At 58.0% G+C, this 115,066-nt stretch carries 107 protein-coding genes, 1 tRNA gene and 1 pseudogene (1 of these 109 cut by a window edge); 54 read left to right on the top strand and 55 right to left on the bottom strand.

The features are described from left to right. Both carB and ACR0B8_RS00540 read left to right on the top strand, forming a co-directional pair. Window positions 1–3,283, top strand: partial view of a carbamoyl-phosphate synthase large subunit gene (gene carB, locus ACR0B8_RS00545; RefSeq protein ID WP_226688762.1) — the 3' portion only. 62 nt of this gene lie to the left of the window's left edge; only the last 3,283 of its 3,345 coding nucleotides appear in the window; its start codon lies off the left edge, out of view; it ends in the stop codon at window positions 3,281–3,283. 258 nt (window positions 3,284–3,541) lie between these two features. Further along, entirely contained in the window at window positions 3,542–3,952 is a 411-nt protein-coding gene (locus tag ACR0B8_RS00540; RefSeq protein WP_480657957.1) for a VOC family protein, read from the top strand. Window positions 3,953–3,970: 18 nt separating this feature from the next. Here the strand turns inward: ACR0B8_RS00540 and ACR0B8_RS00535 are convergent, their stop codons facing one another. From ACR0B8_RS00535 to ACR0B8_RS00525, 3 genes are read right to left on the bottom strand one after another with little or no spacing between them, the layout of a single operon-like run. Then, window positions 3,971–7,012 carry an efflux RND transporter permease subunit gene (locus ACR0B8_RS00535; protein WP_480646019.1) on the bottom strand — a complete coding sequence of 1,014 codons (3,042 nt, stop codon included), beginning with the start codon at window positions 7,010–7,012 and terminating at the stop codon, window positions 3,971–3,973. A 10-nt stretch (window positions 7,013–7,022) separates the two neighbouring features. Continuing rightward, entirely contained in the window at window positions 7,023–8,060 is a 1,038-nt protein-coding gene (locus ACR0B8_RS00530; RefSeq protein WP_170347867.1) for an efflux RND transporter periplasmic adaptor subunit, read from the bottom strand. Next, the gene (locus ACR0B8_RS00525; RefSeq protein WP_170347866.1) at window positions 8,057–8,524 is read right to left on the bottom strand and encodes a MarR family winged helix-turn-helix transcriptional regulator; all 468 of its coding nucleotides are present in this window, start codon (window positions 8,522–8,524) and stop codon (window positions 8,057–8,059) included. Before ACR0B8_RS00525 ends, ACR0B8_RS00530 begins: the two co-directional genes overlap by 4 nt. Before the next feature lie 165 nt (window positions 8,525–8,689). Between ACR0B8_RS00525 and ACR0B8_RS00520 the strand changes: the two genes are divergently transcribed. Together ACR0B8_RS00520 and ACR0B8_RS00515 are read left to right on the top strand one after the other, a co-directional pair. Next, window positions 8,690–9,814 (top strand): beta-ketoacyl-ACP synthase III, encoded by a 1,125-nt coding sequence (locus tag ACR0B8_RS00520; protein WP_226688765.1) that lies wholly within the window; start codon window positions 8,690–8,692, stop codon window positions 9,812–9,814. 246 nt (window positions 9,815–10,060) lie between these two features. Then, a complete protein-coding gene (locus ACR0B8_RS00515) occupies window positions 10,061–11,254 on the top strand; it encodes a sulfotransferase family 2 domain-containing protein (protein ID WP_226688766.1) in 1,194 nt (397 codons plus the stop codon). A 400-nt stretch (window positions 11,255–11,654) separates the two neighbouring features. Here the strand turns inward: ACR0B8_RS00515 and ACR0B8_RS00510 are convergent, their stop codons facing one another. After that, entirely contained in the window at window positions 11,655–12,116 is a 462-nt protein-coding gene (locus tag ACR0B8_RS00510) for a hypothetical protein (RefSeq protein WP_170360505.1), read from the bottom strand. 356 nt (window positions 12,117–12,472) lie between these two features. Between ACR0B8_RS00510 and ACR0B8_RS00505 the strand changes: the two genes are divergently transcribed. Further along, window positions 12,473–13,051: a thymidine kinase gene (locus tag ACR0B8_RS00505; protein ID WP_170347862.1), complete on the top strand. Its 579-nt coding sequence runs from the start codon at window positions 12,473–12,475 to the stop codon at window positions 13,049–13,051. Here the strand turns inward: ACR0B8_RS00505 and ACR0B8_RS00500 are convergent. The 5 genes from ACR0B8_RS00500 to ACR0B8_RS00480 all read right to left on the bottom strand — a co-directional run bounded on the left by ACR0B8_RS00500 (window position 13,048) and on the right by ACR0B8_RS00480 (window position 16,244). After that, on the bottom strand, window positions 13,048–13,998 hold the full coding sequence (locus ACR0B8_RS00500) for a 2-hydroxyacid dehydrogenase (protein ID WP_480657960.1): 951 nt from the start codon (window positions 13,996–13,998) through the stop codon (window positions 13,048–13,050). The two genes, ACR0B8_RS00505 and ACR0B8_RS00500, sit on opposite strands and share 4 nt — an antisense overlap. Next, complete coding sequence (locus ACR0B8_RS00495; RefSeq protein WP_170408992.1) at window positions 13,998–14,336, bottom strand: tRNA-binding protein; 339 nt, start codon at window positions 14,334–14,336, stop codon at window positions 13,998–14,000. The genes ACR0B8_RS00500 and ACR0B8_RS00495 overlap by 1 nt, the downstream gene beginning before the upstream one ends. Beyond that, window positions 14,329–15,144, bottom strand: coding sequence for a pyrroline-5-carboxylate reductase (gene proC, locus ACR0B8_RS00490; protein ID WP_226688768.1), 816 nt, complete (start codon window positions 15,142–15,144; stop codon window positions 14,329–14,331). Before proC ends, ACR0B8_RS00495 begins: the two co-directional genes overlap by 8 nt. Before the next feature lie 36 nt (window positions 15,145–15,180). After that, window positions 15,181–15,681 (bottom strand): type III secretion system chaperone family protein, encoded by a 501-nt coding sequence (locus ACR0B8_RS00485; RefSeq protein WP_170347858.1) that lies wholly within the window; start codon window positions 15,679–15,681, stop codon window positions 15,181–15,183. 314 nt (window positions 15,682–15,995) lie between these two features. Continuing rightward, a complete protein-coding gene (locus tag ACR0B8_RS00480; RefSeq protein ID WP_037308471.1) occupies window positions 15,996–16,244 on the bottom strand; it encodes an accessory factor UbiK family protein in 249 nt (82 codons plus the stop codon). Between the two features lie 97 nt (window positions 16,245–16,341). Here ACR0B8_RS00480 and lgt point away from each other — a divergent pair, with 97 nt between their 5' ends. The 5 genes from lgt to ACR0B8_RS00455 all read left to right on the top strand — a co-directional run bounded on the left by lgt (window position 16,342) and on the right by ACR0B8_RS00455 (window position 20,561). Continuing rightward, window positions 16,342–17,229, top strand: coding sequence for a prolipoprotein diacylglyceryl transferase (lgt, locus tag ACR0B8_RS00475; protein WP_170395438.1), 888 nt, complete (start codon window positions 16,342–16,344; stop codon window positions 17,227–17,229). Next, entirely contained in the window at window positions 17,226–18,293 is a 1,068-nt protein-coding gene (locus tag ACR0B8_RS00470; RefSeq protein ID WP_226688769.1) for a class I SAM-dependent methyltransferase, read from the top strand. The genes lgt and ACR0B8_RS00470 overlap by 4 nt, the downstream gene beginning before the upstream one ends. Next, window positions 18,290–19,048, top strand: coding sequence for a peptidoglycan editing factor PgeF (gene pgeF / locus ACR0B8_RS00465; protein WP_226688770.1), 759 nt, complete (start codon window positions 18,290–18,292; stop codon window positions 19,046–19,048). Before ACR0B8_RS00470 ends, pgeF begins: the two co-directional genes overlap by 4 nt. Window positions 19,049–19,318: 270 nt before the next feature. Next, complete coding sequence (locus ACR0B8_RS00460; RefSeq protein WP_302476795.1) at window positions 19,319–19,447, top strand: hypothetical protein; 129 nt, start codon at window positions 19,319–19,321, stop codon at window positions 19,445–19,447. 331 nt (window positions 19,448–19,778) lie between these two features. Beyond that, window positions 19,779–20,561, top strand: coding sequence for a Hint domain-containing protein (locus ACR0B8_RS00455; RefSeq protein ID WP_170360515.1), 783 nt, complete (start codon window positions 19,779–19,781; stop codon window positions 20,559–20,561). A gap of 116 nt (window positions 20,562–20,677) precedes the next feature. On the opposite strand, the gene ACR0B8_RS00450 is transcribed toward ACR0B8_RS00455, so the two are convergent. Next, window positions 20,678–21,178: an Lrp/AsnC family transcriptional regulator gene (locus ACR0B8_RS00450; RefSeq protein WP_170360517.1), complete on the bottom strand. Its 501-nt coding sequence runs from the start codon at window positions 21,176–21,178 to the stop codon at window positions 20,678–20,680. 226 nt (window positions 21,179–21,404) lie between these two features. On the opposite strand from ACR0B8_RS00450, the gene trxB reads away from it, so the two are divergent. The 5 genes from trxB (at window position 21,405) to ACR0B8_RS00425 (ending at window position 27,452) form a co-directional block, all read left to right on the top strand. Next, the gene (trxB, locus tag ACR0B8_RS00445; RefSeq protein ID WP_170360519.1) at window positions 21,405–22,346 is read left to right on the top strand and encodes a thioredoxin-disulfide reductase; all 942 of its coding nucleotides are present in this window, start codon (window positions 21,405–21,407) and stop codon (window positions 22,344–22,346) included. Window positions 22,347–22,350: 4 nt separating this feature from the next. Beyond that, window positions 22,351–22,809, top strand: coding sequence for an RES family NAD+ phosphorylase (locus ACR0B8_RS00440; RefSeq protein ID WP_170360521.1), 459 nt, complete (start codon window positions 22,351–22,353; stop codon window positions 22,807–22,809). A gap of 69 nt (window positions 22,810–22,878) precedes the next feature. Continuing rightward, window positions 22,879–24,549, top strand: a complete 1,671-nt coding sequence (locus ACR0B8_RS00435; RefSeq protein WP_226688771.1) for an adenylate/guanylate cyclase domain-containing protein — start codon at window positions 22,879–22,881, stop codon at window positions 24,547–24,549. 216 nt (window positions 24,550–24,765) lie between these two features. Then, complete coding sequence (locus ACR0B8_RS00430) at window positions 24,766–26,484, top strand: bifunctional sulfate adenylyltransferase/adenylylsulfate kinase (protein WP_170347849.1); 1,719 nt, start codon at window positions 24,766–24,768, stop codon at window positions 26,482–26,484. A 119-nt stretch (window positions 26,485–26,603) separates the two neighbouring features. Next, the gene (locus ACR0B8_RS00425; protein WP_170360525.1) at window positions 26,604–27,452 is read left to right on the top strand and encodes a hypothetical protein; all 849 of its coding nucleotides are present in this window, start codon (window positions 26,604–26,606) and stop codon (window positions 27,450–27,452) included. Here the strand turns inward: ACR0B8_RS00425 and ACR0B8_RS00420 are convergent. The 4 genes from ACR0B8_RS00420 to ACR0B8_RS00405 form a co-directional block, all read right to left on the bottom strand. Beyond that, the gene (locus tag ACR0B8_RS00420) at window positions 27,449–28,324 is read right to left on the bottom strand and encodes a glycosyltransferase family 10 fucosyltransferase (RefSeq protein WP_170360527.1); all 876 of its coding nucleotides are present in this window, start codon (window positions 28,322–28,324) and stop codon (window positions 27,449–27,451) included. The two genes, ACR0B8_RS00425 and ACR0B8_RS00420, sit on opposite strands and share 4 nt — an antisense overlap. After that, complete coding sequence (locus tag ACR0B8_RS00415) at window positions 28,321–29,208, bottom strand: PhzF family phenazine biosynthesis protein (RefSeq protein WP_226688772.1); 888 nt, start codon at window positions 29,206–29,208, stop codon at window positions 28,321–28,323. The genes ACR0B8_RS00420 and ACR0B8_RS00415 overlap by 4 nt, the downstream gene beginning before the upstream one ends. Before the next feature lie 109 nt (window positions 29,209–29,317). Next, window positions 29,318–29,542, bottom strand: coding sequence for a DUF1150 family protein (locus ACR0B8_RS00410; RefSeq protein ID WP_170360531.1), 225 nt, complete (start codon window positions 29,540–29,542; stop codon window positions 29,318–29,320). Between the two features lie 5 nt (window positions 29,543–29,547). Continuing rightward, window positions 29,548–29,961: an Hsp20 family protein gene (locus ACR0B8_RS00405; RefSeq protein WP_170347844.1), complete on the bottom strand. Its 414-nt coding sequence runs from the start codon at window positions 29,959–29,961 to the stop codon at window positions 29,548–29,550. A gap of 164 nt (window positions 29,962–30,125) precedes the next feature. Between ACR0B8_RS00405 and ACR0B8_RS00400 the strand changes: the two genes are divergently transcribed. Continuing rightward, a complete protein-coding gene (locus ACR0B8_RS00400; RefSeq protein WP_058280035.1) occupies window positions 30,126–30,350 on the top strand; it encodes a YdcH family protein in 225 nt (74 codons plus the stop codon). 91 nt (window positions 30,351–30,441) lie between these two features. Here the strand turns inward: ACR0B8_RS00400 and ACR0B8_RS00395 are convergent, their stop codons facing one another. Then, entirely contained in the window at window positions 30,442–31,827 is a 1,386-nt protein-coding gene (locus ACR0B8_RS00395) for an FAD-binding oxidoreductase (protein WP_226688773.1), read from the bottom strand. A gap of 161 nt (window positions 31,828–31,988) precedes the next feature. On the opposite strand from ACR0B8_RS00395, the gene purE reads away from it, so the two are divergent. Both purE and ACR0B8_RS00385 read left to right on the top strand, forming a co-directional pair. Beyond that, on the top strand, window positions 31,989–32,477 hold the full coding sequence (gene purE, locus ACR0B8_RS00390; RefSeq protein ID WP_170347842.1) for a 5-(carboxyamino)imidazole ribonucleotide mutase: 489 nt from the start codon (window positions 31,989–31,991) through the stop codon (window positions 32,475–32,477). Then, window positions 32,470–33,537, top strand: coding sequence for a 5-(carboxyamino)imidazole ribonucleotide synthase (locus tag ACR0B8_RS00385; RefSeq protein WP_170360534.1), 1,068 nt, complete (start codon window positions 32,470–32,472; stop codon window positions 33,535–33,537). Before purE ends, ACR0B8_RS00385 begins: the two co-directional genes overlap by 8 nt. Window position 33,538: 1 nt before the next feature. On the opposite strand, the gene ACR0B8_RS00380 is transcribed toward ACR0B8_RS00385, so the two are convergent. The 6 genes from ACR0B8_RS00380 to ACR0B8_RS00355 form a co-directional block, all read right to left on the bottom strand. Beyond that, a complete protein-coding gene (locus tag ACR0B8_RS00380) occupies window positions 33,539–34,690 on the bottom strand; it encodes an alpha-D-ribose 1-methylphosphonate 5-triphosphate diphosphatase (RefSeq protein WP_226688774.1) in 1,152 nt (383 codons plus the stop codon). Next, the gene (locus tag ACR0B8_RS00375; protein WP_170374245.1) at window positions 34,687–35,460 is read right to left on the bottom strand and encodes an alpha/beta fold hydrolase; all 774 of its coding nucleotides are present in this window, start codon (window positions 35,458–35,460) and stop codon (window positions 34,687–34,689) included. The genes ACR0B8_RS00380 and ACR0B8_RS00375 overlap by 4 nt, the downstream gene beginning before the upstream one ends. Window positions 35,461–35,498: 38 nt before the next feature. Then, a complete protein-coding gene (locus ACR0B8_RS00370) occupies window positions 35,499–36,341 on the bottom strand; it encodes a DMT family transporter (RefSeq protein ID WP_170360540.1) in 843 nt (280 codons plus the stop codon). Between the two features lie 189 nt (window positions 36,342–36,530). Continuing rightward, window positions 36,531–38,174: a chaperonin GroEL gene (groL, locus tag ACR0B8_RS00365; protein ID WP_170347837.1), complete on the bottom strand. Its 1,644-nt coding sequence runs from the start codon at window positions 38,172–38,174 to the stop codon at window positions 36,531–36,533. 53 nt (window positions 38,175–38,227) lie between these two features. Beyond that, window positions 38,228–38,515 (bottom strand): co-chaperone GroES, encoded by a 288-nt coding sequence (groES, locus tag ACR0B8_RS00360; RefSeq protein ID WP_170347836.1) that lies wholly within the window; start codon window positions 38,513–38,515, stop codon window positions 38,228–38,230. Window positions 38,516–38,666: 151 nt separating this feature from the next. Then, window positions 38,667–39,341, bottom strand: a complete 675-nt coding sequence (locus tag ACR0B8_RS00355) for a DUF2161 domain-containing phosphodiesterase (RefSeq protein ID WP_170360541.1) — start codon at window positions 39,339–39,341, stop codon at window positions 38,667–38,669. A gap of 124 nt (window positions 39,342–39,465) precedes the next feature. On the opposite strand from ACR0B8_RS00355, the gene ACR0B8_RS00350 reads away from it, so the two are divergent. The 8 genes from ACR0B8_RS00350 (at window position 39,466) to ACR0B8_RS00315 (ending at window position 46,918) form a co-directional block, all read left to right on the top strand. Then, window positions 39,466–40,446 (top strand): TraB/GumN family protein, encoded by a 981-nt coding sequence (locus ACR0B8_RS00350; RefSeq protein WP_170360543.1) that lies wholly within the window; start codon window positions 39,466–39,468, stop codon window positions 40,444–40,446. Between the two features lie 109 nt (window positions 40,447–40,555). Further along, window positions 40,556–41,476 (top strand): manganese-dependent inorganic pyrophosphatase, encoded by a 921-nt coding sequence (locus ACR0B8_RS00345; RefSeq protein ID WP_170360545.1) that lies wholly within the window; start codon window positions 40,556–40,558, stop codon window positions 41,474–41,476. A gap of 127 nt (window positions 41,477–41,603) precedes the next feature. Continuing rightward, window positions 41,604–42,680: a DUF389 domain-containing protein gene (locus ACR0B8_RS00340; protein WP_170347832.1), complete on the top strand. Its 1,077-nt coding sequence runs from the start codon at window positions 41,604–41,606 to the stop codon at window positions 42,678–42,680. Between the two features lie 106 nt (window positions 42,681–42,786). Beyond that, window positions 42,787–43,662, top strand: a complete 876-nt coding sequence (locus tag ACR0B8_RS00335; RefSeq protein WP_170360547.1) for a TIGR01459 family HAD-type hydrolase — start codon at window positions 42,787–42,789, stop codon at window positions 43,660–43,662. A 100-nt stretch (window positions 43,663–43,762) separates the two neighbouring features. After that, the gene (locus tag ACR0B8_RS00330) at window positions 43,763–44,206 is read left to right on the top strand and encodes a MaoC family dehydratase (protein WP_058275996.1); all 444 of its coding nucleotides are present in this window, start codon (window positions 43,763–43,765) and stop codon (window positions 44,204–44,206) included. Window positions 44,207–44,481: 275 nt separating this feature from the next. Next, window positions 44,482–45,414, top strand: a complete 933-nt coding sequence (locus tag ACR0B8_RS00325) for a bifunctional riboflavin kinase/FAD synthetase (protein WP_480657969.1) — start codon at window positions 44,482–44,484, stop codon at window positions 45,412–45,414. Further along, window positions 45,411–45,884, top strand: coding sequence for a YcgN family cysteine cluster protein (locus ACR0B8_RS00320; RefSeq protein WP_480657971.1), 474 nt, complete (start codon window positions 45,411–45,413; stop codon window positions 45,882–45,884). The genes ACR0B8_RS00325 and ACR0B8_RS00320 overlap by 4 nt, the downstream gene beginning before the upstream one ends. Then, entirely contained in the window at window positions 45,884–46,918 is a 1,035-nt protein-coding gene (locus ACR0B8_RS00315; protein WP_480657972.1) for a threonine aldolase family protein, read from the top strand. The genes ACR0B8_RS00320 and ACR0B8_RS00315 overlap by 1 nt, the downstream gene beginning before the upstream one ends. A 12-nt stretch (window positions 46,919–46,930) precedes the next feature. Here ACR0B8_RS00315 and ACR0B8_RS00310 read toward each other — a convergent pair whose 3' ends face one another. Beyond that, window positions 46,931–47,533, bottom strand: coding sequence for a 2-hydroxychromene-2-carboxylate isomerase (locus ACR0B8_RS00310; protein WP_226688777.1), 603 nt, complete (start codon window positions 47,531–47,533; stop codon window positions 46,931–46,933). A gap of 108 nt (window positions 47,534–47,641) precedes the next feature. Between ACR0B8_RS00310 and ACR0B8_RS00305 the strand changes: the two genes are divergently transcribed. The 3 genes from ACR0B8_RS00305 (at window position 47,642) to ACR0B8_RS00295 (ending at window position 50,199) form a co-directional block, all read left to right on the top strand. Next, a complete protein-coding gene (locus tag ACR0B8_RS00305; RefSeq protein WP_170347825.1) occupies window positions 47,642–48,661 on the top strand; it encodes a ribose-phosphate pyrophosphokinase in 1,020 nt (339 codons plus the stop codon). A gap of 103 nt (window positions 48,662–48,764) precedes the next feature. Further along, window positions 48,765–49,214 (top strand): ribose 5-phosphate isomerase B, encoded by a 450-nt coding sequence (rpiB, locus tag ACR0B8_RS00300; protein ID WP_226688778.1) that lies wholly within the window; start codon window positions 48,765–48,767, stop codon window positions 49,212–49,214. Between the two features lie 301 nt (window positions 49,215–49,515). After that, window positions 49,516–50,199, top strand: coding sequence for a hypothetical protein (locus ACR0B8_RS00295; RefSeq protein WP_226688779.1), 684 nt, complete (start codon window positions 49,516–49,518; stop codon window positions 50,197–50,199). A gap of 61 nt (window positions 50,200–50,260) precedes the next feature. Here ACR0B8_RS00295 and ACR0B8_RS00290 read toward each other — a convergent pair whose 3' ends face one another. The 7 genes from ACR0B8_RS00290 to ACR0B8_RS00260 all read right to left on the bottom strand — a co-directional run bounded on the left by ACR0B8_RS00290 (window position 50,261) and on the right by ACR0B8_RS00260 (window position 56,632). Next, window positions 50,261–50,611: an H-type lectin domain-containing protein gene (locus ACR0B8_RS00290; RefSeq protein ID WP_226688780.1), complete on the bottom strand. Its 351-nt coding sequence runs from the start codon at window positions 50,609–50,611 to the stop codon at window positions 50,261–50,263. 117 nt (window positions 50,612–50,728) lie between these two features. Next, window positions 50,729–51,139 carry a F0F1 ATP synthase subunit epsilon gene (locus tag ACR0B8_RS00285; protein WP_058280015.1) on the bottom strand — a complete coding sequence of 137 codons (411 nt, stop codon included), beginning with the start codon at window positions 51,137–51,139 and terminating at the stop codon, window positions 50,729–50,731. A 12-nt stretch (window positions 51,140–51,151) separates the two neighbouring features. Further along, entirely contained in the window at window positions 51,152–52,576 is a 1,425-nt protein-coding gene (gene atpD, locus ACR0B8_RS00280) for a F0F1 ATP synthase subunit beta (protein WP_170347820.1), read from the bottom strand. Between the two features lie 19 nt (window positions 52,577–52,595). Next, the gene (locus ACR0B8_RS00275) at window positions 52,596–53,471 is read right to left on the bottom strand and encodes a F0F1 ATP synthase subunit gamma (RefSeq protein WP_058280013.1); all 876 of its coding nucleotides are present in this window, start codon (window positions 53,469–53,471) and stop codon (window positions 52,596–52,598) included. A 15-nt stretch (window positions 53,472–53,486) separates the two neighbouring features. After that, window positions 53,487–55,025, bottom strand: a complete 1,539-nt coding sequence (gene atpA, locus ACR0B8_RS00270; protein ID WP_170347819.1) for a F0F1 ATP synthase subunit alpha — start codon at window positions 55,023–55,025, stop codon at window positions 53,487–53,489. Next, window positions 55,026–55,586: a F0F1 ATP synthase subunit delta gene (locus ACR0B8_RS00265; RefSeq protein WP_170347818.1), complete on the bottom strand. Its 561-nt coding sequence runs from the start codon at window positions 55,584–55,586 to the stop codon at window positions 55,026–55,028. Window positions 55,587–55,897: 311 nt separating this feature from the next. Continuing rightward, entirely contained in the window at window positions 55,898–56,632 is a 735-nt protein-coding gene (locus tag ACR0B8_RS00260; RefSeq protein WP_170347817.1) for a class I SAM-dependent methyltransferase, read from the bottom strand. A 61-nt stretch (window positions 56,633–56,693) separates the two neighbouring features. On the opposite strand from ACR0B8_RS00260, the gene gloB reads away from it, so the two are divergent. Beyond that, window positions 56,694–57,461 carry a hydroxyacylglutathione hydrolase gene (gloB, locus tag ACR0B8_RS00255; protein WP_226688781.1) on the top strand — a complete coding sequence of 256 codons (768 nt, stop codon included), beginning with the start codon at window positions 56,694–56,696 and terminating at the stop codon, window positions 57,459–57,461. Window positions 57,462–57,627: 166 nt separating this feature from the next. Next, entirely contained in the window at window positions 57,628–59,952 is a 2,325-nt protein-coding gene (gene clpA / locus ACR0B8_RS00250) for an ATP-dependent Clp protease ATP-binding subunit ClpA (RefSeq protein WP_170347815.1), read from the top strand. Between the two features lie 51 nt (window positions 59,953–60,003). Here the strand turns inward: clpA and ACR0B8_RS00245 are convergent, their stop codons facing one another. The 4 genes from ACR0B8_RS00245 to ACR0B8_RS00230 form a co-directional block, all read right to left on the bottom strand. Continuing rightward, window positions 60,004–60,534 carry a phosphotransferase gene (locus ACR0B8_RS00245; RefSeq protein WP_170360559.1) on the bottom strand — a complete coding sequence of 177 codons (531 nt, stop codon included), beginning with the start codon at window positions 60,532–60,534 and terminating at the stop codon, window positions 60,004–60,006. A 230-nt stretch (window positions 60,535–60,764) separates the two neighbouring features. After that, the gene (locus tag ACR0B8_RS00240; protein ID WP_170360561.1) at window positions 60,765–62,402 is read right to left on the bottom strand and encodes a peptidoglycan -binding protein; all 1,638 of its coding nucleotides are present in this window, start codon (window positions 62,400–62,402) and stop codon (window positions 60,765–60,767) included. 3 nt (window positions 62,403–62,405) lie between these two features. Next, the gene (locus ACR0B8_RS00235; RefSeq protein WP_170347812.1) at window positions 62,406–63,584 is read right to left on the bottom strand and encodes a biopolymer transporter ExbB; all 1,179 of its coding nucleotides are present in this window, start codon (window positions 63,582–63,584) and stop codon (window positions 62,406–62,408) included. A gap of 69 nt (window positions 63,585–63,653) precedes the next feature. Next, entirely contained in the window at window positions 63,654–64,184 is a 531-nt protein-coding gene (locus ACR0B8_RS00230; protein WP_170347811.1) for a gamma-glutamylcyclotransferase, read from the bottom strand. A gap of 67 nt (window positions 64,185–64,251) precedes the next feature. On the opposite strand from ACR0B8_RS00230, the gene ACR0B8_RS00225 reads away from it, so the two are divergent. After that, window positions 64,252–65,253 carry a DUF2125 domain-containing protein gene (locus ACR0B8_RS00225; protein WP_480657976.1) on the top strand — a complete coding sequence of 334 codons (1,002 nt, stop codon included), beginning with the start codon at window positions 64,252–64,254 and terminating at the stop codon, window positions 65,251–65,253. Here the strand turns inward: ACR0B8_RS00225 and ACR0B8_RS00220 are convergent. The 4 genes from ACR0B8_RS00220 to ACR0B8_RS00205 form a co-directional block, all read right to left on the bottom strand. Further along, complete coding sequence (locus ACR0B8_RS00220; protein ID WP_480657978.1) at window positions 65,250–66,080, bottom strand: extensin-like domain-containing protein; 831 nt, start codon at window positions 66,078–66,080, stop codon at window positions 65,250–65,252. The genes ACR0B8_RS00225 and ACR0B8_RS00220 overlap by 4 nt on opposite strands. Further along, complete coding sequence (locus ACR0B8_RS00215; RefSeq protein WP_480657980.1) at window positions 66,077–66,997, bottom strand: prephenate/arogenate dehydrogenase family protein; 921 nt, start codon at window positions 66,995–66,997, stop codon at window positions 66,077–66,079. Before ACR0B8_RS00215 ends, ACR0B8_RS00220 begins: the two co-directional genes overlap by 4 nt. After that, window positions 66,994–68,079 carry a histidinol-phosphate transaminase gene (hisC, locus tag ACR0B8_RS00210; protein WP_226688783.1) on the bottom strand — a complete coding sequence of 362 codons (1,086 nt, stop codon included), beginning with the start codon at window positions 68,077–68,079 and terminating at the stop codon, window positions 66,994–66,996. The genes ACR0B8_RS00215 and hisC overlap by 4 nt, the downstream gene beginning before the upstream one ends. Before the next feature lie 65 nt (window positions 68,080–68,144). Next, the gene (locus ACR0B8_RS00205) at window positions 68,145–69,560 is read right to left on the bottom strand and encodes an aminotransferase class V-fold PLP-dependent enzyme (protein ID WP_226688784.1); all 1,416 of its coding nucleotides are present in this window, start codon (window positions 69,558–69,560) and stop codon (window positions 68,145–68,147) included. 102 nt (window positions 69,561–69,662) lie between these two features. Between ACR0B8_RS00205 and ACR0B8_RS00200 the strand changes: the two genes are divergently transcribed. Next, on the top strand, window positions 69,663–70,124 hold the full coding sequence (locus ACR0B8_RS00200) for an Lrp/AsnC family transcriptional regulator (RefSeq protein ID WP_170360571.1): 462 nt from the start codon (window positions 69,663–69,665) through the stop codon (window positions 70,122–70,124). 124 nt (window positions 70,125–70,248) lie between these two features. On the opposite strand, the gene rpsD is transcribed toward ACR0B8_RS00200, so the two are convergent. The 3 genes from rpsD to ACR0B8_RS00185 form a co-directional block, all read right to left on the bottom strand. Beyond that, complete coding sequence (gene rpsD, locus ACR0B8_RS00195) at window positions 70,249–70,869, bottom strand: 30S ribosomal protein S4 (RefSeq protein WP_170347804.1); 621 nt, start codon at window positions 70,867–70,869, stop codon at window positions 70,249–70,251. A gap of 203 nt (window positions 70,870–71,072) precedes the next feature. Further along, window positions 71,073–71,579, bottom strand: a complete 507-nt coding sequence (locus ACR0B8_RS00190) for a hypothetical protein (protein WP_170360574.1) — start codon at window positions 71,577–71,579, stop codon at window positions 71,073–71,075. Between the two features lie 186 nt (window positions 71,580–71,765). Continuing rightward, complete coding sequence (locus tag ACR0B8_RS00185) at window positions 71,766–74,048, bottom strand: adenosylcobalamin-dependent ribonucleoside-diphosphate reductase (protein ID WP_480657983.1); 2,283 nt, start codon at window positions 74,046–74,048, stop codon at window positions 71,766–71,768. Window positions 74,049–74,177: 129 nt separating this feature from the next. Here ACR0B8_RS00185 and ACR0B8_RS00180 point away from each other — a divergent pair, with 129 nt between their 5' ends. Continuing rightward, on the top strand, window positions 74,178–74,609 hold the full coding sequence (locus tag ACR0B8_RS00180; RefSeq protein ID WP_170347801.1) for a DUF1489 family protein: 432 nt from the start codon (window positions 74,178–74,180) through the stop codon (window positions 74,607–74,609). Here the strand turns inward: ACR0B8_RS00180 and hisG are convergent, their stop codons facing one another. From hisG to hisS, 3 genes are read right to left on the bottom strand one after another with little or no spacing between them, the layout of a single operon-like run. Next, window positions 74,610–75,299, bottom strand: coding sequence for an ATP phosphoribosyltransferase (gene hisG / locus ACR0B8_RS00175; RefSeq protein ID WP_226688786.1), 690 nt, complete (start codon window positions 75,297–75,299; stop codon window positions 74,610–74,612). It abuts the gene before it with no gap. After that, window positions 75,296–76,384, bottom strand: a complete 1,089-nt coding sequence (locus tag ACR0B8_RS00170; RefSeq protein ID WP_170360578.1) for an ATP phosphoribosyltransferase regulatory subunit — start codon at window positions 76,382–76,384, stop codon at window positions 75,296–75,298. Before ACR0B8_RS00170 ends, hisG begins: the two co-directional genes overlap by 4 nt. Window positions 76,385–76,387: 3 nt before the next feature. Next, window positions 76,388–77,875 carry a histidine--tRNA ligase gene (hisS, locus tag ACR0B8_RS00165; protein ID WP_226688787.1) on the bottom strand — a complete coding sequence of 496 codons (1,488 nt, stop codon included), beginning with the start codon at window positions 77,873–77,875 and terminating at the stop codon, window positions 76,388–76,390. Between the two features lie 126 nt (window positions 77,876–78,001). On the opposite strand from hisS, the gene ACR0B8_RS00160 reads away from it, so the two are divergent. Further along, window positions 78,002–78,196 carry a SlyX family protein gene (locus ACR0B8_RS00160; RefSeq protein ID WP_170360583.1) on the top strand — a complete coding sequence of 65 codons (195 nt, stop codon included), beginning with the start codon at window positions 78,002–78,004 and terminating at the stop codon, window positions 78,194–78,196. Between the two features lie 105 nt (window positions 78,197–78,301). Further along, window positions 78,302–79,060, top strand: coding sequence for an SDR family NAD(P)-dependent oxidoreductase (locus ACR0B8_RS00155; protein ID WP_170360585.1), 759 nt, complete (start codon window positions 78,302–78,304; stop codon window positions 79,058–79,060). 44 nt (window positions 79,061–79,104) lie between these two features. Here ACR0B8_RS00155 and ACR0B8_RS00150 read toward each other — a convergent pair whose 3' ends face one another. From ACR0B8_RS00150 to dnaE, 3 genes are all read right to left on the bottom strand, one after another. Next, window positions 79,105–79,473 (bottom strand): YmgD family protein, encoded by a 369-nt coding sequence (locus tag ACR0B8_RS00150; protein WP_226688788.1) that lies wholly within the window; start codon window positions 79,471–79,473, stop codon window positions 79,105–79,107. 5 nt (window positions 79,474–79,478) lie between these two features. Continuing rightward, window positions 79,479–79,700 (bottom strand): YMGG-like glycine zipper-containing protein, encoded by a 222-nt coding sequence (locus tag ACR0B8_RS00145; protein WP_170347795.1) that lies wholly within the window; start codon window positions 79,698–79,700, stop codon window positions 79,479–79,481. Window positions 79,701–79,785: 85 nt separating this feature from the next. Beyond that, window positions 79,786–83,286 (bottom strand): DNA polymerase III subunit alpha, encoded by a 3,501-nt coding sequence (gene dnaE, locus ACR0B8_RS00140; RefSeq protein ID WP_226688789.1) that lies wholly within the window; start codon window positions 83,284–83,286, stop codon window positions 79,786–79,788. 343 nt (window positions 83,287–83,629) lie between these two features. Here dnaE and xdhA point away from each other — a divergent pair, with 343 nt between their 5' ends. The 8 genes from xdhA (at window position 83,630) to ACR0B8_RS00100 (ending at window position 94,496) form a co-directional block, all read left to right on the top strand. Next, entirely contained in the window at window positions 83,630–84,991 is a 1,362-nt protein-coding gene (xdhA, locus tag ACR0B8_RS00135) for a xanthine dehydrogenase small subunit (RefSeq protein WP_226688790.1), read from the top strand. Continuing rightward, complete coding sequence (gene xdhB, locus ACR0B8_RS00130) at window positions 84,988–87,402, top strand: xanthine dehydrogenase molybdopterin binding subunit (RefSeq protein WP_170360590.1); 2,415 nt, start codon at window positions 84,988–84,990, stop codon at window positions 87,400–87,402. The genes xdhA and xdhB overlap by 4 nt, the downstream gene beginning before the upstream one ends. Next, the gene (xdhC, locus tag ACR0B8_RS00125) at window positions 87,402–88,337 is read left to right on the top strand and encodes a xanthine dehydrogenase accessory protein XdhC (RefSeq protein ID WP_170360592.1); all 936 of its coding nucleotides are present in this window, start codon (window positions 87,402–87,404) and stop codon (window positions 88,335–88,337) included. The genes xdhB and xdhC overlap by 1 nt, the downstream gene beginning before the upstream one ends. After that, window positions 88,334–89,851 (top strand): ABC transporter ATP-binding protein, encoded by a 1,518-nt coding sequence (locus tag ACR0B8_RS00120; protein ID WP_226688791.1) that lies wholly within the window; start codon window positions 88,334–88,336, stop codon window positions 89,849–89,851. Before xdhC ends, ACR0B8_RS00120 begins: the two co-directional genes overlap by 4 nt. Before the next feature lie 36 nt (window positions 89,852–89,887). After that, a complete protein-coding gene (locus tag ACR0B8_RS00115) occupies window positions 89,888–90,970 on the top strand; it encodes an ABC transporter permease (protein WP_170360597.1) in 1,083 nt (360 codons plus the stop codon). 3 nt (window positions 90,971–90,973) lie between these two features. Further along, complete coding sequence (locus ACR0B8_RS00110) at window positions 90,974–91,894, top strand: ABC transporter permease (protein ID WP_170360599.1); 921 nt, start codon at window positions 90,974–90,976, stop codon at window positions 91,892–91,894. Window positions 91,895–91,925: 31 nt separating this feature from the next. Further along, on the top strand, window positions 91,926–92,999 hold the full coding sequence (locus ACR0B8_RS00105) for a BMP family ABC transporter substrate-binding protein (protein WP_170347786.1): 1,074 nt from the start codon (window positions 91,926–91,928) through the stop codon (window positions 92,997–92,999). Window positions 93,000–93,062: 63 nt separating this feature from the next. Beyond that, window positions 93,063–94,496 (top strand): MFS transporter, encoded by a 1,434-nt coding sequence (locus tag ACR0B8_RS00100; protein ID WP_170360601.1) that lies wholly within the window; start codon window positions 93,063–93,065, stop codon window positions 94,494–94,496. Between the two features lie 19 nt (window positions 94,497–94,515). Here the strand turns inward: ACR0B8_RS00100 and ACR0B8_RS00095 are convergent, their stop codons facing one another. Together ACR0B8_RS00095 and ACR0B8_RS00090 are read right to left on the bottom strand one after the other, a co-directional pair. After that, a complete protein-coding gene (locus tag ACR0B8_RS00095) occupies window positions 94,516–95,748 on the bottom strand; it encodes an HlyD family secretion protein (protein WP_170360603.1) in 1,233 nt (410 codons plus the stop codon). A 3-nt stretch (window positions 95,749–95,751) separates the two neighbouring features. Then, window positions 95,752–96,132 (bottom strand): hypothetical protein, encoded by a 381-nt coding sequence (locus ACR0B8_RS00090; protein ID WP_170349334.1) that lies wholly within the window; start codon window positions 96,130–96,132, stop codon window positions 95,752–95,754. A gap of 152 nt (window positions 96,133–96,284) precedes the next feature. Here ACR0B8_RS00090 and ACR0B8_RS00085 point away from each other — a divergent pair, with 152 nt between their 5' ends. Together ACR0B8_RS00085 and ACR0B8_RS00080 are read left to right on the top strand one after the other, a co-directional pair. Further along, window positions 96,285–97,358 carry an NAD(P)/FAD-dependent oxidoreductase gene (locus tag ACR0B8_RS00085; RefSeq protein WP_170360605.1) on the top strand — a complete coding sequence of 358 codons (1,074 nt, stop codon included), beginning with the start codon at window positions 96,285–96,287 and terminating at the stop codon, window positions 97,356–97,358. After that, a complete protein-coding gene (locus ACR0B8_RS00080) occupies window positions 97,355–98,008 on the top strand; it encodes a DUF938 domain-containing protein (RefSeq protein WP_170360607.1) in 654 nt (217 codons plus the stop codon). Before ACR0B8_RS00085 ends, ACR0B8_RS00080 begins: the two co-directional genes overlap by 4 nt. Window positions 98,009–98,050: 42 nt before the next feature. Here ACR0B8_RS00080 and ACR0B8_RS00075 read toward each other — a convergent pair whose 3' ends face one another. From ACR0B8_RS00075 to ACR0B8_RS00055, 5 genes are all read right to left on the bottom strand, one after another. After that, complete coding sequence (locus ACR0B8_RS00075) at window positions 98,051–100,558, bottom strand: GcvT family protein (protein WP_170360609.1); 2,508 nt, start codon at window positions 100,556–100,558, stop codon at window positions 98,051–98,053. A gap of 136 nt (window positions 100,559–100,694) precedes the next feature. Continuing rightward, entirely contained in the window at window positions 100,695–101,969 is a 1,275-nt protein-coding gene (locus ACR0B8_RS00070; protein WP_226688793.1) for a hypothetical protein, read from the bottom strand. Between the two features lie 66 nt (window positions 101,970–102,035). After that, window positions 102,036–103,457 (bottom strand): FAD-binding oxidoreductase, encoded by a 1,422-nt coding sequence (locus ACR0B8_RS00065; protein ID WP_170547916.1) that lies wholly within the window; start codon window positions 103,455–103,457, stop codon window positions 102,036–102,038. A gap of 12 nt (window positions 103,458–103,469) precedes the next feature. Then, entirely contained in the window at window positions 103,470–105,263 is a 1,794-nt protein-coding gene (gene ggt, locus ACR0B8_RS00060; RefSeq protein ID WP_226688794.1) for a gamma-glutamyltransferase, read from the bottom strand. 39 nt (window positions 105,264–105,302) lie between these two features. Beyond that, entirely contained in the window at window positions 105,303–106,289 is a 987-nt protein-coding gene (locus ACR0B8_RS00055; protein ID WP_226688817.1) for a 2-hydroxyacid dehydrogenase, read from the bottom strand. 170 nt (window positions 106,290–106,459) lie between these two features. On the opposite strand from ACR0B8_RS00055, the gene ACR0B8_RS00050 reads away from it, so the two are divergent. After that, window positions 106,460–106,948 carry an SH3 domain-containing protein gene (locus tag ACR0B8_RS00050; protein WP_413247482.1) on the top strand — a complete coding sequence of 163 codons (489 nt, stop codon included), beginning with the start codon at window positions 106,460–106,462 and terminating at the stop codon, window positions 106,946–106,948. Between the two features lie 27 nt (window positions 106,949–106,975). Here ACR0B8_RS00050 and ACR0B8_RS00045 read toward each other — a convergent pair whose 3' ends face one another. Further along, window positions 106,976–107,482 (bottom strand): ferritin, encoded by a 507-nt coding sequence (locus tag ACR0B8_RS00045; RefSeq protein ID WP_170360615.1) that lies wholly within the window; start codon window positions 107,480–107,482, stop codon window positions 106,976–106,978. Window positions 107,483–107,912: 430 nt separating this feature from the next. Between ACR0B8_RS00045 and ACR0B8_RS00040 the strand changes: the two genes are divergently transcribed. After that, window positions 107,913–107,987, top strand: a tRNA-Gln gene (locus tag ACR0B8_RS00040). Between the two features lie 631 nt (window positions 107,988–108,618). Here ACR0B8_RS00040 and ACR0B8_RS00035 read toward each other — a convergent pair. Continuing rightward, window positions 108,619–109,221 (bottom strand): helix-turn-helix domain-containing protein, encoded by a 603-nt coding sequence (locus ACR0B8_RS00035; protein ID WP_170360624.1) that lies wholly within the window; start codon window positions 109,219–109,221, stop codon window positions 108,619–108,621. A gap of 146 nt (window positions 109,222–109,367) precedes the next feature. Between ACR0B8_RS00035 and glyA the strand changes: the two genes are divergently transcribed. From glyA to gcvT, 6 genes and pseudogenes are all read left to right on the top strand, one after another. Continuing rightward, window positions 109,368–110,621 (top strand): serine hydroxymethyltransferase, encoded by a 1,254-nt coding sequence (glyA, locus tag ACR0B8_RS00030; protein WP_170360627.1) that lies wholly within the window; start codon window positions 109,368–109,370, stop codon window positions 110,619–110,621. Window positions 110,622–110,632: 11 nt separating this feature from the next. Further along, window positions 110,633–112,012, top strand: a complete 1,380-nt coding sequence (gene lpdA / locus ACR0B8_RS00025) for a dihydrolipoyl dehydrogenase (RefSeq protein ID WP_226688795.1) — start codon at window positions 110,633–110,635, stop codon at window positions 112,010–112,012. Between the two features lie 14 nt (window positions 112,013–112,026). Next, a complete protein-coding gene (gene lipA / locus ACR0B8_RS00020; protein ID WP_170347764.1) occupies window positions 112,027–112,971 on the top strand; it encodes a lipoyl synthase in 945 nt (314 codons plus the stop codon). 25 nt (window positions 112,972–112,996) lie between these two features. Next, complete coding sequence (locus ACR0B8_RS00015) at window positions 112,997–114,367, top strand: alanine/glycine:cation symporter family protein (protein ID WP_226688796.1); 1,371 nt, start codon at window positions 112,997–112,999, stop codon at window positions 114,365–114,367. An 82-nt stretch (window positions 114,368–114,449) separates the two neighbouring features. After that, a complete protein-coding gene (locus ACR0B8_RS00010) occupies window positions 114,450–114,872 on the top strand; it encodes a universal stress protein (RefSeq protein ID WP_170347762.1) in 423 nt (140 codons plus the stop codon). 16 nt (window positions 114,873–114,888) lie between these two features. After that, window positions 114,889–115,066: pseudogene (gene gcvT, locus ACR0B8_RS00005) on the top strand (glycine cleavage system aminomethyltransferase GcvT); the annotation flags it as partial.

The raw sequence follows: 115,066 nt of genomic DNA, 5'->3' as shown, positions 1-115,066 counted from the left end.
TCAGGCCTGCGAGTTTGACTATTCCGGCGCCCAGGCCTGCAAGGCGCTGCGCGAAGAAGGATACCGGGTCATCCTGGTGAACTCAAACCCGGCCACCATCATGACCGACCCCGGTCTGGCTGACGCCACTTATATCGAACCGATCACCCCCGAGGTTGTCGCGAAGATCATCGAAAAAGAACGCCCCGACGCCTTGCTGCCCACCATGGGCGGGCAGACCGGCCTGAACACCTCGCTGGCGCTGGAAGAGATGGGTGTGCTTGAAAAGTTCGGGGTCGAGATGATCGGCGCCAAACGCGACGCCATCGAAATGGCCGAAGACCGCGCCCTGTTCCGCGAGGCGATGGACCGGCTGGGGCTGGAAAACCCCAAGGCAACCATCGTGACCGCTCCCAAGCGCGACGACGGTTCAACCGATCTGGATGCCGGTGTGCAGATGGCGCTGGATGAGCTGGAAGAAATCGGCCTGCCCGCCATTATCCGCCCTGCCTTTACCCTGGGCGGCACCGGTGGCGGCGTGGCCTATAACCGTGAGGATTATATCCATTTTTGCCGCTCAGGCATGGATGCCTCACCCGTGAACCAGATCCTCGTCGATGAAAGCCTGCTGGGCTGGAAAGAGTATGAGATGGAGGTGGTGCGCGACACTGCCGACAACGCCATCATTGTCTGCTCGATCGAAAACATCGATCCGATGGGCGTGCACACGGGTGACTCGATCACCGTGGCCCCTGCCCTGACGCTGACCGACAAGGAATACCAGATCATGCGCAACGGTTCGATTGCCGTTCTGCGTGAGATCGGGGTCGAAACCGGCGGTTCGAACGTACAATGGGCGATCAACCCCGATGATGGCCGCATGGTTGTGATCGAGATGAACCCACGTGTATCGCGCTCCTCGGCGCTGGCGTCCAAGGCGACCGGTTTCCCGATTGCGAAGATCGCCGCAAAGCTTGCCGTGGGTTACACGCTGGACGAGTTGGATAACGACATCACCAAGGTCACCCCGGCCTCGTTCGAGCCTACGATCGACTATGTCGTCACCAAGATCCCGAAATTTGCCTTCGAAAAATTCCCGGGGTCCGAACCCTACCTGACCACTGCGATGAAATCGGTGGGTGAGGCCATGTCCATCGGTCGCACCATCCACGAATCGATGCAAAAGGCGCTGGCCTCGATGGAATCGGGTCTGACCGGGTTTGATGAGATCGAAATCCCCGGGCTTAACGTGGGCGTCTGGGAAGAAGCCAGCGACAAAGCTGCCGTCATCAAGGCGATCAGCAAACAGACCCCCGACCGTCTGCGCACCATCGCGCAGGCCATGCGTCACGGTTTGACCGATGACGAAATCTTTGGCGTCACCAAATTCGACCCATGGTTCCTGGCCCGTATCCGCGAGATCATCGAGGCTGAGCGCGTTGTCCGCAAAGATGGCCTGCCGGTGACCGAAGACGGTATCCGCAAGCTGAAAATGCTGGGCTTTACCGATGCTCGCCTGGGCAATCTGACCGGCCGGGATGAGGACAACGTCCGCCGCGCCCGCCGCAATCTGGGCGTCAACGCCGTGTTCAAGCGCATCGACACCTGCGCCGCCGAGTTCGAAGCGCAGACGCCTTATATGTATTCAACCTACGAATCACCCATGATGGGCGAGGTCGAATGCGAAGCGCGCCCGTCTGACCGCAAAAAGGTTGTCATCCTTGGCGGTGGCCCGAACCGGATCGGTCAGGGCATCGAGTTCGATTATTGCTGCTGCCACGCCTGTTTCGCACTGACCGAGGCGGGCTATGAAACCATCATGGTCAACTGCAACCCCGAGACGGTTTCGACCGACTATGACACCTCGGACCGGCTGTATTTTGAACCGCTGACATTCGAACACGTCATGGAAATCCTGACGAAAGAGCAGGAAAACGGCACGCTGCACGGTGTGATCGTTCAGTTCGGCGGCCAAACCCCATTGAAACTGGCCAACGCGCTTGAGGCTGAAGGCATTCCGATCCTCGGCACCACACCGGATGCGATTGACCTTGCCGAAGACCGTGAACGCTTTCAGGCGCTGGTCAATGATCTGGGCCTGAAACAGCCCAAGAACGGCATCGCCTCGACCGATGAACAGGCGCTGGAGATTGCCGACGAGATTGGCTTCCCACTGGTCATCCGCCCCTCTTACGTTCTGGGTGGCCGCGCGATGGAAATCGTGCGCGATATGGAGCAGCTGAAACGCTATATCAACGAGGCTGTGGTGGTCTCGGGCGACAGCCCGGTTCTGCTGGACAGTTATTTGGCCGGTGCGGTTGAACTGGACGTGGATGCCATTTGCGACGGTGAGGCCGTACATGTCGCTGGCATCATGCAGCATATCGAAGAGGCTGGCGTTCACTCGGGTGACTCGGCTTGTTCGCTACCGCCCTATTCGCTGTCGAAAGAAATCCTGGATCAGATCAAGGATCAGGCGTTCAAACTAGCCAAAGCTCTGAATGTCGTTGGCCTGATGAATGTGCAGTTCGCCATCAAGGATGGCGAGATTTATCTGATCGAGGTCAACCCGCGCGCCTCACGGACCGTACCGTTTGTCGCAAAGGCGACCGACAGTGCTATCGCATCGATTGCCGCGCGTGTCATGGCTGGTGAGAAGCTGGCGAACTTCCCGCAGCGCCCGCCTTATCAGGACGGTCAGGACACCAAGATCGCAGACCAGATGACACTGGCTGATCCGGACATGCCTTGGTTTTCGGTGAAAGAGGCGGTGCTGCCCTTTGCCCGTTTCCCCGGCGTTGACACCATTCTGGGCCCGGAAATGCGCTCGACCGGTGAGGTCATGGGCTGGGACCGCGACTTCCACCGCGCTTTCCTCAAGGCACAGATGGGGGCTGGTATGGTGCTGCCGTCCTCGGGCCGTGCGTTTATCTCGATCAAGGATGCCGACAAGACCCCCGCGATGCTTGAGGCCGCGCAAGTTCTGACCGGGCAAGGTTTTTCTCTGGTGGCCACACGCGGCACCCAGTCCTGGTTGGCCGAACAGGGTGTAGCCTGTGATGTGGTCAACAAGGTCTATGAGGGCCGCCCTGACGTGGCTGACATGCTGAAAGACGGTCAGGTGCAATTGTTGATGAACACCACCGAAGGCGCACAGGCGGTCGAGGACAGCAAGTCCATCCGTTCAATCGCGCTCTATGACAAGATCCCCTATTTCACCACCGCGGCCGCCAGCCATGCTGCCGCGTTGGCGATCAAGGCACAGGCCGAAGGCGATGTTGAGGTGAAGTCGCTGCAGGGCTAACTCGCCTGGGGTGAAACCCGCGCATTTTGAACCAAACACACCGCGCCCGTTGACCCCGTGTCTTCGGGCGCGCATCTTTTCTGCAAACGAGCAGAAGGAAAACAAAATGCGCAGGTTTATGGTTCTCGCCGCTTTGATGACGCTTGCCGCGTGTGATGTGCCGCTGATCCCACTGATCTGACGCGAACCGCAGCGCCGGTTTAACTTTCCCTGTGTTGTCGCGAACCGCATAATGTTGTTCTGACAACCGGTGAAACCATGCGCCTTTACACCACATACGGAACCAATGACTTGTCCCAGGCCATCCGGTTCTATGACGCGATCTTTTCTGTACTGGATCAGCCGCGCCTTCCGGGGTGGTCAAAGGATCGCGCGGGCTGGGGAAACCATCCCGATGCCGGGACAGGGTTTTGGGTCTGTACGCCATTTGATGGTGGGGCGGCCAGCGTGGGCAATGGAACGATGATTGCCTTTCCGGCCAGCAGCGCAGCTCAGGTCCGGCGATTTCACGCGGCAGGTCTGGAATATGGTGGCACGGACGCAGGTGCGCCGGGCATTCGGGACTATTACGCGCCTGATTTCTATGTCGCCTATCTGCGCGACCCGGACGGCAACAAGATATCCTGTTTTTACTATCATTATGATCTGGAAAAGGACCCGGGCGACTGAAACGCCGCCCGGTGCCCGTCAGGCCTGTGCAACCTCGCGTTTTTCATCGCGTGCAAAGAACACCATGTAAAAGACCGGAGCCGCGACCATGGTCAGGATCGTGGCAAAGGCCAAACCGCCCATAATCGTCACCGCCATCGAGCGGAAGAACGCGTCCGTCAGCAACGGTGCCATCCCTAGTATGGTGGTGATCGCCGCCAGCATCACAGGGCGCAAGCGCGAGACAGAAGCTTCGACAATCGACTCGCGCAGGGGCTTGCCGGTGGCGCGGACCAGATCAATCTCTTCGACCAGAACGATCCCGTTCTTGATCAGCATCCCCGACAGGCTCAGCAGCCCCAGCAGCGCTGTGAAGGTGAACGGCAGACCCGTCCCCAACAGCCCGATCACGACGCCGTTCACCGACATCGGCACCAACAGCCAGATGATGATCGGCTGGCGGATCGCGTTAAAGATCAACACTGAGATCAGCACCATGATCAGCAGGCTCAGGGGCAACTGACGTCCTAGGCTTTCGTTGGCCTCGCCAGCGTTTTCGAACTCCCCCCCCCATTCCATGCGATAACCGGGTGGCAGGTCCATGTCTTCGATGGCCGCGCGTACCTCAGAATGGACCTGTGCCGCCGTCATGCCGGGCGGGATATCAGCCCCGACGGTGATCGTCAGCACGCGGTCACGACGATGCACCAGCGTGTTGAGCGGCTTGTATTCGAACCCATCGACCATTTGCTCGATTGGAACGAACTTTTGCGATTCTTCTGAAAACACCACCTGATCGACGATCGAATAATCTCCGTCCGCGGGACGGCGTATGATGATGGGGATCAAACGGTCCCGCTCGCGGAATTCTCCGGCGGTGATCCCGTCCGTGGAAAACTGCAAAGTCGCGGCAATATCTTCTCGGGACACACCTGCGGTCTGCGCCCGCTCGGTCGCATAGATCGGCTGCACTGCCAGCTCCTGCTCGCGCCAATCATGATAGACGTTCAGCGCATTAGGGGAAGCCTCGCGCATTTTCAACACCGCCTCATCGGCCAGCTGGCGCAATACCTTCGGATCACTGCCCGAGAACCGGGCTTGGATTGGGTCTCCGCCGCCCGGGCCGAAGATCAGGCGTTTGGTGCGGAATTTGCCCTCGGGGAATTGTGCCTGCCCAAACGCTTCCAAATCCGCCTGCAATACCGGAATGTCATCCAGCGTTTCAGTGCGAATGATCATGTGCCCATAGCTGGGGTTAGGTTTTTCGGCCGAATAGGTCAGCAGGAACCGAGTTGCGCCCTGCCCGACAAAGGTGGTGACGGACACGACATCGTCGCGCTCGGCCAGCCAGTCTTCGAAGACCGCCATATCCTCAGCCGTGCGCGCGATGGGTGTGCCTTGCGGCAGGTTGTAATGCACGAAAAACAGCGGTGTGTTCGAGTCAGGGAAAAACTGCTGTTTCACCAAACCAAAGCCCGCGAAACAGGCCACCGTCACCCCGACCAGCGCGGCAATCACCAGCCAGCGCATCCGCAAGGACCACCGCAGGATCGCACCGTAGACACGGAACATGATGCCGCCATAAGCGTCCACCTCGCCCTCTTTTCCCTGCTTGAAGAAGATGTGCCCCAGCATCGGCGTCACCGTCAGCGCCAGAACCCAACTAAGCAGCAGCGAGATACCAATTACCGCAAACAATGAGAACAGAAACTCACCCGTCGCATCCGGGCTGAGGCCAATACCGGCAAAAGCCATGATGCCGATGACCGTCGCCCCCAACAGCGGGATTTGCGTTTTCGACGCCGCCTCATCAGCCGCATCGCGGGAATTTTTACCGCGCAGCATGGCGATCTGCATTCCCTCGGCCACCACGATGGCGTTGTCCACCAGCATCCCCATCGCAATGATCAGGGCGCCCAGCGATATCCGCTCCATCTCGATCGAGAAGATCGACATGAACAACAGTGTCCCCACTACGGTCAGCAGAAGGGTCGAGCCCACGACCACCGCCGCGCGCCAGCCCATGAAGATAGCCAAAACCGCCACAACGATGCTGACTGACATGGCCAGGTTCACCAGAAAGTCGTTCGAGGCCTGTTCGACCACCACATGCTGCTGATAGATCGGCAGGATTTCGACCCCAAAGGGAATCTGAGGGTCCAACTCGGCGAATTTGGCATCGGCACGCTGACCGACTTCGACGATATTCTCGGTCGACAGACCCGCGATGCCCAGCGTGAACGCCTCGGTCCCGTTGAACCGGATCATGACCTCGGGGTCGGTCTGACGGCCACGGAAGACGTGCGCCATGTCGAATAGGTTGATCACCTGCCCCTGCGACCCCAACGACAAACCGGCAATGGCAGAAACTGTATCTGACCCTTCGGCCGTCAGGATCGTGGTGCGGTCATTCTCAGTTCGGACCGATCCCGACGCATTAACCGAGTCCGCGTTGGCAATGGCCTCGTTGATGGACGGGATAGGCACGTTCTGGTTGACGGAAATGGCCAGATCGGGTTCGACAAAGATCGCCTCGTCCGGCAGGCCCATCACCTCAACATCCGCGACACCGGGAACGGTCAGCAATTCGCGCCGCAGAAAAGTGGATAACTCATGCTTTTCAGCGTCCGAAAACCCTTCGGCCGTGACAGCGTAAAACAGGCCGAAAACATCACCGAACCCGTCATTCACCATTGGTTGGCTTACGCCCGATGGCAATGCACGCGATGCGTCGCGCACCTTGGCGCGCAGCTTGGTCCAAATTTCAGGCAGTTCTGTACCGTCATAAGTCGATTTGATCTCGACCTCGATCAGCGAAAATCCCGGTTGGTTGACCGAGGTGATCGTATCAACCTCGCCCATCTGCTGGATGGCAGATTCCAATGGTTCCGAGACCTCGAGCGCCACTTCTTCGGCTGTGGCGCCTGGGTATTGCGTTGCTATGACGGCATTCTTGATGGTGAAGGCCGGGTCTTCCAGACGACCCAGCGACAGGAAGCCCCAAATGCCCCCAAACAGGGCAATCAGGATGATCAGCCACGTATAGATCGGCCGGTCGATCGAGGCGCGCGCGATGTTCATCTGTTTGCCCTCAGTTCGCAAAGCCAGCAAAGCGGCGTACGGCCTGACCGTCGGTCAGCGCACTGCCGCCAGCGACAACGATTTCGTCACCGTCCGACAGACCGGTCAGCACTCGGACCTCGCCGGTCTGGGTGGGTTCGATGGTGACAGGTACGTATTGAACGGCGCCTTCGTCGGCGCCAACTGGCGAAAACACCATGACGCCCAAAGCTCCATCAGCGCCTGCAACGATGGCCGCGGCCGGAATGACGATACCGGTTCGTCCATCCTCTACCTGAACAGTCACGGTCACGGACGAGCCCGGCAGGATTTGCAAACCCTCCGGCGGGGTCAAGCCGAACTGAATGCGGAAGGTCTGCCCCACGGTTGAGCTTTCGGCATCAAACTCACGAATCTGAAGGGGGAATACCTCGTCACTGGTCGGGAATTTCGCGGTGATTGTGTAGCTTTCTTCCTGACCCGAACGCTGAAACAGAATCTCGGGCACATCGACTTCGATCCGCAATTCCGACATGTCGTGAATGCGCACGATGGGGGCGCCAGCTGACACGGTGGTAAAGGCTTCAACCGCCCGGCTGGACACTAGCGCGTCGAATGGCGCGGTCAGAGTCGCATGTTCAAGATCGTATTCCGCATCCCGCACGGCGATATCAGCCAGTTGCGCCTCGGTCTCCGCATCGTCCACGGCCACCTGGCTGGCGGTGGTACCCCGCAATCGAGACAAGCGAGCCACGGTTCGGTCCGCCTGATCCTTTTGCAGGACCGCGCGATCGTACCGGCGCTGGAAAGGTGCCTGATCCAGCTGCGCGATCAACTCACCCTTGGGGATCACAAAACCTTCGGTCACCGGCATCTCAACAATCTGACCCGAGACCTGAAAGGCCAGATCAACGGTTTGTCGGGCGGCCACGCGCCCAAAGAACTGGCGTGAAAAGCCCGGTGCGGTTTCGCGCACCTGCATCAGCTTGACCGGCTTGGCGGTTTCTTGAGCCAGAACCGGTGTCGTCAGCGCGATCAGGGTCGCACTCAGAACAGAGAGGAGTTTCATTTCGTCAATCCCTCGGGAATTCCTGTTTTCAGGATGTTGTCTCGGATTTTGCGCGCCAATCGCGCGAATTCGGCAGTTTCCTTTGCATCCAATCCGGATGCGCGGTGAAAAAGGTCACCGGCTTCGGACACCAGCATATTCCGGGCCTCTTCGCCCTGCTCAGTCAGAACCAGCAACCAGGCACGGCGGTCTTCGGGGTCACGTTCACGCGTCAGATAGCCAGCTTTTTCCAAACCGTCCGCCGTGGCGGTTATGGTCGAAGGGACACTCAGCATGTCGGCCGCCAGAACGCCCATACGCTTGGGTTGGTCCAGTTTGATCAACATGTGGCATTCCGGATGGCTAAGTTCCGTTTCAATGCAATCGAACGCCTCTTCCAGCTTCCAGTACAGGGCATACACACCCATGATTGACTGGATTTCAGGGCTTAGGCGGCCAAGCCTGTCGCTTATGTTGTCTGGCATTGGGAGCTCCGTATGTCCGTGGCGTCATATACTTCAGATTATGAACCATTCAAGTTGTGAAGCAGTAATTTGACTGGTTTCGCTACATTCCCTTGGGTCACCTTCTCTTGATCAAAACCCGCAGCGACTGCATTTTAAGCGGATTCGAAACATTCAGGACCCGCCATGTATACGCCCGCAATCACCGGCACCGGTGTTTTCACGCCCGAGAACGTCATCACCAACGCCGAGCTTGTCGCCGCCTTCAACGCCTATGCCGACACGCAAAACGCCAAGAATGCCGACGCGATTGCAGCGGGTGAGATTGAACCGATGCAGCATTCATCCGAAGAATTCATCCTCAAGGCATCGGGTATCGAGAACCGCTATGTGATGGATAAATCCGGTGTGCTGGACCCAGACGTGATGCATCCCCTGCTTCGCCAACGCGGCGATGACGAACCCGGCATCATGACCGAGATGGCCGTGGATGCCTGCAAAAAAGCGCTGGCTCAGGCGGGTCGCAGTGCCGAAGATGTCGATCTGGTGATCTGCGCCGCGTCAAACCATGAACGCGCCTATCCTGCGATCGCGATCGAGATTCAGCAGGCGTTGGGCACCAACGGCTTTGGCTTCGACATGAACGTCGCCTGTTCCTCGGCCACGTTCGGTATTCAGGCAGCGGCAGATATGATCCGTTCGGGCTCGGTCCGGTCAGCGCTGGTGGTCAACCCCGAGATCTGTTCGGGTCACCTGGAATGGCGTGATCGCGATTGCCACTTTATCTTCGGCGATGTGGCCACGGCCACCTTGGTCGAGCGGATCGAAGACGCGACGGGCCCGCATTTCGAAATCCTCTCGACCCGCTGCGCCACGTCCTTCTCGAATAACATCCGCAACAATAACGGTTTCCTGCGCCGTTCGCGCCCCGATGGTGTGATCGACCGGCGAGACATGCAATTCATGCAGAACGGTCGCAAAGTGTTCAAGGAAGTGCTGCCGATGGTCAGCAAGCACATCTCGGATCACATGCAATCCGAAGGGGTTGGCAGCAACGACCTGAAACGCCTCTGGCTGCATCAGGCCAACAAGACGATGAATGATTTCATCGGCAAAAAGGTTCTGGGCCGAGAACCGGAAGCCGGTGAGCAACCCAATATTCTGCAGGACTATGCAAACACGTCCTCAGCCGGATCGATCATCGCGTTTTCCAAGTACTCTGATGACCTGACAGACGGAGATGTCGGCCTGGTCTGTTCCTTCGGCGCGGGGTATTCGGTGGGGTCGGTGATCGTGAAGCGGCGCGGGTAACGGCCTGTATCCAGAACTTGCGCAGAGAGTGTTCAACCACCTGCTTTGAGCTCAAAGCTGAATAGCCCGGCGCTGCGGTGGTAACGATAAGGCGCGGCGGCGGCAGTTATTATACTCGCACCTAGAAGCCCTCTATGTTGCGCTGATTGCCCTTGACGCTTCAACCTGGTTAGATCATCTATGCATCGTCGATTTTCCATACTAGAACACATCGCCTACAAGGCTGGTATAAATGCGAGCAGCTACATGATTCTAGAAAGAACGATCTCAAAAGCCTTTGAAAATGTTCGTGCATCAAAGAATCTAAATCTTGTTTATCTGAATAATGCAAAATCGGGCTGCACCACCGTAAAAGAATGGCTAGAAACCGCATCGGGCGGGCGAATAAAAGAACTTAAAAAAGACTATCACAATGAAGAAAATGTATCCTTTGTACACTCTTTAAAAAAGGTTGATTGGATCGAAGACGCAACGGTCTTTTCCGTAGTACGGCACCCTCTAGATCGACTAGTTTCAGGTTACGAAAACAAGATCTTAAACCCAAATAAAACCAATAACGTCAGGATGGGATTCTGTAGGCGCTATGGGCTAGATCACGAGGCCGAAATTTCGTTTCCGACCTTTCTTGAATCAATAGCGTCAGATCCTTTTCCACACGAGCTAAACACACATTGGCGACCACAACACGCCAATCTTGTATTTCCATTTATTGTGCCCAATTATATTTGCAGGCTTGAAAATCTGGCTGATGACTTCTCCAACTTTCTGCAATCAATTGGCAAATCCCATCTGGGTATTCCTGGGCACCTTCACAAAAGGAGGTCTTCTGGGCCGGAGAAAATGATGCGTCTCCGCAAGTATTTTGCAGACAAAGAGATTATGTCATTGGCTTGCGATATATATAAAATAGATTTTAGAGCTTTTTCCTACCGTCCAGAACTGGACGATAATCTCTTACCAGACTTTAGTCCAAAATACAGTTCACACAAACACCCACGCGCGGCCCGCCTCGCAAAGATTATTCGTGGCAACCAGAACAAAGCAGCTCAAACCCTTGTCGATGATCTTCGGTGTGTTTTGCGCGATGAAGTATTTCTAACAAACTCTAACCCTAAAACGGAAATAACTGATCCTCACGCTCTCAGAACAGACAATACCAAGCTTCAAATTGCGGGAATCGGATTAGATAGATTTGCAGCCTCTTCTGACAAAATTGACTTGGATATGACAAGCGCCGAAGAAAACTTATTGACGTCGCTTTATGAAAGCGCTCTGGGTTGCACCAACAAACTTCAGCATGAAAATGAAAAGCTTCAGCGTGAAAATGAAGAGCTTCAGCGTGAGAAAAAACAACTTATACGCGAAAAAGAACACGCCTACAGATACCCATGGAAACATCTGGGATCTGCGTGGAGATCCCGTTTCAAAAATGAAGACTAATAATTGTCAAGACCCTAGGGTCGACTAGCCGGGTAGCGCGACAAGTTTGCTGGACGCTTGGGACGCAATTTTTTGAGTGGTTGAACAAACACGGGATGCAACCTCCTGATCATTCTTTGCTTTTTCCCGGAACAAAAAGGGTTAAGTGGGACGTTTTAGATACCGCTGCGGCGTCGATGCTGGCGTCCAAGGCACCCGATACCGGCATTTCGTTGATCCGTTATAATTACACTCCTACGCTGATTGGAGTGAGTACGAGCGCACTGAATTTCACCTTGTCTGACCGCGAAGGGTCTTAACATCCATGTGACAAATTCGTTCAAAGTTAGCTTTGTTACGCAATCCAAACGCTTGAACATCGTATCGACGGGCGCTCACATCGGAAGGTCAGCGTTCAGCCCTAGCTCACGCTTTCCTCTTCCAGATGCAGCTTCATCTCGATCAGCACCTGTTGCAGCAGGCTGGTTTCCTTCAGCAGGCGTTTGGCCTCGTTCACGGTGATGATGCCGTCTTCGATGGCGGCCTGATATTCGGTCATCAGCATGGCGAACCGCTGGCTCAAAGCGATGACGTCGGAATTCACCCCGCCAGTGCGCGGGCTATCGGTGTTGCGACCGTCATACGAAAGCGTGATGTTTTTCAGATCGGCCAGCGCCGAGGTCACATGCGGGTAGTTTGACACAGCCTCAAGCCGGGCCACGGCGTCCACGGGCATGAACCGGTCGGCGTGTTCGGCATTGTCTGAATAATACCGCCCCAGAGTCGCCTTGGATTTCCCGGTGATCTCACACGCGGATTCAATGCCGACGTCTTTGACCAACGCCTCTGTGTGCTTTTTCAGGTAGGCCCCGATATCTGCCATGTTTGTACCTTTGCTGCCTGTGCCCTCCACAACATCTGCCACTGTGGGGGAAAGGGACAGGAAATTTCCCATATTCGATTCATAGTTGAAATGTCATAAATTGGCTATCCCTCAGATATGCAGGGGTTTTGTGAGTGAGTGGCGGCCGTTCCGGCCGGTAAAGAGTGATTGCGGGGCGCAATTTAAGCCTCGTTTGGTACAGGCCGCATGTTGGCCGACGGCGTCGCTGTTGTAGGCGCGGGGGATCCATCCCCTTTGAGCGTACGCTCTGTCCCTGCAATGACAACGGCGACGTCGCTTCCTTAACGGGTTTTGATGCCTTGCCCAGGCAGGTCTTGCCAATTAGACCCGGGTGCATGGCAAAGCTCTACTTCAATTATTCCACAATGAACGCGGGTAAATCGACCGTGTTGCTGCAAGCCTCGCATAACTATCGTGAGCGGGGCATGGACACCTATTTGATGACCGCTGCCCTGGATGGGCGCGCTGGTGTCGGGAGAATTGCGTCGCGGATCGGGATTTCCGCAGACGCCGATACGTTCACAACCGAAGATGACGTCTTTGCCATGATCCGAGCTCGGCTGGATCAGGGTAATATCGCCTGCGTTTTTATAGATGAGGCGCAATTCCTGACGGAAGATCAGGTCTGGCAACTGGCCCGTGCGGTAGATGACCTAAACGTGCCGGTATTGGCTTATGGGTTGCGAGTGGATTTTCAGGGGCGTCTATTTCCGGGCTCAGCAGCGCTGTTGGCTCTGGCTGATGAAATGCGTGAGGTGCGCACCATCTGCAAATGCGGGCGCAAGGCGACAATGGTGATTCGTCAGGATGAGAACGGCAACACCATCACCGAAGGTGCACAGGTGCAGATCGGCGGGAACGAGACCTATGTCTCGCTCTGCCGCAAACACTGGCGCGAGGCGGTCGGATCTTAGACCGGATTTGGCAGCGGCCGTCCCTCGACAAAGGCCGCCACGTTGTCCAGTGCCATATGGCCCATGTCGCTGCGCACTTCCTCGGTGGCTGTGCCAAGATGTGGTAACAGGGTCACGTTATCCATATCACGCAGCGCCTGCGGAACGGCGGGTTCGAATTCGTACACGTCCAGCCCGGCGCCCGCGATCTGGCCGGACTGTAGGGCGGCGATCAGGGCGGTCTCGTCAATGACCTCACCGCGGGCGATGTTAATCAGAATGCCTGATGGGTTCATTGCCTCTAACACCTGTGCGTTGATCAGGTGACTGGTTTCAGCCCCGCCAGGTACGGCAATCACGAGGAAATCGACCGACGCCGCCAAAGACGACAGGTCGGGGATATATTCAGCAGGAAACTCTACCTCCTTCGGGCTGCGTGACTGATACGCCACCTGCATCGCGAACCCGAAATGACAGCGCCGGGCAATGGCCTGACCGATCCGGCCCATACCAACGATTCCGACACGCTTGCCGGTCACATGGTGGCCCAGCATCTGTGTTGGATGCCATCCTTGCCACTCACCTGCACGAACCAGCCGTTCGTCTTCGCCCGCGCGGCGGGCCGTGGACAGCAAAAGCGTCATTGCAATATCGGCCGTCGCATCGGTGACCGCGCCCGGCGTGTTGGTGACCGCGACACCAACGGTGCGCGCGGCGTCGACGTCGATATGGTTGTAACCGACACCAAAATTGGCCAGCAGTTTGCACCGAGGGTTGGGGGCATCCGCGAAAATCTGGGCCGAAAACTGGTCACCCAATGTGGGCACGACCACATCGAAGTCCCTTAGTGCGCGTAGCATTTCCTCGGACGTCATGGGCAAGGTGTTGCTACGGATTTCCACATCGAACGCGCGGCGAGCGCGGGCCTCGACGGAGTCAGTCATTGGGCGGGCAATTAGCAATTTCATCAGTGCATCCGCCCGCCGATAGGAACTTCGCCATCCGGGCCGATCAAGACCACTTCACCGTTTTCATCGGGCAAGCCTAGTACCAGAACTTCAGACATGAACCGACCGATCTGGCGCGGGGGGAAGTTCACGACGGCCATCACCTGCTTGCCCACCAGCGTCGAAGGATCGTAATGCGCGGTGACCTGGGCCGAGGTTTTGCGCTCACCAATCTCATCCCCAAAATCGATCCACATCTTGATCGCAGGCTTACGGGCCTCTGGGTAAGGTTCGGCCCGGATCACCTCGCCCACGCGGATGTCGACCTTGAGAAAATCGTCGAATGTAATCTCACTCACGGGACAGCTCCTTGGATCGATCTGTCGCAGCTTTGACTGCACGGTGCAGCAGGTCGGGGAAACCTTCTTCCTCGTGCATCAGCACCTCAAGCGCGGCTTGGGTTGTGCCGTTAGGCGATGTGACATTGACGCGCAGTTGCGAGGGGTCTTCTTCGGCCGCCATGGCCAATGCCCCTGCCCCGGCCACAGTGGATTTAGCCAGCTTCATCGCCAGCTCATGTGGCAAGCCCTGTGCCTGACCAGCGGCGGCGAGGGTTTCAATCAGGTGAAAGACATAGGCCGGGCCTGACCCGCTGAGCCCGGTGACGGCGTCCATCTGCGCCTCATCTTCCAGCCGAACGGTCTCGCCGATGGCAGACAGCAGGTTTTCAGCCAATGCCACATCGGCGTCCAAAGCCTTCGCATTGCCGATAAGCGCCGTGATTCCCTGCCGGATTGCGGCTGGCGTGTTCGGCATGGCGCGCACGATCGGGGTGTCTTTGCCCAGAACGGCCTCGAACGTGGCAATCGATGTCCCCGCTGCGATCGAGACAAACAGGCTGTTACATCCGCCCAACGCTTTGATCGCAGGCAGCGCCTCGCCCATCATCTGCGGCTTGACGGCCACTAGTACCACGGCGGGGGCCTCGGGCAGCGGGGTGTTGATGTTGACGCCCTGCGCCTTAAGCCAGTCCGAGGGGTTAGGATCAATTACCCAGACCGCTGACGCAGGAAGGCCATACTCTAACCATCCGGCGAGCATGGCCGATCCCATCTTGCCGCACCCCAGAAGAACCAGCCCCTGTTCGGCAACGCGTGACATGTCCATGATTGCCCCTCTCCTCATTCAGTTCGGGGCAAAGCTTTACGCGCGGCCGTAGGCCTCTGCAATGGCGACTTGTATCGCTTCTTCGGGGGTCCGATTGCCCCATGTGACCAACTGGATCGCCGGATAGTAGCGCTCGGCGCTCAGCACCGCGGCGCTGATCATCGTGTCGATCTGATCCGGGCTGGCCATCTGACCACCGGCCAGAACCAGACCATAGCGATAAACCATCAGCTTTTGATTGGCCCAGTACGTAAACGCCCCGGCCCAGCACTGATCATTCATCTTGTTCAGCAATTCATACAGCTTGGCTTCGCGATCCGTCGGTGGCTCCATCTCGAACGAGCACACCATGCGCAGGGTTTCGTCATAGTTCGACCAGGCCAACGTGATCGAGTATGTGCGCCACTGTCCTTCGACGGCCATGGCAATCTGATCATCCCCGATCCGGTCAAAGTCCCAGTCGTGATGTTCAGCAATATGTTCAACAATATCGATCGGATGAAGGTCTTCTTCGAGAAACTGCTCGGAAAGGGCCATAATGCCACCTCACTAATCTCTAGCCTTTTAGGGGCTGGCAGCGCCCCAATGCTAGTTGCTTACTCTACAAGCCGGGGCCAACCCCGTCTGCCTGTACTAAATATGGTGCGATGCGAGATGGGTTCTGGCAACCCTATTTATTGGGGATAACAGCAATAAGTTGTGGACAGTCGGCAACGGCGATCAAAATATTGGCACGAATTGTAGCTTTGTCTTGATTAATCTCAGCAGGGCGGCATGATGCACAACACCGCACAACCCAAGTTCGGATTGCGCGGCGGATAGCTTTAGCCAAAAATCAGATTGTTGGGGCGTTACTTGTCCAGCTTTGCCTCAAGCGCGGCTATGCGGGATTCCAGCGCTGCGTTTTCTTCACGCGCTTTTTGGGCCATCGCGCGAACGGCGTCGAATTCTTCGCGTGTGACGAAATCGCGGTCGGCCAGCCAGCGGTCGATCATCGACTTCATCGCATTCTCAGCCTCTTCCCGTGCGCCCTGGGCCACGCCCATGGCGTTGGTCATCAGTTGGGAAACATCATCGAGGATCTTGTTGCGGGTTTGCATGGCTCTACTCCGAAATCGCGGTTGGTCTCTATATGGGGAATGATTACTCCGGGCTCAAGGTTGACTTGCCCTGCAAACCCCGGGCAATGAGACGCACATGCAGGCTGTTCTGAATTTCCCCGATCTGTCGCCCGAGTTGTTCTCGATCTCATTGTTTGGGATGGAGTTCGCCCTGCGGTGGTACGCGCTGGCTTATATCGTTGGCATTCTTATTGCTTGGCGGATGGGCATTGCGGCGCTGCGGCGCCCGGCTCTGTGGCCCGACAAGACGCCCCCGATGAAGCCCGAACAGCTTGAGGATCTTATTACCTGGATCATCCTCGGCGTGATTCTGGGCGGGCGCCTGGGATTCGTGCTGTTCTACCAGCCCGCATATTACCTTTCGAACCCGCTGGAGATTCTCAAGGTCTGGCAGGGTGGCATGGCCTTCCATGGCGGGCTGTTGGGGGTAGTAATCGCCTCTTATCTTTACGCGCGACGCCACCAAATTCCGGTTCTGTCCATGGCCGACCTGATCGCCCATACAGTGCCGCCGGGGCTTTTGCTCGGGCGGTTGGCGAATTTCACCAACGCCGAGTTGTGGGGACGCCCCAGCGAATTGCCTTGGGCGGTGATCTTCCCCGGAGCGGCGGCGCAGGATTGCCCCGGTGTTGTGGCCGGGATGTGCGCGCGGCATCCATCACAGCTGTATGAAGCCGTGTTAGAGGGTCTGTTTCTCGGGCTTGCACTGCTGTGGCTCGCTTATCGACGCGGCGCGTTTCACAAGCCGGGCCTGATTATGGGCGTCTTTTTGGCAGGCTACGGTGCTTCGCGTTTCATTGTCGAATTCTTCCGGCAGCCCGACGCGCAGTTTATTTCGGCCGGGAATCCGCTGGGTCTGGCTTGGCACGTGGGCGGCTATGGTCTGACGATGGGCCAATTGCTGTCACTACCAATGATTGCCCTTGGCTTGTGGTTCGCCCTGCGTGCAAGATCGAAGGCATGAGCCTGCAAGATCATCTGCTGGCGCGTATTGCGCAGGACGGCCCGATGAGTGTGGCCGACTACATGACCGAATGCCTCCTGCACCCGACGCATGGCTATTACACCATCCGTGACCCTCTTGGCACGCAGGGCGATTTCATCACTGCCCCCGAGATCAGCCAGATGTTCGGAGAATTGATTGGCCTGTCCCTGGCTCAAAGCTGGATGGATCAGGGCCACCCCGAGCATTTTGTGCTGGCCGAGCTTGGACCAGGGCGTGGCACGTTGATGGCCGATATGCTGCGCGCCTCGTCCCGCGTTCCGGGCTTCAATGAGGCCGCCGAGGTCGTGCTGCTTGAAGCCTCGCCTGCTCTACGTGACGTACAAGCGCAGACTTTGAAGGATCATATCCCGCGCTGGATCGACTCGGTCGCCGACCTGCCCGAAGCGCCGTTGTTTCTGGTCGCGAACGAGTTCTTCGACGCCCTGCCAATACGACAGTTCCTGCGCGACCGCAATGGCTGGCGCGAGCGGTTGATTGGCCGCGATGGCACCGCGTTAACTTGGGGATTGGGTCCACATGCAGATCAGATCGCCCTCAAAGATCGGCTGAACGACACTGCTGATGGTGACCTGGTCGAACTGTGCACCGCTGCCATTCCCATCATTACCGTGGTTGCTGGGCGGATTGGCACCCATGGCGGCGCGGGGTTGATTGTGGATTATGGCGACTGGCATTCGCTTGGCGACACGTTTCAGGCACTGCAGGCACATGAACGCGTTGATCCTTTGGCCCAACCCGGTCAGGCTGATCTGACGGCACATGTGGATTTCGAACCACTGGCACTGGCGACCCGCGCCGCTGGATGCGCCCATTCGCGCCTGACACCACAGGGTGTATTTCTGGAGCGCTTGGGAATTGCCACCCGCGCACAAGCCCTTGCCGCGCCCCTCGGCGGGTCTGAGCTTGAAGCGATAATTGCCGCACATCGCCGGTTGACGCACCCCGATGAAATGGGAAACCTGTTCAAAGTGCTGGGCCTCTACCCCACCCCTTCCGCACCACCTCCGGGATTGGAGCCATGACCTTGGAAATTCTGACCTCTGATTTATTGGCCCCTGTGCGCCACGGTTTTTTCAGCCGACGCGGCGGTGCGTCATCGGGTATTTTTTCGGGCCTCAACTGCGGCTATGGCTCCTCCGATCAGACCGAAGCGGTCACGGTAAATCGCAAGCGCGTGGCGCAGGCAATGGACGTCACGCCCGAAGCCCTGGTGGGCATTCATCAGGTCCACTCTCCCACCGTTCTGACTGTCGACGCCCCGATCAACGGTGACAAACCAAAAGCCGACGCGGTGGTCACGGCAACCCCTGATCTGGCCCTGACGATTCTCACCGCCGACTGCCAGCCGGTCCTATTTGCCGATTCTGACGCGAACGTGATCGGAGCTGCGCATGCCGGATGGCGCGGCGCTTTGGATGGGGTGCTTGAGGCAACGTTGGACGCAATGGAGGCGCTTGGCGCCAAGCGGGAAAACATCGTGGCGGTAATCGGCCCTTCGATCTCGCAGGCGGCATATGAGGTCGGGCCGGAATTTCTGGATGAATTCGTCGCGGATTCTCCGAAAAACCTGCAGTTTTTTGCGAATGGAACGGGCGACCGACTGCAGTTCGACTTGCCTGCTTTTGGCCTTCACAGGCTGCGTCAGGCGGGGGTCGGACAGGCCGAATGGACACGCCATTGCACCTATTCTGACCCCGACAGATTCTACTCGTACCGCCGGTCAACCCACGCGAAAGAGGCAGATTACGGCCGCCTCATCTCCGCCATAAAACTTTAAGACTGGGCCCGAATTGCGGCGAAATCGCCGCTTTTTCGCCACAATTTTCCTATCTATTCGTGTCTCGACAATTTGATAATTATTGTCCGCTCTCAAGTGTTTATCTGCCGATTCTCCAGTAGAGCGCGACGCGATCAGAAAAGAGGAAATGCGAAACTTCATTTGTCCTGAATTCAATCCGGATCAGCCTTATCGCCGCCGTAATAAGCGGGCAGACTTAGGTGTGAGAGGAAAACGGGGCGTCAGTTCCCAAGCGAGCAGGACACAAAAATGAAGACGAGATCACGCTTTCTAAGCGCCGTACTTGTGGCCACCAGAGAGCAAAAACTGGAGATGCCGTGGAAACGGGTTTCCAGCAATTCGGTCAGAGTTGCGCGCCGCCTGGCGGCCCGACGCTGATGATGACTTACCCGCGAACCAAGCTGCCGGTTCCGGGGAATAAGACGCACAGCGGAGGGTGCTCCGATCCGGTGTGCGGCCTGCCGCCAATATTTGCGCGGCTCAATACCGGGGCGTGTGTGCGCTGGCAATTTCGCCTGCGTTTGTATGGGTTTGTCTGGGGGGTCATTGTGCTGACCAAAAATGTAGGAATTTCCTTCGCAAAAAGCGATCTGCGTTTCTGTCGCCTTGCGTGTCGCCGCTTTCTTCCAAGACATGGAAATAACCGATCAGGCTGGCCTGTACGGGGGTCTTGCCTGCCTGCGCGGTTTTCAGAGGGGACGGAATTGTAATGGCTATTCCAAATTCTTTATCACGCGCCGCCAGAAATGCTGTTGAAACCTCAGCATTGCTGCGCGAGGCGCCAAGACCGACCACACAACACAAGGCGCAGCTGCGGCGCTATGAGGTCAGTACGCTGATGAAAAACGGCGATGTGGTCCAGACCCGCCATATCGCACCTGCCCTGCCGATGTTCGAGGACGCGTTCTGCGCTTTTACCCGTGGGGCGTTGGTTGAAACAGAACTTGGCCCGATGGCGATCGAAGACTTGCTGCCTGGCGATACGGTCCTGACACAAGATGGAGTGTCGGAAACGGTGCTGTGGAAAGGGTCGGTCACCCTTATTCCTGGCCGCGTGGATTCGCGGGGCCGGACGCGCCCGTTAACGCGGATCATGGCCGACACATTCGGAATGCAAAAACCAATGTCTGGCGTGATCGCTGGCCCTGCTGCCCGGTTGCTGGGCACGCCCGCACATTTGCGGCACCTGCACGGTGACGGTCAGGTTCTTACACCGGTTAACGAATTTCAGGACGGCATGAGCGTCATTGAGACCCTGCCACCGACACCGGTTGAACTGTTTCATATCTGTCTGAAACGGCACTCGGTCATCCGGGTCGACGGTCTGCAATTCGAATCCTATCACCCTGGCATCAACGCTATTCGCAGGGTCAGCCGGTCCTTGCGGTCGGTTTACCTGAACCTGTTCGCGCATGTCGAATCGCTGAACGATTTCGGCCCATTGGTCATGCCGCGCGCGGGTGATGGCGAGGTGGATGCGATATCAGCCTAGTTCAATACAATTTCTGCAATGTGGGGGCAATATGCAGTTGTTACTTAGTTGGATGGTTTATGTGTCGGTGGCAGCGTTCCTGCCACCGGTGAAATCACACCCGAAATATCTGGAATTCAGGCCGTCCGGCCCATGCGTTCCTCGAGAACATCGAATGGCACGCCTGGTTCGTCTTTTGCGCCGCGAATAACAAGCGAAGTCTTGACGCTGGCCACATTCGGCGTGGTCAGCAGCTTGCCGGTAAGAAACTGCTGAAAACTGCTTAGGTCAGGCGCAACGCATTTCAGAATGAAATCAACTTCGCCGTTCAGCATGTGGCATTCCCGAACCAAAGGCCATTCGCGGCAGCGTTCCTCGAATGCGGTCAACTCGGCTTCGGCCTGACTTTCCAGACCGACCATGGCAAAGACTTGAACCTCAAACCCCAGCTCGCGTGAATTTACATCGGCATGGTAGCCGCGGATCAGACCTGATTCTTCAAGGGTGCGTACGCGCCGCAGGCAAGGCGGGGCAGAAATTCCCACACGTTTTGCCAATTCGACATTGGTCATGCGACCGTCTGCCTGCAATTCCGCCAGAATCTTGCGGTCAATCTCGTCCAGCCGTATCGCGACCATCAAATACTCCTGAATTTTTCGGTTGTTATATCAGCACCCGGCAGATGCGCAATAATCTTTCGTGAATGCGCAATATTGTTTATTTTCAATGTTCTTATTCAACCGTCATTTACCTAGCGTCTGACAAGCGTAAATCAGGAAGGGGCTTTAAGCGCGGCACAGGGGTCGCTATATCCATCCGCCAGGGGCCACGCGCCCAAATCAGGCAGATCGAGTTGGGGGTACCATGAGCGAGACACGTCACACCAAGGTTCTGATCATCGGATCGGGACCGGCCGGTTACACTGCGGGCGTATACGCAAGCCGCGCGATGCTTGAACCGATCCTGGTTCAGGGAATCGAGCCTGGCGGTCAGTTGACAACAACCACCGACGTCGAAAATTACCCCGGTTTCACCGAAGTTCAGGGGCCTGATCTGATGATCAAAATGCAAGAACATGCCCAGGCGATGGGTTGTGAGGTCATCGGCGATATCATCAGTGATCTGGACATCAGCAAGCGCCCTTTCACCGCAAAAGGCGATAGCGGCAATATTTATACTGCGGACGCGGTCATTCTGGCCACCGGTGCGCGCGCTAAATGGCTGGGCCTGCCGTCGGAAGACAAGTTCAAGGGTTTTGGTGTTTCGGCCTGTGCGACTTGCGACGGCTTTTTCTATCGCGGACAGGAAATCGTGGTCATCGGTGGCGGCAACACCGCCGTGGAAGAAGCGCTGTTCCTGACCAATTTCGCCAGCAAGGTTACTCTGATTCACCGACGCGACGAACTGCGGGCCGAGAAAATTCTGCAGGATCGTTTGCTGAAACACGAAAAGATCGAACCGATGTGGTTCCACGAGTTAGAAGAAGTGATCGGCACCGATTCCCCACTGGGCGTCGAGGGTGTGCGCGTCAAGAACGTCAAAACCGGTGAGATCGCCGAGGTTCCCTGTAAAGGCGTTTTTGTCGCCATTGGTCACGCGCCAGCAAATGAGCTGGTAAAGGACTCGCTGGAAACCCATATGGGTGGGTATGTGGTGACCAAGCCGGGCTCGACCGAAACCTCGGTGCCGGGTGTTTTCGCGGCAGGCGATCTGACCGACCACATCTATCGTCAGGCCGTCACGAGCGCCGGTATGGGCTGTATGGCCGCGCTGGATGCCGAGCGGTTCCTGGCGGAACAGGACTAGGCTAATGCTGGAGTTCTCCGGCCCGGTCTGGAGAATTCTGTTTCTCTCCCAAAGTGACGCCCCTTTGGCCCCTGCCCGGGCGCCCGAGGGGCGTTTTCATCATTCAGGGCAGATTGCTCTCTATGCCTCTCTCAGCGCCGAAGGCGCAGGGGTCGCCATTCAGCGGTACGTCTCGCCTGACGATCCGCCGCGGATATTGCAAAGAGGCCAAGTTACTGGTGCAAGACTGGTCGATCTGAGGGGCCAGCCCGATGCGTCGATTATCTGGCAGGATATCCACGAAGAACGGGGCGTTTCACCGACATGGCGCTTCTCTGATCACGCCCGCGATATGGGTGCTGACGGGTTAATCTACAGCTCTCGGTCCCGACCGGAGCTAAGCCATATCGTGCTGTTTACTCTTTCGCCAACGATTTTTTTCGCTGAAACCCAAGCAACCCCGTGGACACCGCCATTTACGTAACCATAACTTGACCCACTCGCGTCGCCGTACCAGACTCGGGAACACGCGCGGCGAATACAGGTGGCTTGATTGAAAAGCGTTTTATGGCAAGGCGGGTGGACAACCCGGCTTAGGATCATCAGCGGTCTTACCCTGTTCGCCTTTGCCTTCTTTCATTTCATCAATATCGGGTTGGGGCTGTTCCATACCGATTACCTGCACGGCATGCAGGATGGGCGCCACGCAGTTACCCGGCACAGTCTGGGCAGCGTGATCTTGTATCTGGCACTGTTCGTCCACCTTGGCCTTGCGCTTTATTCCATTAGCCAACGCCGAACGCTACGCATGCCCTTCAGCACGGCCTTGCAGGTCATTCTGGGGCTGTTGATCCCGCTGCAACTGATCTCGCATATCGTGCAGACGCGCTATGCCCACGAAATCTATAACGTCAATGACGAGATGGGATACATCATCATTCTGATGTGGCCCAACTCGGCGATCTGGATGCAAAGCCTGCTGTTGCTGGTGGTTTGGGTCCACAGTTGCATTGGGCTGCACATGTGGCTGCGACTGACCCGCTGGTGGTCCAGATGGGTGCCTTACCTGATCGGTCTGGCGGTATTTGTGCCCAGCTTTGCACTGGCTGGGTTGCTTACCGAAGGGCGCCGCATCTGGGCGGATTTTGCCGATCCGTTCCTGCGCGATCAATATATCGAACATTACAACTGGCCCACGCCCGAGGCCTTTCAGGTCATGTTCAGTGTCAAAGACAATGCGTTAATGGCCTTCTGGATCGCCTTGGGGGCCTCGCTGGCGGTATATGCTATCCGCAAACTGTGGCGCCGCAGGCACTCGGTCCGGGTCAAGTATGTCGATGGCCCCGAGGTCGTGGCCGAAAAGGGCATGACCCTGCTTGAGATTTCGCAGGCCAATGGCATTCCACACACGGCCCTTTGCGGGGGCAAGGGGCGTTGCACCACCTGTCGCGTGATCATTGAGGATGGCGCGGATCAACTGCCCACCCCGGATGAGGTTGAAACCCGCAGCCTTGCCGCCGTCAGCGCCCCGACTGGCGCAAGGCTGGCCTGTCAGATACGGCCAACCGCCCCCCTAGTTGCGTTTCGGATGTTCCGCTCTGATGGCAAGCGCGGACGAGCCCATGCCAGCCAAGGGCAGGAACGCAAGCTGGCGGTTCTGTTTCTCGATATGCGCGGGTTCACATCGCGGACCACGGGCCAGTTGCCCTATGACATCGTATTCCTGCTGAACCGTTTCTTTGATGCCATCGTCCCGGCAATCACGGCGGATGGCGGGGTGGTCGACAAATACATGGGCGACGGCTTGCTGGCCGTGTTCGAAACCCCGAATGCCAAAGACTCGGCCCGTGCCGGGCTGAAGGCCGCCGCCGATGTCAGCCGCGCGCTTGAGTATTTCAATCAACAGCTTCAAACCGAAGGCAGCCCCCGGATACGCATCGGAATGGGTCTGCATCTAGGCGATCTGGTACTAGGTGAAATCGGCGCTGCAGGCAGTTCTGCGCGCACCATTATCGGCGACGCGGTTAATGTGGCCAGTCGTCTTGAAGGCCAGACCAAGGCGCTTGGGGCGGAACTACTGGTCTCGGCCGAATTACTGCAGGCGGCTGGGTATGACGGCGATCTGTCCGGACTGCAATCGTTTGAGCTGCGCGGCGTGACACAACCGGTTTCCGCGCTGCCGGTGACGCGTGCTGCGGACCTTATGACGGACAAGGCCGCCTAGGAACGGATGTACTGAATTCACACGACAGGCGCGTGTCAGCGGGATACAAGTCGGGAAAAGCTGCGTCAGGCGAAAAATCCTTCCATTCCGGACAAAAACCGCGCATATCGTCCTTAATTTCGTGAATGTATATGGACTTCGCCCAGCAGCCGGGGCACATGCCCCATAAACACCCCTGAATCACCGATAAAACCGCACTGCGACAAGAGTATTCCTATGACGATGTTAAGCAATCTGGCTCCGATCTCTGAACTGTACGTTTCGTACGAGTCGGCGCAGAAATTGAAAGTGGAAGCTGCCGACCTGACCAGCTGGGACCTGAGCCCGCGTCAGATCTGCGATCTGGAACTGCTGATGAATGGCGGGTTCAACCCTCTCAAAGGGTTCCTGAGCGAAGCTGACTACGACAACGTCGTCGAAAACATGCGTCTGGCCGACGGCACCCTGTGGCCGATGCCCATCACGCTGGACGTCAGCGAAGACTTCGCTGAGACCATCGAATTGGGTCAGGACATTGCCCTGCGCGATCAGGAAGGTGTCATTCTCGGCACCATGACCGTGACCGACCGCTGGACCCCGAACAAAGCGCGCGAGGCCGAAAAGGTCTTTGGTGCCGATGACGATGCGCACCCGGCGGTGAACTATCTGCACAACGTGGCTGGCAAGGTCTATCTGGGTGGCCCCGTAGTCGGCATTCAACAGCCGGTTCACTATGATTTCCGTGGCCGCCGGGACACGCCGAACGAGTTGCGCGCCTATTTCCGCAAGCTGGGCTGGCGCCGCATCGTTGCGTTCCAAACCCGCAACCCCCTGCACCGCGCACACCAGGAACTGACCTTCCGCGCTGCGAAAGAGGCGCAGGCCAACCTGCTGATCCACCCTGTCGTTGGCATGACCAAACCGGGCGACGTCGATCACTTCACCCGCGTCCGCTGCTATGAGGCGGTTCTGGACAAGTACCCGGCATCGACCACCTCGATGTCGCTGCTGAACCTGGCGATGCGCATGGCTGGCCCGCGCGAGGCGGTCTGGCACGGCCTGATCCGCGCCAACCATGGCTGCACACATTTCATCGTTGGCCGAGACCACGCCGGTCCGGGCAAGAACTCGGCGGGTGAAGATTTCTACGGCCCCTATGACGCGCAGGACCTGTTCCGCCAGTTCCAGGATGAAATCGGCGTCGAAATGGTTGACTTCAAACACATGGTATATGTGCAGGAACGCGCCCAGTACGAACCGAACGACGAGATCGCAGACAAGGACAACGTCACGATCCTGAACATCTCGGGCACCGAGCTACGCCGCCGTTTGCGCGAAGGGCTGGAAATCCCCGAATGGTTCAGCTTCCCTGAGGTTGTCACCGAACTGCGCCGCACGTCACCGCCCCGCTCGGAACAAGGCTTTACCGTGTTCTTCACCGGTTTCTCGGGCTCGGGCAAATCCACCATCGCCAACGCGCTTATGGTCAAACTGATGGAAATGGGTGGCCGTCCGGTCACATTGCTGGATGGTGATATCGTTCGTAAGAATCTGTCGTCTGAATTGGGTTTCTCGAAAGAGCACCGCGACCTGAACATCCGTCGTATTGGTTACGTGGCTAGTGAGATCACCAAGAATGGCGGCATCGCCATTTGTGCGCCTATCGCGCCCTATGCCACCACCCGCCGCGCGGTACGGGAAGATATCGAACAGTTCGGTGCCTTCTGTGAGGTCCACGTGGCCACCAGCATCGAAGAATGCGAACGCCGGGACCGCAAAGGCCTTTACAAGCTGGCACGCGAAGGCAAGATCAAGGAATTTACCGGCATTTCAGACCCTTACGATGTACCGGCCAACCCCGAACTGAGCGTCGAGACCGAAAATGTCGATGTCGACAACTGCGCCCATCAGGTGCTGCTCAAGCTGGAAAGCATGGGTTTGATCGCCGCGTCTTAAGCGCAGGCAATTCCATTCAGGCGGCCTCCGACTTTCGGGGGCCGTTTTTTGTGGGCACGATTGACAAGGCGCTGGCCAATTGGTGCATTTGCCTGACCTGATTTGGACGCAACACGCCTATGCCCTCTGACCTGCCCACCATAGCCAGTTTCTGGTTCGGATCAGATCTAAGTTGGCTAGAGGCATTGTGCATCCAATCCTATCTGGATCGGGGTCACCGGTTTATTCTTTATACCGGGCACGAGATCGAAGGCGTTCCCGCAGGGGGCGAATTGCGGCCTGCCAGTGATATCCTCTGGCCCGCGCCGTTTGATATGCCTGCAGGTGACCGGCGACGCGTCGCGGTTTTTTCCGACATTTTTCGTCTGCGGCTGATGCAGAAAACCGATTTTATCTGGGTGGATCTGGACGCCTATTGTGTCAGGCCCTTTGCCTTTCCAACAGCGTATATCTTTGGACAGTCCCATAGCGGAAATTTCCTGACCGGAGTGTTGCGCCTGCCAGCAGACTCGCAAACGCTGGCGCATATGCAGGACTTTGTGACCGCAGCCAATCCGACCCAGCCCTGGCGGGGCGGTCCGCTGCACCGGCGCAACCGTCAACGCATCCGGGACGGTGAGACCTGGGGGATCGAGAGCCTGCCCTGGGGCAGTTCCGGCCCCAAAGCCTTTGCACATTTCCTGCACAAGACCGACGAGGACAGCCATGCCATGCAAGCGGAGGTGTTTTACCCTCTGTCCAAGCATGATCTGTGGAAATTGCACAACCCGTTCACCCCGACCGCACAGATTGAAGGCGACATGGTTCATTCCGTCCACGTCTATGGTCATCAGAAACGGCTGATGGCGCAGAACACGGGCGGTTTGCCGGTGCGCGGATCGTATCTGCAGCGGCTATGCGATCGGCACGGGATTGACTCCGAGGCCCGTCCAATTCTGCAAGAAGGCTGGTTGGCACCCGCTGGTTAGTTCGGGCCCGCGTCTAGTTCAGCGCGCAGAAGGCGCACGGCTCTGCCCTCAAAATCCCCATATTCTGCTGCGTGTTGCTGGATCGCCTGCAGATGCGGCAGGCGCGCGGCGAAATCCTCGATTGATGCGGATTGGATCGCGCGCTGAATATCCTCATTGGTTTCACACAGGATCATACCAGAGGTATCGAAGAAATCGCCGATATTCGGGCAACCCCAATAGATCGGGACCGAGGAGCACAAGATCGCATCCGTCAGCTTTTCCGAAAAGTAATTCTTCTCACGCACGTTCTCGATCACCACAGAATAGCGATACGGTGCTAACCCGTCGGATTTGAGATCAAACGGAGTGTACCCCCGGCCCATGATATCAACATCTGCACCAGTTTCACGCACCCAGTCGATCACCGAATGGCGCAACTGATGCCCTACAAGATCGCGCTTGGCCGAAGCAATCAGCGAACAGGATTTGGTTTTCTCAACCTTCAGGTCCTGCCAGTCGGGCACCATCGTCACGCCATACGGCAGGAACACTGCATTCGGGATGTTGTGTAGCAGCACGTCATGAAAAGTCAGCACCCGGAAGAACCGCCGCCATGTATATCGCAGCATCCGATCATGTTTGGCGTGAATGGCCGAAGGCTCGCCCATCATCAATGAAATCCGCGCGCGGGTACCGCGACGCAAGCGCAGATGCACGGTCGAGTTCGGGTACATGATCAGGTGATCGGTGCGCTCCAGATCGCCCACCGTCTTGCCGGTCAGGCGATCCGGGCACCCTTCGGGCCAGATCAGTTCGGACAGCGAAACCGAGGCCAGTTTTGGCCCCAGCCGATGCCCATATGGCAGGATGGCAATGGCAGGTCGTGTCATTGTGTTGTCTCGGGCAGATCAACCTGCCCCCGCATCAGCACATGACCACGGCCTGCGACTTTGATACCGGTCATCGCATCGCTTGGGCCAACGCGTGTCACAACGGCCTGGCCCGGGCGCCCCATGTCATGACCCTGTTCAGCGATAAAGCTGTCCTTGGGCATCATCCCGTATTTCCACAGATAAGCCGCCATGGCACCGGTGGCCGATCCGGTGAACGGGTCTTCGGGCAGGCTGGGCGGCGCCATCAACAAGCGCGAGAACGTATCGCCAACCGCAGTCGCACCCTGCAGCGTGACAAGGAACGGCTCTGCCATATCCGTGCCAGAAAACCCGGCCTCTGCTGCTACTTTACGCAATATCTCAAGGTTCAATTTCGCCGCGCGCAGGGCCTTGTGATCGCGCAGAATCGTAATGCAAAAGGGCAACCCGGTAGAGACAAATTGCGGCTGAGAGATAATCGCATCCTCAGGCAAACTGACCGAAGCGGCGACCAGATCCGCAGGTACAAGATTGCCGAATTGCGGTGCGACCTGCTTCATCTCGATGTCATCCCCGTTCAATCGGATCGAGACAATTCCCGCACCAGTTTCCAGCGTCAGCGTGTCGCCTTCAACCATGCCACGGGACCGCATCGCCGCGACAGTTGCAATCGTGGGATGCCCGGCAAATGGAATTTCCCGACTGGCCAAATAGTAACGCACCCGGATATCGGCCACATCGGATGGCCCCGTAAAAGTACATTCAGCCAGAGAGGTCTCGCGCACGTACGCCGTGCAAACATCCTCGGGCAAGTCAGCGCCGTCAAAAACCACGGCGCAGCCATTGCCGCCAAAGGCGCGATCACTGAAGGCGTCTACCCAATCGAAATCGAACCAGCTCATCCGCAAAATCCCCTGATGCAGAGTAAATTAGCCGGGCATGTCATGCCGGTTCGTATGTGTCGCGCTTGTTGTTGGGATTGTCACGCCGAAAAATAACCGGCGGGGCCGTTCAGTGAACGGCCACCGGTGACAGATCGTGTTCACGGGCCAGGAAAAAGGCCATATTACGATCTGTCACGAGCGCAAGCTGCTGGCCATCGGAATCGTGAACCGCGTACAACTGATCCAGATCGCCTGCCTTATCCCGGACATCGCGCGGCAGATCGGCAACATCGACGGTTTTCACATAAACGATGCGGTCGCCTTCGGCGTTATATTCAATCGGTGTATTCATAGCTCTTACCCCTTTTTTATGTTGATCGTTTGCACCACGGTCTCAGGCACGGCGCGGGTCAGGTCCACATGCAGCAGACCGTTCTCCATGATCGCCTCGCCCACCTCGACACCATCGGCCAGCACGAACATGCGCTGGAACTGGCGCGCGGCGATGCCGCGATGCAGAAAAATGCGCCCCTCGCTGTCGTCGCGTTGGCGCCCCCGGATCACAAGCTGGCGATCCTCGATTGTGATCGACAAATCCTGTTCCGCGAACCCAGCCACAGCCAGGGTGATGCGGTATGAAAAGTCCGAGGTCTGCTCAATATTATAAGGCGGGTAGCCTTCGTTACCGGCCTTTGCAGACCGTTCCAGAAGACGTTCCAACTGCTCGAACCCCAAAAGATGCGGGTATGAGCCAAGAGTAAGTTTTGACACGTATTTTCGTCCTTTATTGCCAAAGCGACGTGTGATGCGGCCCCGTTCCGGCAACCGCGTATAATAGAATATGGGATTATGCCGTGATGTCCACAAGGTCTGGCCGGATAAACCCTGACACACTATCTTGTGTCACAAGCACCACAAAAGGCACTGAGTCGCTCATGAATGCGCCAACAGATCTTTCGATGAAAACAGATGAGGTTTTGCGGGTTGAACTGGAGGTTTTTCGCCGCCAACACCGTGATCTGGACGAAGCGATCGAGGCGCTGCAGTCCACCGGCACAGCCGATCAGTTGACGATTAAGAGGCTGAAAAAGCAAAAACTTCGCCTGAAGGACATCATTCGTTTGATCGAGGACCGCTTGACGCCGGACATCATTGCCTGAAAACTCCGCCACTCGGCTCACACGCACATTCAAGGCGCTTATGAACCGAGTTTTGCAGTGTTACGTCATATTCAAACGGATGACATCTGTTTCAAGGTGAAACATTTGCGTTTGCGCAGAAGAAATTGGTCGGATCGTATTTCCGCTTAACCTCTTTCATTTGATCAAGATTTTCACCGAATGCCGTCTCTATCGCACTGTCTTCATCGACGCCCAGATAGTTCAGATAAGTTCCGCCCGTGGAATAGGGCGCAATTGCATCATGCATGGACCGCGCCCAGGCAATCTGATCCGCGTCATCCGCTGGATCAGTCCACAGCGGTAGTATCGCAATCAGATAGTCGTGACCGCGTTGCGCAAAGGCGTTGTCCCCATTTGATTTGGACTTTGCTGCGCCAGCGCAATGTTCGATCAGAATGCCCGAACCGGGTATTGTCATCCCTTCGGATTGTGCAACGATCGTATCAATGGCCTCATCCGTCAGCGCGTTGAGATATGCAGATTTCCAGTAGTTCCGGCTGCCTGGCCCATAGGCCCCATCCAGCATGCTTTGTTTGACGGGGAACGGCATCTCGTGCAGGTCGACGACCAAAGGTTCTCCGATCTCCGTCAGGGGTTGGATTGCCTGACGCCCAGCTTCCTTATCGTCTCCAATCCAACACGGCACCATAGCTGTTAGCGGCGTTCCATCCGGTCCCCACAGCAACCCCGCATAGACCGTCAGTTCATCAGGTGCCCGTGAAACGATATCCCGAAAACCTCGCAGCACTTCAGCGGCGTCGGCTCGGGGATATGCAATCATGCCCCCCAACACCGTAGACAGAGGATACGCCCTGTAAAGGAATGACGTCACGATGCCGAAATTTCCGCTGCCGCCGCAGATGCCCCAATAAAGGTCTGGATTCCTGTTCGCATTCGCAGTTCTGATCGAACCGTCCGCCGTTACGACTTCGGCCTCGATAACGTTGTCGCAGGTTGGCCCGTATTTTCGTGCCATCCAGCCGAATCCGCCACCCGTCGTCAATCCACCAATACCTGTCTGCGATACGACGCCCAATGGCACAGCAAGGCCGTGAAGATGTGTTTCGCAGTCTACATCCCCCAACGTGGCCCCGCCCTGAGCGCGTACGGTTTGGGTTTCTGCATCAACATGGACCGCGCGCATGCAGGACAGGTCAATTACGAGGCCATCATCGCAGACGGCGCGCCCACCCACGTTATGACCGCCACCTCTTACCGATACCAGTATGTTGTTTTCAAACGCGAACCTGGCGGCTGCTGCGACATCGGCGGTGCCGTGGCACCGCAGTATTGCACCGGGATACTTGTCAACCAACGCGTTCCAAATACTGCGCGCACAATCATACTCGGGGTCACCGGGCAAAATCAGTGCCCCGCGAATTTGCGATTTGAATGCCTCAATACTGTCCTGCGGCACGGCTTGGCCGTCCCGGTTTTTCAAAACTGTATCTGTCATGGGTACCTCCTCGGGAACCACTGTCCCGCGATCAAGTATACACTAATTCGAATGTATTTTCAGCAGGACATCAGACGAGCCATACGGTCGCCAAACCACATTGCCTCTGGAACCGATTTAGCTATAGTGCGCGCTCTTTCAGACGGCAGGGAAACAAGCGGATGAGTGATGTGAAAGTGGGGATCATCATGGGCAGCCAGTCGGACTGGCCCACGATGAAGGAAGCCGCGAACATTCTTGATGAGTTAGGCATCGCGTACGAAAAGCGCATTGTCTCGGCGCACCGCACACCGGACCGCTTGTGGGACTATGGCAAGACCGCCGCATCACGCGGGCTGCATGTGATCATTGCCGGGGCCGGTGGGGCCGCGCATCTGCCTGGCATGATGGCGTCGAAAACACGGGTGCCGGTGATTGGCGTTCCGGTACAGACGCGGGCCCTGTCGGGCGTCGACTCGCTGTATTCCATCGTGCAGATGCCCAAGGGTTTCCCTGTTGCCACCATGGCCATCGGCGCGGCCGGTGGTGCCAACGCGGGCCTGATGGCGGCCGGGATTCTGGCATTGCAGGATGACGCTTTGGCGCAACGACTGGACGCATGGCGCGATGCACTGTCGGCGTCGATCCCCGAGGAGCCCGTCGATGAGTGACGCATTGCAAACGGGTGCCAGGATCGGAGTTCTGGGCGGCGGTCAATTGGGCCGGATGCTGTCCGTGGCAGCGTCTCGTCTGGGGTTTGTGACCCATATCTACGAACCCGGTGCCAACCCTCCTGCCGGCCAAGTGGCCGATAGCGTGACCACCGCCGCCTATGACGATATCGACGCGCTAAAGGCGTTTGCCGGGTCGGTAGATGTCATCACATATGAGTTCGAGAACATCCCGACCGAAACGCTGGACTTGCTTGAAGCGCACTGCCCGATCCGTCCGGGGCGAGAAGCGCTGCGCGTCAGCCAGGACCGGTTGACCGAGAAGAGTTTCCTGCAGGGGCTTGGCCTGCAAACCGCGCCTTTCGCGGATATCACCGATCTAAACAGCCTGAATGCGGCGATCGAGCAGATCGGTACGCCCGCAATCCTGAAAACGCGCCGGTTTGGCTATGACGGTAAGGGGCAGGCCCGTCTGCGTGCACCCGAGGATGCCGAAGCCGCACTGGCCGATATGGCCGGGGCCCCTGCGATCCTTGAGGGGTTTGTGGAGTTTAGCCACGAGGTATCGATCATTGCGGCCCGCGGGCTGGACGGTCAGGTTGCCTGTTTCGATCCCGGTGAAAACATACACCGCGATGGTATCCTGCACACCACAACAGTCCCTGCCCGTCTGCGCCCGGCGCAACGGACAGATGCCGTTCTGTTGGCCGCCAACATCCTAAACGCGCTGGATTATGTCGGCGTCATGGGCGTCGAACTGTTCGTGACGCCCGGCGGTCTGATCGTGAATGAGATCGCGCCACGCGTGCATAACTCGGGCCACTGGACGCAGAATGGCTGCGCCGTGGATCAGTTCGAACAGCATATTCGGGCCGTCGCAGGATGGCCTTTGGGAGATGGTCAGCGACATTCGGACGTGGTCATGGAAAACCTGATCGGAACGGACATGGACCGCGTGCCCGAACTAGCGCAGGAACGCGATGTGGCGCTGCATCTCTATGGCAAGGCCGAGGTTAAGGCAGGCCGCAAAATGGGGCATTTCAACCGCATTGCACGGTGAATCAGCCAACAAACCGAGCCGCAATTTCACCTGACATATAGCTGACCCGCCCACCAGCCAGCGTGGCGGCTACGCGGCGGGTTTCGGCATCCAGTATCACCAGATCGGCGCGTTGGCCGGGGGCCAGCTTGCCCCGATCCTGCAAACCAAGGACACGGGCGGGGCCGGATGACACCAGCGCCCAGGCCCCGGCGAAATCCACCAAGCCAGACTTCGCCACCATCAGCGCCGCGCGGCGCGGGCTGGGATAGTGATAATCCGAGGCCAACGCATCGCAATATCCCATCGTGATCAGGTCAAGTGCGCTGACATTACCCTTGTGCGATCCACCGCGCACCACGTTGGGCGATCCTAAAATGATGTAATCCCCGGCGGCACGCGCGGCCTCAGCGGCTTCGAGCGTTTCGGGAAATTCCGAGATCTGCGCCCCCCGCGCCCGCCAGTCGGCCCGTATTTGTGCAGTCGCGTCGTCATGGCTGCCCATGCGCACGTACTGTGAGTCCAAAGCCGCACATAGCGTGTCCAGCGCCGCTGGCACTTCGTCGCGACGGGCGTGCATGGACAACAGCATTTCAAAATGCGTGTCTGGGTTTCGCCCGGCTTTCAGTGCTTGGCCGGTCAGACGCGGCGGCTTGCGCCCCTCGGCCAGACGGTCATGCGGCAGGTGGTCGTTGAACACGACATAGGGCACCTGCCAGTCCGCGATACGGCCGGGCAGGTCCGCATAGTCATCCAGCATGTGTGTCTCGAACCGCAACTGAGGCATCAGGTCGGTCACGACGCGATCCTTGACCGAAGTTATGGCGCGAAACACCTGATCCGCGAATTCCGGGCCACGCACCCCACCCTCCCAACTGTGAAACTGGGCCAGAACGGCGGTAGTGATACCATTCGCAGCCAATTCAGCCTCGACCGAGAGAATGCCTTCGTCCATCTGCTTCATCGCCCCGCGGCGTGGCGCGATATGGCGTTCGAACCCATCCCCGTGCAGGTCGATGATGCCGGGCAGAACAAGATAGCCGGACAGGTCGATCTGTCGCCCGACCCGATCCGTTTGAATGATGCCATCCGCCAGAGACAGATTGGCGGGCACGAGGCCATGCTCCGGCAACAGCACCTCTGCACCGGTCAGGGTCAGGTTCAATGTGGTCATTGCGTGGGCTCCGACTCGGGTTCCGAGCAATCCTGCCCGATACAGATTTCGTTGATGATATCCATGACGCCATCCAGCCAGGTGATCTGCGGATCGAATTGCCCGAATTCGATAAAATGCAGCGCCTGCGCCATGACGCGGGGATTGTTCATCATAAAAGTGTGCGTCACTGGAAGAACGATGTGATCCGTCATGCCGTCCACTTTTGTCGTTTCAATCGAGACCTTGCCGTCATCCTTGCCGTCGATCAGCGAGGAAAACAGCGGGTTCAGCGAGTTCTCACCCGCGATCACGCCCACCTCAAACTCAACGGATGGCAGGTTGCGCGGTATGCCCTCGGGGCCCGTGCCCAAGGCCAGCCCGGCGGGGCCATGCAGCATGCCGAACACCTCATACGCGCCCAGTTCATCCACAAGCTGACTGCCCTGATTGGGCGGGCCGAGCATGACCACACGGCCCAGATTTTCCGGGTGATGGTCCTGCAACCAATAGCGCAGCAGGATGCCACCCATTGAATGCGCCACCACGTTCACGGTCTCATCACCACAGGCAGCGAAGGCGTCCGGCAATGTCTGGTTCGCCAGTTCAGGTATCGGCAAATCGGTCGATGGATAGCCGGGTCGGACAACGGTGTACCCATGCGCCTGAAACAGTTGTTCCATCACTGTGAAGGACGCCTCGGTCCGCGCCAGCCCGTGCAAAAGCACCACGCATTTGGCCTGGGCCACGGCGGGAACAAGGAAAAGAAACAGGGCAAGCAGATATCTCATAGCCGCCAGATAAGCGTTATCCGATTGCGTTGAAACCCCTAGCGCGGCTTCAGGCGCAGGACAGCCAGCGCGATGCCGCCCAGAACCAGCGCCGCGCCAAAGATCAGGCGCAAACTGGCGACTTCTCCCAACAACAAAACGCCAGCGAGGATAGCGATGATTGGTACGCTCAATTGCACCACCGCCGCCGTGCTTGGCGCCAGTTGCGGCAATACCCGATACCATACGGCATAGCCCATCCCCGAGGTCACACCTCCGGAAAGGACAGCCAGCAGGTAGCCAGCGCCACTCATCTGCCAACCCCCAACGGTCAGCATTAACGCTAAGGCAGTAACCGGCAGGGCTATAACGAAATTGGCCGCCGTTCCAGCAAGGGCGTCAGGCTCAAACCGCCCAACCAGCGAATAGACTGCCCATCCGACTCCGGCAGCTGTCATCAGAGCTGCGCCAATCGGGTCGACCTGTACTGCTCCGGACGGCCACAGGACATAGGCCAGCCCCATAAGGGCGATTGCCGCGCCCCCCATCTGTCGCGCAGTCGGAGCATTGCCGGTTAACGACGTCACTGCGAACATTGTGATCTGCACAACGCCAAACAGGATCAGCGCCCCAAGGCCCGCATCCAACGTCAGATAGGCGATGGAAAACCCAATCATATAGAGTGACAGCGATCCTGCCCCCGCCAACCTGCGCCGGTTACGCAATGGCAGACGACCTGACCTGAGCCAAACCAGACCGGTCAGCACCACTGCTCCGGACAACACGCGAATTATGGCAAACCCGGCGGGGTCGCTGGCACCGCTGTCTATGGCCAGACGATTCAGGATCGAATTCGCCGCAAAGGCGCACATGGTCAGAGTGGTGAGCAGAAACAAACGCATATCAACCGCATAGCGGTATCGCGAGCGTTTGCACACTCACTTTCCAGCGCGGCGTAGTGGTTATAAGAAACGGGGCCGCCCAAAGGCGACCCCGTCAGTAAGTTCTATGGCGGTCCCTCTAAGCAATCTGGCCATAGGGCCAAGCGCTTGTCGGGATCGTCGGAATTCGCCGGGGCGAATTCGACGTGCTTACATCATGCCGCCCATGCCGCCCATGTCGGGCATGCCGCCTGCAGGTGCTGCGCCTTCTTTGGCGGGCTTGTCTGCAACCATGGCTTCGGTGGTGACCAGCAGGCCAGCAACCGATGCCGCATCTTCCAGAGCGGTACGGACAACCTTGGCCGGATCGATCACGCCGAACGAGAACATGTCACCATATTCTTCGGTCTGTGCGTTGAAGCCGAATGCTGCGTCAGCAGATTCACGGACTTTGCCCGCAACAACCGCACCGTCAACACCTGCGTTCTCGGCGATCTGGCGCAGCGGCGCTTCGATGGCTTTGCGAACGATGTTGATGCCAGCGTTCTGGTCAGCGTTTGCACCTTCCAGAGTTTCCAGTGCTTTACCGGCCTGAACCAGAGCAACACCACCACCGACAACAACGCCTTCCTGAACAGCAGCGCGTGTTGCGTTCAGAGCATCGTCCACACGGTCCTTACGCTCTTTCACTTCAACTTCGGTCATGCCGCCGACGCGGATAACGGCAACACCGCCTGCCAGTTTGGCAACGCGCTCTTGCAGCTTTTCACGGTCGTAGTCGCTGGTGGTTTCTTCGATCTGAGTGCGGATCTGAGCAACACGTGCTTCGATCTCGGCCTTCTCGCCAGCACCGTCGACGATGGTGGTTTCGTCTTTGGTGATCTCGATTTTCTTGGCGGTGCCCAGCATGTCCATGGTGACGGACTCGAGCTTCATACCCAGATCTTCCGAGATAACCTGACCGCCGGTCAGGATCGCGATGTCCTGCAGCATGGCTTTGCGGCGATCGCCGAAGCCCGGTGCTTTGACAGCAGCAATTTTCAGGCCGCCGCGCAGTTTGTTGACAACCAGAGTTGCCAGCGCTTCGCCTTCAACGTCTTCGGCAATGATCAGCAGCGGCTTTTGCGACTGGATCACCTGCTCGAGCAGCGGAACCATCGGCTGCAGCGAGGACAGTTTCTTTTCGTGCAGCAGGATCATGCAGTCGTCGAGTTCTGCGATCATCTTGTCTGCGTTGGTGACGAAGTAAGGCGACAGGTAGCCACGGTCGAACTGCATACCTTCGACAACATCGGTCTCGGTTTCCAGACCTTTGTTTTCTTCGACGGTGATAACGCCTTCGTTGCCAACTTTCTGCATCGCGTCTGCGATCTGCTGGCCGATTTCGGCTTCGCCGTTGGCCGAGATGGTGCCAACCTGAGCAACTTCGGCCGAGTCTTTGACTTCGCGCGAGGCGTCTTTGATGCCTTCAACAACCTTGGCAGTCGCCAGATCGATGCCGCGCTTCAGGTCCATCGGGTTCAGGCCCGCTGCAACCTGCTTCAGACCTTCGCGAACGATTGCCTGCGCAAGAACGGTGGCGGTGGTGGTGCCGTCGCCGGCTTCGTCATTGGTGCGGCTGGCGACTTCTTTCACCATCTGCGCGCCCATGTTTTCGAACTTGTCTTCCAGTTCGATTTCCTTGGCAACCGAAACACCGTCTTTGGTGATGCGCGGTGCGCCAAAGGATTTGTCCAGTACCACGTTGCGGCCTTTGGGGCCCAGGGTCACTTTGACAGCATCGGCCAGGATGTTCACACCTGACAGCATGCGGTTGCGGGCATCGGTGTCGAACTTGACGTCCTTAGCAGCCATATTGTCTCTCCTTGAGAAATAAGTTGGAAATGAAGATCAGAGAAGCGCGCGGCTTACTCGATGATCCCCATGATGTCGCTTTCTTTCATCATCAGCAGCTCTTCGCCGTTGACCTGAACCTCGGTGCCCGACCATTTGCCGAACAGGATCTTGTCACCGGATTTTACAGCCATTGCGATCAGTTCGCCGCTGTCCTTGCGTGCGCCTTCGCCGGTTGCAACGACTTCGCCTTCGCTAGGCTTTTCTTTAGCGCTGTCAGGAATGATCAGACCACCAGCGGTTTTTTCTTCGCTTTCGGTACGGCGAACCAACACGCGGTCATGAAGCGGTTTCAATGCCATCTTTGCAGCTCCTTGGGCTCAAAGTTTATTTATCCTCCCCTCGCCGGATGGCGAGGCGTTAGCACTCGGGTGATGAGAGTGATAACGACGCATAGCTAGGGGGTCGCAATCCCCGAGTCAACAAGCTGTGATCGATTTTTTGCAACCGGGCTCAGTCAGGCTGTTCCCAGCTGTAAGCCCAGTGTTTCAGACCGTCCTGCCCGGCGGCGGTCAGGTCGTAGACGCCCTTTTCCACCTTACCGAACCAACCGTAGTGATTGTCGCGCATCAGGCGAGTGGCCTCAGGAACACCGGTTGCCTTGGCGACTTCGGACCCTTTGGTTGCCCCACATTCCGCCAGATGTGCCGCGCATTTCAGGGCGTCCTGACGATAGGCCGTGACGATCCCGTGTCGCGTGGCGCCGCCTGCATTGGGATCGCCTTCTAGCCGGTCGAACTCACGCAACAGTCGTGCAGTCTTAGCCTTGGACTTGCGCGGTGCGTACGGGCCGGGATCACATTGCACCTCGACCTTGCCATCGGCCCGCACGGTGATCAGCCCCAACCCCAGCCGGCGACACAACGCCAGATTGTCCTTCAGCGCCCGACGCGCGCTGCGGCCTTTGGGCTTGCACACCCCGATGTAAACCTGATCCGTCACTTTCAGCCGTGTGATCGCCTGATGGAACAATGCCAGCGAAAACCGCAGCTTAAGCTCGACGATGACCGGTTCTTCGCCATCCCGCACGGCCACGATATCAGCCGCGCCAACCTCGCCTTTGACGGAATAGCCCTGACGCTCTAACAGCGCCTTGATGGGGGGATAGAGATCCTGCTCGCGGTTCATGTTTGCATGCTATGCGATTTGCGGCGGAATGCCAGACGCCAGGCGCAGCTTTCCAATCGGCCTTGCACCCATTCACCTGCCGAGGCAGTGTTTCAGCAACTCTGATTTCAAAGGAAATTTCCACATGCGCATTATTCTGCTGGTGATCTGCCTGTTGCTGCCCGTCACGGTTCACGCAGCTTGCGAGGGGCGCGATCTAAAGGGCGAATTGTCACCTGCAGCCCACGCCGAGCTGAAAGAAACCCTGACCAACGTCCCATTTGCAGAAGGCAACCACTGGATCGCAACAAAGGGCACAACGGTGCTGCACCTGATAGGCACGATGCACCTGAACGATCCGCGCATGGATGCAATTGTCGCAAACCTGACGCCAACACTCAGCCAAGCCGATGCATTTTATTTCGAAGTAACCCAAGACGAGATGAAGGCCTGGGAAAAGGAACTGGCTCTGGACCCGAGCCCGATCTTGATTACGTCCGGCCCCACCTTGATTGACCTGCTACCCGAAGAGGCTTGGACAACCCTGTCTTCCGCCCTAGCCGAACGCGGCATACCCAGTTGGATGGGAGCGAAAATGCGCCCCTGGTTTCTGGGCATGACTCTGGCCATGCCTACATGCCTACTTCAGGACCCGAACGCCAATCATGGGCTGGATGCGCGTCTGACCGTTTTAGCTGAAGATCAAGGCATCCCTCAATTTTCGCTGGAGAGCATTGAGGAACTGATGACCATGTTTGAAATCCACTCGATTGAGGAACAGGCGGAATCGCTAGCGCGGTGGGTCAATTCGTACGAAACCAGCGACGACCAGCTGGCCACCATGACAAACTCATATTTCGAGGAAAATCACGCACAATCCATCGAACTAGGCCGTATTTTGGCGCGAGAGCATTCTGGCATGTCGCCCGAAGTGTTTGACGAAGAATGGCAGGCGTTCGAACAGCACTTACTGGTCGGGCGAAACAACAATTGGATGCCGAGAATTCTGGACATTCAAGATCAGACCGCCGTGATCGCAGTGGGTGCTGGACATCTAGGCGGCGCGCATGGATTGCTGAACCAATTGCAGCAGGCTGGATATATATTGACCCGCGCGCCATTCTGATCGTGCTCGGCGAAAGACAGACCAACCGTCGCAGCGAGGATTCTGCCGGGTGACAACCCCGGCGGACCGCCCTATAAGGCGCGCAAATTATCATCCTCAGGACGCTGACATGACAACCCTTGTATTTGGCCACAAATCTCCCGACACCGACTCCACAGGCTCACCGATCCTGTGGTCGTGGTACCTGAACGAAGTCAAAGGCGAACAGGCCGAGCCCGTTCTGCTGGGCGAGCCCAACACCGAAGCCGCGTTCATGCTGCAGCGCTGGGACCTGCCCAAGCCGCGTATCATCGACGACGTCGAAGCCGACGCACCGGTTGTCATCGTTGACACCAACAACCCGGCCGAACTGCCCGCCAGCATCAACAGTGCCGATATCCAAGCCATCATCGACCACCACAAGCTGGTCGGCGGCCTGGAAACCAAAGGCCCGATCGACATCACCGTGCGCCCGCTGGCCTGCACCGCCACCATCATGGTCGACCTGATGGGCGACGACGCAGCCAAGATGCCCGACGCCATCAAAGGCGCGGCGCTGACTTGCATCCTGTCGGATACTTTGGAGTTCCGCTCGCCCACCACCACTGCGCATGATCGCGAAGTGGCCGAGAAACTGGCTGCTGAACTGGGCCTGGACGTATCGGCTTATGCCGCCGACATGTTTGCGGCAAAATCGGATGTATCGTCCTTCACAGACGCCGAACTGATCCGCATGGACAGCAAGGAATACGAGGTCGACGGCACCAAATTCCGCGTCTCTGTTCTGGAGACCACCGCACCGGGCGTTGTGCTGGACCGCAAGGCCAGCCTGGCGGACTCGATGGTCAGTGTGGCCAGCGAGGACGGCGTCGATCAGGTGCTGCTGTTCGTGGTCGACATTCTGAACGAAGAGGCCACTCTGCTGGTGCCGAACGATCTAGTCAAAGGCGTGGCCGAGAAAAGCTTTGGCGCATCGGTCAACGGCGACGCCGTGGTTCTGCCGGGCGTCATGAGCCGCAAAAAACAGATCATTCCGAACCTCAAGGTCTGATCTTTAGATCTTTCCAAAGAAAAGGCGCCCAAGTGGGGCGCCTTTTTTTGTTGAGGCATAGGATTTGCGCGATCCGCTTCCATTGCTACTCTGGTCAGGAGAGCAAGTAGCGGATCAGTTCCGACATATGAGTACACGCAAGTTCAGCACCACCCGAGACATCCTGCGGTTTGAAGGCAAGGACAGAGCAGCCTATTGGCGGCGCTTTGCGATGCTGCTGACCCTATCGGTTGTGATCGCTACGATGGGCATGCTTCGCGATTCAGGCGCGGTGGTGATTGCCGCAATGCTGGTGGCGCCGCTGATGGCCCCCATATTGGGCGTGGCGGCGGCTATGGTCATGGGGTGGCTAGGGCGTGCGTTCTATCTGGCTCTGATTGTCTGCGGTGCGGCCATTCTTTGCGTTTTGCTCGCGTGGCTCTTGGTCTATGTCGCAGATGTCCCGCGCGGCATCCTGATCCCTGATCAAGTCTTGGCCCGGACCGACCCCGGAACCGAGGACCTGATTGTCGCTCTGGCCGCAGGCGTCGCCGGTGCATACGTGCAAATCAACCGTTCCGAAGCCAGCTTGCTGCCCGGCGCGGCCATCGGCGTGTCACTGGTGCCGCCCCTGTCCGCCTCGGGCGTTCTGCTGTATTTCGGCGAACCTGGCGAGGCGTATGAGGCCGGGTTGTTGTTCGCCACCAACCTTGGCGCGATCATCCTGTCCGCCTGCGCGGTTTATATCGTGTACGCGGCCCGCTCGATGGTCTTCAGCAAAGGTCGCCGGAAACTGAACTTTACCGCCAGTGTGACTGTGACATTGGCCTTTCTGGCTCTTGTCGTTTTGCAGTTGGGCAAATCCACCTATAATCGCTATCTCGAAACCCGAACCGAAGCTCAGGTCGCACAAGCCATCCGCGATTGGGCAGACCCGGTGTCGGTCGAGGTCATCCGCATTGACGTAAACGCCAAACGCAAGCAGGCAGATATCTGGCTGATCGTCGACCTGCCGATTGAAGCGGCTTACAAAGTCTCCTCGGTCGCTGGATTGCTGCCGGAAAGCCTGCGCGAGACACCTTTGGTCGAAATCCTTCAAGATCAGCTGGGTCCAGGCTATCTGGTGGTGGTGCGGTTCCAAAACAGGATTGGCGCGCAAGTCATTCTGGGCACCGATGCCGTCCAGCAGGCGCCGGATGTCGACGAGATCAGCGAAGAAAACTGACCGACACAGCCATTTAACGGCGGCAATTGGCATTGCGGGATGGTCAAAGCCCGTCAGCTTTGCAATAGCTGACGCAACCTTGCATTCAACTCGCCCGAGGTCCTCAATGACTCAGATCGTCCACGCCCTGTCCGACATATCCGACCGCTACAAAGCACTGTTCGTTGACCTTTGGGGCTGTGTTCACAACGGCATCACCGCCTTCCCCGAGGCCGTCGCTGCCCTCAAAGCCTATCGTGCGAAAGGCGGGATTGTCGTGCTGGTTACGAACTCTCCGAAACCCCGCGCGGGTGTTGCCCAACAATTGGTGCAATTCAACGTCCCCAAAGATGCCTATGACACCATCGCCACCAGCGGCGATTCTGCGCGGTCGGCGATGTTCCGGGGCGCCGTCGGAGAAAAGGTCTATTTCATGGGCGAATGGCAGCGCGATGCGGGGTTCTTTGAGCCGCTGAAAATACTGCACCACCCGATCCACATCGAACGGGTCCCGCTGGATGAGGCCGAAGGGATCGTCTGTTGCGGTCCGTTTGATCCGATGGCGGACCCGTCCGTCAACCGCGCGGATTTCCTCTATGCCAAGCAAAAGGGCATGAAGCTGCTGTGCGCCAATCCCGATATTGTGGTCGACCGGGGCGAGGTGCGCGAATGGTGTGCCGGGGCGCTGGCCAAACTGTATACCGAGATGGGCGGCGAAAGCCTGTACTTCGGCAAACCCCACCCGCCGATCTATGATCTGGCCCGCCGTAGGCTGCAAGAACTGGGCCACGACATCCCCGATGGCGACATTTTGGTGATCGGTGACGGCCCCCATACCGACATTCTGGGCGGCATGGGTGAGGGGATTGATTCTCTGTTTATCTCGGGTGGATTGGCTGCTGCAGAAACAAAAACTGAGCATCATCCGCACCACGAATCGCTAACTGACTACATCGCAAGGGAAAATATAAATCCCACCTATACAATCGGTCGCCTGAGATAAGCAGAAAAGGCTTGATTTTCTGCGCTTGCGAAGTAATAAAGTTGCCGAACACGGGCAACATTGATCCTTTTGTTGCTCAACGGATTCAAGTGAGGGCGACATGTTGGACAATCTTCCGCGCGGCACGATCTGTATTGAAGACATCGAAATGGGCATGACCCGTCACCTGCGCAAAGTGGTGACTGACGAAGATATCGAGATGTTTGCGCAGGTTTCGACCGACCGGAATCCGGTGCATCTGGATGATGACTATGCCCGCGACACGATCTTTGAGGGGCGCATCGCCCATGGGATGCTGACGGCGGGCCTGATCTCGGCCGTCATCGGCGAACAACTGCCCGGCCACGGCACCGTGTATATGGGTCAGTCGCTGAAATTCCTGGCCCCCGTGCGCCCCGGTGACATGGTCTATGCCGAGGTCAAAGTGATCGACATCGACTTTGCCAAGCGTCGGGTGAAACTGGATTGCCACTGCGCCGTAGATGGCAAAAAGGTTCTGGTCGGCGAAGCAATGGTTCTGGCCCCGTCGCGCAAGTTCGACTGATCCAAAGCACAGCTTTACCAGCCTTGTTTCATTGACAATTACGAACCGCGAATCGTTTCGACAGCCCCGTTAGTGGTGCAATTCCAAACCACAGTAGAACCTAGCCAAGCTGGATGCAGACAGAAACGCAATGCGTTGGCACTCCGCAAAGGACCGCTTAATTGTTGGATGTGTTGAACCGGGGCTGGCTTCGACGGTTTAGGGTCGGCTTGCCTGTACCATTTCGGCTCAATCAGATGCTTGAACCCGAACCGCAGTCCCGTTAGGCAGATGCTATGCGCATCATCCGTGATTTTCAGTTCATCGAGCCTCAGGACCGCGGCGCCAGCGTGGCGATCGGGAATTTTGACGGCGTCCACATCGGCCACCAGTCTGTGATCGAACTGGCCCGCAATGCCGCGCCGGATGCGCCTTTGGGGGTGATGACCTTTGAGCCGCACCCACGCGAGTATTTCGCACCCGCAGCCCCGCCTTTTCGCCTGATGCGCTGCAATGCCCGAGCGCACCGGCTAGAAAAGCTGGGTGTCAAGAAATTGTATGAACTGCCCTTCAATTCCGCCCTTGCCGGGCTGACTCCGGAAGAATTCGCGTCGAACGTGATTTGCGACGGGTTGGGCCTTTCGCATGTGGTTGTCGGTGCCGATTTCTGTTTCGGCAAGGGGCGCAGCGGTACGGCGGATGATCTGGTTCGGTTCGGTCAACAAATGGGCTTTGGCGTCACCATCGCACCTTTGATGGAGCGGTCCGAGAATATCGTGTCGTCCACCGCGATCCGTACAGCGCTGACCGAAGGCCGCCCTCGCGATGCGGCAACCATGCTGGGCCATTGGCATCGGATCGAGGGTCCGGTGATCGGCGGCGAACAACGTGGCCGCGAGTTGGGCTTCCCGACCGCCAACATGTCCATCGAAGGTCTGCACCCGCCAAAATTCGGCGTCTACGCGGTGCTGGTCGATGTGTTGGACGGCCCGCATCAAGGCAGCTATCAAGGCGCGGCCTCGGTCGGGACGCGGCCAATGTTTAAGGGCGAAGTGCCGAATATCGAAACCTTCCTGTTCGACTTTTCAGGCGACCTTTATGGTGCGACCCTATCGATTGGTCTGGTTGAATATCTACGACCTGAATTTACCTTCGACGGGCTGGACGGGTTGATTGCACAAATGAACTCTGATTGTGACAAGGCCCGAACACTGCTGGCGACGCTATGACCGCCGATCCTATTGATCGCACTGGCCTGAGCCCCCGGTTCTGGGAACGCAAACCCCTAGCCAAGATGAACGAGCAAGAGTGGGAGGCGCTTTGCGACGGCTGCGGCAAGTGTTGTCTGAACAAGCTTGAAGACGAAGACACAGGCGAGGTGGCCCTGACCTGCGTCGCCTGCCGTCTGCTGGATGATGAGACCTGCCGCTGCACCCAATACGATATCCGTCACCAGTTCGTGCCGGAATGTATCGTGATGAAGCCCGACAATATCGACGATCACGCCTATTGGCTGCCGCAAACGTGCGCTTACAGGCTGTTGTGGGAAGGGAAACCTCTTTACGACTGGCACCCATTGATATCAGGTACGCCGGACAGTGTTCAAGCTGCCGGAATCTCGGTTCAGGGGCGCACGGTGTCCGAATTCGAAACACCCATCGAAGAATGGGAAGACTATATCATCGAGGAGCCCAGCTGATGTATTTTGCCTCTGACAATTCCGGGCCGGTTCATCCGCAGGTCATGACCGCTTTGAACGAAGCAAATCAGGGCTATCAGATGGCCTATGGGGCCGACACACTGATGAATGAGGTGCGCGATCGAATTCGCGGCATCTTTGAAGCGCCCGGTGCTGCGGTGTATCTGGTAGCCACCGGAACGGCGGCAAACTCGCTGGCATTGGCTACGTTGGCACAGCCATGGGAGACGGTGTTCTGTTCGCCCGTCGCCCATATCCACGAGGATGAATGCAACGCGCCGGAATTCTACAGCGGCACCAAGCTGACTTTGGTACCCGGCAGCGACAAGATGGATCCCGAAGCGTTGCGCCGTTCCATTCTGGCCGAAGAAACCCGCGGTGTGCATGGTCCGCAACGCGGACCGGTTTCGATCACCCAGGTGACCGAGCGCGGCTCAGTCTATTCGCTGGAGGAGTTGCAGGCATTGTGCGGCGTAGCAAAGGAGTTTGACCTACCCGTCCACCTGGATGGAGCTCGGTTCACAAACGCTTTGGTCGCGCTGAACTGTTCTCCGGCTGAAATGACGTGGAAAGCGGGCGTCGATGCGGTCAGCTTTGGCGGCACCAAGAACGGTTTGATGGGAGTCGAGGCAGTTGTCTTCTTTGACGAATCCAAAGCCTGGGAGTTTGAACTGCGGCGCAAGCGCGGTGCGCATCTGTTTTCAAAACATCGCTATCTGTCCGCACAGATGGCAGCCTATTTGCAGGATGACCTGTGGTTGACTATGGCACGTAAGGCCAACGCCAATTGTGCCCACCTGGCCGACGGCCTGCGTGCCAAGGGCGCGACCTTCCTGCACGAGCCGCAGGCCAACATGGTGTTCGCCCAGTTTTCCCGCGCCCGACACAAGCAACTGCATGAGGCCGGGGCGATCTACCACCTTTGGGGGGCCGAACTTGACGGGGCGAGTGACGAAGAGGCGCTCGCCTGCCGTCTGGTCTGTGACTGGTCGATCAGCAGCGACGATATCGACCGTTTCCTCGACCTGCTTTGACTGGCATGCCGGTCAACCCTTGGCCTCGGTCAGGTGCCGGTCCAGATCATCCAAACGGTCCTGCCCCCAAAACCGCTGGCCATCCTCAGTAATGTAGAACGGCGCGCCAAAGACGCCACGTTCAACGGCCTCTTCCAGATTGGCGGCATAGGTTTCGGCACCGACCAGCAGGCCACTGTCTGCCAGATTTGGGTCAAAGCCCGCCTGCGTCAGGCAATCGCGGATCACATCATCCTGTGCGATGTCTTTTTCCTCGGCCCAACAGGCCCGCAGCAAGGACTGGACCAACTTACCTACATCCCCTGCCCCATCCTTCACCGCTGCAATCACCGCATAGGACGACGGCGCCATATTGGTCGGCCAATGCGCCGGTTGCAGATTGAATTCTATTCCCAGGTTCTTGGATTGGCGCAGCAGTTCCTGCGCCCTGTATTCATTGCGCGACGGGTGGCGATCTTTTGGCGGCGTTCCCCCCGTACGCCCGAACAGCGCCATGATATCCAGCGGTTTGTAATTGATCGTCGCGCCATGTTTGGCCGCGACCTCCTCCAGCCGCTCACCTGCCAAATAGGTGAATGGCGAAATTGTCGCAAAATAGTAGTCAATCCGGGCCATGTGCACTTTCTCCGCTGCGTTACCTTTGCTGGACGGTAAGGCCATGCTAAGCGGTGTCAACATCACGAATCTGTCACATTTGCCATTGCTGCCCGGGGACCTCAGCCGATGCCGACACTCAACGAACCCAAGCTTATCGCTGGGAACGCAAATCTTCCGCTTGCCGAATCCATAGCTCGCCGCATGAGCCTGTATCGCGGCGTCGATCAGGGTCTGGTCGATGCGAGAGTTGAACGGTTCAATGACGGCGAGATTTTCGTCGAAGTGTTCGAAAACGTGCGTGGCGAGGACATGTTCATCGTCCAGCCGACCTCGAACCCCGCCAATGACAATCTGATGGAGCTGCTGATCATTGCCGACGCGCTGCGCCGGTCATCGGCCCAAAGGATCACTGCCGTTATCCCATACTTCGGTTATGCCCGTCAGGACCGCCGTACCAAGGCCCGCACGCCGATCAGCGCCAAACTGGTGGCCAACATGCTGACCGGTGCAGGGATCGAGCGGATCCTTACCATGGACCTGCACGCAGCGCAGATTCAGGGGTTCTTCGATATGCCGGTCGACAACCTCTATGCCTCGCCAATCTTTGCACTGGATGTAAAACACCAGTTCAAGAACAACCTGGATGAACTTATGGTTGTCTCGCCCGACGTGGGCGGTGTGGCCCGTGCACGTGAACTTGCCAAACGCATCAGCGCTCCCTTGTCGATCGTTGACAAACGACGCGAAAAGGCTGGCGAAGTGGCAGAAATGACCGTGATCGGCGATGTCAAAGACAAGATTTGCCTGATCGTGGACGACATGTGCGACACTGCCGGCACGTTGTGCAAAGCGGCTCAGGTACTGATGGATAACGGTGCGAAAGAGGTTCACTCTTACATCACACACGGCGTCATGAGCGGCCCGGCAGTCGAACGCGTAACCAATTCGGTAATGAAGTCGTTGGTGCTCACCGACACGATCCAGCCAACCCCAGAGATCGCAAAAGCCAAGAACATCCGCATCGTACCAACGTCTCCGATCTTCACGCAGGCGATCCTGAATATCTGGAACGGTACCAGCGTGTCGTCGCTATTCGAAGACAAGACCTTGATCCCGATCTACGAGTCTATGTACCACATGGACTAATTTTGGATCGGGCGGTCCTTATAGGCCGCCCTTCCCTTTGCAGGCCTCCGCGCCCGCGACCAACCTGCCACGAAAATCAGCGTGGTTATCTGTGGAAAGTCCCATGACAGTCAACAAACGCATCGTTCTCTCCAGTGACCACGCAGCCATTGATTTGCGTCAGGCTGTTGCCGCCCATGTTGCGGCAAATGGATGGGAAGTGGTGGACATCGGCCCTACAACTCCCGAAAGCACGCATTACCCCGAGCACGGCAAAGCCGCCGCGCAGGCCGTAGCCTCGGGCGAGTGTCAGCTGGGGATCGTTTTGTGCGGCACCGGACAGGGCATCATGATGGCCGCCAACAAGGTGCCCGGTATCCGCTGTGGTGTTTGCTCCGACGCGTTCTCGGCCCGGATGATCCGCCAGCATAACGATGCCAACATGCTGTCCATCGGTGCGCGTGTTGTCGGTGAAGGTCAAGCGCTGGATATCGTCGATGCCTTTCTGACCGCCGAGTTTGAAGGCGGCCGTCACGCGACCCGTGTGGACATGATTGAGGGAAATGAGGCCTAGAGCAGCATTTCACGCCACTTCAGACCACCGCAATCCTGGCAACGCCCGCTTGCAGAGCTTGGTTGGACCGTGTCTGGAACACGTCAATGCATGTCGGCGAAACAACTTTATGAGCGACCTGTGCCTTAGCGCTACGAATGTTGTCAAACGTAGAAAAGTTTAGACGTCTCACACCCAATTATGTTGCGACTCCATTCTTGGCCTCGGCGCATCAATTGCGCTGACGTCGGACCAATTTTCAACACATTGCCCTGGCAAAAAACCTACAAGCACTAACTGATAGAGTTTCAGACCTCGACCCATGTCCAACACAAGCTTTCAAGACCGCATTCAACGCATCAACGCCAATAACCCTCAAGCAACCTCTGACCTTTCGCAAAAAGTAACAAAAGCTCCATCACTCCGACCAAATCACTGGAAGGTCCTTGTCGGCATACTGTTTTTGAGTGTCGGGCAACAAGCAATAAAACAGGCGAACGAAAGTTACGACGTTATAAAGCAAAGCTATGGGATCAGTGCCGCAGCCGGGCTGGGTGTTGCGGGGGTGTTCGCGTTAGTGGCTGGCTGTATCCTTATGTACCGCGGCATTTTGGCTGGTAACAAACAGCGGAACAAGGCGATCTCGGACGCCTCCGAAACGGGAGGGCGTCGAAAGCGTATTACGTCAAACAGGGCTCGGACCATATGTTCCATAGTAGGCTTCAGCTTTGGCGCCATTGCCACATTTTACCTTATTACAGGCAAAATCGCCCTCTCGATGGATACCGAGAGTGCCCGAGAGTACGCCCTTGGGGCCAGCGTGATTATGATTGGTCTCCCTATGCTTTCTCTGCTCATAGGATTTATCGGACTTTTCGTGCGTGGTTTTGCCTTGGGTCGTGTTCCCGTCTTTTGCGTGCTTGGAGCCGTCATAACGATTTGCGCCATAATTCTGAGCGGTGCTAATCCTTACGAGTGGAACTGGTTGTTTTCCAGACTACACTGATTATCCCGAAAAGCGCGCAGCATGTTTTTCAAACCACTTCCTGGCTCAGGCGTTGAATCAATCACGAGATATCCCAGTCATCCTCATGTGCGACCTCACCAATGGCCGTCCATGTCACCCGTATCCGGGCAATTCGCGTATCCGACCAGGTTCGGAATACGGCAACAAAGCCCTCAGGTGTAATGTCCGCAGTCGTCACCTCGGCACGTAGCGCCGAGGACGTGTCCACATCCCATAAAGACACCCCAATTTGAACCACCGGTGCGGTTCGAAATGACTGACTGAAGAGGATCGCAGACCGCCGTTCGCGTGGCCCCTCGCCCGTCCACATATCGCCACCATCAGCGAAATCGGAAAACAGCACTGACTCGCCTTGGTCGATACCAATAGGGTGGGTTCGAAAAGTCTTCATTGTTGATGTCTTTGTCTTTGTATTCCTTACACCTATCCTGCGGCCTCGGCAAAATCACGACAAAAAAACGGCCCCGCGCAGGCGGAGCCGTTATAAATCACAAGAATTGCCAGAGCCTTACAGGCTCATATGCGTTCCAAGGGCTTCCATGTCGGCCAGCAGTTTGGCGGCGTCGTCAACGATGGACTGATCATCGCCTTCCTTCGCTGCCTCGTGCGACGCGCGTGCCTCGGCGATCAGATCGTCCAGGTGTGAGCGTGTCACTTCGGCAACCGGGATCGCCTTTTCGGCCAGAACCGACAGGCCATCGCCATTGATCTGAGCAAACCCACCGGTGACCAGGTATTCGCTGGACCCTTCAGGTGCTTCGACCTTCAGGATGCCCGGGCGCAGCGTGGTTATGGTGGGGGCATGGTCGGGCATTGCCGTCATGTCCCCGTCCGCGCCGGGAATCTGGACCGCCGTCGCGCTGAGCGAAGCAAGGCTCCGCTCGGGGCTGACGAGGTCGAATTGCATCGTGTTTGCCATCAGGGATACTCCTTAGGCGGCTTCTGCGGCCATCTTTTCCGCTTTGGCGATCACTTCGTCGATGCCGCCAACCATCAGGAAGGCCGCTTCGGGCAGGTGATCGTATTCGCCAGCCACAACGGCCTTGAACGACGCGATGGTGACATCCAGAGGAACCTGAACGCCCGGCGAGCCGGTGAAGACCTGCGCCACGTCGAACGGCTGCGACATGAAGCGTTCGATCTTACGGGCACGGGCCACGGTCAGTTTGTCCTCTTCCGACAGCTCGTCCATGCCAAGGATGGCGATGATGTCCTGTAGCGACTTGTAGCGCTGTAGGATCTGCTGAACATCGGTCGCAACCTGATAATGCTCTTCGCCAACGATGGCCGGGTCGAGCAGACGCGAAGTCGAGTCGAGCGGGTCAACCGCAGGGTAGATACCCTTTTCCGAGATCGCACGGTTAAGAACGGTAGTCGCATCCAAGTGAGCGAACGAGGTTGCCGGCGCAGGGTCGGTAAGGTCGTCCGCAGGCACGTAGATCGCCTGCACCGAGGTGATCGAGCCCGACTTGGTCGAGGTGATGCGTTCCTGCAGGGCACCCATGTCAGTGGCCAGTGTCGGCTGGTAGCCCACCGCCGAAGGAATACGACCCAGCAGAGCCGAAACCTCGGAACCGGCCTGCGTAAAGCGGAAGATGTTGTCGACGAAGAACAGAACGTCGGTACCGGACTGGTCGCGGAACTGCTCGGCCAGGGTCAGGCCGGTCAGAGCAACACGCGCACGCGCTCCGGGAGGTTCGTTCATCTGACCGTAAACCAGGGCCACCTGCGATTCCGACAGGTTGTCCGGCTTGATAACATTCGATTCGATCATCTCGTGGTACAGGTCGTTCCCTTCACGGGTCCGTTCACCAACACCCGCAAACACCGAGAAGCCCGAGTGCACTTTTGCGATGTTGTTGATCAGTTCCATGATCAGAACGGTTTTACCAACGCCAGCGCCGCCGAACAGGCCGATCTTACCGCCTTTGGCGTAAGGGGCCAGCAGGTCCACAACCTTGATGCCGGTGACCAGAACTTCCGACTCGGTCGACTGTTCTGCAAAGGTCGGTGCAGGCTGGTGGATGGCGCGGGATTCGGTTGCCTCAACAGGGCCCTTCTCGTCGATGGGATCGCCGACGACGTTCAGGATGCGGCCCAGGGTGGCGTTACCAACCGGAACCGAGATCGGCGCGCCCATGTCGGTGACTTCCGCGCCACGAACCAGACCTTCGGTCGCGTCCATCGCGATGGTGCGGACAGTGTTTTCACCCAGGTGCTGGGCAACTTCCAGTACCAGACGCTTGCCGTTGTTTTCGGTTTCCAGCGCGTTCAGAATTTCAGGCAGCTGATCTTCGAAGTGCACGTCGACGACGGCCCCGATGATCTGTGTGACTTTGCCTTTTGCATTCGCCATATTGTTGTCTCCGGTTTTCTTACAGCGCTTCGGCGCCGGAAATAATTTCAATCAGCTCGTTGGTGATCACGGCCTGACGCGAGCGGTTGAACTGGATCGTCAGCTTGTCGATCATTTCACCCGCGTTGCGTGTCGCGTTGTCCATTGCGGACATCCGTGCACCCTGTTCAGACGCTCCGTTTTCGAGCAGGGCCGAGAAGATCGCGGTTGCAACCCCCTTGGGCAGCAGGTCGGCCAAGATGGCCTCTTCGCTGGGCTCGTAGTCGAAAACAGCACCGCTATCGTCACCCTCGGTTTCCTCGAACGAGGCGGGGATGACCTGCTGTGCCGTCGGGATTTGGGTCACAACGTTGACGAACTTCGAATAGAAGATCGTGGCAACGTCGAACTCACCCCCGTCAAAGCGCGACAGGACGTCCTTCGCGATGTCTTGCGCATTGGTGTAACCCAGACGCTTGACCTCGCTTAGGTCGATATGTCCAACGAACAGATCGCCAAAATCGCGCTTCAGCGCGTCGCGGCCTTTTTTGCCGACGGTCAGAACTTTGATCGTCTTGCCTTTGGCGCGCAGCTCGTCCGCTTTTTGACGGGCCAGCTTGGCGATGTTCGAGTTGAAGCCGCCGCACAGGCCGCGTTCAGCTGTCATGACAACCAGCAGATGGACATCATCACTGCCCGTACCACGGAGCAGCTTGGGGGCGCTGTCGCTGCCCCCGACCGACGCCGCCAGCCCCGCCATCACGGCATTGAACCGTTCGGCATAGGGGCGCGAGGCTTCGGCAGATTCCTGGGCGCGGCGCAGTTTTGCAGCCGCGACCATCTGCATGGCCTTGGTGATCTTGCGGGTCGATTTGACCGACTCGATCCTGTTTTTAAGGTCCTTAAGATTTGGCATATGCCCGCCTCTCCCTTAAGCGAAGGTTGCGGCGTATTCGTCCAGCGCAGCCTTGATCTTATCGGAAGCGTCACCCTTGATCTTGGGATCTTCGTCCGTGATCCACTGAAGCAGATCCGCGTGCTTGCCACGCAGGTGCGCCAGCAGGCCAGCTTCGTAACGGCCAACATCGGACACGTCGATCTTGTCGAGGTAACCGTTGGTACCGGCGAAGATGACGCAGACGATTTCAGCATTGGTCAGCGGCGAGTACTGCGGCTGTTTCATAAGCTCGGTCAGACGCGCACCACGGTTCAGCAGCTGCTGGGTCGCAGCGTCCAGGTCGGAACCGAACTGAGCAAACGCAGCCATTTCACGGTACTGAGCCAGTTCCAGTTTAACCGGACCGGCAACCGACTTCATCGAGTTAGTCTGAGCCGAAGAGCCCACACGCGAAACCGACAGACCGGTGTTCACAGCAGGACGGATACCCTGGTAGAACAGTTCGGTTTCCAGGAAGATCTGGCCGTCGGTGATCGAAATCACGTTGGTCGGAATAAACGCCGAAACGTCACCACCCTGAGTTTCGATAACCGGCAGAGCAGTCAGCGAGCCCGCACCGAAATCCTCGTTCAGCTTGGCCGAACGCTCCAGCAGGCGCGAGTGGAGGTAGAAAACGTCGCCAGGATAGGCTTCACGTCCGGGCGGGCGGCGCAGCAGCAGCGACATCTGACGATAGGACACAGCCTGCTTAGACAAGTCATCATAGATGATCAGCGCGTGACGGCCATTGTCTCGGAAGTATTCGGCCATCGCGGTTGCAGCGTAGGGTGCCAGGAACTGCATCGGTGCCGGGTCGGACGCGGTTGCGGCCACAACGATCGAGTATTCAATCGCACCGGATTCTTCCAGCTTCTTCACCAGCTGCGCAACGGTCGAACGCTTTTGACCGATGGCAACGTAAACGCAGTACAGTTTCTTCGACTCGTCGTCGCCTGCTGCGTCATTGTACACTTTCTGGTTCAGGATCGCGTCCAGAGCAACGGCAGTTTTACCGGTCTGACGGTCACCAATGATCAGCTCACGCTGGCCACGGCCAATCGGGATCATCGCGTCAACCGATTTCAGGCCGGTTGCCATCGGCTCGTGAACCGACTTACGCGGGATGATGCCTGGTGCCTTAACGTCTGCAACGCCACGCTTGGTTGCGTTGATCGGGCCTTTGCCGTCCAGCGGGTTGCCCAGACCGTCAACAACACGGCCCAGCAGCTCGTCACCGATCGGAACGTCCACGATCGAGTTGGTGCGCTTGACGGTGTCACCTTCTTTAATGTCACGGTCGGAACCGAAGATAACGACACCGACGTTGTCGCTTTCCAGGTTCAGCGCCATGCCCATGATGCCACCGGGGAATTCGACCATCTCACCGGCTTGTACGTTGTCCAGGCCGTATACACGGGCAATCCCGTCACCGACGCTCAGCACGCGGCCAATCTCGGCCACTTCGGCTTCCTGACCAAAATTCTTGATCTGGTCCTTCAGGATTGCAGAAATCTCTGCAGCTTGGATTCCCATTTATCCGACCTCTTTCATTGCATTCTGTAGGGAGTTCAGCTTCGAACGGATCGAGCTATCGATCATTTTCGAGCCCACTTTAACGACAAGACCGCCGATGAGGCTTTCATCAACGGTCGCATTGATTGTCACGGTCTTGCCCACACGCTCGGACAGCGTTTTGGACAGTTTATCCAGTTGCGTCTTGGTCAACGCCTTGGCCGAGGCGACATCGGCGGTCACTTCGCCGCGTTCGTCTGCCAGCATGTCGCGCAGTACCTGCACCAGTTGCGGAATAACAAACAGGCGGCGCTTTTCGGCCATCAGACCCAGCGTGTTGCGCAGGATGGTATGCAGACCCATCTTATCGGCAATCGCGGTAATCGCTGCTTCCTGTTCGGCGCGGGATACCAGCGGCGATGCAATCAGGTCGCGCAAGTCGGCGCTTTCGCCCAAAGCTGCTGCCAAATCGTTGATGCCGGTTTCCAGACCTGCAAGGTCATTATTCTCTTTGGCGATCTCAAAGATCGCGGTGGCATAGCGTTCAGCAATGCCAGTGGAAATCGAAGCTGGTTCGGACACGTCCACCCTTCCGATATTTGAGGCCCCGATTTTGAGTAGCGGCCGCTACCACGGGGGCGTGAGGAAACCCCGCCCAGACGGCCGGGGATCAAAATCACCGGGGATGTAGCAGAGCCGAACCAAGCTAGCAATATATTATCACGGCAAGCACTTTATCCACAAAATGTTTTGTTTCAATTACTTACGAAGGGTGCGACCCTTTTATCCGGCTGGAAGGCAGGAAAAATGTTACGAAAGTGTAGGTTTTTGCGATTCCTGTGACCTATTTCCCGCAAATTCGGGCTTTGAAACGTCCCAAATCGACACAAGAATTATGCTGGCTTCAACAGTCCATCTAGCGCCTTGATCGGGCGACGTTCGGTATCTTTTGTGACGGTGCCGCTGGGGGGGCGGATGTGCTTGGTGACCTCTACCATCAGCACGCCCCCTGCCATCACCGTTGGCATGCGCTGACCGGTTTTTTCGATCAGACTACCCGATTTCAACCAGAACCGGCGAAACGAAGGCGGCATATACAGGGCCGAGCAGTGGCCTTCGGGAATGAAGTGATGCGCCTTGAGCTGGCTTTCCAACTGCGACGCCGAATACGGGCGCCCGAATCCAAAGGGCGTTCGATCTGATCGCGACCACAGCCCGGCCCGGTTCGGCACAATGAAAATCGCGCGCCCTCCTGGTCCGAGAACCCGCCAGCATTCGTTCAGCAATTCGCTGGGCTGGCCTGAGGTCTCCAACCCGTGCATCACGACCAATTTGTCCACGTGCCCGGTTTCAATGGGCCAGAGTGTTTCTTCGGTCAGCACAGAGACATTGGGCATCCCGGCAGGCCAGGGCATGACCCCCTGCGGCCCTGGCATCAAGCCGATGACACGACGCGCTTCTGCCAGATATGGCCGCAAAAGTGGCACCGCGAAACCAAAGCCTACTACGGTCTGACCTTTGGCCTCGGGCCACAACTGCGTCAGCCGTCCACGAATAGCGGCCTGCGCGGCACGGCCCAATGTGCTGCGGTAGTAGAAATTCCTCAGATCCTGCACATCAAGATGCATTGCGGACACCCGGTCAATCGGCTTAGCTGGGCGCAGTCTAGCAACGAAAGGGCAAAAGGCCATGCCTCTTGAGATCGTAACCATCCCCTGTCTCAGCGATAATTATGCTTTTCTGGCGCATGACGCCACCAGTGGCCAGACCGCCCTGATTGACGCCCCCGAAGCCGGACCCATTCTGGCAGAACTGGACGCCCGCGGCTGGACACTAAGTCACGTGTTGCTGACCCATCATCATTGGGATCACGTCGACGGGCTGACCGGTATTCTGGAAAAACACTCCCCTACGGTCTTCGGTGCCGCTGCCGACGTCCACCGCCTGCCCCCGTTGAACCAACAAGTGGCCGAAGGCGACTCGTTCGAGATTGGCGGCGAACCAGTGCAGGTTTTGGATGTGTCGGGCCATACAGTCGGCCACGTTGCATTTTACATGCCGCAAAGCGCTGCCGTTTTCACCGCTGATAGCCTAATGGCCCTGGGCTGCGGTCGCCTTTTCGAGGGGACCGCGCCGCAGATGTGGGAGTCTCTTTCCAAACTGGCCGCACTGCCCGACGAAACAATCGTGTACTCGGGTCACGAATATACGCAATCCAACGCCAATTTCGCCACTACGGTCGATCCGGGCAATGCCGCACTGCAGCAACGCATGACAGATATCGACGCCGCCCGCGCCGCCGGAAAACCCACGGTCCCTTCCAGCCTCGCGCTGGAAAAGGCCACAAACCCGTTCCTGCGCGCCACAGATCCGGCGATTCAAGGCCATTTGGGCATGGAAAACGCCGAACCGGCTGCGGTATTTGCCGAAATCAGGGCTAGAAAAGACCGCTTCTAATGCCTATTTCGCGCTCTTCACGGCCACGGTCACAGGAAATGTGACTGTCAAGTGAAAGAAAACCCTTGAAGCCGGGCCACGATCAACCAAACTCTATTAGTATGAGGACACGGTTGAACCGGGGCCACATCCTGCCCCTTTCGACCCAAGACAGAGGAGCACCCGCGTGCCTTCATTCTCGAGCACTTTAGAACAAGCCATCCACGCGGCCCTTGCGGCTGCGAATGAACGGCGACATGAATTTGCAACGCTGGAACATCTGCTGCTGGCGCTGCTGGAAGAACCCGATGCCATCCGCGTCATGAAAGCCTGCAGCGTCGATCTGGAAGAATTGCGCAGCACTTTGGTCGAATTCATCGACGAAGACCTGTCCAATCTGGTCACCGACATTGATGGGTCCGAGGCCGTACCAACCGCCGCTTTCCAGCGCGTTATTCAGCGCGCCGCGATCCACGTGCAAAGTTCGGGCCGCACCGAAGTGACCGGAGCCAACGTTCTGGTCGCCATCTTTGCTGAACGCGAAAGCAACGCGGCCTATTTCCTGCAAGAACAGGACATGACGCGCTATGACGCGGTGAATTTCATCGCACACGGTGTGGCCAAAGATCCGGCATATGGCGAAAACCGCTCAGTTTCCGGCGCGGATCAGGTCGAGGAAGAGGCTCAATCCAGCACCACTGATGGTGATCAGAAAGAAAGCGCGCTGGGGAAATATTGCATCGATCTGAACGCCAAGTCGCGTGCAGGCGATGTCGACCCCCTGATCGGTCGCGCCGATGAGGTGGAACGCTGCATTCAGGTGCTATGCCGTCGCCGCAAGAACAACCCGCTGCTGGTGGGTGACCCGGGCGTGGGCAAAACCGCCATTGCCGAGGGTCTGGCCCACAAGATCGTGGGTGGCGAAGCCCCTGATGTGCTGTCGAACACCACAATTTATTCGCTGGATATGGGCGCGCTGCTTGCGGGCACCCGCTATCGCGGTGATTTCGAGGAACGGCTGAAAGCAGTCGTGACGGAATTGGAAGATCACCCCGACGCTGTGCTGTTTATTGACGAGATTCACACCGTAATCGGTGCCGGTGCGACTTCGGGTGGCGCGATGGATGCGTCGAACCTGCTGAAACCTGCCCTGCAGGGCGGCAAGCTGCGCACCATGGGCTCGACCACTTATAAAGAGTTCCGTCAACATTTCGAAAAAGACCGCGCGCTCAGCCGCCGGTTCCAGAAGATCGACGTGAATGAACCTTCGGTTGAAGACAGCGTAAAAATCCTGCGCGGTCTGAAACCCTATTTCGAGAAGCATCACGAGATCAAGTACACTGCGGATGCGATCAAAACCGCCGTAGAACTGTCGGCGCGCTATATCAATGACCGCAAACTGCCAGATAAGGCCATCGACGTGATCGATGAGGCCGGTGCCGCACAGCATCTGGTCGCAGAAAGCAAACGCCGCAAGACCATCGGTGTGAAAGAGATCGAGGCCGTCGTTGCCAAGATCGCGCGCATTCCGCCCAAAAACGTCACCAAGGACGATGCGGAGGTTCTGAAAGATCTGGAAACTTCGTTGAAACGGGTGGTGTTTGGTCAGGACGAAGCTATCGAGGCGCTTGCCAGCGCAATCAAGTTGGCCCGTGCTGGTCTGCGCGAACCAGAAAAACCCATCGGCAACTATCTCTTCGCTGGTCCAACCGGTGTGGGTAAAACCGAGGTCGCGAAACAGCTCGCAGATACGCTGGGTGTGGAACTGCTGCGCTTTGACATGTCGGAATATATGGAAAAGCACGCGGTCTCCCGTCTGATCGGTGCCCCTCCGGGTTATGTCGGGTTCGATCAGGGTGGTCTGCTGACCGACGGCGTGGATCAGCATCCGCATTGCGTGCTGCTGCTGGATGAGATCGAAAAGGCCCACCCGGACGTGTTCAACATCCTTTTGCAGGTGATGGACCACGGTGAGCTGACCGATCACAACGGCCGCACGGTGAATTTCCGCAACGTGGTTCTGATCATGACGTCGAACGCGGGTGCGCAGGAACAGGCCAAGGCCGCCATTGGCTTTGCCCGTGACCGCCGCGAGGGCGAGGATACCGCTGCGATCGAACGCATGTTCACGCCGGAATTCCGCAACCGTCTCGACGCCGTAATCTCATTCGCACCTCTGCCGAAAGAGGTCATCCTGCAAGTGGTCGAGAAATTCGTCCTGCAGCTTGAGGCGCAATTGCTGGATCGCAATGTGACCATCGACCTGACACCCAAAGCCGCCGAATGGCTGGCCGACAAGGGTTATGACGACAAGATGGGCGCGCGTCCTCTGGGCCGCGTGATCCAGGAACACATCAAGAAACCTCTGGCCGAAGAACTGCTGTTCGGCAAGCTGGCCAAGGGTGGTGTGGTTCGTGTCTCGGTCAAGAAGGGCGAGTTGAACCTGGAAATCTTCGGCCCCGATCAGCCGCGCATTCCGGGGGACAAGCCACCGCTGCTGACCGCAGATTGATTACATCGTGATACAGAAAGAAACCCGCCTTCAATGGCGGGTTTTTTTTGTTTATTTGGTGCGCTGTGGATGCGGGCTGTGAAAATACCCTGATCGACGGCGCCGTGAAGCCCGATAGGCCGACAGAAAGACTTGAGCATAACGCAGCCCGTCGAAACTCTGAGACAAAGCGGACACCAACGCGATTCCAACGTCCCTGGCTTTGCGAATGCGCCCGGCCCTGGTTTGCACGAAATACTCGAAATCAATGAAACGAATTTGCTGCCCGTCCCAGCACATATCCCGAAAAGCCGGGCGCCCGTGGGCTAGGTCGATTGAATGCAAGCGTGCCAACGCTTGCCCCGCCGCATGACATGCCTTTTCTTTATCCTCCGCGGTCAAAGAGTCAGACTTGCAGATGTCAGTCAGACTGGCGCCAGCATCTTTAAGCACAAAGTAGCCCGTGCCTTCGGTCACAATTGCCGGGACTGGCACACCGCTGTGCCACAGGAAATGATGTGAACGCCGGTCCCGGTCGAACGCCATATTCGGAGTTCCCTTTACCAGCCAAAGCAAAGGCGCAGACCGCTCAATGCGCTTCATCCAAAACGGGGTTCCTTTTAAGGTCTCAAACCGGGCCACACGCCGATAAGGTGCTTGCAGGGCCTCATCAACCGCGCTTTGCAATTCAACTGCCAATTTGTTCAAATCCGTACCTGCTCAACCTATGGTGCAGATACAGGGGCATCACACTCGCCTTTAACCCAGAGCGAGCTAAAATTGCGGCGGATCGAAGGCACTTTCGTCTGCCTGAAAAAACTCATTGTAGCGATTTAACGCTCAGTCAATTTCAACTCGATCCTGCGGTTCTGGGCGCGGGCTTCGGGGGTATCGGCGGGATTGACAGGCTGGAACTCTCCAAACCCGTTGGCGGCCAGCCGGTTCGGCGGGATACCCAGCGCTTCGACCATGTATCGCACCACCGAAAGCGCCCGGCCCTGGCTGAGTTCCCAATTGTCGCGATACCGGCCCGTCCCGGCCAGAGGTACGTTGTCCGTGTGGCCATCGACTCGGATGACCCAGTTCAGCCCCTCGGGAATTTCTGCCGCTACACTGCGCAGGATATTCGCCACCTTGGCGACCTCTTGCCGCCCGACCGGCGACAGCGTAGCTGATCCTGTGTCGAACAGCACCTCGGATGAGAAAACAAACCTGTCTCCTTCGATCCGCACGCCTTCTTCATCGCCCAGGACATCGCGCAAACGACCGAAGAATTCAGAACGGTAACGCTGCAGGTCCTCGGCCTGTGCTGCCAGTTCTTCGGCCTCGGCCTCTAGGCGAACGCGCTCGGCCTCTTCCAGCAGTCGGCGGCGACGTTCTTCCGAGGCGGCCCGCGCCAACGCTGCATTCAGGTCCTGACCCAGCGTCTGGATACGAATATCGGCAGCCGCATTGCGCTCCTGATAATCGTCCAGCAACGCCTGCAACCCACCCAATTGTTCGCGCAGTGCCGCCATTTGCTGATTGAGCAATGCCGTTTCGCGCTGCGCTTTTTCCGAAATCGCCTGCTCATTCGACAGCGTATCACGCGCAACGGCCAGCAAGGCCGCGCGTTCTTCGGCCAATGTGCGTTGTTCCTGCGCTTCAGCCTGAGCCTCGGTTCGAGCTGCCAAAGCCGCCTCAAGCTGGGCTCGCAATTCTTCTGCGTTCAAGGCCCCAAACTGCCGTTCCAATTCGGCTTTTGCAGCCTGTGCAGCGGCCAACAGTGTCAAGGTCTCTTCAGCCTCTTTCCGCTGCGCTTCCAGCGCCAAGGTCATGGCCGTCAGTTCAGCATCCGCGTTCAGCAATCGGTTGCGCAGATTTTCGGCGGCGGCGGCCTCAGCCAGCTTGGCAGCCTCTTCGGTGCTCAGTTGTTCTTCTAGCTCAGAAATCCGCGTGGACTGCGCCGCATCGCTTTGTTCCAGATCAGCAACCAAGGCTTCCAGCGCCTCGCGTTGCGCTGCAGCCAGACGCGCGGCTTCGGTCTGTTCATCGATCTCAGCGCGGCTTTGCGCCAAGGCCAGATTCAACGCGCCTTGTTCATCAACCAACTCGGCGATTTGACCCTGTGCGCGCTCTTGCTCGACCAGCAGAGCCGCGACCTGAGCCTCAAAATCAGTCAGTTGGATCTGCGCTTGAACCAGTTCGTTCTCTACCTGCGACAGAGTCGAGTTCAACACACCCAACCGCGCTTGCAACCGGCTGTTTTCCCGTTCTTCCAGCCCCAACGCTCCGGCCAGCGCCGCAACCTCATCCGACAAGGCGGTCAGTTCGTCCTCTTGCCCGGAAATAGTCTCACGCAGCACAAACTGCACGACCATGAAGATCGTCAGCACAAATGTCAGCACCATCAGGAGCCCGGTGATCGCATCCACGAAACCGGGCCAGACCGAACCTTGAAACCGTTGACCGGTGCGTCGGGACAGAGCCATGGATTACTCTCCTTCCGGAGCAGTACGCACGGCGCCTCGGGGTAAGGTAAGGGCTTTGACCAGCAATTCGATATCCTTGCGCAACTCGCTCATGCTTTCCTGACGGCCAGCCGAGATTTCTTCGAGAATACGAAGCAACTGCACATCCATCGAGCGCAGGCGCATACGGCTTTCGGCGTCTATCCCGTCACCAGCGCCCTGTTCGCGCATGTGATCCAGCAGGGCGTCCTGCCCAAGCGCAACCCGTTCCAAGGCAGCTGTCACGCCCTCGGTATCGGACTGTCGCACGTTCATTTCGCCGATCGAATCCGCCAATTGGCCCAGTTTGGACGACACCGCAGCGCGATCAGCCTCTTGCGCTGAAAACAGATCCTGCAGTGCGTTCATCTGTTCGGACATGGCATCCAATACTGGCGTCAGAACCGCCAGTTCAGCGCCACCTTCATCGCTGGCCCCGAAGCCAACGCGGGTGATCGAGGATAACCATTCCTCAAGCTCGCGGTAGAACCGGTTCTGTCCATGGCCCGCAAACAATTCCAACAGACCAACGATCAGCGATCCAGCCAGACCCAACAACGAAGACCCGAAAGCCACGCCCATGCCCTGCAGCTGCGATTCCAGCCCGACCATAAGGCGGTTGAATACGGCCAGCCCCTCTTCACCTTCCTGCGGGTTAAGGCTGCGGATTGTGTCCACGATGGCGGGAACCGTGGTGGCCAGCCCGAAGAACGTGCCCAAAAGACCCAGATAGATCAGGACGTTGGTGATATAACGGGTGATCTCACGTTCTTCCTCGACCCGTTCTGCGACTGAATCCAGAATGGACCGTGTCGAGGTTGAGCTGATCTGAGACCGCGCGCCCCGTTCGCGCAGCAGGGATGCCAACGGTGCCAGCAATTGCGGTGTGCGGGCATCTTCGCGCACAACACCGCCCACAAACGCCTCGATCCATCGGACAGAGCCGATCAGTTGAGTCACCTGAAAGAAACAGGCGAAAACACCGATGATGAACACCAGGATGATAAAGCCGTTCAGGTATGGGTTGGCCTCAATCACCGGCATCACATAGGGCAAAGCCATAAAGACGCCCAACCCGGCCAGACCTATTGCGACCAACATCATAACAATCTGTCGAATGGGATGCGAGAAATGAGGTCTCGCGCCCTGATGTGCCTGCGCCATGCGCGTGGTTCCCGGTTTTTGCCTGCTCTGCGCTGAATCTAGCGAACTTATACCGGTGACGCCAAGGGTTTATGCGGTGATATCACGCACACGTTGCGCCAACCACTCAAGATCGGGGTCGCGCAGGTCGATCTCGGCCAAATGTTCGGCGGTGTTATAGAGGTATTCGGTGTTTGGCCCCCGCCCGCCGACCGCATGGGCGATTATCTGGGCCTGCTCTTCCAGAGGGATACCGCCGCAATACTGCACATGATCGGCGTCGATCACGTAAGTCACGGCATTCACAACTTCGCCGCTGTCCAGGTGCAGGTCCAGCATCTTCTCAACATAGGCCGACGAGATCAGCTCGCGCTCGCGCAATTCATGCAGGGTGCGGTCTTCGTGTCCTGCCTCGACCGCCAGAGCCAGCCCCTTGCAATTGGCGTCGGCCTGTTCGTCCAGCGCCAGAACTAGGCCAGGATGGTCTTCAGTACCGCGATGGTGGATCGAGCTCATGCAAAAGGACCGCGCATAACCGTTCAGTGTGGCGCGTTCGCTGCGGGCCACCGGAAAGCCCGGATTCCACAGCAGCGATCCATATCCGAAAACCCACATCGTCATAGCACTGGTCCTTGCCCGTTTGCGTCTATAAACATCAATTCCGAGGTGGGAAAAAGGGCGAACTGCCATGCGCGGTCTGATACGGGTAATCATTTTCATCGCTGTAATCTGGAGCGTCTATTGGTTCGTCGCCGGCTTCGGCCTGCGCAACGCGATCACTACATGGTTTGACAAACAGCAGGAACAGGGCTGGCAGGCTGATTTTTCAGACGTTGAAACTGCCGGGTATCCACTGAACCACATGACGCGCCTGAATAACCCGGCGCTGGCCGATCCGGTCAATGGCACCGCCTGGAGCGCGGACTGGATCGAATTCCAAAGCCCGGCAATCTGGCCTGGTCGACAAGTGCTGCGTTTTGCCGGCACGCCGCAGCGCCTGTCCTATTTCGACCAGACCGCAACCATTCAGGCCACCGACCTGCAGGCCGAACTGGAACTGCAACCCGGCGTGGCGCTTATGTTGGAAAAGATGGCTCTGACTGCCGGGCCGTGGTCGATCACCGATGATTCCGAGGCTTTGGCCGGGGGCAACACATTGGCCCTTGTGATGGAACAGACCGCCACCCCCGAGGCATATGCGATAAGCGCGCAGGCCGACGGCTTCACCCCCGGCGATGACCTGCGCGAACTGATGCGTTCGGCCACTACCCTGCCGCAAGCGTTTGAAACGCTGGAGCTGGACCTGACGGCCACTTTCGACAAGGCATGGGATCGATCCGCGCTGGAACAAAGCAGACCGCAACCGGTTAAGCTGGACTTGCGCCTGGCTGAAATGAAATGGGGCGCGCTGCGCCTGTTCGCAACCGGAGAGCTGGACGTAGACCCGCAGGGCATTCCCATCGGAGAAATCGCGATCCGGGCCGAAAACTGGCGCGACATGATCGCCATGGCCAACGCGGCAGGCGCCCTGCCCGATCAGGCGGTGGACCCTGTGACCACGACACTGAATTTTCTGGCAGGGCTTGGTGGCAACCCCAATGCGTTGGACGTGCAGCTGAATTTCCGCGATGGGTTTGTCGCCATGGGCCCAATCCCTTTGGGCCCGGCACCGCGTCTGATCCTGCGTTAACGGCAGTACGGCCCGCGACGATGGCGTGCCGTATCCAGGTGGAAATGATCGCGATGATACCGGTCCGCATTCGGCCCCAGAACCGTGCCAAACGGGCCGCACGCCCCGCGCCAGACTTTGGTCAGCTGACGTTTTGACGGGTTCTTTCGCCAGCCGTTCAGAACGGTCACGACCTCTCCGTCTGCCATCTTAAAGCCCGAGATGTCGATTGCCCGGCCTTTGCCGTGTTCTGAAATTCTGGCCCCTTTTTGATTGTTGCGGGTCCGACAAGCGTAATGGGCAGCGATCTGAAGCTCGGCCACCGGACCGCGCCGCTTGAAGGTGGGTTTAACCGTTTTGTCGACCCATTTGTTCAATGCCATCGCCGTACCGCAATCCATCGTCGACGGGCGGCTGAGCACCACACCTGAAACCGAGGTGATTTGCACAGCATCCTTGATGCCGCAGGCCTTGATACGACCGGGCACATTTCCGACAGGCTTGCCCTGAATAGCAATATCCCCACAGACCGAAGTTTTGCGCAGTTTGCGTTTCTTGAACAACGCCTCCTGTTCCAATTCCTTGGGCCGTAGATACGGCATCAACGAGGTATCCGGCCCCAGCAACGGCAATTCCGAGGGGCGCGCTGCCACGGCTAAGACCTGCGGCGACTCAGGGCGCAATACAGGCCGTGTCTTCACATTGGGCAACGGGCTGGCAAAAGCCAGAACAGCGGTCGTTGCGGGCCGCGCCATAGGAACGAGCGACTGTTCAGGAGGCGCCGCGTTGGACACTGTGGCGCAGACCGCCAAATATCCAATCGCAAGGAACCTCCAGCCGCGTTTCATGGATTCGCCTTTCCCCGTCCGAAATCAGGCGCATCCGTATCCTGCCCCGCATCGATAATCCCACGCCGGATCGCGCGGGTACGAGTGAAATAGTCAAACAGATGTTCGCCATCGCCGGTGCGAATAGCACGTTGCAGCGCAAAAAGCTCCTCGGTAAAGCGCCCGAGGATTTCCAGGGTCGCGTCCTTGTTGGTCAGGAACACATCGCGCCACATGGTCGGGTCCGACGCCGCGATGCGGGTGAAGTCCCGAAAACCAGCGGCCGAATACTTGATGACCTCGCTATCGGTGACGCGGCGCAGATCGTCTGCAACCCCCACCATCGTATAGGCAATCAGGTGCGGCGCATGTGAGGTCACGGCCAAAACCAGATCGTGGTGGTCCGCGTCCATCTCATCCACATTCGCGCCCATTCCTTCCCAAAGCGCACGCAAACGGGCGATGGCGTCCAGGTCCGAACCTTCAACCGGCACCAGCAGGCTCCAGCGATTATCGAACAGTTCGGCAAACCCGGATTCGGGGCCGGAATGCTCGGTCCCTGCCAGCGGGTGCGCCGGGATGAAATGCACTCCTTCGGGAATATGGGGCGAGACCGCCTCTATCACGTGCCGCTTGACCGAGCCCACATCGGTCACCGTCGCGCCCGGTTTCAGGACCGGTGCGATTTCTTGCGCGACCGTCCCCATTGCGCCGACGGGTACGCAAAGCACTACCAAATCCGCACCCTCAACCGCCTCTTGCACCGTGTCACAGACGCGGTCGCACAGGCCTATCCGACGGGCAGTATCGCGTGTGGCCTCGGACCGGGCATAGCCGGTGACCTCACCCGCAAGACCCGCGCGTTTGATGGCCCAGAACATGGACGACGCAATCAGGCCCAGCCCGATCAGTGCGACACGGTCGTATACCTGGCTCATGCGGCGCCCCCTTTGAATGCGGTGATGGCCGCAACGACACGGCGGCAGGCCTCTTCATCGCCCACGGTAATCCGCAAGGCGTTGGGCAGGTTGTAACCCGCCACACGGCGCACGATCAAACCCTGCGTCTTGAGGTAATCGTCACAGGCCTCGGCCTCTGCCTGATCGGTGAAACGGGCCAATATGAAATTGGTGCAAGACGGGTCTGTAGGCACGCCAATCTTGGCAAGTTCTTCCGAAAGCCAAACGCGGAGCCGGGCGTTTTCGCCGTGACAGAAGGTCAGGTAGTCGTCGTCTTTCACCGCCGCTTCGGCCGCAGCCAACGCAGTCAGAGACAGGTTGAACGGCTGGCGCACACGATTCAGCACGTCGATGATCGATTGCGCGGCAAAGCCCCAACCGACCCGCATCCCGCCCAGCCCGTAGATCTTGGAAAACGTACGTGTCATGATGACGTTTTCGAACCGATCCACTAAAGACGCACCACCATCGAACCCATCGACGAATTCTGCATAGGCTCCGTCAATGACCATCAGACAGCTTTGCGGCAAAGCTTCGGCCAACCGCACAAGGTCCGCCTCGCCGATCATAGTCGAGGTCGGATTGCCCGGATTGGTGACAAACACGATGCGCGTTTGCTCGGTAACCGCGGCAAGGATGTTGTCCACGTCCACGTGACGATCCCGTTCCGGCACCATGACCGGCGTTGCCCCGGCCATGCGGGCGATAATCGGGTACATGGAAAACCCGTGCTCGGTGTAAATGACCTCATCCCCCGGCCCGGCATAGGCTTGCGCCACGAATTGCAGCACCTCGTCACTGCCCACACCGCAGATGATCCGCGCGGGGTCCAGCGCGTGACGTTCCCCGATCGCGGCACGCAGGCTAGCGTGGTCGGTGCTGGGATAACGATGCAAGGTCACGGCACTGTCGCGCACTGCCTCAATCGCCTTGGGGCTGGGCCCGAATGGGTTTTCGTTAGAGCTGAGCTTGATCACATGCTCGACCCCGGCCACATGCGACTGGCCGCCCTGATACAGCGCGATGTCCATAATGCCGGGTTGAGGGGTGATCTTGGTCATAAGAGGCTCCGTTAATTGGAGCCTCTCATACCCGTCTCAACGCGTTGAGAAAAGCGGCAATTCCGTCACGCCGCTTTGAAGCGGGCCGTTGCCGGGTCAGCGTTGTAGAATGGTACGAACTCCTCGGTCCGGTGGGACAGGTCATTAACACTGTCGATGATGAACTGAACGGTCTCTTCGCTCATCAAATACGAGAAGTTCAGCCGCACCCAGCCGGGTTTCTTCATCTCTTCCCCCGCGGACAGAGCCGCGTGCAATTCATCCGAGGTTGCGCGGTCGATCCCCAGAAGACGGTGCGCATATGGCCCCGCACAGGCACAGCCGCCGCGCGCCTGAATGCCATAAATATCGCTAAGCATCCGGGTGAACAGTTGCTGATGAACAGGCTGGCCAGAGTTATCCCGCACAAGGAAGGAATAGATCGGCAGGCGATGCGGGTTATCGACGCCCAGCAAGGTCAGGTTCGGGTTATCACCCCACCCGTCCAGCGCCATACGGTTAAACTGCGCCTCTTTTTCGGCGATCTCATCAGTGCCGACAACATCCTTGACGATAAAGGCCAGCGCCGCGCGGATGTCTCCGACCACGTTGGGTGTTCCGGCCTCTTCGCGCGTGGCCAGGTCCTCGCTGTAGTCGTGCCGCCAGGGCGAAACAAAACTGACCGTGCCACCACCGGGCCAACTGGGGCATGTGCGGCGCACGGCGGTCTGATTGACGATCAGAACACCCGACGCCCCCGGCCCGCCCGGAAACTTATGCGGAGACACAACGATAGCATCCTTGCGCGCATCCTCTGGCCCCATGTCCATCGGCAGATAAGGACCACCGCCTGCGTAATCCCAGACCGAAACGGCGCCATGCGCCTTGAGCAGTCGGGTGATCGGATCCGGGTCGGTAATGATTCCGGTTACATTCGACGCAGCCGAAAACGACCCGATGATCAGATCCGATGCAGCATTGTCGGTCAGAACCTGCTCCAGCGCCGCCAGATCAACCCCACCTTCAATAGCTTCAGGAATCTCGATCACCTGTGCCTTGCTTTCACGCCACGGCAAAATGTTCGAATGATGCTCGTACGGCCCAATCAAAACGACCGGCCGGTCAGCCGCATCCACACCCAACAAGCTGACCAGCCGGTTCAGACCCGCAGTAGCGCCGGACCCGGTGAATATCACCGCGTCTTCTCCCCTCGCGCCAACGATGCGGGCAATCTCTGCACGCGCCTCGCGGCGCAACCGAGTCATGTATGAACCGCAATAGGAGGCCTCGGTGTGGCTGTTGGCATAAAAAGGCAGCACCTGTTCGGTGACAAAATCCTCAACCTGCCGCAGCGCACGGCCCGAAGCGACGTAATCCGCATAAACCAGCGGCACGTCCCCATGTAGACCCGGGATCAGAACGTTCTCTCCGATCAGCCCGTCGCGCAGGCTTGAATTGCGAGTGGTGGACAGGATGTCTGCGCAAAATTTGGACAGGGTCATGGCATAGTCTCCGTATTGCCCTACCAATGTGATTGCTTTTGCCTGAGTAAACTTCACCATTCTTTTGATAGATTTTCAATAATTTGTGTCATATGATCAGGAATGGTGGAAAAAATAGATCAAATTGATAAACGCATCCTGCGTGAGCTGCAAACAGACGCGACCTTGTCCCAACGCGAACTGGCCGATCGGGTCGGGCTGTCGCAGAACGCCTGTTGGCGGCGGTTGAAGGCACTGAATGAGGATGGCGTGATTACCGGCTCAACCGCACGGATCGCACGGGAGAAGCTGGGGCTGAGCCTTGTGGTTTTTGTTATGCTGCGCACCCGGCATCACTCGGCCGAGTGGTTGCAGGCATTTCGCAGCCATGTGCTGACCATCCCCGAAGTGGTGGATTTCCACCGGATTGGTGGCGACTATGACTATCAATTGAAGGTCGTGACCGAGGACATGGCGTCATATGACAAGGTCTATCAACGCCTGATCGAAAAAGTCGAACTGGACAGCGTGACCTCGTATTTCGCGATGGAAGCAATCGCCGAAGGTCGCCCCTTGCCGATCTGATCCGCTTTTTCATATGGCCAAAAATACCTCGGGGGAGTCGCGCATCGACTGGGGCAGAGCCCCTACAAACAAAAAAAGACCGCGCTGAAAGCGCGGCCCTTTAAATTTTGCGTCTCGGCGAAGATTAGTTCTTCGCGTAGAATTCGACGACCAGGTTCGGCTCCATCATGACCGGGTACGGCACATCGCCCAGACCCGGTGCGCGCACGAAAGTCGCGGTCATTTTCGAGTGGTCCGCGTCGATGTAGTCAGGCACATCACGCTCAGCCAGAGCAACAGCTTCCAGAACAACAGCCAGCTGCTTGGACTTGTCGCGCACTTCGATCACATCACCTTCTTTGACGCGGTAGCTGGGGATGTTGACCCGCTTGCCGTTCACTTTGACGTGGCCGTGGTTCACGAACTGACGTGCGGCAAACACAGTCGGGACGAACTTGGCGCGGTAAACAACAGCGTCCAGACGGCGCTCCAGCAGACCGATCAGGTTTTCACCAGTATCACCGTTCACACGGACGGCTTCTGCGTAGATGCGGCGGAACTGTTTCTCGGTCAGGTCGCCATAGTAGCCTTTCAGCTTCTGCTTGGCGCGCAGCTGCAGACCGAAGTCCGACAGTTTACCCTTGCGGCGCTGACCGTGCTGGCCGGGGCCGTATTCGCGGCGGTTGACCGGGGATTTTGGACGACCCCAGATGTTTTCGCCCATCCGGCGGTCGATTTTGTGCTTGGCAGACGTGCGTTTGGTCACGGCTGATCTCCTTCTTAAGGTCGAGGTCCAGACGGACCACTATGAAGGGCGTTGTCCTCTTGAGGTTTCCCCCATGACAGGCATCCCCTTGCGGGGGCCACCAACACCAATGAAGCCGCGCTTATATCCGCGAAACCGGCAGAGTCAACACACCATGCCATGCAACATTGGAATTTCCATTGAAATCGAGGTTTACCTGCGGGTCAGTCAGCTCTGCGTCCGACAGAAACCGCCCTCTGCTGATCTTGATCATCCGGGACCGGAGTGGATCGGGATGGGAACGCTATGACAGTCTCATCCATCCCTGTTGCTTCGCTCCCCTGGCCCGCAGATTCGGTGATTTCACTAATCCAGAAATCTTGATCCCGCTCTGGGCAATCCCCTTCGAAGACCAGCATCGGGGCTGATTCGCCAGCAACTGGGAATAACGCCGCTGTGAAAGTTTGCGCACCGTTGGTCAACACAAGCAGGCCACTCGCTTCCTCTGAAAGGTTTTGAACATGCACGCAATGGCTCAACGTCGCCAAGTCGGAACCAATGTCTTCGGCTCCTTCCAGCATCTGCACAGAGGAATTCTTCAAAAATCGTGCCTGTCCGCGCCACGACCAGGCAGCTCCGACGCTCAAAAAGGACAAGGGCGCTGCCTCAAGCCCGTCGATTTCCGTCTGCCTCCAAAAAATGGCTATACGACCGCTTTGTCCGGTTCTCATATTACCGCCTGTACCCTTAAACCCATCACTGCGTACTGGGCTACCCTTATCAACGTAAATTAAGGCGGAAAAGAGACGTTAATGTAATGTTAACGAAATTGTGGCCTTTGAGATTCAACTATTGACTTCTGGCGGGGTATTTTCCCGCCAGAATCGATCAACTTTTGTTGCTTTAGGATTTCTAACTCAGCCACACTTGGAATGCCCGCAACTGCGGCAGGTCATGCAACCTTCGATCATCACCATATCGAATTGACCACAGGACGGACAGGCTTTGCCGCGTGGCGCATCCATATTGACCACCTGCGCCTGAGGGTCGGATTTCAGCCCCATGCCTTCCCCTTCAAGAAAGCCGATGTTGATCAGGTGCTGCTCGATCACGCCACCAATCGCGGCCAGGATCGACGGGATGTATTTGCCTTGAACCCAGGCTCCGCCGCGCGGGTCAAACACAGCCTTCAACTCTTCGACCACAAAGGACACATCCCCGCCCCGCCGGAACACGGCCGAGATCATCCGGGTTAGCGCCAGCGTCCAAGCGTAGTGTTCCATGTTCTTCGAGTTGATGAACACCTCGAACGGGCGACGCCGGCCGCCGATGACAATGTCATTGATGGTCAGATAGATCGCGTGCTCGCTATCGGGCCACTTCAGTTTATAGGTCGACCCCTCCAACGCCTGCGGACGATCCAAAGGCTCGGACATGTACACGACTTCGCCTCCATCGACCTCATGCGGCGCAGCGGCGCTTTCGCCCGGCGCAGTGTCGGCACTTTCCGAAACGGTCAGCACCGACCCGGTCACGTCATTCGGTCGATAGGTGGTACAGCCTTTGCACCCCTGATCCCACGCCTGCATGTAAACATCCTTGAACGCGTCAAAGCTGATGTCCTCAGGGCAGTTGATCGTCTTGGAAATCGAACTGTCGATCCATTTCTGCGCCGCGGCCTGCATCTTGACGTGATCGGACGGTGGTAACGTCTGCGCATTGACGAAATAGTCGGGCAATTCCGCGTCCCCGAACTTGTCACGCCACATCTGCACGGCATAGTCCACCACCTCTTCCTCGGTGCGCGAGCCGTCTTTCTGCAGAACTTTGCGCGTATAGGCATAAGCAAAGACCGGCTCGATTCCCGATGACACGTTCCCAGCGTAAAGGGAAATCGTCCCTGTGGGCGCAATCGAGGTCAGCAATGCATTGCGGATGCCATGTTCACGGATCGCATCGCGCACATCCTCGTCCATTTGCTGCATCGTGCCGCTGGCCAGGAATTTCTCGGCATCGAACAAGGGGAACGCCCCTTTTTCCTTCGCCAAGTCCACCGACGCCAGATACGCGGCGCGGGCGATCGCGTTCAGCCAGCGCTCGGTCTGACGCGCCGCCTCGTCCGAGCCATAACGCAGGCCCTTCATCAACAATGCATCGGCCAGACCTGTCACACCCAGCCCGATACGGCGTTTGGCTTGCGCTTCTGCCGCCTGCTCCGGCAGCGGGAATTTCGACGCGTCGACCACATTGTCCATCATGCGTACGGCGGTGGCGACCAGATCCTGCAATGCGGCCTCATCCAGGTGTGCTGCATCCTCGAAAGGTTCAGCTACCAATCGCGCAAGGTTGATCGAGCCCAGCAGACACGCGCCATATGGCGGCAGGGGCTGTTCACCACATGGGTTGGTGGCGGCGATGGTTTCCACATAGCTCAGGTTGTTGGCCTGGTTGATGCGGTCGATGAAGATCACGCCCGGCTCGGCATAGTCATAGGTGGCCTGCATGATTTTGTTCCACAGATCGCGCGCCTGAACGGTGTGATAGACCTTGTCGCCAAAGACCAGATCCCACGGGCCGTCGGCTTTGACGGCTTCCATGAAGGGGTCGGTCACCAGCACCGACATATTAAACATGCGCAGGCGGGCCGGGTCGGATTTGGCTGTGATGAACTGTTCGATATCCGGGTGATCGCAGCGCATGGTTGCCATCATCGCCCCACGACGCGAGCCTGCGGACATGATGGTGCGGCACATCGCGTCCCACACATCCATGAACGACAACGGCCCCGAGGCATCGGCGGCAACCCCATGCACATCAGCCCCACGTGGGCGGATGGTCGAGAAATCATAGCCGATCCCCCCACCCTGCTGCATGGTCAACGCAGCCTCTTTCAGCATGTCAAATATACCGCCCATGCTGTCGGGAACGGTTCCCATGACAAAACAGTTGAACAGGGTCACCTGCCGTGCAGTACCTGCGCCCGCAGTGATACGACCTGCGGGCAGGTATTTGAAATCTTCCAGCGCTTCAAAGAACTTATCTTCCCAATGTCCCTGATCTTTTTCCACTCGTGCCAAATCGCGGGCAATGCGCCGCCAGCTGTCTTCGACTGTCTGGTCGATCGGTGTGCCATCCGCCTGTTTGAAGCGGTATTTCATGTCCCAGATCTGCTCGGCGATGGGGGCGGCAAAGCGGCTCATTGGTGATTCCCTGTACTGAAAGAGGTATACAGACTATCCTAAATCACTCGTCCACCACAACACCTTGATGACGCCGGTCATCAGGCTACAATATAAAGGCGGGCCTTGGGACGACTCTGTGGGAAAGCTGTGGATAAGTACGTAAACCTGATAAAACTCTCGGTCGGATCGGAAAGTGTAGACACACTGATCGCGTGGCAGGACAGCCGTAAACCGCTGTACGAGGATGGTTGCCCGCGCCATGTCACCCGCATGTGGCCCAAGCGCGAGGCCGAGATTTTGAACGGCGGGTCAATTTATTGGGTGATCAAGGGTGTAATCCAATGCCGTCAGCGCATCCTGCGGCTGGATGAGGTGCGCGGTGAGGACGGCATCCGCCGTTGCGCCATCGTGCTTGATCCAGAGGTGCACCGTACGCAAACCGCTCTGAAGCGCCCGTTTCAGGGCTGGCGCTACCTGAAACCCGAAGACACCCCAGCCGACCTGCCACAAGGGCGCGAGCAGGACGACGCCCTGCCCGATGATCTGAACCGCGCGCTGGCCGAAATCGGAGTGCTTTGATCAGGTCAGGTGATCCAGTAACTTGGATAGAACCGCTTTGTCATCGGCTGAATAGTTGGGCACCCTGCTGCGCCACAGTGTCGCCTGCGACCGTAAGATCACTCCGTCCGACAGAATCTTCAGGTGATTTGCCCGCAGGGTTTCACCGGTCGAAGTGATATCCGCAATCGCCTCGGCCGTTTCGTTCATCACCGTGCCCTCGGTCGCACCCTGACTGTCGACCAGGGTGTAATCGGCGACGCCCGCATCGGTCAGAAACTCGCGCACCAGCCGGTGGTACTTGGTGGCAATCCTCAGCCGATGGCCATGGGTTTTACGAAAGGCCGCTGCAGCAGCGTCCAAATCGTCCAGCGTGTCGACATCCACCCAGCAGGCCGGTGTCGCAATGATCAGGTCAGCCTTACCGAAGCCCAGCTGTGACACCTCTTCCACCTGCTGTTCCCAGCGCGGCAGCTTTTCCTGCACCAGATCAATACCGGTCACGCCCAGATGAATGCGCCCAGCCGCCAGTTCGCGCGGAATTTCCCCTGCAGACAGCAGAAGCAGCGATACGCCCTCAATCCCTTCGACCTTGCCGGCATATTCCCGGTCCGAACCACTGCGCGACAGGGTAATGCCGCGCTTTTCAAACCACGAGAAGGTTTTCTCCATCAACCGGCCCTTCGAGGGCACGCCCAGTTTCAGGCTCATTGCGCGCCCTCCTCGATTTCCAGGATCAGGTCAGGGCGCAGCACGCCGCCCACAGCAGGGATTTCAGCACCATTGCCCAATTGCCGGGTCAGCGCATCATACCGCCCGCCTGTGGCAACCGGAGGCAGGTCCGGGCGTCCCTCGGCATAAAAGCCAAAGACGAACCCGTCGTAATATTCCATGGAAGTACGGCCATAGGCAGCTTCGAAGTCCAGCCTCTCGACATCGACGCCACGCGCCTGCAATGCGGCCACGCGTGTCTCAAGACGGTCCAGCGCCGGGGTAATCTGCGGCAGGTCTACCGCCACATCGCGCAGTTGCTCTAACGCAAAAGGCATGGTTTCGCGCACGTTGAGTAAAGTTTCCAACCCGCCTAGTTCGCTGTCGGAAATCGGCGGGATGTCGCGGTCTTCGCGCAAGGCTTCGATCCGCGCCTCAATCTCGCTTGCGCGGCGTTTGCCGATCATCGGCACATCAATGGCCAGCGGGTCCTGGGAATCCAGCAAGGCATCACGGCCTTCTGGCACCGGCTTGCGCCCTGCAAACCGATCCAGCAGATTGCGGAAACGACGCGGATGCCACAGGTGCCGCATCAGGGCGACCTTGCGGCGATCCGTGGTGCGCAGGCCCTGAACCGCAGCCATCAGGATACCAATATCGCCGGTCGCCGCACGCAACGGCAGCCCGCGCAGCTGAAGGGCGAACAGCGAAAAAACCTCGGCATCTGCGCCCGAGGGATCATCGCGGTCAAAGACCTCGTACCCCACCTGAATGTATTCGTTTGACCGATCCGGGTCGTGCTCCTGACGGCGGAACACCTCACCGGAATAAGTATAGCGCGCGGGTTCAGCCCCATCGCTCATGTGCATCTGCACGACTGGTAGCGTGAAATCTGGGCGCAGCATCTGTTCGCCGCGCAGCGCATCCGAGGTCACATAGGCGCGGGCACGGATATCTTCGCCATAGAGGTCCAGCAGTGTTTCGGCTGGTTGCAACAGGGGCGGGTCGACGACCTGTGCACCAGCGGCCTCGAACCGGACCCGCATCATCGCGGCGCGGGCTTGTATCTGGGAACGGTTGGCCATGGATCAGTCCTGACTGTCCAGAATTTCGCGCACCTTGGCGACCAGATCGCCACGCGGCACTTCAAACTGGCTTGGGCGTTCTTTCCATTCCTCCAGCGTGGCGCTTTCGGCGATCTTCGCACCCAGGATCAGGTCTTTGATCTGTACGATGCCATTGGCCTTTTCATCGCCGCCTTCAATCACCGCGATCGGAGAGTTCCTCTTATCCGCATACTTCAGCTGATTGCCAAAGTTCTTGGGATTGCCCAGATAAACCTCGGCCCGGATGCCAGCATTGCGCAGCTCGGCCACCATGGTCTGATAGTCGGCCATCCGATCCCGGTCCATGACAGTCACAACGACGGGGCCTGTCGCCTGCGCAGCGATCCGACCTTTTTCGCGCAACGCGGCTAACAACCGGTCGACGCCGATGGAAATACCGGTCGCAGGCACTTCCTGCCCGGTAAATCGCTTGACCAGATCGTCATAGCGACCACCACCAGAGACCGACCCGAACTGCCGCTTGCGGCCTTTCTCGTCGAAAATCTCAAAGGTTAGTTCGGCCTCATACACCGGCCCGGTATAGTAACCGAGGCCACGCACGACTGAAGGGTCAATCTCGATCCGATCCGCACCGTAGCCGCCCGCATCCAGCAACGCGCCGATCTGTTCCAGTTCGGCAATACCATCGGCACCGATCTTGCTGTCACCGACAGCAGCACGAAGGTTGGCCAATGTCCCAGCGGTGTCTGCGGCTTTCGAAGTCAGGAAAGCAATCACTGGTTCGGCCTGATCGTCGCTGAGGCCCACGCCGTCGATAAACGCCCCCGAGGCATCCAGACGGCCTTTGGTCAGCAACGCGCGCACGCCCTGCTCACCCACCTTGTCGAACTTGTCGATGGTGCGCAGGACATTGTCGCGGGCAGCAGCGTCTTCGCCCAGACCCATCGCCTCAAGCACGCCGTTCAGAACTTTGCGGTTGTTGACCCGAACCAAGTAGTCGCCGCGCGGGATGCCCACGGTTTCCAGCGTGTCCGACAACATGGCGCAAATCTCGGCATCGGCCGCCATCGAGGCCGTACCCACAGTATCCGCGTCACACTGATAAAACTGACGATAGCGTCCCGGACCCGGCTTCTCGTTGCGCCAGACCGGGCCCATCGCATAGCGGCGATAAGGTGTCGGTAGATCATTGCGGTGCTGCGCATAGACACGGGCCAGTGGCGCGGTCAGGTCATAGCGCAGGGCCATCCAGTCGCCCTTGTCATTCTCGTCCACTTCCTGCCACGCAAACACACCCTCGTTCGGGCGATCCACGTCGGGAAGGAACTTGCCCAGCGCCTCAACGGTCTCAACCGCGCTGCTCTCTAAGGCATCAAAACCATATCGATGATAGACGTCCGCAATAGCCCGCAGCATCTCGGTGCGCTGCGTGACTTCCTGGCCGAAATAGTCGCGGAACCCTTTTGGCGTTACTGCCTTGGGGCGGGGCTGTTTCTTGGGCTTGGCCATGTGGGGCGTCCTTGGGCGTTTAGTGTTCCGCGCGCGGTCTATCCCATGGTCCGCATCGGGGCAAGGCGCGCTTTCGCTGGCCTTGGGCCTCACGTGTCGCTATGACCGGCAAAGAAGGAGTCCCCCATGCAGCATCTGGAAGAGCAGATCGCCCATCTGACCCGCACGGTCGAAGAACTAAACACGGTTGTCACCCGCCAGCAATCCGAGATCGACCGCCTGACCCGCCGGGTCGAGATGCTGATGCGTCGCGAAAGCGAACGGGCGCAGGAAGGATCAGGTGGTGTTGTGTTCGGAGACGAACGTCCGCCGCATTATTGAGCGCTTTTTGTGTACCCCCTTTATCAAGAGGCTGAAATTCTATTTCTTCAGTCTCATTGGTGAAACGGGTTGCATTCACAGCAACCAAATAACCGGAGAAAATTAATGGTCAAAAAACTCGCTCTGGTTACCGGTGCCGCGCGCGGTATTGGGCTGGCTACCTCAAGACTGTTTCTCCAGGACGGGTGGCACGTTGCGATGGTCGATCGTGATGCGGAAGCATTGACCGAGGCGGCGAGCAATCTTGATGGCACGATGCCGATTGTTGCCGATGTTTCAGATCCAGATCAGGTGGACGATACAATACAAGCCGTTATGTCGAATTTTGGACGAATTGACGCCGTGGTGAACAATGCGGGTATCGCCGAATTTGGACCAATCGAGCAACACGACTTTGCGGTGTGGCGCCGCGTCATGGAAACCAATCTTGACGGTGTGTTTCTGGTTTCACAGGCTTCAATTCCAGCCCTTCGCGAAAGCCGAGGGGCAATTGTCAATATCGCCTCGATCTCGGGACTGCGGGCCAGCACCCTACGTGTTGCGTACGGCACCTCAAAAGCTGGCGTCATCCACCTGACCAAACAGCAAGCCGCAGAATTGGGAGAATACGGGATTCGAGCCAATTGCGTCTGTCCCGGCCCGGTTCGCACCAAGCTGGCGATGGCCGTTCACACATCCGAAATCATCAACGCGTATCATGACGCCATTCCGCTGAACCGTTATGGTTCGGAAGAAGAGATCGCTCAGGTGATCTTTTTTCTTTGCTCGGAAAAGGCCAGCTATGTAACTGGCCAGGTGATTGCGTCCGATGGCGGGTTCGAGAGCACTGGCGTCGGGCTGCCCGCACTGCGGTCACTCGACTGAATTCTCAATCCAGAAATCTGGTCAGAGTTACGGAAAACCGTTGATCACAGACCCAGCGTTGTTTTCACTGCGTTGTCGACCACTCCGCCCAGCAAGGCATCCTTATCCGCGGCGCAGCCTTCCGACAGCGCGGCAATGAAGGCTTCACGCAGCTGGGCCTTTTCCTCGTCCGTGGTCGCGTGATCTTCGATATTGATCTGGCGATTATAGAGGGACAGAGCCGTCATCTTACCAACAACCTCTACAACAAAGGCTTCATCCCCGTCCGCCTCCTCGGCAATCGAGGCGCAGGTATAGTGCATCACAGGCAATGCGTCCTGCAACATCTGTTCAGCAGCCTCATCGGCCGTCGCCAAACACGGGGCCGCCAAGATCGCGGCGCAAACAAGCATTCTGAATCTAACAAACCGCATCACAATCACTTCCAGTTATGTCCGATAATGGCCCCGGCCACACCACCGATGGCTGCACCCTTGCCGTCGCCGATCAACGCACCCACGCCCGCTCCGATTAAAGCGCCTTCGATCGTTTGCTTTTTCTTCTTGTCATCCTTGTCATCTGCCAGCGACCCGGACGCCACCGCCAGTGACGCAGCGGCTGCCAATGCAAATGTTCTGAACCCAATAGCTGTAATTGCCATAGCTGTGCCCTCCTGTGACACACCCCGAAACGGGGCATAAGTCCAGCCTAGCGGCGCAAAAACACTGTGGCAACAAAAGGGTGGGTCAGATTTCCTCGACCATGGTGACGCCATCCAAAGATTTAATGGCTCCCTTGATCTGCGGATTGATTGGGAAATCCTGTCCCAGATCCATCTCAACATCCCCCGGCAGACCGGGATCCAGCAGACAGATGTGGATCGGCCCTTTGGCCGCGCGCTTGGCTGCACCAGCCGCGTCTTCTAGAACCTTGGCGACCGTCGGAAGCACCTCGGGGACGTCAACAAATATTCGCAACCCCGTTGCGCCTGCTTCGGCAACTACAGAATCAACCGGCCCAACAGAATTTGCAAGCAACTTGAGCTGATCGGATTCCATTTCGGCTTTGACGGTCAGCACCACTTGCGATCCGGTCTCTAGAAACTCGCGCGATTTCTCCAGGGTTTCCGAAAACAGCGTGACCTCGTACGCCCCACTTGGATCAGACAATTGCGCAAAAGCAAAGCGGTTGCCCTTGGCCGATTTGCGTTCCTGACGCCCAGACACCACACCGGCCATCTTGGCAATGAACGGGCCCGAGCGCGCCTGTTCCGTCACCTCATCCAATGTCATGACCTTCTTGCGTTTCAGCGCGGGCATATAGTCGTCCAGCGGGTGACCGGACAGATAGAAACCGATGGCTTTGAACTCTTCGCTCAGGCGCTCCGCAGGCAGCCAGTCCGGCGTCTGCGAAAGGCGGGGTTCGGGCAGGTCATCGCCAGCCTCACCGAACAATGATACCTGGTTCGAGTTCTTTTGGTCGTGGATCGCCGCCGAGTACTGTACCAGCGGATCAAGGCTTTCGAACACACGGCGGCGGTTTTTATCAAGCTGGTCGAATGCTCCGGCCCGCGCCAACATTTCAAGCGGGCGTTTGCCGACTTTCTTCAGGTCCACCCGGCGGGCAAAGTCGAACAGGTTGACGAATGGCTTATCGCCTCGGCCATCAACCACGAGGGTCATGGCCTCGGCGCCCACGTTCTTGAGCGCGCCCAGCGCATAGACCAACTGCCCGTCGACCACATCAAAGGTTGACAGGGATCGGTTCACGCAGGGCGGCACGTAGGGCAGCTCTAACCCCTTGCGAACCTCTTCGAAATACACGGCCAGTTTGTCGGTCAGATGGATATCGCAGTTCATGACACCCGCCATGAACTCGACCGGGTGGTTCGCCTTTAGCCAACCGGTTTGATAGCTGACCACTGCATAAGCGGCAGCGTGAGATTTGTTAAAACCATAGTTGGCGAATTTTTCCAACAGGTCGAAAACCTCAGAGGCTTTCTTGGCATCCACGCCATTCTCACCCGCGCCCTTTTCGAATTTAGGGCGTTCGGCATCCATCGCCTCTTTGATCTTCTTACCCATCGCGCGGCGCAACAGGTCCGCGCCACCAAGGCTGTACCCAGCCATCACCTGCGCGATCTGCATCACTTGTTCCTGATAGACGATGATGCCTTGTGTTTCCTCAAGGATGTGGTCGATCAGAGGATGTACGGATTCAATCTTGCGAAGCCCATTCTTGACCTCGCAGTAGGTGGGGATGTTCTCCATTGGCCCCGGGCGATAGAGCGCCACAAGCGCGACGATATCTTCAATACACGTGGGCTTCATGCGTTTCAGCGCATCCATCATACCCGACGATTCCACCTGGAACACCGCAACGGTTTTGGCGGCTGAATAGAGCTTATACGTCGCTTCGTCATCCAGCGGGATAGCGTTGATCTGGTTTTCGGCCCCCTCGGCGGGCTCATACAGTTCCGTGCTATCGGCGGCGATGTGCAGGGGTCGCCCGGATTTGAAGATCAGATCCATCGCATTCTGGATTACGGTCAGGGTTTTCAGACCCAAGAAGTCGAACTTGACGAGACCGGCCTGTTCCACCCATTTCATATTAAATTGGGTTGCAGGCATATCCGAGCGCGGATCTTGATACAGCGGCACCAGCGCGTCCAGCGGACGGTCCCCAATCACTACCCCCGCCGCGTGGGTCGAGGCGTTCCGCAACAGACCCTCGACCTGCTGGCCATAGGTAAGCAGCCGGTCTACGACCTCTTCACTGCGGGCCTCTTCGCGCAGGCGGGGTTCGTCTATCAACGCTTTTTCGATGGAGACGGGTTTGACACCCTCGACCGGGATCATCTTGGACAGACGATCCACCTGGCCATAGGGCATCTGTAACACTCGCCCGATATCGCGCACGGCGGCCTTGGACAGCAAGGCACCAAAAGTGATAATCTGCCCCACCTTGTCGCGGCCGTATTTCTGCTGCACGTAGCGGATCACTTCTTCGCGGCGATCCATGCAAAAGTCGATATCGAAGTCGGGCATAGAAACCCGCTCGGGGTTCAGGAACCGTTCGAACAGCAGTGAATAACGTAGCGGATCAAGGTCTGTGATCGTCAGAGCATAGGCCACCAGCGAGCCCGCACCCGAACCCCGCCCCGGCCCCACCGGAATGTCTTCGTCTTTCGCCCATTGGATAAAGTCAGCAACGATCAGGAAATAGCCGGGAAACCCCATGCCTTCGATGATGTCCAGTTCGAAATCCAGCCGTTCCTGATATTCCTCGGGCGTCACCGCATGCGGGATAACTGCCAGACGTTTTTGCAGACCTTCATTGGCGATGCGGCGCAGTTCGGCGACCTCGTCATCGGCGAATTTCGGCAGGATCGGGTCGCGGCGATAGGCCATGAAGGCGCACCGTTTGGCGATTTCCACCGTATTCTCGATCGCCTCGGGCAAATCGGCGAACAGTGTCACCATTTCCTGCTGCGACTTGAAGTAATGCTGCGCAGTCAGACGGCGGCGCCCGTCCTGCTGATCGACATACGCCCCTTCGGAAATACAGATCAGCGCATCATGGGCCTCGTACATGTCCGAGGTGGGAAAAAAGACATCATTGGTGGCGACCAGCGGCAGGTTCTTGGCATAGGCCATTTCGACATGCCCACGCTCGGTCAGGTGTTCGGCCTCGGGCTGGCCACCCTCCCCCGGATGGCGTTGCAACTCGATGTAAAGACGATCAGGGAACATGCCCGCCAGCCGATCCACCAAAGCCTCAGCCGCCGGGCGTTGACCTTGCTGCAGCAACATACCCACCGGCCCGTCCGGCCCACCTGTCAGGCAGATCAGGCCGTCCGAGTGCTGTGCCAGTTCTTCCAAGGTGACCTGCGGAAGCTGTCCGCCCTTGTCCACGTAAAGACAGGAACTCAGCTTCATCAGGTTCTCATAGCCTACCTCGGACTGCGCCAGCAGCACCAGCGGAGCCGGGTTTTTCGGCTTTTCACCCGGCTGTGCCTGCACATAGGTCAGATCAACCTGGCACCCCATAATCGGTTGCACCCCTGCCCCGCTTGCGGTGACCGAAAACTCCAAAGCCGAGAACATGCTGTTGGTGTCGGTTACGGCGACGGCTGGCATCTCCATTTTTTCGCATAATGCGGGCAGTTTTTTCAGCCGTACGGCGCCTTCCAGCAGGGAATACTCGGTGTGAACGCGGAGGTGAATGAATCGTGTGGTGCTGCTCATACCGCCTACGCTATCCCAGCCAGCGGCGCGGCAAAAGCGGGAACCGCTGCTTTTGAAAGCTTAAAAAATCAAAACCGATTGTTCGGTTTTTACAGAAGGTGCTTCGGGCAGAAATTCGTTGGATTGACAGAAAACACTTTAATTTCAAATACCTGAATATTACAGAAACCCGGTGTTTTTTTGCAAAACGATCCTAATGGTATATCATATAGGCGGTTTTTCTTGCCAGAGAACCTGCCCTGTTTCTAACATCTAATGGCAAGCTTTCCGCCCGCCACTCTTTCTACGTCGCATCGAAGGAGGGCCACAGGGGCGCAACCGGGTAAGGCGACGGGTTTCTCGAATGGATATCACGTTTCTTCTGAACGGAGAGACAGTGGAACTGGCGGATGTCGATCCGACAGCGACCCTGCTGGATTGGCTACGCGAGGATCGGGGCCTGACCGGTACCAAGGAAGGCTGCAACGAAGGTGATTGCGGGGCTTGCACCGTCATGGTCACGGATGAAGGCGGCGCCAAGGCGCTGAATTCCTGCATCCTGTTTTTACCGCAACTGCACGGCAAAGCGGTTCGTACCGTCGAAGGTGCAAGCGGCCCAAATGGCGAAGCCCATCCGGTGCAGCAGGCCATGGTTGATCTGCATGGATCGCAGTGCGGCTTTTGCACCCCCGGTTTCGTGATGTCGATGGTTGCCAGCCATTCGAGCGGGGCAAAGGATCATGACACGCAGTTGGCGGGGAACCTTTGTCGCTGCACCGGATACGCCCCGATCATCCGCGCGGCCAAAGCCGCCGAAGAACACCCCGTGCCCGTTTGGGTCAAGGACAAACCTGTTTCTACACCTGCCACGATGCCCATGCTGCCGGGCTCCTCTGACGAATTGGCCGCGGTCTATGCCGAACACCCAGATGCCACTCTGGTCGCGGGCGCAACCGATGTAGGACTGTGGGTCACCAAGCAATTGCGCGATCTTGATCCGGTGATCTTCCTGAACCGCTGTGACGATCTGAAAGACATTACAATAACGGACGATGAAATTCGTTTTGGGGCCATAGTCGATATGAACCGCATGGGTGAGGCGCTGACCGATCTGCACCCCTCGTACGCCGAGATGATCCGCCGATATGCCAGCGTTCAGGTGCGCCACGCGGCCACCGTCGGCGGCAACATCGCCAATGGCTCCCCCATCGGGGACAACCCGCCCGCGCTGATTGCCCTGAACGCCACCCTGCATCTGCGCAAGGGCAACGACCGCCGTTCGATACCGCTGGAGGAGTTCTTCATCGACTACGGCAAGCAGGACCGCAGCCCCGGCGAGTTTGTCGAGGCCGTCAGCTTCCCCCGTCAGGCGGATCGCCTGAAGGCTTATAAGATCAGCAAACGGTTCGATCAGGATATCTCGGCCGTGTGTGGTTGTTTCAACATCACCGTTTCAGATGGTGTCGTCGACCAGGCGCGCATCGCCTTTGGCGGCATGGCCGGCGTCCCAAAACGCGCCACTCAAGTCGAGGCCGCGTTGAACGGCAATCCATGGACACGTGAAACGGTGCATACTGCGATGCTGGCCTTTGACGATGACTTCACACCAATGACTGATATGCGCGCCTCGGCCACCTATCGGCTTGAGACGGCCAAGGCGCTGCTGGAAAGGTATTACCTTGAAGATCAGGGCCACGTGACCAACGTGCTAGAGGTGTCGGCATGAGCGTGACAAAACCCCTCCCCCACGACGCAGCGCCGCTTCATGTGTCCGGCACCGCCCGCTACGTAGATGACATTCCGACGCCCAAGGGAACGCTTTATCTGGCGTTCGGTATGAGCCCGATTGCCAAGGGCAAGATCACCGCGATGGATTTGTCCGCGGTCAAAGCAGCCGAAGGCGTCGAGATGGTCATGACGGCCGAAGACCTGCCTTTTGCCAACGATGTCTCGCCCTCGATCCATGATGAGCCGCTGCTGTCTGACGGCACCGTTCACTATATCGGCCAACCCGTTTTTCTGGTGGTCGCCACCAGCCATCTGGCCGCCCGCAAGGCCGTACGGCTGGGCAAGATCGACTATGACGAAGAAACCCCAATCCTGACGGTCGAAGAGGCGCTTGCTGCCAATAGCCGGTTCGAGGAAGGCCCGCGCATTTATGCCAAGGGCGACGCTGATGCGGCTATCGCGGGCGCGACCCATGTGATCGACGGGGGCTTTGAGCTCGGCGGGCAGGAACATTTCTATCTGGAAGGTCAGGCCGCCCTGGCCGTGCCGAACGAAGGTGCGGATATGCTGGTGCATTCCTCGACCCAGCACCCGACCGAGATTCAGCACAAGGTTGCTGACGCTTTGGGCGTTCCGATGCACGCCGTACGGGTCGAAACCCGCCGCATGGGCGGAGGGTTCGGCGGTAAGGAAAGCCAGGGCAACGCGCTGGCCGTGGCCTGTGCCATTGCCGCGCGTGTAACCGGCAAGGCCTGCAAGATGCGCTATGACCGCGACGATGACATGGTCATCACCGGCAAGCGCCATGCGTTCCGGATTTCGTATCGCGCAGGCTTTGATGAGCATGGCCATATTCAGGGCGTGTCCTTCCTGCAATACGCCATCTGCGGCTGGGCGCAGGACCTGTCCCTGCCGGTCGCTGACCGTGCCATGCTGCATTCGGACAATGCCTATCTGCTGCCCAACGCACGGATTGAAAGCCACCGGCTGAAAACCAACACCCAATCCGCCACCGCCTATCGCGGCTTTGGTGGCCCGCAAGGCATGATCGCGATTGAACGGGTCATGGACCACGCCGCTTATGAATTGGGTTTGGACCCGGTCGAGCTGCGCCGCCGGAACTATTACGACCCCGCCCATCCGCCAACCATGGAACCTGAACATCTGGCGAAGCGTCCTTTGGAACGCGTCGATCCGCATGAGGATCTGACAAGCCTTGGCGCTGTTGAGCAGGTTGAGACCGCTCCGCCCGTGCGCCCGGTGCCGGAAGGCGGCAATACAACGCCCTACGGCATGGAAGTCACCGATTTCGAACTGCACGGCATGACCGAAGCGCTGCTGAAATCCAGCGACTATGCCGCGCGCAAGGCGGCGATTGCGGCGTGGAACGCCGAAAACAGCGTGGTTAAGAAAGGCATCGCCTTCTCTCCGGTGAAATTCGGGATATCCTTCACACTAACCCACCTGAATCAGGCGGGTGCGTTGGTGCATGTGTATCAGGACGGTTCGGTCCACTTGAACCATGGCGGCACAGAAATGGGCCAGGGCCTGTTCCAGAAAGTCGCGCAGGTTGCGGCCTCGCGCTTTGGCATTCCGCTCGAGTTGGTAAAGATCACCGCCACAGACACGGCCAAGGTGCCGAATACCTCTGCCACGGCCGCGTCTTCGGGCAGTGACCTGAACGGCATGGCGGTGAAGGCCGCGTGCGACACGATCCGCGATCGGATGGCCGACTATCTGGCCGAACGGCATCAGGCTGATCCGTCCAGCGTTACCTTCACGGATGGCCACGTCTCGGTCGGCGAAGAACGCTATACCTTCGCCGAAGCCGCTGCATTAGCGTATCAAGGGCGCATCAGTCTGTCTGCAACCGGGTTCTACAAGACGCCTAAGATCGAATGGGACCGGATCAAGGGCCGGGGCCGGCCGTTTTACTACTTTGCTTATGGTGCTTCGATCACCGAGGTTGCCGTCGACACATTGACCGGAGAGAACCGCATTCTGCGCACCGACATCCTGCATGATGCGGGTGCGTCGCTGAACCCGGCACTGGATATCGGGCAGGTAGAAGGTGGCTATGTGCAAGGCGCAGGCTGGCTGACGACCGAAGAACTGGTCTGGGACGACAAGGGCAACCTGCGCACGCATGCGCCGTCTACATACAAAATCCCCGCCTGTTCGGACCGACCCGACATTTTCAACGTCGCACTCTGGGACGGACAGAACCGCGAAGACACGATCTATCGCTCAAAAGCGGTGGGTGAGCCGCCCTTTATGTTGGGAATTTCCGCCTGGCTGGCACTGTCCAACGCGGTGGCGGCTTGTGGAGACAGCTATCCGGCACTGGATGCGCCTGCCACGGCCGAAGAAGTCTGGCGCGGCGTTCAAAGGGTGAAGGGAGGCATCTGATGGGATTCGACCTGGAGGCTTTGAGGGAGGCGGTCAAAACCCATGGGAAAGTAACTCGGGTGGTCATCGCGGCTATCAAAGGGTCGTCCCCACGCGAAGTTGGGGCCGCTATGCTGGTTTGGAAGGATGGGCAAAGCGGTACAATCGGGGGTGGCGTACTTGAATACGAAGCAGCCCAGGCCGCACGCACCCAAATCGTATCCTCGCGCCTGACGCATCATGCGCTTGGTCCAGACATGGGGCAGTGCTGCGGCGGCGCGGTCTCGTTGTTTAGCGAAGTCTTTGACGCCAACGCGGTGGACGCTCTGGACGATACGGTCATCGCAAGAACGGCAGCGGGAGGTGACATGCCCCTGTCCGTCAAACGCCTGCTGGCGGCTGCGCGCGGTCAGGGTATCGCGCCCGATCCGCAACTGATCGACGGCTGGATGGTTGAACCGGTACACAAACCGGCCCGCAATCTGTGGATCTGGGGTGCAGGTCATGTCGGCCGCGCGCTGGTGGATGTTCTGCACCCGCTTCCTGACCTTGCCATCACATGGGTCGACACTGCGCCTGAGCGTTTTCCGAACACAATCCCAGCAAGCGTAACACCGGTTCCGGTCGCAAAACCGGCCGAATTGGTGCGCCACGCGCCGACCAATGCCGAACATCTTGTGCTGACTTATTCACACAATCTGGACCTGGAGCTGTGCAACCGGCTGCTTTCACACGATTTCCGCTTTGCGGGGCTGATCGGCTCGGCTACGAAATGGGCGCGATTCCGGTCTCGGTTGGCAGCGCTGGGGCATATGCCCGAACGGATTAACCGGATCACCTGTCCAATCGGCGACCCCGACTTGGGCAAACACCCGCAGATGATCGCCGTTGGCGTCGCAGCAGACCTGCTGCGTCCCGCCCGGCAGAACGAATTGAAGAAGGACCTGAGCGCGTGACCACTCCACTGCTAAGCTTACAAGGTTTGACCAAGGCCTATCCCGGCGTCGTGGCCAATGATCAGGTGTCCTTTGACATCGGCGAAGGCGAAGTTCATGCCCTGCTGGGGGAAAACGGCGCGGGTAAATCCACGCTGGTGAAAATGATCTATGGGTTGGTGAAGCCCGACAGCGGCACAATGCTGCTGCGCGGTCAGGCGTTTGCGCCACCGGAACCCCGCGCCGCACGAGCCGACGGGATCGCGATGGTGTTCCAGCACTTCTCGCTGTTTGACGCGCTGAACGTGGCCGAAAATATCGCGCTGGGGATGGAGAACCCGCCGCCGATGGGCGATCTGGCCTCGCGTATCCGCGAAGTGTCGGAAACCTATGGCCTGCCGCTGGACCCGTTCCGCACCGTTGGCGATCTGTCCGCGGGTGAGCGTCAGCGGGTCGAGATCATCCGCTGCCTGTTGCAGGACCCCAAGCTGCTGATCATGGACGAGCCGACCTCGGTTCTGACCCCGCAAGAGGTTGAGATCCTGTTCGAAACACTGAACAAGTTGCGGTCCGAGGGCACCTCGATCCTGTATATCTCTCACAAGCTGGAAGAAATTCGCACGCTTTGCGACCACGCCACCATTTTGCGCCTGGGCAAGAACGTAGGTGAGTGTGTGCCCTCTGAAACCTCGGCGCGGGACATGGCCGAGATGATGGTCGGCTCGACCTTGCAGACACCGGAACGCTCGGGGCGTGAATTTGGCGATGTGGCACTGGATGTAAGCGGGTTGTCGGTTCCGTCGCCCTCGGAATTTGGCACGGCTTTGAAGAACGTTCACATGACAGTCCGTAAGGGCGAGGTTCTGGGGGTCGGCGGTGTGGCTGGCAACGGTCAGGACGAGTTGCTAGGTGTGCTGTCCGGTGAAATTCAAACAACAGCAGATGCCATCAAGTTTAACGGCCAACCGATCGGCAAGCTGGGGCCGACGGCCCGACGCAAGCTGGGCGTGCTGACCGCGCCCGAAGAACGGCTGGGCCATGCAGCGGCCCCGGACATGAGCCTGACCGAAAACGCATTGCTGACCGGTTCGGTGCGCGAAGGTTTGGAAAGCAACGGCTTTCTGAAGTGGTCAGAAACCAAAAGTTTCGCCGAGAAAATCATCAGCGCCTTCGACGTCCGCACGCCGGGGCCCGATAATGCGGCGCGGTCATTATCAGGCGGCAACCTGCAGAAATTCGTGATCGGACGCGAGGTGTTGCAGAACCCTGACGTTCTGGTGGTGAACCAGCCCACCTGGGGCGTGGACGCGGCGGCGGCAGCCTCGATCCGGCAGTCCATTCTGGACCTGGCGGCCAAAGGAACCGCAGTCATCTGCATTAGCCAAGATCTAGATGAATTAATGGAAATCTCGGACAGCTTTGCCGCCCTCAACGAAGGGCGTCTGAGCGCGCCGCGCCCAACCACCGGCCTGACCGTGGATGAGATTGGCCTGATGATGGGCGGCGCACATGGCATGGAGGTGGCCCATGTCTAACCCACTACAAAAGAATGAAATCAGGGGGATGAGCGGATGATTGTGTTGGAGAAACGGCCGCAGCCGTCCAAGGCGTGGTCTTATGCCACCCCGCTGGTGGCGGTGTTGGCAACGATGGTGTTTGGCGGCATTCTGTTCGCCATTCTGGGTAAGAACCCGATCGAAGCCATCGGCACTATTTTCTGGGAACCTCTGTTCGGAGAATTCGCCTTTTATTACCGTCCGCAATTGCTGGTGAAAGGGGCACCTCTGGTGCTGATCGCCATTGGCCTATCGCTGGGTTTCCGCGCCGGTATCTGGAATATCGGGGCCGAGGGTCAATACATCATGGGTGCCATCTTTGGTGCCGGTGCGGGCTTGGCCTTCTATCCGCTAGAGGCGTTTTACGTCTTTCCGATTATGGTGATCGCTGGCGCGCTTGGCGGTTGGTTGTGGGCATCCATTCCGGCCTTTCTGAAGGTCCGCTTCGGCACCAATGAAATACTTGTTTCGCTGATGCTGGTGTACGTGGCCGAACAGATGCTGGCCTCGGTCTCGCTGGGCCTGCTGAAAAACCCTGAAGGCTTCGGCTTTCCCGGCTCGCGTAACCTGCAATCCTATGAAAGCGCACATAATGCGGAACTGATCGCGGGGTCCGGGATGCACTGGGGTGTCGTGACCGCGCTGATCGCGGTGATCTTTGCCTATGTCCTGCTGAACCGACACATGTTGGGCTTCCACATCCGGCTGACCGGAGAAGCCCCTCGCGCGGCAAAGTTTGCAGGCGTGAACCCGGCGCGGCTGATCTTGTTCTGCCTGGGTCTGTCCGGCGCGCTGGCAGGGCTCGCGGGCATGTTCGAAGTGTCCGGCCCCTCGGGTGTGGTCAGCATCGACTTTAACGTCGGCTATGGCTTTACCGCGATCATCGTAGCCTTTCTGGGCCGTCTGCATCCGGTGGGTATCCTGCTGGCCGGTGGCCTGATGGCGCTGACTTATATCGGCGGTGAAATCGCGCAGTCTCAGCTGGGCCTGCCCGCCGCTGCCATTCAGGTGTTCCAGGGGATGCTTCTGTTCTTCCTGCTGGCTTTCGATCTTTTGACCAACTACCGCATCCGTGCGGCCCATAGCGAGGTGGCGTGACCCATGGATTTAGGTGAAATCAATCCCGTACTTCTGATCGCCTCGCTGATGGTGGCCGCAACTCCGCTGCTGTTGGCTGCAATCGGAGAGCTGGTGGTCGAGAAAGCAGGCGTCCTGAACCTTGGCGTCGAGGGTATGATGATCGTGGGTGCAATCAGCGGATTTGCGATCTCGGTCGAAACCGGCTCACCCTGGCTGGGGTTCATTGCGGCGGCCATCGGCGGCGCCGTACTGTCGCTACTGTTTGTGCTTCTGACACAGTTCGCGCTGGCCAATCAGGTTGCAAGTGGTTTGGCCCTAACCCTGTTTGGCCTGGGTTTCAGCGCCCTGCTGGGCCAAAGCTATGTGGGTATCAAGCCGCCCAGCATGGGTGACATCCACATCCCACTGATCAGCGATATCCCGGTGATCGGCCCGATCCTGTTCCAGCATGACCCGATCCTGTATGTCGGTATCGCCCTGACAGCAGCCGTGTGGGCCGTTCTGAAATACACCCGCGTCGGTTTGATCCTGCGCGCGGTGGGTGAAAACCACGATGCGGCTCATGCCTTGGGTTACAAGGTTATCAAGATCCGCATCATGGCGATCCTGTTCGGTGGCGCATGCGCGGGCCTCGGCGGAGCCTATATCAGCCTGATCCGCGTCCCGCAGTGGACCGAGGGCATGACAGCCGGTGTCGGCTGGATCGCCCTGGCGCTGGTGGTCTTCGCCAGCTGGAAGCCATGGCGCGCCTTGCTGGGTGCCTATTTGTTCGGCGGAATCACGGTGTTGCAGCTTAATTTGCAGGCGGCGGGCGTTGCCATTCCAGTCGAGTATCTGGCAATGTCGCCCTATATCATCACGATCCTTGTGCTTGTGATCCTTTCGGCCGACAAGAGCAGCGCACCTGCCTCACTGGGCCGGATCTTCCATGCCTCACACTAGGGGCCAATTAAACCAACTTGGGGAGTAACACATGAAATTCACATCACTTTTGGCAAGCGCCGCCATGGCGCTGGGTCTGGCGACAAGCGCCATGGCCGAAGACAAAACCAAAGTCGGTTTCGTCTATGTCGGCCCCGTCGGCGACGGCGGCTGGACCTATGAACACGACAAGGGCCGTCTGGCGGTCGAAGAGCATTTCGGTGACAAGGTCGAAACTGTATTCGTGGAATCAGTGCCCGAAGGCCCGGACGCTGAACGTGTGATGACTCAGATGGCGCTGGAAGGGGCTGACCTGATCTTTACCACTTCGTTCGGCTATATGGACCCGACCATTAACGTGGCCAAGAAATTCCCGAACGTGAAGTTCGAGCATGCAACTGGCTACAAGACCGCCGACAACGTCTCGGTCTATTCTGCTCGCTTTTATGAAGGTCGTGCCGTTCAGGGCCACATCGCCGGCAAAATGACCGAGTCGAACATCGTCGGCTATATTGGTTCCTACCCTATCCCCGAAGTGATCCGCGGCATCAACTCGGCCTATATTCACGCCAAGAAGGTGAACCCGGATGTCGAGTTCAAGATTGTCTGGGCTTACACTTGGTTCGATCCCGCAAAAGAAGCGGACGCCGCCACCGTTCTGATCGAACAGGGCGCCGACGTGATCCTGCAGCACACCGACTCGACCGCACCGCAGGCGGCCGCGCAAGAGGCAGGCAACGTGATCACCTTCGGGCAGGCCTCGGACATGAGCGAATACGCCCCGAAGCCACGCGTATCCTCGATCATCGACAACTGGGCGCCCTATTACATCGCGCGCACTCAGGCTGTTATGGATGGGTCGTGGGAAACCGTGAACACCTGGGACGGCATCAAAGAAGGCATGGTTGAGATTGGCGAAATCTCGGACGCGGTTCCTGCCGAAGTGAAAGAAGAAGCGCTGGCGATGAAGGCCGCCATGGCCGCAGGTGAATACCACCCCTTCACGGGTCCGCTGAAAAAGCAGGACGGCAGCGACTGGCTGGCAGAAGGCGAAACCGCCGATGACGGAACGCTGGCGGGCATGAACTTCTATGTCGAAGGGCTGGAAGGCGACATTCCGCAGTAAACCTAACAACACTCACACCGAAGGGCTGGCCATTTGGCTGGCCCTTTTTTGTTGGAGTGCGCCTTGACGAACGGGCCGGCACCAGACCTGATGGGGCCGGTGATCCATCAACGGTGGGACGAAAAACCGATGCAAACCAAGGCACAAGATCGCAGCCGCTGGTGGGTACTTGGCGCGATGGGGGCCATTCTTGGCATCATATTGCTGGATGAAACAGTCGTCAGTGTCGCGTTGCCCACCATCCGGGCCGAACTAAATCTGTCGCGGTTGGATGCGCATTGGGTGGTCAATATTTACCTTTTGGTGTTGGCCTGTTTTGCCGGCGCTGCGGGACGATTGGGCGACATTTTGGGCATCCGGGTTTTGCTGAGCGTGGGCCTTCTAATCTTTGGTCTATCCTCAGCGTTGGGAGGGTTTGCCGAGAGCGGCCTGGCGCTGCTGACGGCCCGCGCGGTTCAGGGCGTTGGTGCTGCGCTGATTTTTCCCTTGTCGATGGTGGTGCTGATCCAGTCCTTCGATGAAAAGGAACGCGGTCTTGCCCTTGGTCTGTACGGCGGCATCGGAACAGTCTTTCTGTCACTCGGGCCACTGGTCGGAGGCATACTGACCGAATACTTGTCGTGGCGCTGGATTTTCTGGGTCAACCCGCCAATTGTATTGGCTGTTGCCGCGATTGCCTGGGCCTACTGGCGTGATCCACCACACCAGCCTGTACTTGGGTTTGACTGGAAGGGTCTGTTGCTGCTGGTGCCGGGTCTGGCTGCGCTGGTGTTCGGGATCATGGAGGGGCCAGATCGGGGCTGGACCCAGCCCGAGGTGATTATGGCGCTTCTTGCAGGCTTCGTAGCGCTGGCCCTATTTGTCCGGGTTGAACAACGCATTCAAACGCCACTGATTGCAATATCACTATTTGCAAAGTCGGGTTTCGCGGCCTCGAACATGATCCTGTTCACTGCGCAGTTCGGCAAGATTGCCCTGTTTGTGTTCGGCGCGTCGTATTTTCAAACCAAACTTGGCTTTTCACCGCTGGCCGCCGGTGCCGCCCTTTTGCCAATCGCGTTTCCGCAGATCTTCGTGGCCCCATTGGCCGGTAAGGTGGCCGACAGGTTTGGCACGCGCGGCCCATCGCTGACGGCCACAGCGTTGGGGACACTGGCCATCGTGCTGGTTGCGTTGGGAATGCATCTGGAAGTCACGGCGCCGATCTTCGCTGGCTATGTTTTGTGGGGGTGTTGCGTACCGTTTCTGTTTGTCCCGCCCCGACGGACCATCATGCTTGCCGTGCCACAGGATCTGCACGGGCAGGCCAGCGGGATATCCATGACGTTTCAACTGTTGGGTGGCACGGTCGGCATGGCCTTGGGCAGTTCCGTCTATGCCCTCAGCAACTCATACACCATGGTATTTGGCTTTGTGGCAGGCTTCGCAGCCTGCGTTCTGGCCTATTCTTATGCCTCGCTGACCGAGGCGAAAATACCCGGCCGCGCGACTAAGTGACGGCGCGGCCGGGGTTGGTTTAATGACCGGTCAAAACCAACGTATTCACCGGCATCAGGATCAGACGCAGGCGCAGGCCCGCAGCGTGAACAACGCCAATCGTGTCGATCACATGCAGCGTTGCAGATTTCCAGAAACCCAAATCCTCGTGCTCTAGCCGTTCGTGGTTGTCGGTATAGACATTGGCCAGACAGTTGCTCCCCGGCGGGATGTCATCGGCCATGCTTTTATACAGCGGCTCCATATACACCAGGATTGATCCGGGATTGGTATTGGCCTGCACATCCCGCAGCTCATCCGAAGGGCGAATTTGGCCCGAGGGGATAACATCCTGCACCTCAACCACGACCATCGGGATCACGGTGAACGGCTTGGTCATACAACCCAGCTCTCCGATCATTCCTGGCTTGATAACCTGAGCGGACATTTGGTTGAAAGCGGCCTGAAACCGATCATGGCCCGAGTGTGACGGCACCAAGATACCTGCCGGACGCAACAGAGGGCTGACATAGTCGCCGACCTGCAGGCCAAACTGTTCAATCCGGCCAGTGACCCCGGCGCTGATCACGGTTTTGTCCAGCTCGGTCAGGGCAGCGTCCAGCTGAGCGTTGGCGCTGGCCAGTTGAGCGGGGATCAACTCCTCGATCTGCTGCACGACTGCTGCGCGCTGTGACTCGGCGGCCCGCAATTGTGCCTCACGCTCGGCCACCAGGTTTTCCAGCCGGTCAATCTCGGCCAGACGCACGGCGCTGGACCCTTCGTCCCGCAGCGTGGTGTTGCGTTCAAGATCCTCAAGCGACTGATCCAACGCAGCGCGTGCCCCGGCGATGCCAGCCTCAGCCTCGGCCAGGTCGGTCTGCGCCACCCTGAGCGATGCCTGAACCTGCGCTATGTCGGCGTGAGCGGCTTCTACCATGGCGGTTTGGGTGAAATCCTCGATCCGGAAGATCGGCTGCCCAGCGGTCACCGTTTCGTTGTTGCGCACATAAACCTCGGACACACGCCCACCCAGTTGCGGCAGGATCGTCACGGTGCGGAAATACGAGGCCGCCGTTTTACTGGCGGGATGGAAATAAAATAGTGTGGTGATCACGGTCAGCGCCAGAATCGCACAGGTGGTCAGCCCCCAGCGCAATTCGTACCACATGGTGAACAGCGTGATTTCGTGCCCGATCCGCTTACCCTGAACATAACGGCGAAACAGATAGTCGGGCAGCACCGTCACCAGCGCGCACATCAATGTCTCAAGCATATTCTAATGCTCCTGCTGCGCGGTGGGTTCGGTGGGTTGGGCCGGTGCGGGGCCTTCGGGGCGTTGATTGCCCAAAGATCGGATTGCATCCGCAATGGCTCTGAGTGGAGCGGCCACATCGGGGAACTGAAACCCAGCCACCAGAATGGCGGCGACCCAGAACAACCCGTTATGGGTGAACAGCGCCAGCAAGGCCAGTATCCCGACCAACTGGAACTGAGGGTGGTTGGATTCGTGCGCTATCTTTTCGGGGATCGAATGCAGGGTGAAATATCCAACCCCGATCAGAACAATCACCAAAACGGTAAACACAAACATGAACGTTAAAAGAAAATCACTGCCGTCAGCCTGGGTCACGTAGGACGGAATATGCCCCGTGGCCATCGGGTGTAGATCTGCGGTACTCACCCTGCCCTCCTGTTATTGCTTGTTACTTCTTTGGATGGGTTGATGCGCAAATTCAAGCCTGCTTAGAGTTCCAGACAGGTTAGGACGATCGGTTTTGCCATAATAGGTACGCGGTGAAAAGGGGACATATGATTGATTTTCTTGTCATAGGCGGCGGTATCGCCGGTCTGAGCGCCGGGGCACGCCTGTCATATCACGGTCGGGTAACTGTGCTCGAGGCTGAGGATGCGTTGGGCTATCACGCGTCTGGCCGGTCCGCCGCGTTATTCGAGGAAAACTATGGCCCTCCCTCCGTCGTTGCGCTTAACAGGGCCAGTGCCGCGTTTATGCGAGCTGAAAACGGCGGGTATCTGACGCCCCGCGATCTGATGTTGGTTGGTCGTAAGGATCAGGCCGATGTCTTTGAACGGGACGTCCATGATCTGAATATGCAGGTGATCCCAACGGCGCAGGCGCTGGCACGTGTGCCAATTCTGAACCCCGACACTCTTGGGTTCGCAGCGCTCAGCAGTGGGGCATTTGATATCGACACGGACCGATTGCTGCAGGATTTCGCCCGCACCATTCGCGGCAATGGCGGTGACGTGGTGACCAAGGCCAGGGTCACCGCCATTCGCAAGGATGGGCGCTGGGTCGTCGAGGCTGGGGAAGTCTATGAAGCCCGCATCCTGATCAATGCTGCCGGCCCTTGGGTTGACGAGATCGCCGTGATGGCGGGGATTGCACCAATCGGAATAATTCCGAAACGCAGGTCGATGGCGCGGCTGCCTGCCCCCGGCGGGCATGACCTGGGCGGCTGGCCGATGATGTTGGGCGCGGGTGAGACATGGTATGCCAAGCCAGATGCGGGCAAACTGTTGGTTTCCCCATGCGAGGCCGACCCCGTACCACCGCAGGATGCCTACGCCGATGACATGGTGTTGGCTGAAGGGCTGGCCCGGTACGAAGAGATGGTGACCGAACCCGTCACCCGGGTTGAGGTAAACTGGGCAGGGCTACGCAGCTTCGCGCCGGATGGAACTTTGGTATTGGGGCCCGATCCGTCTGATCCGTCCTTTGTCTGGTCTGCGGGTCAGGGTGGCTATGGGTTCCAGACCTCTCCGGCGGCTTCGCAACTGGTTGCTGATCTGACGACCGGCGCGACATCTGAACTGGACCCTGAAATCATTGCTGCCCTCAGCCCGAAAAGGTTGCTTCGATGAGTAAAAGAACCCTCCCCTCTAACGCCAGCGTTGCCACCGAAGGTCAGGACGGGCGGCTTGTCGCCCCTGCCGCGACCCGCAATACCGAAGCTTTGTGTGACCTACTGGCTCAATGGGCCCCCAAAGCAGGCCGGGCGGTGGAAATTGCCAGCGGCACCGGCCAGCATGTCAGCGCATTCGCCCAGTGCCTGCCAAACCTCATCTGGCAACCGACCGAAGTCGAGGTCGAGCGGATAACCAGCATCAAAGCCTATGCTGCCGATCTGCCCAACGTTGTGGACGCAGTGGCTTTGGACGCCACAGCGCAAGGTTGGCACACCGAGTTCATCGGTCAGGAGCTGATCGTCCTGATCAATCTGGTGCATCTGATCAGCTGGCCGGAAACACAAATGCTGGTGACCGAAGCCGCGCAGGCGTTGGCCCCCAAGGGGCGGTTTATCCTGTACGGACCATTCAAACGTTCGGGGCAATTGACCAGCGATGGCGACCAACGCTTTCACGATGCTCTGGCCCAGCAAGACGCTGAGATCGGGTATAAGAATGATGAAGACATTGCAGCGTTGATGCGCGCCCAGAACCTGACCGTCGTCGGGATGGTCGAGATGCCTGCGAACAATCTGGCCTTTATCGCAGAAAAGCCCGGCCAATAGTAAAACAGGCGGCACCTTCGCGCCGCCTGTTCTCTGTCCGAATTAACCGTCCTTGCGGATGGTTTCGTTTTTCGGATCGTAGGGGCTGTCGCAGGTCACGACCGCATCCCAAAGCTTGTCCTGAATTTTGACCTTCAGCTTGGTGCCTTCGACTGCCATTTCAGGTTTCACGTAGCCCATACCGATGGATTTTTCGAACGCCACCGAGTAGCCGCCCGAAGTCAGACGGCCCACACGCTCGCCTTCTGGCGTATACAGCGCCTCGCGGCCCCACGGGTCGGCATCGTCCGGTCCGTCGATCAACAAAGTGCAGCACTTCACACGCACGCCGGTTTCTTCCAGCTTGGCCTTGCCGTGGAAGTCCTTTGACAGGTCGACAAAACGCGGCAGGTCAGCTTCCAGCGGGGTCGCGTCGCGGCCCAGTTCGGTTCCAAAGGCGCGATAGGATTTCTCTTGACGCAACCAGTTCTGGGCGCGCGCGCCAACCAGCTTCATACCGTGCTTCTCACCCGCTTTTTCCAGCAAGTCGAACAGGTAGTTCTGCATCTCGATCGGGTGGTGCAGTTCCCAACCCAGTTCACCGGTATAGGCCACTCGGATCGCGTTGACCGGGCACATGCCCAGTTCGATCTGACGGGCCGACAGCCACGGGAAACGCTTGTTGGACAGCGCGGTTTCCGGATCGGCGTCCTTGATGACCTCTTTCAGAACGTCACGCGACTTGGGTCCGGCGATGGCAAAAACGCCCCACTGCGTGGTCACGTCCTGGATTTCGACATAGCCGAACTCATCCATCTTGTCCTCAGCCGCCTTACGCAGATAGTCGGCGTCATACTCGGTCCAGGCGCCGGCTGAAACGATGTAGTAGTTGTTCTCGCCATTGCGGACGATGGTGTATTCGGTTCGGGTGGTGCCATGCGAGGTCAGCGCGTAGGTCAGGTTGATACGACCCACCTTGGGCAGCTTGTTGCAGGTGAACCAGTCCAGAAACTGGGTAGCACCGGGGCCTTTGACGACATGCTTAGTAAACGCGGACGCATCGACCAGACCCACGCCTTCACGGATCGCTTTGGCCTCTTCGACGGCGAATTGCCACCAGCCACCACGACGGAACGAACGGCTTTCTTTATCAAAGTTATCTGGTGCATCGGTGGGACCGAAGTAGTTCGGACGTTCCCATCCGTTAACCCAACCGAACTGCGCGCCGCGTGCTTTCTGACGGTCGTAGGCCGGAACAGTCCGCAGCGGACGGCAGGCTTCACGCTCTTCATCCGGGTGGTGCAGGATGTAGACGTGCTCATAGCATTCTTCGTTCTTGCGCGCCGCGAATTCGGTGGTCATCCAGCTCGAGGAATAGCGCTTGGGGTCCAACGAGGCCATGTCGATCTCGGCTTCGCCATCCACCATCATCTGTGCCAGATAGTAGCCGGTGCCGCCTGCAGCCGTGATACCAAAGCTGAAGCCCTCAGCCAGCCACATGTTGCGTAGGCCCGGAGCCGGACCAACCAGTGGGTTGCCGTCGGGGGTATAGCAGATCGGGCCGTTGAAATCGTCTTTCAGACCAGACTCGGCGCAAGACGGCACGCGTTCGGCCATCGCCATGTACTGATCAGCAATCCGGTCCAAATCCAGCGGGAACAGGTCCGCGCGGAAGCTGTCCGGCACGCCGTGTTCGAACTGCGCAGGCGCGCCGTGTTCGTAAATACCCAGAATCCAGCCGCCACGTTCCTCGCGGGCGTAAGATTCGTTGTCAGCATCACGGACAACAGGGTGTTCGGGGTTGCCAGATTCACGCCATTTGACCAGCTCGGGGTCTTTGTCCATGACGATAAAGGTGTGCTCGACCGGGATCGCAGGCATTTTGATGCCCAGCATCTTGGCCGTGCGCTGCGCGTGGTTTCCGGAAGCGGTGACGACATGCTCGGCGGTGATAACAACCTGCTCATCCGAAGGAATGAGGTTGCCGCCCTTCTCGACCATCTTAGTGCAGGTGACTTCCCAGTGGGTACCGTTCCAGTGGAACGCATCGGCTTGCATCTTGCGGACGATATCGACGCCGCGTTGACGGGCGCCTTTGGCCATCGCCTGCGTCACGTCGGCCGGGTTAATGTAACCATCTTCAGTGTGGTAAATCGCTCCCTTCAGGTCCGACGTCTCGATCAGCGGCCAGCGTTCCTTGATCTGGTCCGGGGTCAGCCATTCATATGCAACGTCGCAGGTCTCGGCGGTGGACGCATACAGCATGTATTCGTCCATACGTTCTTGCGTTTGGGCCATGCGCAGGTTGCCGACCACAGCAAACCCTGCGTTCAGACCGGTTTCTTCCTCAAGCGTCTTGTAGAAGTCGACCGAGTACTTGTGGATGTGAGTTGTCGCGTAGGACATGTTGAACAACGGCAGCAGGCCAGCGGCGTGCCAGGTCGAGCCGGACGTCAGCTCATCCCGTTCAATCAACATCACATCATCCCAACCCGCTTTGGCCAGATGATAGGCAATCGAGGTCCCAACGGCGCCGCCGCCAACAACCAATGCTTTGACTTGGGTTTTCATAACCGGGCGTCTCCCCTTGAATTCAGTTGACACCATATGGCGCATTTGAAGCACCCGGCGCGACATTCATCCGACCAGTGAGAGAAAAAAAACGACCCGCTACCGTAAACAGACTGCGGAATCATCGTGATTGGCGTTATTGTCCCGAGGCTGAACACCGCTTGATGCTGCCAACCTGCGCGCAGGACGTCCCTAACCCGCCCTTATGCACGCGCACTGGTTGCGAGGTTTTTTTCGGGGCCGGTTTCACTGCCGTATCCTTGTACTTGGGCGCTGCAAAGGCTGGCAGCTTGTTTTTCAGCCTGTTGAAAAACCCCGATCCTTTGGCCTGGTCCTCTTCTGCCAAAGCCGCCTGGCGCTGATCAGAGTCCAACAGCAGTTTTTGCGCCCGACCATACCCAATTTGCAGGATGTCCTGATTTTCGAATACCTCACCCCCGGTAATATCCATGATGCCATCGCTGTTGAAGTCCGACGCCGTCAACGAATTGACCATCATCGCCGTGACATCCAGATTCTTGAGCTTTTCATCGGTGGTCTTTTCCTGAACCAACTGCATTTCCTTATACAGCTGATCCATCTTTTCGGCGACTTCTGGCTGGCGGTCTTGCTGGACCGAAACACCCTGCCCCACCACAAGCGACGGATAAGTCAGTAAAGTGTTAAGGGAAGCATAATCGACGGCCTCCAAAAGCTCTAGAATCGTGGCGTCATCGGCATTGGTGCCCATCCGGATCACAACCTCTTCGTCAATCCCGATCCGCCCGATGATCCTGCGATAATCCACCGCTTCGGTGGGATTGGTCAGGTCCTGAGTGATTTCCATGAATGCGACACCGTCAATCACCGCAAAACCCTGTTTGATCGCGGTATGCGACATGAATTTTTGCTGCCGCGAAAGGGCCATGCCCGCCAGCGAGTTACTCGCCGATTTTGGTTTGAGGCTGATGTCGAACCAGACGACCTTATCACCTTTGGCATATACCAGCCCGGTTTCGCTCAGCTTGCGCGCGATCCCTTTCTTGCCGCCTTTCACCAGACGCATCAGTTCAGCCGTACCAGATACCGAACTGATCAGGGGGATCGGGGCATAATTCGAAAGCACCGTATCGACGGGCGCGCTGTCCATCTGGGTCAGCTCAAATTGTGCCCATCCGGCGCTGGCCGCTGGCAGATAAGACTTTGCCCCGGCTTTCCAGCGTTTTTTCCGGTTACGTTCAAAGGCTTTGACCTCACGCTCTTCCTGTTGTTGCGCAAAACGGTGCTTGATCGATTCGACATAACCACTGACGGACAAAGTGCCTTCGTGCTTTTTGCCCTGTTGGTAATAATCAAGGCCCGCAATAGTCGATATTACGACCACCATAAAACCAAAAATCCGCAAAATGCCCATCTGAGATTCCAAAATCAATCGCTGCTCATTTTTGCGAAAGATAGAATGGAATTTGGGCAGCCTTGTGGCTTTCAGCCCGAAATTTTAAAGATGGTCGAAATCTGCATTCGACAGGATTTTCCCCGGGTTCATGATGTTGTCCGGGTCGAGTGCTTTTTTGATTGCATCCATATAGCTGACCGCCGCGCCCAGTTCCTTGATCAGATAGGGTCGCTTGCCCTGCCCGATTCCATGCTCACCGGTACACGTGCCCTCCATCGAGATGGCCAGATCGTTCAGCCAACCGACAAACCCATCCGCCCGCGCCACCTCATCGGCGTTGTCCATGTCGATCAACAGCAGAGTGTGAAAATTCCCGTCCCCCACATGCCCCACGATCGGTGCCATCAGGCCCAGTTCCTTGGCCTTGTCCCGGGTCGTGGTGACGCATTCCGCCAGGCGCGAGATCGGAACGCAGACATCGGTGGAAATCCCCCGCGCACCGGGGCGCAGTTGCAGACTGGCCCAGTACATATCATGCCGGGCCTGCCACAACCTGTTGCGCTCTTCCGTTGTTGAGGTGGCGGCGAAATCCGTACCACCGAACTCTTCAGCGATCTGACCAAAGGTTTCGGCCTGCTCAACTGCGCCGGATTCCGATCCGTGGAATTCCAACAGCAGCAAAGGTGTTTCCGGCAGGCTAAGCCCGGAATAGGCGTTGGCTGCCTTGACTGACAGTTCGTCCAACAGCTCGATCCGGGCCACGGGCACGCCGTATTGGATCGTCATCATCACCGCCTGACAGGCCGCATCAACTGTTGGAAAGGAGCACCGGGCCGAGGTGATCGCCTCGGGGATACCCTGCAGACGCAGGGTGAGTTCGGTGATTATGCCCAGCGTGCCCTCGGCCCCAATCAGCAAGCGGGTCAGGTCATACCCGGCCGAGGATTTCCGTGCCCTGTGGCCGGTGCGGATGATCTGACCATCGGGCATGACCGCTTCAAGGCTGAGGATATTGTCCTTCATCGTGCCATAGCGCACCGCGTTGGTGCCCGAGGCCCGCGTTGCCGCCATCCCGCCCAGCGATGCATTGGCACCGGGGTCAATGGGAAAGAACAGGCCCTGATCGCGCAGATGGGTATTCAGGTCTTCTCGCGTCACCCCTGGTTGAACAACGCAATCCAGATCACCTGCATGCACGGCCAACACCTGATTCATCTGGCCCAAGTCGACCGAGATACCACCCGCCGGGGCGTTCACATGCCCTTCCAGCGATGTGCCGGTGCCAAAGGCGATCACCGGCACCTTGTGCTGGGCACAGGTTTTGACAATCTCGGATACTTCCGCGGTCGAACGGGGAAAAACCACCGCGTCCGGAACCTGATTGTTGATCCAGGTCGTCGTGTGGCCATGCTGTTCTCGGACCGACTCGCCAGTTTGCAGGCGATCACCAAACTTCTGCTTTAGAATACTGACAGCCGTTTCAATCCCGGCCTCGTTTCGCGGCAACGCTGCTGCCTGCACCATTTAATTTTCCTTTTATTCGCCCAGCGCGATGCCTTCGCGACGTGGATCCGCGCCACCGGTTAGGACCTCTCCGATCTCGATCGCATGCAGGCCAGACGTCAGATCGCGCGGGTTCACCTCGAACCCCAGCTCGATCAACGGGTCCGAGAACCCTTCGGCTGCGGTGCCTTGTTCCACATCATAGGTGCCAAAGCGATTAACCAGATGCGGCAGTGACAACGCCTGTTGCACATCCATATCCCAATCCGCCCAGGCGATAATCGACTTGGCGACATAGCCAATGATGCGGCTTCCACCGGGTGATCCAATGGCCAATACCGGTTTGCCATCTTGCATGACTATCGTCGGGCTCATCGAGGAACGAGGCCGCTTGCCGGGCTCTAACCGGTTAGCAATCGGAACACCATCGCTGTGGGTTTTGAACGAGAAATCGGTCAGTTCGTTATTCAGCAGGAACCCGTTGGTCATCAACCGTGAGCCGAACCCGTTTTCAATCGTCGTGGTCATCGACAGCACATTGCCATATTGGTCGACAATCGAGATATGCGAGGTCGAGGGCAACTCGAGCGAAACATCATCCGCCCAGTTCGACGCGTGATCGAACTCTGGATTGCCCGGGGTCGCTTCGATCAAAGCGCCCTCGCCGCCCAGCAGTTGCCCGCGTTCAGACAGATAGGAGGGATCGACCAGACCCTGCGTGGGCATCGGCACATAGTCGTGATCGGCCATGTAACGGCCGCGATCCGCAAAGGCCAAACGCGACGCATCGCCGATCAACCGCCAAGCATTCGCATCCTCGGGGCCCATCGCGGTCAGATCATACCCGTCTAGCATGCCAAGGATCTGACCGACCGTCAGCGCCCCGGATGAGGGCGGCCCCATGCCGCAAACCTCATAAACACGATAGGCAGCGCAGACCGGTTCGCGTTCAATCACCTGATACAGCGCCAGATCTACGCCGGACAGAACTCCGGGATTTCCGGGCGCTCCGCGCACCGTGCTGACGATGCCGGCGGCGATTTCACCGCCGTAGAACCCGGCCGACCCTTCACTGGCCAAAACACGCAACGTGTTCGCATAGTCCGGATTCATCAGGCGCTGACCTTGCTGCAAAGGCGTACCACCGGGCAGGAAGTATTCAGCCGTCACAGGAAAACGCGATAGCCTCTCAGCATCTGCCTCGACCAAAGTGGCCAATCGCGGAGATACAAGGAACCCTTCATCCGCCAGCGTGATGCCATCCTGAAACAGGCTGGGCCACGGGCTGCGACCCCAACGCCGGTGCGCCTCTTCCAGCAACGCTGGCGTACCGGGCGTACCGACTGACAGCCCCCCCACCACGGCATCGTAGAATTGCAAGGGCTCACCATTCTCATCGTGGAATAGGCGGTGGTTCGCTTCCAGCGGAGCCGTCTCGCGCCCATCCAGCGTGGTCAACTTGCCAGTTGCCGCGTCGTACCAAACCAGAAACGCGCCGCCGCCAAGGCCCGAGGATTGAGGCTCGACCAACCCCAGCACGACCTGCACCGCGACCATGGCATCCGCCGCAGACCCTCCGGCCCGCAGAACCTTGGCTCCGGCCTCAACGGCCAACGGGTTCGCCGCAGCAACCATCCAGTTCTGCGAAGTCACGGGCTGACCGGCCAACTTCGCCTCAAGCGAGGCAATCACTTCGTCGGTCAGGCCCTGAACCTGCCCGTCCGAGGCACCCTCGGGTGCTACCGCATCCGCTGTTTCCTGCGCAAAGGACGCCCCGCCAAAGGTCAACGCCGTCACAAACAATCCTGAAATCAGATTTCGTCGCATCGTATCCTCCTGAAAAATTGTTCCTTCGGCGCGGCTGCGTCACAACATGGATGGCACAACCTGATCCGGCGGGCGATGCCCGTCTTCGAAGGTCTTGATATTAATAATAACTTTCTCACCCATCTCGATCCGCCCTTCCAACGTGGCCGATCCCATATGAGGCAGCAAAACAACATTGGGCAATTGCCGCAAACGCGGGTTTACCTGAGTGCCATGTTCGTAAACATCCAACCCTGCGCCTGCAATATCACCCGATCGGATCAGACGCGTCAGCGCATTCTCGTCAATCACTTCACCCCGAGAGGTGTTGATGACCACCCCCGAGGGCTTCAGCAACTTTAACCGACGCGCGTTCATCAGATGAAAGGTCGACGGGGTCGACGGGCAATGAATTGAAAGAACATCCATCCGAGCGACCATCTGGTCTAGGCTTTCCCAATAGGTGGCTTCCAACTCGTCTTCGACCTCAGGGCGTAGGCGACGACGATTGTGGTAATGCACCTGCATTCCAAAGACACGGGCACGGCGGGCCACGGCCTGGCCGATCCGACCCATGCCCAGAATGCCAAGGCGTCGACCACCGATCCGCCCACCCAACAGCGCGGTCGGCGCCCAGCCGGTCCAATCTCCCCGTTGCATCACACCGACCCCCTCGGGAAAACGCCGTGTGACCGCTAGGATCAATGCCATGGTCATATCGGCCGTATCGTCTGTCAGCACACCGGGGGTGTTGGAAACAAGAATGCCCCTCTGTCGCGCCGTCGACACATCAATATTGTCGACACCGGCCCCGTAATTGGCGATCAAGCGCAGGTTTTCGCCCGCCTGCCCCAGCAAACCGCCATCAATTGTGTCGGTCACCGTTGGAACAAGGACATCTGCACTCTGAACTGCTGCGACCAGCTCTTCGCGCGACATGGGGGTGTCATCCTCGCGCAGCTGGACGTCGAACAACTCGCTCAGTCTGGTTTCCACTGCCTCGGGCAACCGTCGCGTTACAACAACACTCAGACGTTCTCTTGGCACTTTCGCCCTCCCATCGCTTTGCAAACCTTCGCGCGCCATGGCATCGTGGCGCAGGATAAGGCGGGGCACAAGAACCCCAACGCATTGAGACGACCTTTTTTCGGAACCAAATCAACAGGCACAAGAGCAGGCAGTCAGTGAGTGGTTTTCTATCGGTAAAACGCCGCCTTCTGGTGGTTTTGTCCGTATTTCTGTTTGTGCTGGGCACTTTGGCTGCCAGCGCACAGGATGCCCGCGGCCCTGTGACCAACCTGCCATTGCCAAGATATGTTTCGATGAAGGCCGCCGAGGGCAATGTTCGGCGTGGTCCTTCGTTAACACATCGAATCGACTGGGTGTTCAAACGGCGCGGCATGCCGCTGCAAATCACGGCTGAATACGGCAATTGGCGCAAGGTTCAGGACCGTGACGGTGCCGGCGGATGGGTTCACTATGCCCTACTGTCCGGCGTGCGGACCGTATTGATCGAATCCGAAATGCTGCCTGTCTATGCCAACCCCGACCCAAATGCGCAGATCAGTGCCCAATTCGAATCCGGGGTGGTGGCGCGCCTAGGCAGTTGCAGCCTGGACTGGTGCCAAATCTCGGCTGGCGGTTACCGCGGCTGGGCCCGGAAATCGAGCCTATGGGGAGTCGACCCCTCTGAAATCCGCGAGTAACGGGGGCGACTACAGCCGTCCCGTCGCCTATTCCGTAGCCTGGGTTGGTCGCGTGCCCATATCCTTGTCCAACAGCAACAGGTTCCACCGATCGCCATTGGCCGCCTTGGTCTTGTCGAGAATCTTGCCAAACAAGTCTTCTTCTTCGTTCTGCTCGGCCAAAAACCAGTTCAGCATGTTTTGCGTGCTGTATTCCTTGACCCCGTGCGCCAGTTCAAACAGTGCATTGATCTGACCTGTGACCTTTTCCTCGTTGGCAAGCGCATATTCCAGCGCCTCGACCGGCGAGTCATAGTCCATCTTGGGTGTGTCGATGCCTTCCAGTTCGATTCTCCCGCCACGCTGTGCCACAAAATCGAAGATACGCATGGCATGTGTTTGTTCTTCAACCGAGTGACTACGGAACCATTGCGCGAATCCTGGCAGATCCTGCGATTCAAAATATGCGGCCATCGCAAGGTAGGTGTAGGATGCCTGAAGTTCACTGTTGATTTGACGGTTCAGTGCTTCTGCGACATTCGGGTTCAGCTTCATCTTCGTCTCCTGTGACACGGGGTACCGGTTCATTTGCATTGCTACGTATTTTCAAGGAATCCCGCAACCCAGTTTCTTATTTTTATAATTTAATTTCAATGTTTTAGATGTCGATCCCTGCAAATGAAAGGCGTTTGCAAATCCGGGGCGAATTTCCGGGTCAATGTATTTCCCAGCTTCAAAACGCCGCTCAGAACGTGAGTGAAAGACCCTCCGCCCTTCGAACACAGTGGCCGTGTTCAACACTTTCAGACCTTTCCCATAGGCTTTGTGACCAATAAATCCTTTTCCAGATAGGCAATCCATGACCGGAAATTTCGCCAATTTGGATCGTCGGGAGCGTGGAAAAAAAATTTTGCTCCAAGTCAGTTTTTTTCACTCGAAAGCCCTTGAACCCTCCAACCAACAATCGTAGACAGCGCCTCACCGTTGGGGTGTAGCCAAGTGGTAAGGCAGCGGTTTTTGGTACCGTGTATCGTAGGTTCGAATCCTACCACCCCAGCCACTTTTTCTCTTAGTGTGCCATCCGGTATGAATCGCGACTTGTCCGGTTAGAAAACCAACTTTTGGCGGGCTAGAACGCAATCTTCAACAAATTCGGCGGATTTGGTAGTGGGCTCTCGGCCTAGTTTGCTGATTTGTTCATTTCCAAGAACCACCGCGGCACATGCTGCCAAGGGACTAAAAAGTCGGTAATTGGCGCGGAAAGTGTGCATTCGCCGCTCCGCAGCGAGGATTTCCGGAGATCGAGGAAGCGGACCTTCGCCCCCACGAACCCGGGTTGGTACTGTTTCGGGACGGTTCTTCAGGGAGGCGAACGTTCGCTGCCAATGCACAGAAATCCGCTCGTTCTTCCGAATGCAGACATTACTGGTCGGAAATGCCAGACTGACTTTTAGCTGCCGAAAGCCGCTGAAAGCTCCGAAACTCTTCGGATATACGAAGTTGACCGCATAGATTGTTCTTAAACCGCGACAGCAAAGGATCACAGCAGGTTTTAGCGGTCCATCCCAAGACGTCTAACCTCAATTTTGAAATTTCCACAAACTGGGTTTTTAGTTCTTCTGTGCGCGAAACCTAAGCCACACCGGAAAGGTGAAAAACTGCGGTAACGCCTAATTTCCCAGGTACACGACCTATTCCAACGACACCCAAAGAACCTGCGCGTCTTCTTCACTGGTCGACACACAGCCATGCCCCATGCTGCTGTCATAATACAGTGAATCACCCGTTTTCATCGGCAGAGGGCGGTAGTGTTCCGAGATAAAGATCAACTCGCCACTCAGCACGTACATGAATTCTTCGCCCGAATGTCGGATCCAGGGGTCAAACTCAGAGATATCGCGGGCCCGTATCGTGGCCACATAGGGCAGCATGCGTTTGCTTGTCAGATCCGAACACAGCAATTCGTGCAAATAGGTGGCGGTTTCCCGGAACTCACCCTGCCCCTTAGCGGTATAGTCCCGCCGACCGTTTATGCCTGACTGACCCGATTGAAGAAAAAGTTGCGGAGGGTTCATATCCAGCGCCTGTGTCAACCGCCTCACGATCTCAAAGCTGGGTTTGGTTTGATTGTTTTCGATCTTCGACAGGGTCGATCGCCCGATACCTGCCGCACGCCCGGCCTCTTCCAGAGTCCAGCCTTTTTCCCGTCGCGCGTCGCGGATGGAACGCCCCAAGGCCGCCCCTTCATCCAGTTCTTCGGGTGTAACCCCTTCGTTTCTTTGGTCTTCGCCCATGAAAATCTCCTCGTTCTTTCCAGCTTACATATTCCCTTAGTCGCACGCAACTTCACGAATAAGAGATTTATGTTGCCTTAAGGGAATCAATTCCACTATAGGAAACATAGTTTCGAACCGGAGATTCGAAATCAGAGGAGATGACCATGTTCAAAACGTCGCTTACACAGGCCGATCCGACCATTGCTGCATCGATTGCACGCGAGGGCGCCCGTCAGGCCGAACAGATCGAACTGATCGCATCTGAAAACATCGTCTCTCAGGCTGTGATTGACGCTCAGGGCTCGGTTCTGACCAACAAGTATGCCGAAGGGTATCCCGGCCGCCGCTATTATGGCGGATGTGAATATGTGGATGAGGTCGAGCAGGAAGCCATCGACCGGTTGAAGCAGCTGTTTGGCTGCAAATTTGCGAATGTGCAGCCCCATTCGGGCGCCCAGGCCAATGGCGCGGTCAAGCTAGCGTTGCTCAGCCCCGGTGACACCATTCTGGGCATGTCGTTGGACGCGGGCGGTCACCTGACCCATGGCGCGAAACCGGCGCAATCCGGCAAATGGTTCCGTCCGATCCAATATGGTCTGACCGATGCGGGGCTGATCGACTATGATCAGGTCGAAGCACTGGCCAAGGCCGAAAAGCCCCAACTGATCATTGCAGGCGCGTCGGCTTATTCGCAAAAAATCGACTTTGCCCGTTTCCGCGCGATTGCGGATGAGGTTGGCGCCTGGTTGCTAGCCGACATGGCGCATATCGCCGGTCTGGTTGCAACCGGCCTGCACCCTTCTCCCGTCGGGCACGCTCATATCGTGACATCGACCACGCATAAAACCCTGCGCGGTCCGCGCGGTGGCATCATCCTGACTAATGACGAAGCGCTGGCGAAAAAGATCAACTCAGCCGTATTCCCCGGTTTGCAGGGCGGCCCGCTGATGCATGTGATCGCCGGCAAGGCCGTCGCTTTCGGTGAGGCTCTGAAACCCGAATTCAAAGAGTACATGCAGCGCGTCGTCGACAGTGCCTCGGCTCTGGCCAACGTTATGATGGCACGTGGCTGCGACATCGTCTCGGGCGGCACGGAAAACCACCTGATGCTGGTGGATCTGCGCCCGGTTGGCGTAACCGGTAAAGACGCCGAAGCCGCGCTGGAACGCGCTGGCTTTACCTGCAACAAAAACAGCGTGCCCGGTGACCCCGAGAAACCCACCATCACCAGCGGTATTCGTCTGGGTACTGCGGCCGGTTGCAGCCGGGGCTTTGGCCCCGAGGAATTCAAGCAGATCGGCCATCTGATCGGTGACGTTCTGGACGCGCTAGCGCAGAACCCGGGCGGAGACGAAGCCGTTGAAAAAGCAACCCGTGAAAAAGTGCGCGCCCTGTGCGCAAGCCACCCGATCTACTGAAAGTTAGCGTCATGACCTACGATCTGATTGTCATCGGGGGCGGACCGGGCGGCTATGTCGCTGCGATCCGCGCGGCTCAGCTGGGACTGAAAGTGGCCTGCGTCGAAGGGCGCGGGGCACTTGGCGGGACCTGTCTGAATGTGGGGTGCATCCCCTCCAAAGCGTTGCTGACCTCCTCGGCCAAGTATGCCGAACTTGCACATCTCTCCTCCCACGGCATTGCGGTCGAGGGGGCCAGCATCGACGTACCCGCGATGATGGGGCGTAAGGACAAGATCGTAGGCGACCTGACCAAAGGCATCGCGTTTCTGTTCAAGAAAAACGGGGTCGATCATATCGAAGGCTGGGCCAGCATCCCCGTCGCCGGACAGGTCAAAGTGGGCAATGATGTCTATGAGGCGAAGAACATTCTGATCGCCACCGGCTCGGAACCGACCTCGCTGCCGGGGATCGAGATTGACGAGCAGGACATCCTCAGTTCAACCGGTGCGATTGCATTGGAGAGCGTACCGGACCATCTGGTCGTGATCGGCGCAGGTGTGATTGGGCTGGAACTGGGGCAGGTTTGGTCCCGTCTGGGCGCAAAGGTTACCGTGGTCGAGTATCTAGACCGCGTTCTACCCGGCATTGATGGTGAGATCGCCAAGCTGGCACAACGCGCACTGTCCAAGCGCGGGTTGAAATTCCAGCTGGGTCGTGCGCTGAAAACGGTCGAAAAGACCGATACCGGTCTGGTGCTGACCGTTGATCGCGTCGGCAAAGACAAAGAAGAAGTGATCGAGGCTGATAAGGTCCTGATCGCTGTGGGCCGCCGCCCTGTCACCCGTGGGCTGGGCCTGGAGGAGCTGGGCGTTACAGTAAATCAGCGCGGCTTCATCGAGGTGGATGGGACGTTCCAGACCTCGGTTCCCGGCATTTACGCCATCGGCGACTGCGTGCCCGGCCCGATGCTGGCGCACAAGGCCGAAGAAGACGGCGTCGCCTGCGTGGAAACTCTCGCAGGACATGCTGGCCATGTCGATTACAACACCGTGCCGGGTGTCGTGTATACCGACCCCGAGGTCGCTTCGGTCGGTCTGACCGAAGAAGCGCTGAAAGAGGCTGGCACCGAGTATTCGGTTGGCAAGTTCGCCTTCATGGCCAACTCGCGCGCCCGTTCGACCGGCGACACCGACGGCGCAGTCAAGGTTCTGGCGGACCCAAGCGGCAAAATCCTGGGCGCCCACATCTGTGGCGCCCACGGAGGAGACCTGATTGCTGAGTTGGTTCTGGCCATGACCAAAGGCGCAACCGTCGCCGAGGTCGCTGCCACTTGTCATGCACACCCAGCCATGGGCGAGGCGGTCAAAGAAGCCTGCCTTGACGCCATGGGCCGCGCAATCCACGCCTAAGAGGGACCTGCCAGATGACCATCCAGCTTCGCCCCCGCCACCCTGAAAAGGCCAAGAAGGCAGACAGTGTCATCCCGCGTAAGCCCAAGTGGATTCGCAAGAAAAAGGGCGACAGCGCCGAATATTACGAAACCCGCCGTCTGATGCGCGACCACAATCTGGCGACCGTCTGCGAAGAGGCCGCCTGCCCCAATATTGGCGAGTGCTGGTCCAAGCGTCACGCCACGATGATGATCATGGGTGAGGTCTGCACGCGCGGTTGTTCCTTCTGCAATGTTGCCACGGGCCGCCCCGATGCGCTGGACGCCTTTGAACCGGGCCGCGTCGCTGCCGCGGTGAAAAAGCTGGGCCTACGCCATGTGGTGATCACATCCGTGGACCGGGACGATCTGGCTGATGGCGGGGCCGAACATATCGCTCAGACCATTCGGGCCGTCCGCCACCAAAACCCAGGCACAACGGTCGAGGTTCTGACCCCCGACTTTCTAGGTAAAGGCGACGCGGCGGATGTCGTGTTCCAGGCTGCCCCAGACGTCTTCAACCACAATTTGGAAACCGTTCCACACCTGTATCCGTCCGTTCGCCCCGGCGCGCGCTACTATACCTCGCTGCGGCTGCTGGACGATGCCAAACGCGCCAACCCCGAGATCTTCACCAAATCCGGCTTGATGGTCGGGTTGGGAGAATCCCTGAACGATGTTCGCCAGGTGATGGATGACCTGCGCGCGGCTCAGGTCGATTTCCTGACGGTCGGGCAATACCTGCAACCGACCGCGAAACACCACCCGATTGATCGTTTTTGGTCTCCGGACGAATTCGCCCAACTGGAGCAAATCGCGCGTTCCAAGGGCTTTCTGCACGTGTCAGCAACCCCGCTGACCCGTTCGTCGTTCCATGCGGACGAAGACTTTGCCGCCCTCAAGCAAGCCCGCCAACGGGCTATCGCCAACGGGGCATAATCCAAACGCAAATGGGAGGGAAACCATGGAAGCGTTAAATTCAATCGTAGGGGCCATCAACGGCGTCGTGTGGGGGCCGCTCATGCTGGTTCTCATTCTTGGCGTCGGCTTCTTCTTGCAGGTGGGGCTGAAATTCATGCCGATCCTGCGCATCGGCACTGGCTTTAAGCTGTTGTTCGCAGGCCGCGAAGGTCAGGGTGACGGTCAGATCAGCCCGTTCAACGCGCTGATGACGTCGCTGTCGGCGACCATCGGTACGGGTAACATCGCCGGTGTGGCCACTGCTGTCTTCCTGGGCGGTCCGGGCGCATTGTTCTGGATGTGGATGACCGCCCTGGTGGGCATGGCCACCAAATATGCCGAAGCCGTCTGCGCGGTGAAGTATCGCGAGAAGGACGAGCTGGGCAATTTTGTTGGCGGCCCGATGTACTACATCAAGAACGGTCTGTCGTCGAATTGGCACTGGCTGGGTTGGGCCTTCGCCCTATTCGGTGCCATTGCTGCCTTCGGCATCGGTAACGGTGTACAAGCAAACGGTGTGGCACAAGTTCTGGAATCGAATTTCGGCGTGAATACCTCGGTCACCGGAATTATTCTGATGGTCCTGACCGCCGCCGTTATCCTGGGTGGCATTACCCGCATCGGTGCGGTTGCCGGTAAGCTGGTTCCGGCCATGGCGATCGCTTACATCGTCGCTGGCCTGTTGGTTCTGATCATCAACATTGGCGAAATCGGTAACGCCCTGTCGCTGGTCTTCACCTACGCCTTCACCCCATCTGCCGCTGAAGGCGGTTTTGCAGGTGCAGCCGTCTGGGCCGCAATCCGCTTCGGTGTGGCACGTGGCGTGTTCTCGAACGAAGCTGGTCTGGGTTCCGCTCCGATTGCACACGCAGCAGCCGAGACCAAAGGTCCGGTCAATCAGGGCCTAATCGCGATGCTGGGTACATTCATCGACACTATCATCGTCTGCTCGATCACCGGTCTGGCTATCATCTCGACAGGTGCATGGACCTCGGGTGAGTCGGGCGCGGCTCTGACCTCGCTGGCATTTGCAACCTCGCTTCCGGGCGGTGGTCACCTGATCGCAATCGCGCTGTCGATCTTTGCCTTCACCACCATCCTTGGCTGGTCGTTCTATGGCGAGAAATGTGTTGAGTTCCTGCTGGGCGTCAAATCCCTGCTGCCCTACCGCATCCTTTGGATCGTTGCGATCTATTTCGGTGCGACTGCAGATCTGGGCTTTGTCTGGCTGCTGGCGGATACGCTGAACGCCATGATGGCCATCCCGAACCTGATCGCTCTGGCATTGCTGAGCCCGATCGTCTTCAAACTGACGAAAGAGTTCTTTGCCTCGAACGGTCAGTCCGAAGAACCGGGCGGCTCACCTGCCGAATAACTTCGGCACTGACAAAAAAAACGGGGGGGCCAACCCGGCCCCCTGCCTTTGAAACAAATTTTCTATCTCGAGGAGAGACGTGATGGCCACGAAAATCCTGCTGCCTATTGATCACACTGACGACCGCTCGTGGAAACTGGCTCTGCCGGTCGCTTTGGAACAGGCAAAATTCTATGGTGCCGAACTGCACACGGTCGCCGTCATCCCCGAGATCATCCAACTGCCGAACCTACCCGCCAACTATGGCGCAGGCGCCAAAGACCACGTGCGGGGTGCGGTTCAGGCCATACTGGATCACGCCAATGCCTCTGATGTGCCGGTGCATGTCGAAGAAGGCAGCGTCTACCGCGAAATTCTGAAGCTTGCCTACAAGGACGGCTTTGATCTGATCGTCATGGCGTCGACCAAAGGCGATTTCCCGAACTATGAGATTGGCCCGAACCTGGCCCGTGTTGTGCGAAACGCGCATTGCACCGTCATGGTTGTCCGTGACCAGTCCCGTTGATTGAAAGGCTACAGCTATGACTGACTTAAAACGCACTCCTCTCTACGATCTCCATGTTGAGTTGGGAGGCAAGCTGGTTGATTTTGCGGGTTGGGAGATGCCTGTTCAGTATCCGCTGGGGATTATGGGTGAGCATAAGCAGTGTCGTGAGAAGGCGGCGGTGTTTGATGTGTCGCATATGGGTCAGGTGATCC

The sequence above is a fragment of the Ruegeria sp. BH6 genome, assembly GCF_056538105.1.
This window is presented reverse-complemented; position numbering and strand designations above follow the sequence as displayed.

Coding starts and splice junctions, on each gene's coding strand:
- ACR0B8_RS00540 (WP_480657957.1), top strand. CDS start 3,542: ATGCGCCTTTACACCACATACGGAACCAATGACTTGTCCCAGGCCATC.
- ACR0B8_RS00535 (WP_480646019.1), bottom strand. CDS start 7,012: ATGAACATCGCGCGCGCCTCGATCGACCGGCCGATCTATACGTGGCTG.
- ACR0B8_RS00530 (WP_170347867.1), bottom strand. CDS start 8,060: ATGAAACTCCTCTCTGTTCTGAGTGCGACCCTGATCGCGCTGACGACA.
- ACR0B8_RS00525 (WP_170347866.1), bottom strand. CDS start 8,524: ATGCCAGACAACATAAGCGACAGGCTTGGCCGCCTAAGCCCTGAAATC.
- ACR0B8_RS00520 (WP_226688765.1), top strand. CDS start 8,690: ATGTATACGCCCGCAATCACCGGCACCGGTGTTTTCACGCCCGAGAAC.
- ACR0B8_RS00515 (WP_226688766.1), top strand. CDS start 10,061: ATGATTCTAGAAAGAACGATCTCAAAAGCCTTTGAAAATGTTCGTGCA.
- ACR0B8_RS00510 (WP_170360505.1), bottom strand. CDS start 12,116: ATGGCAGATATCGGGGCCTACCTGAAAAAGCACACAGAGGCGTTGGTC.
- ACR0B8_RS00505 (WP_170347862.1), top strand. CDS start 12,473: ATGGCAAAGCTCTACTTCAATTATTCCACAATGAACGCGGGTAAATCG.
- ACR0B8_RS00500 (WP_480657960.1), bottom strand. CDS start 13,998: ATGAAATTGCTAATTGCCCGCCCAATGACTGACTCCGTCGAGGCCCGC.
- proC (WP_226688768.1), bottom strand. CDS start 15,144: ATGGACATGTCACGCGTTGCCGAACAGGGGCTGGTTCTTCTGGGGTGC.
- ACR0B8_RS00485 (WP_170347858.1), bottom strand. CDS start 15,681: ATGGCCCTTTCCGAGCAGTTTCTCGAAGAAGACCTTCATCCGATCGAT.
- ACR0B8_RS00480 (WP_037308471.1), bottom strand. CDS start 16,244: ATGCAAACCCGCAACAAGATCCTCGATGATGTTTCCCAACTGATGACC.
- lgt (WP_170395438.1), top strand. CDS start 16,342: ATGCAGGCTGTTCTGAATTTCCCCGATCTGTCGCCCGAGTTGTTCTCG.
- ACR0B8_RS00470 (WP_226688769.1), top strand. CDS start 17,226: ATGAGCCTGCAAGATCATCTGCTGGCGCGTATTGCGCAGGACGGCCCG.
- pgeF (WP_226688770.1), top strand. CDS start 18,290: ATGACCTTGGAAATTCTGACCTCTGATTTATTGGCCCCTGTGCGCCAC.
- ACR0B8_RS00460 (WP_302476795.1), top strand. CDS start 19,319: ATGAAGACGAGATCACGCTTTCTAAGCGCCGTACTTGTGGCCACCAGA.
- ACR0B8_RS00455 (WP_170360515.1), top strand. CDS start 19,779: ATGGCTATTCCAAATTCTTTATCACGCGCCGCCAGAAATGCTGTTGAA.
- ACR0B8_RS00450 (WP_170360517.1), bottom strand. CDS start 21,178: ATGGTCGCGATACGGCTGGACGAGATTGACCGCAAGATTCTGGCGGAA.
- trxB (WP_170360519.1), top strand. CDS start 21,405: ATGAGCGAGACACGTCACACCAAGGTTCTGATCATCGGATCGGGACCG.
- ACR0B8_RS00440 (WP_170360521.1), top strand. CDS start 22,351: ATGCTGGAGTTCTCCGGCCCGGTCTGGAGAATTCTGTTTCTCTCCCAA.
- ACR0B8_RS00430 (WP_170347849.1), top strand. CDS start 24,766: ATGACGATGTTAAGCAATCTGGCTCCGATCTCTGAACTGTACGTTTCG.
- ACR0B8_RS00425 (WP_170360525.1), top strand. CDS start 26,604: ATGCCCTCTGACCTGCCCACCATAGCCAGTTTCTGGTTCGGATCAGAT.
- ACR0B8_RS00420 (WP_170360527.1), bottom strand. CDS start 28,324: ATGACACGACCTGCCATTGCCATCCTGCCATATGGGCATCGGCTGGGG.
- ACR0B8_RS00415 (WP_226688772.1), bottom strand. CDS start 29,208: ATGAGCTGGTTCGATTTCGATTGGGTAGACGCCTTCAGTGATCGCGCC.
- ACR0B8_RS00410 (WP_170360531.1), bottom strand. CDS start 29,542: ATGAATACACCGATTGAATATAACGCCGAAGGCGACCGCATCGTTTAT.
- ACR0B8_RS00400 (WP_058280035.1), top strand. CDS start 30,126: ATGAATGCGCCAACAGATCTTTCGATGAAAACAGATGAGGTTTTGCGG.
- ACR0B8_RS00395 (WP_226688773.1), bottom strand. CDS start 31,827: ATGACAGATACAGTTTTGAAAAACCGGGACGGCCAAGCCGTGCCGCAG.
- purE (WP_170347842.1), top strand. CDS start 31,989: ATGAGTGATGTGAAAGTGGGGATCATCATGGGCAGCCAGTCGGACTGG.
- ACR0B8_RS00385 (WP_170360534.1), top strand. CDS start 32,470: ATGAGTGACGCATTGCAAACGGGTGCCAGGATCGGAGTTCTGGGCGGC.
- ACR0B8_RS00380 (WP_226688774.1), bottom strand. CDS start 34,690: ATGACCACATTGAACCTGACCCTGACCGGTGCAGAGGTGCTGTTGCCG.
- ACR0B8_RS00375 (WP_170374245.1), bottom strand. CDS start 35,460: ATGAGATATCTGCTTGCCCTGTTTCTTTTCCTTGTTCCCGCCGTGGCC.
- ACR0B8_RS00370 (WP_170360540.1), bottom strand. CDS start 36,341: ATGCGTTTGTTTCTGCTCACCACTCTGACCATGTGCGCCTTTGCGGCG.
- groL (WP_170347837.1), bottom strand. CDS start 38,174: ATGGCTGCTAAGGACGTCAAGTTCGACACCGATGCCCGCAACCGCATG.
- groES (WP_170347836.1), bottom strand. CDS start 38,515: ATGGCATTGAAACCGCTTCATGACCGCGTGTTGGTTCGCCGTACCGAA.
- ACR0B8_RS00355 (WP_170360541.1), bottom strand. CDS start 39,341: ATGAACCGCGAGCAGGATCTCTATCCCCCCATCAAGGCGCTGTTAGAG.
- ACR0B8_RS00350 (WP_170360543.1), top strand. CDS start 39,466: ATGCGCATTATTCTGCTGGTGATCTGCCTGTTGCTGCCCGTCACGGTT.
- ACR0B8_RS00345 (WP_170360545.1), top strand. CDS start 40,556: ATGACAACCCTTGTATTTGGCCACAAATCTCCCGACACCGACTCCACA.
- ACR0B8_RS00340 (WP_170347832.1), top strand. CDS start 41,604: ATGAGTACACGCAAGTTCAGCACCACCCGAGACATCCTGCGGTTTGAA.
- ACR0B8_RS00335 (WP_170360547.1), top strand. CDS start 42,787: ATGACTCAGATCGTCCACGCCCTGTCCGACATATCCGACCGCTACAAA.
- ACR0B8_RS00330 (WP_058275996.1), top strand. CDS start 43,763: ATGTTGGACAATCTTCCGCGCGGCACGATCTGTATTGAAGACATCGAA.
- ACR0B8_RS00325 (WP_480657969.1), top strand. CDS start 44,482: ATGCGCATCATCCGTGATTTTCAGTTCATCGAGCCTCAGGACCGCGGC.
- ACR0B8_RS00320 (WP_480657971.1), top strand. CDS start 45,411: ATGACCGCCGATCCTATTGATCGCACTGGCCTGAGCCCCCGGTTCTGG.
- ACR0B8_RS00315 (WP_480657972.1), top strand. CDS start 45,884: ATGTATTTTGCCTCTGACAATTCCGGGCCGGTTCATCCGCAGGTCATG.
- ACR0B8_RS00310 (WP_226688777.1), bottom strand. CDS start 47,533: ATGGCCCGGATTGACTACTATTTTGCGACAATTTCGCCATTCACCTAT.
- ACR0B8_RS00305 (WP_170347825.1), top strand. CDS start 47,642: ATGCCGACACTCAACGAACCCAAGCTTATCGCTGGGAACGCAAATCTT.
- rpiB (WP_226688778.1), top strand. CDS start 48,765: ATGACAGTCAACAAACGCATCGTTCTCTCCAGTGACCACGCAGCCATT.
- ACR0B8_RS00295 (WP_226688779.1), top strand. CDS start 49,516: ATGTCCAACACAAGCTTTCAAGACCGCATTCAACGCATCAACGCCAAT.
- ACR0B8_RS00290 (WP_226688780.1), bottom strand. CDS start 50,611: ATGAAGACTTTTCGAACCCACCCTATTGGTATCGACCAAGGCGAGTCA.
- ACR0B8_RS00285 (WP_058280015.1), bottom strand. CDS start 51,139: ATGGCAAACACGATGCAATTCGACCTCGTCAGCCCCGAGCGGAGCCTT.
- atpD (WP_170347820.1), bottom strand. CDS start 52,576: ATGGCGAATGCAAAAGGCAAAGTCACACAGATCATCGGGGCCGTCGTC.
- ACR0B8_RS00275 (WP_058280013.1), bottom strand. CDS start 53,471: ATGCCAAATCTTAAGGACCTTAAAAACAGGATCGAGTCGGTCAAATCG.
- atpA (WP_170347819.1), bottom strand. CDS start 55,025: ATGGGAATCCAAGCTGCAGAGATTTCTGCAATCCTGAAGGACCAGATC.
- ACR0B8_RS00260 (WP_170347817.1), bottom strand. CDS start 56,632: ATGCATCTTGATGTGCAGGATCTGAGGAATTTCTACTACCGCAGCACA.
- gloB (WP_226688781.1), top strand. CDS start 56,694: ATGCCTCTTGAGATCGTAACCATCCCCTGTCTCAGCGATAATTATGCT.
- ACR0B8_RS00245 (WP_170360559.1), bottom strand. CDS start 60,534: ATGAAGCGCATTGAGCGGTCTGCGCCTTTGCTTTGGCTGGTAAAGGGA.
- ACR0B8_RS00240 (WP_170360561.1), bottom strand. CDS start 62,402: ATGGCTCTGTCCCGACGCACCGGTCAACGGTTTCAAGGTTCGGTCTGG.
- ACR0B8_RS00235 (WP_170347812.1), bottom strand. CDS start 63,584: ATGGCGCAGGCACATCAGGGCGCGAGACCTCATTTCTCGCATCCCATT.
- ACR0B8_RS00230 (WP_170347811.1), bottom strand. CDS start 64,184: ATGACGATGTGGGTTTTCGGATATGGATCGCTGCTGTGGAATCCGGGC.
- ACR0B8_RS00225 (WP_480657976.1), top strand. CDS start 64,252: ATGCGCGGTCTGATACGGGTAATCATTTTCATCGCTGTAATCTGGAGC.
- ACR0B8_RS00220 (WP_480657978.1), bottom strand. CDS start 66,080: ATGAAACGCGGCTGGAGGTTCCTTGCGATTGGATATTTGGCGGTCTGC.
- ACR0B8_RS00215 (WP_480657980.1), bottom strand. CDS start 66,997: ATGAGCCAGGTATACGACCGTGTCGCACTGATCGGGCTGGGCCTGATT.
- hisC (WP_226688783.1), bottom strand. CDS start 68,079: ATGACCAAGATCACCCCTCAACCCGGCATTATGGACATCGCGCTGTAT.
- ACR0B8_RS00205 (WP_226688784.1), bottom strand. CDS start 69,560: ATGACCCTGTCCAAATTTTGCGCAGACATCCTGTCCACCACTCGCAAT.
- ACR0B8_RS00200 (WP_170360571.1), top strand. CDS start 69,663: ATGGTGGAAAAAATAGATCAAATTGATAAACGCATCCTGCGTGAGCTG.
- ACR0B8_RS00190 (WP_170360574.1), bottom strand. CDS start 71,579: ATGAGAACCGGACAAAGCGGTCGTATAGCCATTTTTTGGAGGCAGACG.
- ACR0B8_RS00185 (WP_480657983.1), bottom strand. CDS start 74,048: ATGAGCCGCTTTGCCGCCCCCATCGCCGAGCAGATCTGGGACATGAAA.
- hisG (WP_226688786.1), bottom strand. CDS start 75,299: ATGAGCCTGAAACTGGGCGTGCCCTCGAAGGGCCGGTTGATGGAGAAA.
- ACR0B8_RS00170 (WP_170360578.1), bottom strand. CDS start 76,384: ATGGCCAACCGTTCCCAGATACAAGCCCGCGCCGCGATGATGCGGGTC.
- hisS (WP_226688787.1), bottom strand. CDS start 77,875: ATGGCCAAGCCCAAGAAACAGCCCCGCCCCAAGGCAGTAACGCCAAAA.
- ACR0B8_RS00160 (WP_170360583.1), top strand. CDS start 78,002: ATGCAGCATCTGGAAGAGCAGATCGCCCATCTGACCCGCACGGTCGAA.
- ACR0B8_RS00155 (WP_170360585.1), top strand. CDS start 78,302: ATGGTCAAAAAACTCGCTCTGGTTACCGGTGCCGCGCGCGGTATTGGG.
- ACR0B8_RS00150 (WP_226688788.1), bottom strand. CDS start 79,473: ATGCGGTTTGTTAGATTCAGAATGCTTGTTTGCGCCGCGATCTTGGCG.
- ACR0B8_RS00145 (WP_170347795.1), bottom strand. CDS start 79,700: ATGGCAATTACAGCTATTGGGTTCAGAACATTTGCATTGGCAGCCGCT.
- dnaE (WP_226688789.1), bottom strand. CDS start 83,286: ATGAGCAGCACCACACGATTCATTCACCTCCGCGTTCACACCGAGTAT.
- xdhA (WP_226688790.1), top strand. CDS start 83,630: ATGGATATCACGTTTCTTCTGAACGGAGAGACAGTGGAACTGGCGGAT.
- xdhB (WP_170360590.1), top strand. CDS start 84,988: ATGAGCGTGACAAAACCCCTCCCCCACGACGCAGCGCCGCTTCATGTG.
- xdhC (WP_170360592.1), top strand. CDS start 87,402: ATGGGATTCGACCTGGAGGCTTTGAGGGAGGCGGTCAAAACCCATGGG.
- ACR0B8_RS00115 (WP_170360597.1), top strand. CDS start 89,888: ATGATTGTGTTGGAGAAACGGCCGCAGCCGTCCAAGGCGTGGTCTTAT.
- ACR0B8_RS00110 (WP_170360599.1), top strand. CDS start 90,974: ATGGATTTAGGTGAAATCAATCCCGTACTTCTGATCGCCTCGCTGATG.
- ACR0B8_RS00105 (WP_170347786.1), top strand. CDS start 91,926: ATGAAATTCACATCACTTTTGGCAAGCGCCGCCATGGCGCTGGGTCTG.
- ACR0B8_RS00095 (WP_170360603.1), bottom strand. CDS start 95,748: ATGCTTGAGACATTGATGTGCGCGCTGGTGACGGTGCTGCCCGACTAT.
- ACR0B8_RS00090 (WP_170349334.1), bottom strand. CDS start 96,132: ATGGCCACGGGGCATATTCCGTCCTACGTGACCCAGGCTGACGGCAGT.
- ACR0B8_RS00085 (WP_170360605.1), top strand. CDS start 96,285: ATGATTGATTTTCTTGTCATAGGCGGCGGTATCGCCGGTCTGAGCGCC.
- ACR0B8_RS00080 (WP_170360607.1), top strand. CDS start 97,355: ATGAGTAAAAGAACCCTCCCCTCTAACGCCAGCGTTGCCACCGAAGGT.
- ACR0B8_RS00075 (WP_170360609.1), bottom strand. CDS start 100,558: ATGAAAACCCAAGTCAAAGCATTGGTTGTTGGCGGCGGCGCCGTTGGG.
- ACR0B8_RS00065 (WP_170547916.1), bottom strand. CDS start 103,457: ATGGTGCAGGCAGCAGCGTTGCCGCGAAACGAGGCCGGGATTGAAACG.
- ggt (WP_226688794.1), bottom strand. CDS start 105,263: ATGCGACGAAATCTGATTTCAGGATTGTTTGTGACGGCGTTGACCTTT.
- ACR0B8_RS00045 (WP_170360615.1), bottom strand. CDS start 107,482: ATGAAGCTGAACCCGAATGTCGCAGAAGCACTGAACCGTCAAATCAAC.
- ACR0B8_RS00035 (WP_170360624.1), bottom strand. CDS start 109,221: ATGGGCGAAGACCAAAGAAACGAAGGGGTTACACCCGAAGAACTGGAT.
- glyA (WP_170360627.1), top strand. CDS start 109,368: ATGTTCAAAACGTCGCTTACACAGGCCGATCCGACCATTGCTGCATCG.
- lpdA (WP_226688795.1), top strand. CDS start 110,633: ATGACCTACGATCTGATTGTCATCGGGGGCGGACCGGGCGGCTATGTC.
- lipA (WP_170347764.1), top strand. CDS start 112,027: ATGACCATCCAGCTTCGCCCCCGCCACCCTGAAAAGGCCAAGAAGGCA.
- ACR0B8_RS00015 (WP_226688796.1), top strand. CDS start 112,997: ATGGAAGCGTTAAATTCAATCGTAGGGGCCATCAACGGCGTCGTGTGG.
- ACR0B8_RS00010 (WP_170347762.1), top strand. CDS start 114,450: ATGGCCACGAAAATCCTGCTGCCTATTGATCACACTGACGACCGCTCG.